Raw genomic sequence first — 115,343 nt, forward strand, 5'->3', positions numbered from 1 at the left:
CGCCCCCGGCACCGCGACCGAGAGCCTGACCGCGCAGTCGTTCTCCAGCTGCACCACGAACGTCTTCGGCACCACCGGCGTGCAGAGCATCACCGTGAACAACCTGCCGTACACCACGTCGGTGACCAGCGCCGGCGTGGTCACCATCGCCGGCACGGCGGCCGCGCCGATCCAGAGCACCGTCGTGCTCAACTCGCTGCTCGGCGCGATCACCTGCGTCTACCGCACCAGCACGAACACGCTGACCGGTACGGCGTCCAACGGCACCAACTCGATCACCTTCACCAACCAGACCCTGACCAAGTTCTCCGGCCCGTCGCTGTGCTTCGGCACCGCGTACTTCACCGCCTCGTACTCGCCGGTGAAGGACACCAGCAAGACCGGCAGCCCGGCGGTCTACGTCAACTGACACCCGCTCCCGGGCCGGTGCGCGGCGGTACGCCGGGCGCCGGCCCGCACGCCGGTTCAGCCGGCCGTCAACGTGGCGTGCAGCGCGCGCATCGACCGCAGCGCCGACCGGATCTCCTGCAGGTAGCGGCCCGGCGTCAGGGTCGGCTCCGGCACGTCGACAGCGGCCCGGGCGGCCGGGTCCACGCCGACCGTCTCGATGCCGCACCCGTACGGCACGGCGAGCGTCCGCAGCGCGTCGCAGTGCTGGAACGGCACGTAGATCGGTGCGGTCACCATCAGCACCTCGTCGCCCGCGCGCAGCCGCACGTGCTCGGCCCAGAACCGCTGCGTGTCGGCGGTGTGCGCGCGACGCCGGTCCGGCTCGCTCGACGGCGCGGCGAGCACCCGTACCGGGGGCAGCCCGGCCGGCCGGTAGGTGCGCGAGGACCAGGACCGGTGCGGATGACCGGCGGGCTCGCCGCGCTCGTCGTCCGGCTCGGCCACCCCGAACGCCAGCCGCACCCCGGCGTCGAGGACGTCGACCTCGGTGGCGCAGCCGGACACCCCGGCCGCGTCGAGCGTGCGGCACTCGGCCGCCGAGAGCGGCCGGAAACTGCCCAGCACCGCCACCTCGCCGGTCACCCCGGCCGCCGTCCGGGCCAGCATCGCCGCGTACGCGGTGCGCCGCAGGCAGGCGTGCGCCAGCCCGCCGAGCACCAGCAGGTGCGCGTACCCGGATCGGGTCGGCGCGACGGCGCGGACCAGGCCCAGCGTGGCGGCCGCGCGCAGCACCAGCCCGGCGGTGGCCGGGCCGAACGCCGGCTCCCGGGCGTCCGGGCGTTCCCGTCCCTGCCGGAAGTCCCAGCGGCGGGCGGAGAACACGTCCAGGCCGGCCAGCACCGCCGTCAGGTCGCCGTCGGGCCAGTCACCGCCGAAGTGCGCCACCAGATCCCGCACCGGGACGGACTCCACCCAGGACCGGATCCCGGCCAGGAGGTCCGCCCGCGTCGTCCCCGCCGCGCCGCCCGGCAACGTCACCTGATCCGTCCGCACCCGCCGGATGCTACCGCCGGGCCGGCCCGCGAAGTGCCGGTTGTCCCGGCCCCGGTCGTGGTGGGAACGTGCGGGGATCCACCTCCGCTGAAGGGTGCGCCGATGACCTCCGACGACCTGCTGGCCCGGCACCGCGCCGTGCTCCCGTCCTGGATGCCGCTCTACTACGCCGAACCGCTGGAACTCGTCGCCGGGTCCGGTCGCCGGGTCACCGACGCGGCCGGCCGGACCTATCTGGACTTCTTCGGCGGCGTGCTGACCACGATGGTCGGCCACGACATCCCGGAGATCCGGGAGGCGGTCGAGCGACAGCTACGGACCGGGCTCGTGCACACCTCCACGCTCTACCTGATCCGCCGGCAGGTCGAGCTGGCCGAGAAGATCGCCCGGCTCTCCGGCATCCCGGACGCCCGCGTGTTCTTCACCAACTCCGGCACCGAGGCGAACGAGGCCGCGCTGCTGGTCGCCACGAACCACCGGCGCTCGCACCAGATCCTCGCGGTGCGCAACAGCTACCACGGCCGGTCGTACGCGACGATGGGCGTCACCGGCAACCGCGGCTGGTCGGCCAGCGCGCTGAACCCCTTGCAGGTGGCCTGGCTGCACTCGGGGGAGCGGCTGCGCGGGCTGCTGGCCCGGCTCGACGCCGCCGACCGGGTCGACGCGGCGGTCGAGGACCTGCGCGAGGTGCTCGCCACCCAGACCGCCGGCGACGTGGCCTGCCTGATCGCCGAGCCGGTCCAGGGCGTCGGCGGCTTCGTGCACGGCCCGGACGGGCTCTTCGCCGCCTGGAAGAAGGTGCTCGACGAGCACGGCATCCTGCTGATCAGCGACGAGGTGCAGACCGGGTGGGGCCGTACCGGCGAGCACTTCTGGGGCTACCAGGCGCACGGCGTGACCCCGGACCTGCTCACCTTCGCCAAGGGCATCGGCAACGGCTTCGCGCTCGCCGGGGTGGTCGGCCGGGCCGAGGTGCTGGAGTCGGTGCCGGCGATCAGCTTCTCCACGTTCGGCGGCAACCCGGTCTCCACCGCGGCCGGCAACGCGGTGCTCGACTACCTGCTCGACCACGACCTCCAGGGCAACGCCGCCCGGGTCGGCGCGATCCTCGGCGACGGCCTGCGCGCGGCCACCGCCGGGCTGGACCGGGTCGCCGAGGTACGCGGCAAGGGCCTGATGCTCGCCGTCGAGTTCGTCCACCCGGGCACCGTCGAGCCGGACGCGGCGCTGACCACCCGCGTGTTCGAGGCGTGCCGGGCCGGCGGCCTGCTGGTGGGCAAGGGCGGCCTGTACGGCAACGTGATCCGGATGGGCCCGCCGCTGACGCTCACCGAGGACGAGGCCCGGGAGGGCCTGGCGATCCTGGTCGACGCGATCCGCGCCTCGATCGAGGCGTGACCATCAGCCCGGCCGGTCCCGTCCGGACCTGAGCAGCCGCAGCAGACCCGCCCCGGCCAGGTACGCCACCAGCGCCGGGGCGGGCAGGCCCAGCGGCTCCGGTCCCTCTTCGGGCGTGAGGCTGTTCAGCAGCAGGCCGACGAGCACGCCCGCGTACCCGGCGAGGGCCAGCCCGGCGCGCAGCCGCCGCCTCCCGACGCCGGCCGGGCCGGTCGCGGCCGGGCGGCGGGTCCGGGCCTCGACCGGGCCGAAGACGGCGACCAGCACGGCCAGCACCGCGGCCAGCGCGAGCAGCCACGGTACGCGCCACGCCCACCAGGCCGCCGAGCCGACCGGGGGAGCGGGCAGCACGCCGAGCGCGTCCAGCAGGCCGACCAGCAGCACCGCGGCGGTCAGGTGCCAGAGGAACAGGGTGAGCACCACGGCGTTGACCGCGAGCACCGCCTGCCAGGGGCCGGACCGGCGCAGCCAGCGCCCGGCCGGGCGTCGCAGCAGCAGGATCAGGCCGAGCTGGGCGGCCGCGGCGGCCATCAGCGCCAGGCTCGGCGGCGCCGCGTTGTCCAGCCGCTCGCCGGGGACGTGGAGCATCGCCACCGGGTACGGTCCGGCCACCGTGAGCAGAACCAGCGCGACCAGGCCGCCGCCGAGCAGTACCGCGCCGGCCCGGCCGGACAGCGGCAGTCCGCGGCGGAACAGGCCACGCGGCGCGGCGTGTCCGGCGCGGTTGTCCGGCCGGGCGGCGTCGTACCAGGCGAACCCGACCTGGTGCACGGCCAGCCAGCCCAGCAGGTAGTTGCCGTCGGCGAGCACGGCCGGGCCGAGCAGCCGGCCGAGGTCGCCGAGCGCGACCAGCACCACGAGCACCACCGGCACGGCGGGCCCGAACCGGCGGTGCAGCGCGTACATCGGCGGGGTCAGCGCCACCACCGCCACGTAGGCGACCAGGAACCACAGCGGGATGGTGGCGAACCAGATCACCTCGCGCACCTGCGCCGCGTCGGCGCCGCGCAGCGTGGCGATCCCCGCTCCCGCCGCCAGGACCAGCAGCAACACGGTGGTGGGGCGGATCAGCCGGGCGCTGCGGTCGACCAGCCAGCCCGTCGCCGAGCCGCCCCGGCGGCGGCGTGAGGTGAGCGAGGCGGCGTTGGCGTAGCCGCCGACCAGGAAGAACACCGGCATCACCTGGGCCACCCAGGTCAGCGGCCAGGCCCAGCGCAGGTCCGCCAGCGCGGAGTGGCCGGCGGGGCGGCCGTTGTCGTACCCGATCACCGTGACGCCCCAGTGGCCGAGCACGACCATGGTGATGGCCAGCGCCCGGAGCAGGTCGATGTAGCGCTCCCGCCCCGGCGGCGTGCGTTGCGCGAGCTGCCGCAGGCGGCGCATGAAGTCAGGCTAGGCCAGCGCGCCGCGACCGGTACGGATAACGGATCGGTCGAGAGGGGTTGTGGTCCCCGTCGCACTGTCGTAGAAATTCTTCAGTGGAAATGCCTTATGTGAAGACAAGCGACAGATCGTTCACCGGGCGTACCCGAACCGAGGAGATGCGATGAACAGGCGTGAGATCCTTCGGCGCAGCGCCGCCGCCGGCCTGCTGGCCACCCCTGCCGCCGGCCTGCTCGCCGGCTGCGCCACCTCCGGTGGCGGCGACGAGGGCGACGGCGGCGCGTACAAGGGCACGAAGAGCGAGCAGAACCCGCTCGGCGTGGCCGAGGACGCCCCGCTGGAGGTGGTGATCTTCAACGGCGGCTTCGGGGAGGACTACGCCAAGGCCCACGAGGCCATGTACAAGGAGCGGTACCCGAAGGCGGAGATCAAGCACTCGGCCACCGCGGAGATCAGCAAGACGCTCCAGCCCCGCTTCGTCGACGGCAGCCCGCCCGACGTGGTGAACAACTCCGGCGCCGGCCAGATCGACTTCAACGGCCTGGTCTCCCAGAACGCGCTCGCCGACCTGGGCGAGCTGCTCGCCGCCCCCAGCCTCGACACGCCCGGCAAGACGGTCAAGGACACGCTGCTGCCCGGCACCGTGGAGGTCGGCTCCTACGACGGCCGGTTCCTGGTCCTCAACTACACCTACACGGTGTACGGCATCTGGCACTCCACCAAGCTGTTCGCCGACCGTGGCTGGGAGGACGCCAAGACCTGGGACGACCACATCGCGCTCTGCCGCCGGATCAAGGCCGCCGGCATCGCCCCCTGGACGTACGCCGGTGTGCACCCCCGCTACATGAGCTGGCCGCTGATCTCCACCGCGATCAAGCTCGGCGGCCCGTCCGTCGCGCTGGCGATCGACAACCTGGAGCCGAACGCCTGGAAGTCGGACGCGATGAAGACCGCCGCCGACGCCTGGCACCAGATCGTCAAGGACAAGTTCATCCTCGCCGGCTCCCCGGGCCTGGACCACAAGCAGTCGCAGACCGCCTGGTGCCAGGGCAAGGCCGCGTTCATCTCCTGCGGCTCCTGGCTGGAGAGCGAGCAGAAGGACGTCACCCCGCCCGGCTTCAACATGACAGTCGCGCCCACGCCGAGCCTGGGCAGCGGCGACAAGCTGCCGTACGAGGCGATCCGCGGCACCGCGGGCGAGCCGTTCATGGTGCCGGCGAAGGCGAAGAACGTAGCCGGTGGCCTGGAGTACTTCCGGACCATGCTGTCCCGCAAGGGCGCGCAGGACTTCACCAAGAAGGTCGCCAGCCTGCCCGTGGTCGCCGGCGCCACCGAGGGCGTCGACCTGCCGTACGGGCTCAGCACCGTGGTCAAGGCGCTCGACGCGTCCGGGTCCAACGGCTTCAACTGGGTCTACAACAACTACTATCGCAAGCTGGAGCGCAACCTCGTCGACGCGGCCTGCGGCGAGTTCTTCAGCGGCCGGATCGGCCCGGCCGAGTTCCTCGACCAGTGCCAGAAGGGCGCCGACTCGATCGCCGGAGACAGCTCGGTCAAGAAGTACAAGCGGTCGGCGTGATGCGACAGGGCCGCCTCCCCCTGATCCTCACGTTCCTGCTGCCCCCGCTGGCGCTGTACGGCATCTTCGTGCTCTCGCCGTACCTCCAGGCTTTTCAGATCTCCACCACCGACTGGATGGGCTACTCCGCGCAGGCCGACCCGGTCGGCATGGCGAACTTCCGCACGCTGCTGAACGACGGGTACGTGTGGAACGCCCTGAAGAACAACGCGATCCTGCTCGCCGTGGTGCCGGTGGTGACGATCGGGCTGGGCCTGTTCTTCGCCAGCATGCTCACCATGGGCGGCCGCCGGGGCCGGGCCGGGGTGACCGGGGTGCGGGGCACCTCGGTCTACCGGCTCGTCTACTTCTTCCCGCAGGTGCTCTCCGTGGTGATCATCGCGCTGCTCTGGAAGGAGATCTACAGTCCGACGAGTGGCCTGCTCAACGGCGCCCTGCGCGCCGTCGGGCTGGCCACCCCGGCCTGGCTCGGCGACCCGCGCTTCGCGTTCTGGTGCGTGCTGGCGGTGATGGTGTGGAGCAACGTCGGCTTCTACGTGGTGCTCTTCGGCGCCGCCATGCAGGCCATCCCGCGTGACATCTACGAGGCGGTGCTGCTCGACGGCGCGTCCCGCACCACGATGCTGCGGAAGATCACCATTCCGCTGCTCTGGGACACCATCCAGGTCGCGTGGATCTACCTGGCCATCGCGGCGCTGGACGGCTTCATCCTGGTCCAGCTCATGACCAACGGCGGGCCGAACTTCTCCTCCGACGTGATCGGGCTGCGGATGTACGACACGTCGTTCGGCAGCGAGAACAAGTTCGGGTACGCCTCGGCGATCGGTGTGGCGATGTTCTTCCTGACCCTCTCGGTGGCGGTGCTGGCGCTGCGCACCGCCCGGCGCGATCGGATCGAGTACTCGTGACCACCGTGGACACCGGCGCCCCGGGCGCCGAGGCGACCCGCGCGGCGACCCCGGCCGACCGTCCGCCCCGGCGTGAGCTGGGCGTGGCGAACGTCTTCTCGCACGGCTTCCTCATGCTCTGGGCGGCCATGACGGTGCTGCCGCTGGCCTGGATGGTGCTCAGCTCGCTGAAGAGCAACGGCGAGATCATCGCCGAGCCGTGGGGGCTGCCCGAGGCGCTGCGCTTCGACAACTGGGCGCGGGCCTGGAGCACCGCGCACATCGGCCGGTTCTTCTTCAACAGCCTGGTGGTGGTGTCCGGCTCGCTGAGTCTGACCATGCTGCTCGGCGCCACCGCCGCGTACGTCTTCGCGCGCTACGAGTTCCGCGGCCGGCAGGTGGTCTACTACCTGTTCGTCGGCGGCATGATGTTCCCGGTGTTCCTGGCCCTGGTGCCGCTGTTCTTCGTGGTCCGCAGCGTCGGCCTGCTCGGCACCTGGCCCGGCCTGATCCTGGTCTACACCGCCTACTCGCTGCCGTTCACGGTGTTCTTCCTGACCGCGTTCTTCCGGACGCTGCCGACCTCGGTGGCGGAGGCCGCGCTGATCGACGGATGCGGACACTTCCGGCTGTTCTTCCGGGTGATGCTGCCGATGGCGCGACCGGGACTGATCAGTGTCGGGATCTTCAACTTCCTGAGCCACTGGAACCAGTTCCTGCTGCCCCAGGTGCTCATCCCCGGCGACGGGCAGGACCGGATGCTCGCCCAGGGCCTGAGTTCGCTCGCGGTCAGCCAGGGCTACGCCGGTGACTACGCCCAGTTGTTCGCCGGCCTGACCATCGCGGTGCTGCCGGTCCTCGTGGTGTACGTGGCGTTCCAGCGTCAGGTCCAGTCCGGACTGACCGCGGGGCAGCTCAAGTGAGGTGGTTGCCACAGGCAACGGGGCAGTGGGGAAGATCGAACTGACCTAGGGTGGGCCGGCACGCTCATCTATCGACAGGAATCTCATGTTCTTCCTCATCTACACGCTGTTGCTGCTGCTCGGCGGCATCGCGATGGTCGCGGTAGGCGTGGCCGTCAAGGAACAGGGGACCGGCTCCCGCATCCTCAACGTAGTCGTCGGCCTGGCCTTCTTCGGGTACGGCTTCTACCTGCTGTTCCTCTTCGACGGCGACAGCTACCGGATCTTCTTCTACGTCTTCGTCCTGCCGATCCTGCTGATCGTGCGCGCGGTGAAGGCGCGCAAGGAGGCACGCGAGCAGGCGGCGGCACAGCAGTTCGCGGGCGCACCGCAGCAGCCGGGGATGTACCCGGCGGGACAGGGCCAGCCCGCGCCGTACGGCGCGCCGCAAGGTCAGCCGGCGCCGTACGGCGCGCCGCCGCAGGGGTATCCCGGTCAGGCGCCGCAGCAGCACGCGGCGTACCCGCCGCACGCCGGGCAGCCGGCGCCGCAGGGCTGGCAGCCGGGGCAGCCGGGCGGTCCGAACGCCTGAGCGGGTGACGGAGGCCGGTCGGCAGATCCCGGCCGGCCTTCGTTCCGCTTGACCGGTAGGAAATTTCCTACCTATGCTGGCGGGCATGTCCGTCACTCACGCGCAGATCGTCTCCGTCCCCGTCGGCGACCAGGACCGGGCCCGCGACTTCTACGTCGACGTCCTCGGCTTCGACCTGGTCCGGGACAACCCGATGCCGGACGGCCGCTGGGTCCAGGTGGCGCCCCGGGGCGCGGTGACCACGCTGACGCTCGTCACCTGGTTCGACAGCATGCCGGCCGGCTCGCTGCGCGGGCTGGTGCTGGAGAGCGACGACCTCGACGCGGACGTGGCCCGGCTGCGCGAGCGGGGGGTGGCGTTCGCCGAGGACAGCGTCCAGGTCGTGCCCTGGGGGCGCTATGTCACCTTCGCCGACCCGGACGGCAACGGGCTCGTCCTGCAGGAGACCCGTGTCTGAGCCGGACGTGTTCGCGGCGCTGGCCAACCCGACCCGGCGGGAGGTGCTGCGGCTGCTCCGCGACGAGGGGGAGCAGCCGGTGCAGCGGCTCGCCGACCGCTTCGAGATGCGGCGTCCCAGCCTGTCGGAGCACCTGCGGGTGCTCAAGGACGCCGGGCTGGTGATCGAGCGGCCCGTCGGCCGGCAGCGGGTCTACGCGCTGCGCCCCGAGCCGCTGCGGGAGGTGGCCGACTGGCTCACCCCGTACGAGCGGTTCTGGCGGCAGCGGCTGGCCGGCCTGGGCGACGTGCTGGACGCGATGCCGGATGAGTAAGCCGACCCGCATCGCGGTGGACCAGTTCCTGCCGCACCCGCCCGCCAAGGTGTGGCGCGCGCTGACCGATTCCGATCTGATCGGACGCTGGCTCATGCCGAACGACTTCCGGCCCGTACGCGGGCACCGGTTCACGTTCCGGACCGACGCGCGACCCGGCCAGCGGTTCGACGGGACGGTCCACTGCGAGGTGCTGGAACTGGACGAGCCGCGCCGGATGCGGTGGGCCTGGCGCGGCGGCACGCTCGACACGGTGGTCACCTGGACGCTTGTGCCCGAGGGGCGGGGCACCCGGCTGTTCCTGGAGCACGCCGGGTTCGATCCGGACGATCCGCTTCAGCGGCGTACCTTCACGCTGCTCGACGGCGGCTGGCGTACCCACGTCTGGGCGCGCCTCGCCGCCGCGCTGGCCGCGCTGCCCTGACCCGCCGCAGCGCGGGTCAGGCGGGTGGGGGCACGAGGCGGGCGTGCAGCGCCGCCGGGTCGGTCACCTCGGGCAGGTCCCGGGCGGCGAGCCAGGCCGCGGCGGCGGCCCCGTCCCCGGCGCTGAGCAGCGGCGCGTCCGGCCAGCGGCCGGCCAGCTCCGCGCGTACCGCGCCGGCCAGCGGCGTGTCGCCGGTGAGCAGCCCGCCGCCGAGCACCACGGGGTCGGCCGCTCCCGGCGGGCGGATCCGGGACACGCTCTGCGCCAGCGCCGCGGCGGCCTCGGCGATCAGCGCGACCGCCGTGGGCTCCCCGTCGCGGGCCGACGACACCACGAGCGGCGCGAGCCGGGCCAGCTCCACCGGCGGTCGGCGGGTCACCGCCTGCACCACGGCGTCGACCGTCGCACGGGGGCGGTCGTCCACAGCGGTCGCGCCGGTCAGTTCCGACAGCACCCGTCGGCCCAGGTCGCCGGGGGCTTGTGCGCGGTCCAGACCGGTCAGCAGCCGGCGGACCGCCTCGCGGCCGAGCCAGAACCCCGAGCCGGCGTCGCCGAGCAGCCAGCCGTGGCCGTCGGCGACACGGTCCAGCCGCAGGTCGCGTACCTGGGCGGCGATCGCGCCGGTGCCGGCGATGAGCACAGTGCCGTCCGGGGCGGCGGTGCCGGAGGCGTAGGCGACCAGCGCGTCGCCGTGCACCGCGTACGGGCAGCGCAGTCCCGCCTCGGCCCAGGCGCTGTCGAACGCGTCGCGGCCGTTCGGGTCGGCCAGGAGGCGGCCGGCCCCGGCGAGGCCGATGACGCCGGCGCGTACCCGGGTCGGGTCGATGCCGGCGAGCGCCGCGCGCAGGGCGGCGAGCAGTTCGGCGGCGGCCCGGTCGGCGCCGTGACTGGTCGGGTTGCCGCCGCCGGCCCGGCCTTCGCCCAGGCGGGCGCCGTCGAGGCTGAGCGCTGCCGCGCGGGTCGACGTACCCCCGACGTCGAGGCCGACCACGACGGTGTCCGACATGGTCCCCATGCTGGTCGGCCGCGTCGCCGGACGCAAGATCGCGGTCGTGCGCCAGGTAACAGTTTGAAAACTTCGCCCACGGCCTTGACACGGAGGGGCCTTCAGTAAGAACTTTTACCACTAACAGTTAACACTCTTTTCCGAAAGGCGCCCGCCGATGGTCGAGCACGAGGTGGAGACTTCCGCGGCGACCGCGGTGGTCGATGCCGGTCCGGCCGACCGGCTGGGCGCCGACGGTGTGCTGGCCCGGGTCCGGGCCGGCGCGGGGGAGTTGACCGGCGCGCTGCGCCGGGTCGCCGAGCACGTGCTCAGCGACCCGGAGGCGGCGGCCCGGGCCACCATCGTCGAACTGGCCGAGCGCAGCGGCACGTCACCGGCGACCATCACCCGGTTCTGCCGGGCGATGGGCTTCGAGGGGTACGCCGACCTGCGGCTCGGCATCGCCGCCGAGACCGGACGGGCCCGCTCCGCCGGCTGGACCGTCGACATCGGACGCGAGATCCAGCCCGGCGACCCGCTCTGCCGGGTGCTCGACCAGATCATGGCCGCCGACACGCGGGCCATGCACGACACCGCCGCGCTGCTCGACCTGGCCGAGGTGGAACGCGCAGCGGTCGCCATCGCCGGGGCCAGCCGGGTGAACATCTTCGGGGCCAGCGGCAGCGCGCTGGTCGGCGAGGAGATGCAGTTCAGCCTGCACCGCATCGGGGTCGCGGCGTGGGCCTGGAACGACGTGCACGAGGGGCTGGCCAGCGCCGCGCTGCTGGGCGCCGGGGACGTCGCGCTCGGCATCTCGCACACCGGGCAGACCCGGGAGACGATCGAGCTGCTCGCCGAGGCTGGCAGCCGCGGCGCGACCACAGTCGCGCTGACCGGCTTCCCCCGCTCGCCGTTGGCCGAGCTGGCCGACATCGTGCTGGTCACCGCCAGTCAGGCGACCACGTTCCGGCCGGACGCGCTCTCCGCCCGGCATCCCCAGCTCGTCGTGCTCGACCTGCTCTACATCGCGGTGGCGCAGCGTACCCACGACCGCGCCCACGCGGCCTTCCGGCGTACCGCCCAGGCCGTCGACGGGCACAAGGCCGCGAAGGGGTCCCTCTCATGATCAGTGCCCAGCGGTACGCCGATGCGGTCCGCCCGGTGCTCGACCGGCTGGTCGACACCCAGGCGGTCGCGGTCGACCGGGCAGCCGACCTGATCGCCTCCGGCCTGCGCGCCGGCGGCGTCCTCCAGGCGTTCGGCGCCGGTCACTCCGAGGCGTTCGCCGCCGAACTGGTCGCCCGGGCCGGCGGCCTGGTCCCCGCCAACCGGCTCTCCCTGCACGACCTCGTGCTGCACGGCGACGCGCCCCGCGACGTGCTCGCCGATCCGAAACTGGAACGCGACCCGGCCGTGGCGCACCAGCTCTACGCGCTGGCGGCGCCGCAGCCGGAGGACGTGTTCGTGGTCGCCTCGCAGTCCGGCATCAACGGCTCGGTGGTCGAGCTGGCGACGCTCGTCAAGCGCGGCGGCCACCAGCTGATCGCTGTCACCTCGGTCGAGCACACCGCCCGGGTAGCTCCTCGGCACCCGTCCGGGCACCGGCTCGCCGACCTCGCCGACGTCGTGCTGGACAACGGCGCGCCGTACGGCGACGCACTGCTGCCGCTCGAGGGCGGCGGCGCGGTCTGTGCGGTCTCCTCGGTCACCGCGGCGCTGCTGGCGCAGCTGCTGACCGCCGAGGTCGTACGACGGTTCCACCAGGCCGGAGAGGTACCCCCTGTCTACCTCTCCGCCAACGTCCCCGGTGGGGACGAGCACAACCTCGCCCTCGAGTCGCGGTACGCCGGGCGCCTCCGGCGGACCGCCTGACCCGACACCACAAGGAGAGACAAGATGTCGGTTACTCCCGAGAAGTTCGGCGACGTCAGCCGTCGGACCCTGCTGCAGCGTGCCGCGGCGGCCGGTCTGCTGGCCGTACCGGCGGCGGGTCTGCTGAGCGCGTGCGCCGGCAGCGAGCCGAGCAAGTCCGACGGCGGCGGCGCGGCCAAGAGCAAGGACAACCCGTTCGGCGTCAAGGACGGCAGCGCGGTCAAGGTGGTGGTCTTCAACGGCGGCCTGGGCGACCAGTGGGCCAAGGAAGACAAGGTCATCTTCAACGCCAAGCACCCGAACATCACGGTCAACATGTCTTCCACCCAGAAGATCAAGACCGAAGAGCAGCCCAAGATGGCGACGCAGCCGAGCGACCTGGTGATGAACTCGGGCGCCGACATGATGGACCGCAGCACGCTGATCAACGAGGGCGCGATCGAGCCGCTGGACGACCTGCTCACCGCGCCGGCCTGGGACAGCGAGGGGACCGTCGCCGACAGCCTGCTGCCCGGCACGGTCGCCGACGGTACGCAGAACGGCAAGTTCTACGTCGTCAACGTGGCGTACACGGTCTGGGGCAACTGGTACAACGCCGCCCTGTTCAAGAAGGAGGGCTGGACGGCGCCGACCACCTGGGACGAGTTCTTCGCGCTCGCGCCGAAGATCAAGGCCAAGGGCATGGCGCCGTACGTGCACGACGCGGTGCACGGCTACTACCCGCGCTGGGCGCTGTTCGCCAGCATCTGGAAGGCGGTCGGCAAGCAGGCAGTCGTCGACATCGACAACCTGAAGGACGGCGCCTGGAAGGCCGACGGCATCGTCGCGGCGCTGGAGCCGTGGGAGAAGCTGGTCAAGGACAAGCTGCTGCTGCCGGGCAAGCTCGACCACACCCAGTCGCAGCAGGCGTTCCTGGACGGCAAGGCGGCCTTCATCCAGGTCGGCACCTGGCTGAAGAACGAGATGGCCGCGACCATCCCGCCGGGCTTCGAGATGACCATCTCCGACTACTGGAGCAAGAGCGGGGACAAGGCCGCCAAGGACGTCTTCGCCTCCTCCGGCGAGGGGTTCGTGGTGCCGAGCAAGGCGCCGAACAAGGAGGCCGCGAAGGAGTTCCTGCGGGCCATCCTCTCCAAGGCCGGCTCGGCGAAGTTCGCCGAGCTGACCAAGTCGCTGGCCTCCACCAAGGGCTCCGGCGACAACGTCCAGGACACCGCGCTGGCGTCGGCGAACTCGCTGATGAAGAACGGCAGCTCGGACCTGATCTCGGTGAAGTTCCCGGACTTCTACGCCGACCTGGACAAGGAGAGCCAGAACCTCTCCGAGGAGCTCATGGCCGGCCGCCTGACCGCGCAGCAGTTCGTCGACAAGATGCAGGCGGCCGCCGACAAGGTCGCCAAGGACTCGTCGATCAAGAAGCAGACCCGCACCGCCTGATCACCGCGAGGAAGTGAGTCCAATGCGGCACGGAGTCGCGCGTTTCGTCACGGGCTTCCTGGCCCTGCCCGTCGCGCTGTACCTGTTCTACGTGGTGTGGCCGTTCGCCCAGGCGGCGGGATACTCGCTGACCGACTGGGGCGGGTACTCCGATTCCCAGCGCTTCGTCGGGCTGGACAACTACGTCCGGCTGTTCTCCGACGAGCTGATCCGGAAGGCGTTCTGGCACAACGTGTTCTTCCTGGTCACCGTGCCGCTGTTCACGATCGCGCTGGCCCTGTTCCTCGCGTTCCTGCTCAACGTGGGCGGACGCGAGGACAGGGCCGGCATCCGCGGAGTCTTCGGCTCCGGGATCTACAAGGTCATCTTCTTCTTCCCGCAGGTGCTGTCGCTGGTGGTCATCGCCGTCATGTGGCAGCAGATCTACCGCACCGACGGGCAGGGTCTGATCAACGGCCTGCTCATCAAGATCGGGCTGGTCGACGCGGACAACCCGATCGCCTTCACCGCCGACCCGGAGCCGTTCCTCGGCGTGCCGGCGGTGCTCTGGTGGCTGCTGTTCATCGCGGTGTGGAGCGGCGCCGGCTTCTACATGGTGCTGTTCTCCGCCGCGATGCAGTCGATCCCGAAGGACATCTACGAGGCCGCCATCCTCGACGGCGCCGGCCGGTTCCACACGTTCTTCAAGGTGACGCTGCCGCTGCTGCGGGACAGCATCTCGGTCGCCTGGGTCTATCTGGGTTTCATCGCGCTGGACATGTACGCGCTGGTCTTCGTCATGACGCCGAGCCAGGGCGGACCGAACCACGCCAGCGAGATCTTCGCCTCGGTGATCCAGTTCAACGCCTTCCAGAAGGGCCAGTTCGGTTACGCCTGCGCGATCGCCGTCGCGCTGGCCATCTTCACCATCCTGCTGGCCGCGCTCCAGCTGAGGATCACCCGCCGTGAGCGGATCGAGTTCTGAGGAGGTCTGGACGATGAGTACGGTGACGCACCCCTCCGGTCGGGCCCGGTCCGACACGGCGCCGCCGTCCCGCCCGCCCGCGGCCCGGCGGGACGTCGGCAACGGCTTCGGCGGCCGGATCTTCAACGGCTTCTCGCACCTGTTCCTCGCGGTCTGGGCGATCATGGTGGTCTACCCGCTGCTGTGGGTGGTGATGTCGGCGCTCAAGACCGACTCCGAGGTGATCCGCGAACCGCTGTCGCTGATCCCCGACGCGCTGCAGTGGGACAACTTCGCCCGGGCCTGGACCGCCGGGATCGACAGCTTCTTCCTGAACACGCTGCTCGTGCTCGTGTTCAGCGTGACGCTGACGATGCTGCTCGGCTCGATGGCCGCGTACGCGCTGGCGCGCTACGAGTTCCGCGGCAACCGGCTGATCTACTGGATGTTCCTGTCCGGGCTGACGCTGCCGATCTACCTGGCCGCGGTGCCGCTGTTCAAGGGCGTCTACAACACCGGGGTGAGTCTTCCGCTGCTCGGCCCGAACAAGCACCTCATGCTGATCCTGGTCTACGTGGCCTGGTCGCTGTCGTTCACGATCTTCTTCATGCACTCGTTCTTCCGGACGCTGCCCGACTCGATCGCCGAGGCGGCCCAGGTCGACGGGGCGTCGCACACCCGTACGTTCTTCAGCGTGATGCTGCCGATGGCCAAGCCGGGCCTGATCAGCATCGGCATCTTCAACGTGCTCGGCCAGTGGAACCAGTGGTACCTGCCGACGCTGCTCATGCAGTCGGTCTCCGGCGAGCCGAAGAACCAGGTGATCGCCCAGGGGCTGATCGAGCTGTCGGTCAACCAGGGCTACAAGTCGGACTGGAGCGGACTCTTCGCCGGTGTCACCATGGCGATGCTGCCGGTGCTGATCGTGTACATCGTCTTCCAGCGCCAGGTGCAGTCCGGCCTCACCGCCGGCGTCGGCAAGTAACCCTCCGGACGTAAGGAAGGGCCCCTTCTTAACGCTCAGCGTTAAGAAGGGGCCCTTCCTCTACCGCAGGCGTTAAGAGGGGGCCCTTCCTTACACGCGGAGCGTGTCGGGGGGAGGGGGCAGAATGCGTCCGTGCTGATGGCGGTGGTGGCGGACGAGCGGGGCGGCGGCGTGCTGCAACCGCTGCACGCCGACGGCACCCCGGCCGGCCCGGCCGAGGAGGTCACCGACCTGGCCGCCGCGGTGGCCGCCCGCGAGGCCGCCGGGCACCCCCGCTGGCTCTGGGCCGCCTGGGCGGGCGTCTACCCGGCGCTGCTGCGCGCCGGGGTCCGGCTCGACCGCTGCCACGACGTCGAGCTGACCGAGGCGCTGCTGCTCGGGCACGCCGGCCGTTGGGGCGAGCCCCGCGCGCTGCCGGCCGCCTGGGCCCGGCTGACCGGCGCGCCGGTCCCGCCGGACCCGGCGCCCCGCCCGCCCGAGCCGCCGGGCCAGGCCCAGGCCGCGCTCTTCGAGCCGCCGTCGGGCCCGCCCGGTCCGGGCGTCACGGCGTTGACCCGGGTGTACGCCGACCAGCTCGCCCGGATCGCCGCGACCACCCATCCCGGCCGGTTCCGGCTGCTGGTGGCCGCCGAGTCGGCGGGCGCGCTGGTGGCCGCCGAGATGGGCGCGGCCGGTCTGCCGTGGCGCGTCGACGTGCACGACGCGATCCTGGCCGACCTGCTCGGTGAGGCGTCACCGGTCGGCGGGCCGCCGCGTCGGCTGGCCGAGTTGCAGGCCCGGATCGCCGACGCGTTCGGCGTACGCCAGGTGCACGCCGACTCGCCGGCGGAGCTGTTGCGGGCGTTCGCCCGCGCGGGCGTGGACCTGCCGAACACGCGGGCCTGGGTGCTGCGCGGGGTGGAGCATCCGGCGGCGCCGCTGGTCCTGGAGTACAAGGAGCTGTACCGGATCTGGACGGCGCACGGCTGGGCCTGGCGCGACGCCTGGGTCGCCGGCGGCCGGTTCCACCCGGAGTACGTGCCGGGCGGCGTGGTCTCCGGCCGGTGGGCGACCCGGGGCGGTGGGGCGTTGCAGATCCCGAAGGTGATCCGGCAGGCAGTGGTGGCGGACCCGGGCTGGACGTTCGTGGTCGCCGACGCGGGCCAGCTCGAACCGCGCGTGCTCGCGGCGGTCTCCGGTGACGAGCGGCTCGCCGCGGCGGGTGGGGCCGGTGACCTGTATGCCGCGCTGGCCCGGGACGCGTTCGCCGGTGACCGGGCGAAGGCCAAGGTGGCCCTGCTCGGGGCGATGTACGGGCAGACCGGCGGCGCGGCGGTGCCGGCGCTGGCGGTGCTGCGGAAGAACTATCCGACCGCGTTCGGCTACGTGGAGGCGGCGGCGCGCACCGGTGAGGCGGGTGGGCTGGTCCGGTCCTGGCTGGGGCGTACCTGCCCGCCGGGGTCGGCGGGGTTCGCCGAGGGTGAGGAGGTGCTGCCCGACGGCGAGGCCGACCCGCACAGCCCGTCGGCCCGGGCGGCCCGGTCGCGTGGGCGCTTCACCCGCAACTTCGTCATCCAGGCCACCGCCGCCGAGTGGGCCTCCACGCTGCTGGCGACGCTGCGCACCGAGCTGGCGGGCACGGAGGCGGAGCTGGTGTTCTTCCAGCACGACGAGGTGGTGGTGCACTGCCCGGCCGGGCGGGCGGCGGCGGTCGCGGAGGCGGTCACCGCGGCCGGCGCGCGGGCCACCCGGTTGCTGTTCGGCGACACTCCGGTCCGGTTCCCGCTCGACACGTCCACTGTCGACTGCTACGCAGACGCGGCATAGTCACGCAAATTTCCGTTTTGCCCCGCTACCCGCATCCGGTCGTGCTCGTTGGGCCCGGTGTGCGTACGACGGGACGGACCGGGCGGCTGTGCCCGGTCCGTCCCCTGATCGAGGGGGCACAGCTGAACCGGATCGCTGCAATGATCATCGCCGCCGGAGGCGGCCGCCGCATCGGCGGACCCGAAGCGCTGCTGCACCAGGGCGAGAAGCCGCTGGTCAGCCAGATGATCGACACGATGGCCGAGGCGGGCTGCGCACAGGTCGTGGTCGTCCTGGGCGCGGCGGCCGAGCAGGTGCGTCAGACCACCGACCTGACCGGCGCCACGGTCGTGGTCAACCGCGCGTGGGGCACCGGCGTGGGCTCCTCGATCCGGGCCGGGCTCGCCGCGCTCACCGACGACGACATCGAGGCCGTCGTCGTGGTGCCGGTGGACATGCCCGGGCTCACCGCGGCGGCGGTCCGCCGGGTGACCGCGCTGCCGTACCCGGACGTGCTGGTCTGCGCCACCTATGACGGGCTGCGCGGCTACCCGATGCTGTTCGGCCGCCGGCACTGGTCCGGCATCGCCACGCTCGCCAGCGCCGACGTCGGCGCCCGGCCGTACCTGCTGGCGCACAAGGACCAGATCGTCGACATCGCCTGCGACTCGGTGGCCGACGGCAGCCGGATCGACAGTCCGGAGCTGATGGCGCTGTACGGCCTGTCCATCCCCGAACAGCGCGTCGGCGCCTGAGGCGCGCCCGCCTGTCGGACCCGGGTGCCAGGATCGGACCGTGGCCTACGACGAGGACCTGGCGAACCGCGTACGCGAACGCCTCGGGGGTGAGCCCGGGATCACCGAGCGGCGCATGTTCGGCGGCCTGGCGATGATGCTGCGCGGCAACATGGCGGTGGTGGTGCGCGGCGCGGGCGGCCTGATGGTCCGGGTCGACCCGGCCGAGGCCGACCGAGCGCTCGCCGAGCCCGGCGCCGAGGCGACCGTCATGCGGGGCTGGGTGATGCGCGGCTGGGTCACCGTGTCGCCCGCCGCCTGCGAGCGCGACGCCGACCTGGCCCGCTGGGTCGACCGGGGGGTCCGCTTCGCGCGTACGCTGCCGGCGAAGTAGCCCGCCGGATATCCGGGTGCGCGCCCGGCCCGGCCCGTCCTACGCTGCGGCCAGTCGGCAGCGGGGGATCGGAGACGACGGATGGCGGTTCACCTCTACGCGGTCAGCATGGACGCGGGCGACCCGCGGCGGCTCGCGCGGTTCTGGTCCGGCGTGCTCGGCCGGGAGATCCTCGACGACCCGCGCGAAGGCGTGGCGCTCGGCGGCGACGCCCACAGCGACGTCCGCATCCGGTTCCTGCCCAGCGACGCGCCGAAGACCGTGCAGAACCGGATCCACTTCGACCTGACCAGCGCGTCGCCGCAGGCCCAGCGGGACACCGTCGACCGCGCGCTGACGCTGGGCGGGCGGCACATCGACATCGGCCAGGGCCCGGACGACGACCATGTGGTGCTCGCCGACCCGGAGGGCAACGAGTTCTGCGTCATCGGGGCAGGCAACACCTTCCTCGCCGGCTGCGGCCCGGTCGGCGCTGTCAACTGCGACGGCACCCGGGCGGCCGGCCTGTTCTGGACCGAGGCGCTGGGCTGGCCGCTGGTCTGGGACCACGGCGAGGAGACAGCGATCCAGTCGCCGCGCGGGGGCGCGAAGGTCACCTGGAGCGGGCCGCCGCTGATGGACGCCGGCGGGCGGGACCGCGTACACCTGGACCTGGTCGCGGCCGGTGACCGGGACGCGGAGATCGACCGGCTGCTGGCGCTCGGCGCGACCCGGGCCGGTACGGGCCGGCACACCGCTGGCGACGTGGTGCTGGCCGACCCGGACGGCACCGAGTTCTGCCTGCTGACGCCCCGCTGAGGCGGGTGCGGCCCGGGGACCGCACCCGCACCGGTCAGCGCAGCCGCAGGCTCGGCTCCAGCGTGACCTCGAACAGCCGGTCCCATGGCAGCTCGACCCGCACCGCCGTGACCCGGTCCAGCGTCGCGGTGAAGGTCTTACGTCCGCGTACCCCGAGCACCAGCTCGTGCCCGGCGAAGTGGTCGGCGAAGTACCGCTCGGTCAGCGGCACCAGCCGGTCGCGTACCCAGCCGTCGAAGTAGCGCTTCTGCTCGGCGGTCAGCGCCAGCGGATCCCAGCCCTGCGCGCGGGCGTGCGCGTACGCCTCGGCCTGCACCACGTTCTTCCACGGGTCGTCCTTGACGAACCGGTAGAGCAGGTACTCGGCGTGCGCCTGGGCCGGCCCGCGCAGCTCCGGCACGCCGAAGCCGCTGCCGGACGAACGCAGGTACGCCCACCGCGCGGTGCCGTGCGCGAGCGCCAGCCCGAGCGCGTTGCCGCCGGTGTTCCACCCCGAGTACGACAGCAGCGCCGGCAGGTCCAGCCGGGACTCCATCCGGGACACCAGGTCGTGGTCGCCCTTGTTGACGATCAGCGGGTCCACCACGATCACCGGGGTGCCGGCGGCCAGCAGTTCACCGATGCGGCCGACGAACGCGTCCAGGTCGGCGGCCCGCTGCCCGGCCGCCGCCGACGGGGTGTTCACCGCGAGGACGATGTCCGCGTCGCCGGTCACCACCCGGCCGCCCACCGAGGTGACGTGCCGGCGGATGTTCTCCGCGAACGGGATGCCCTCCAGCGCGGCGGTCCAGCCCTCGCCGGACACCCCGGCGTACTCCACCCGGTAGGTGGGCGTGGCGCCGGCGGCGACGACGCGCGCGACGAGCAGCGCGTTGACCTCGTCGGCGCCGGGGAAGATCTCCACCCGGTCGCCGACGCCGAGCCGCGCCACCAGCGCCTCCAGCTCGACCCGCTCGGCGCGGGCCAGGCCGACCGGCGCGGTGTCGTCCTCGGAGAGCACCAGGTGGCTGATCGTCCCGTCCGCGACCCACTCCACCATCAGCCGGTTGACCTGGTGGTTGCGTGCCCGGGCGGCCAGGTAGTCCTCGACCACGGCGTCCGGGATGCGCGCCCGCACGGCGTCGAGCTGGCCCCGCAGCGCCTCCTGGCCCAGGTTGACCACCTGGTCGTACAGCTTGGCCCACTGGACCAGCAGGTCACGGTAGTTGTCCAGGTCGGTGCCGGTGCTGGTGATCGCGAGCCGCTGGATCGTGTCGTGCACCTCGATCACCGCGTCGGACCGGCGTGCGCGCAGCCGCCGGATCGCCTCCAGGTTGCGCAACGCGTCGGCCAGGGCCGGAGCGGCGGTACGCGAGGCGATCAGGCCCCCGTACGCCAGCATGCTCACCGAGATCACGTACCCGTCGACGCGGTCGGTGCCGTCGAGCCAGCGGGCGATGCCGGCGCCGTCACCGGGGGTGAAGAAACGGCCCAGCAGGTTCCGCGGCGGCAGCAGCACCTCGGCGTCGGCGCTCGCACCGGTCATCTCCGCGCAGTACGTGTTGACCGGCCGGTCGTCCAGCGGCACCAGCGCCACGCTGGGTCGCCGGCCGGCGGGCCGGGCGAACGCGGGGCCGCCGAGGGCGACGGTGGCCAGGCCGGCCGCGCCGGTGGCCGCAAGAAGGGTTCTTCTCTTCATTGATGCTCCCTTTTCTCCGGCGCGCTCGCCGCCCGGGGGGTGGCCGGTACCAGCCGGCGGGTGATCCACAGCGGTGAGGTGACGGCGTTGCCCATCACCACCGCGTGGGCGCCCGCCTCGAAGGCCCGGCTGATCTGCTCCGTGGTCCGGTAGCGCCCTTCGGCGATCACCGGCACGGGCAGCAGCGCGGCGAGTCGCGCCACGAGCCCGAGGTCGGGCCCGTCGATCGGTGGGCCGGCCGGCGTGTAGCCGGACAGCGTGGTGGCGACCGCGTCCGCGCCGGCCTCGACGGCGGCGACGCCCTCGGCCACCGTGGCGACGTCGGCCAGGACCAGCGCGTCGCTCTGTTCGTGGACCGCGCGGACGGTGTCGGCGAAGGTCCGGCCGTCGGGCCGGGGACGGTCGGTGGCGTCCACCGCGACGACGTGCGACCCGGCCCGCGCCGCTTCGAGGGCGTGCCCGGCGGTCGGGGTGATGAACACGCCCTGCGTGCCGTGCTTGTACAACCCGATCACCGGCACGTCGACGGCGGCGCGTACGGCCCGCACGTCGTCGGGGCCGTTGACCCGGACCGCCACCGCGCCGCCGCGGACCACGGCGGCCGCCACGCGGGCCTGGACGTACGGGTCGCGCATCGGGTCGTCCGGGTCGTCGGGCAGGGGCTGGCAGGACACGACCAGCCCGCCGGCGAGTTCGTCCAGGACACTCACGTGCTTGTTCCTCCGTCGTGGTGGATCGGTGCGGTGGCGAGCCGGGCGGCGCCGACCACCACCGCGTCGGCGCCCAGCGCCGCCGGAAGCAGCGGCACGTGCGCCCAGCCGCCGGGTAGCTCCGCCCGGTAGGCGGCCGTGGCGGCGGGAAGCAGCGTGGCGGCGGCGCCGCCGGCGACCACCACCGCATCCGGGTCGAGCAGGGCGACCAGCCCGGCCAGGGCCGCGCCGAGCGCGGCGCCGGCCCGGTCGACGACCTGCCGGGCGGTCGCGTCACCGGCCGCCGCGCGCCGCGCCACCTCCCGGCCGGTGACCGGGTCACCGCCGGTGAGCGCATACGCGGCGGCCAGGCCGGTGCCGGAGGCGATCGCCTCCAGGTGCCCGTACCGGCTGCAGCCGCAGCGCAGCCGGTGCGCGCCCGGTGCCGGCAGGTGCCCGAGCTGGCCGGCCGCGCCCCGGGCGCCGCCCTCGCCCCGCCCGTCGTTGACGATCGCGCCGCCCAGCCCGGTGCCGACGGCGGCCAGCAGCACGTGCCCCCGGCCCCGTCCGGCTCCGGCCCAGCACTCGCCCAGCGCCGCCGCGGCGACGTCGTTGGTAACGCGCACCGGCCGGCCCAGCCGCGCGGCCAGCTCGTCGGCCACCGGGGTGCCGGCCCACCCGGGCAGGCTGTCGGTGGCGTACCGGATGGCGCCGGTCGCCGGGTCGACGGTGCCCGCGGTGCCCACCCCGACCGGTCCGGGGCCGGCGGCGGCGAGCAGGTCCGCGGCCAGGCCGGCGGCGGTGTCCAGCACCGCGGCCGGCCCGCCGCGCGCGGGGGTGGGCGCCTCGCGGCGGTCGAGCACCCGCGCACCGGGACCGACGAGGGCGGCGGCGGTCTTGGTGCCGCCGATGTCGATCCCGACGACCGGCTCGGTCATCCCTTCAGACCGGTGTGCGCGAGGCCCTCGACGAACTGCTTCTGCGCGATGACGAACACCGCCAGCACCGGCAGCGCGGTCATCGACGCCGCCGCGAGCTGGACGTCCCACATCGGACCGCCGTACGCGTCGACGAACTGGGTGAGCGCCTGCGGCAGGGTGAACTTGTCCGGCGAGGAGAGGAACACGATCGGTTCCAGGTACAGGTTCCAGCTGTGCAGGAACGTGAAGATGGCCACCGCGCCGAGCGCGGGCCGGGACAGCGGCAGCGCGATCTTCCAGAACGTGGCGAAGCGTCCCAGCCCGTCGACCCGCGCCGCCTCCTCCAGCTCACCGGGGAGGCTGATGAAGAACTGCCGCATGATGAACGTGGCCAGCACGCTCGGCGCCCCGAAGATCGGCACCAGGATCAACGGCCAGTGGGTGTCGATCAGGTCGAGCTTGAAGAACATCTGGAACAGCGGCACGATCGTCACCTCGCTCGGGATGAGCAGGCCCGCGAGGACGACCAGGAACAGCACGTTCTGTCCCCGGAACCGGATCCGCGCGAACGCGTACCCGGCCAGCGACGCCACGGCGAGCGTGCCGACGGTGACCAGCAGCGCGATGTAGAGGCTGTTCAGGTACTGCTGCCCGAACGGCTGCAGCTCGAACACCCGCTGGTACGCGTCCAGCCGCGGATCGGTCGGCAGCAGCTGCGGCGGGAAGGAGAAGATGTCCGCCACCGGCTTCAGCGACGAGGTGACCATCCACCAGGTGGGGAACACGAACGGGACGGCCAGGACCATCAGCACCCCGTAGAGCACCAGCTTGGTCCGCCGGGACAGGTCACGATTCATGGAAGACCCACCTCTTGCGCATCTGCCACTGCAGCACCGTCAGCGCGAGCACGATGACGAACAGCAGGATCGACAGCGTGGCGCCGTAGCCGAAGTGATGGAACTGGAAGGCCTGCTGGTAGAGGTAGTAGACGAGCACCGTGGTCGAGGTGCCGGGTCCACCCTGGGTCAGCACCGCGATCTGCGCGAACACCTGCAGCGAGCCGACCACCGTGATGATCGACGTGAGCATGATCGTCGGGCTGATCAGCGGCACGGTGATCCGCCAGAACTGGCGCAGCCGGCTCGCGCCGTCGACCTCGGCGGCCTCGTACAGCTCGGCCGGCACGCCCTGCAGGGCGGCCAGGAACAGCACCATGTTCAGGCCGACGTTCTTGAACACCTGCACGACGATCACCGACAGCATCGCCGTGCCCTCGCCGCGCAGCCAGTTGGGGCCGTCGACGCCGATCGTGTCGAGCAGGCCGTTGATGCCGCCGTTGTCCTGCAGCAGGAAGCCCCAGACGATGGTCCACGCGACGAGCGAGACCACCACGGGGGAGAAGAACAGGGTGCGGAACACGATGGTCCCGCGCAGCTTCTGGTTGAGCAGGACGGCCAGCAGCAACGCCAGGCCGAGGTTGAACACGACCAGGCCGACCGAGAACAGGCCGGTCGACCGCAGCACCGGGCCCAGGTTGGGGTCGTCGGCCAGCGCGGCGTAGTTGTCGGTGCCGATGTAGTCGAAGCTGCCGGCCAGCACGTTCCACTCGTGCAGGCTGTACCAGACCACGAGGACCAGCGGCAGGATCACGAAGACCACGCTGCCGAGCAACTGCGGGGTGATGAACAGGTATCCGGTGAGCTGGTCCCGGCGGCGGGTGGTCCAGAACGGCCGGGCCCGGCCCGGGGCGGGCCCGGCAGCAGCCGGGCCCACCCTGGTGTCCGTCTGGGTCATGATCCTCGGCCCTACTTCGCCAGCAGCGGCTGGATCTTGGAGCAGACGCCGTCGAGTACGCCCTTGACGTCCGCGTCCGCCTTCCACAGCGGGTCGAGCGCGGCGCGCACCTGCTGGCTCAGCTCGGCCTGCCCGGAGTGGCTGGGCTTGACCGTGCCGTTGGTGATGCCGTCGATGACGACCTTCTGCAGCTGCTCCGGCTTGAGCTTCGGGTTCGTCTTCGCCAGCGTCTCGGCGGTCAGCTGGGACTGCCGCGGCGGCGGGAAGAACTGGGCCAGCTTCGCCGAGTTGGTGGGGTTGGTGAAGAAGGCCAGGAAGTCGGCGGCCTGCTCGGCGTGCGGGCTCTTCTTCATCACGCCGATGCCGGCCTGGCCGACCACCGCGTACGGGCCCTTCGGACCGGCCGGCAGCGGGACCAGGTCCCAGTCGAAGCCGTTCTCCTTCAGCAGCGAGGCGCGGGAGATCTGGGTGACGGTCATGGCCGCGTCACCGGCGAAGAAGTCGGCGGTCGTGCCCGGACCGGGCAGCGCCTTGCCGGTGAAGATCGCCTTGTGCAGCGTGGTCATCGCCTCGACCATCTCCGGGCTGTTGAACCCGCAGCTGCGGCCGTCCTCGCTCCACGCCTGGGCGCCCCAGCCGGTCCAGAACGTGGCCAGGTTGTCCCAGCCCTTGTAGTCGAAGTCGCGGACCACGAGCCCGGCCTTGCCCGACTTCGCGGCGGTGGCGCCGGCCGCGGCGAGCGCGGTGTCCCAGTTCCACTGCCCGGCCGCGATCAGCTCGGCCGGGGTCTTCTGCCCGGCCTTCTTGAGCATGTCGTTGTTGACGAACACGCCGAACGGCGAGGTCGAGAACGGGTACGCGAAGAGCTTCCCGTCGTTGCGCCACAGCTTCAGCGTGGCGGGGGACAGGTCGTCGTACTGGTAGCCGTCGGCCTTCTTCAGCGTGTCGTCGAGCGGGCTCAGCGCGCCGGAGGCGACGAAGTCCGGAGCCGAGTTCTCGAAGATCCACGCGAGGTCCGGCGCGTTGCCGCCGGCGATCTGCGTGGTGAGCGTCGTGGTGTAGTTCTCGAACGGCAGCGGATCGAACTTGATCTCCGCGACGTCCGGGTTGTTCTTGCGGTACTCGTCGGCGATCTCGTTGAACAGCTTGAGGTGCGCCTCGTTCGCCGACCAGACGGTCATCCGCAGGCTCGCCGGACCGTCGTCCTTGGCGTCGCCGCCACCGCCGCAGGCGGTCAGGGCGAGCACACCGGTCATGGTCGCCGCGACCAGGCCGGACAATCTTCCGTATCTCACTTTCCTTCTCCTCACCGGGGGTTCAGTAGCCCGCGATCTGCGGCCAGCGGCATTCCACGCCGGCGGCCGAGATGCGGTCCGTGAATTCGGCCAGCAGGCGGGGGGTGCCGCGGACCGCGCGCGGGGACTCGCCCCGCGCAAGGCAGAAGTCGGCCAGCAGGCCGGCGACCTCACCGACGTTCCACTCGACCGGGTGCAGTCGGTAGCTGCCGTTGGTGATGTGCGTGGTACCGATGTTCTTGCCGGCCGGCAGCAGGTTCTCCATCCGCTGCGGGATGAGCGCGCCGAGCGGGATCTCGAACGGGCAGGAGCCGACGTCGATGTAGTTGTCGCCGCCGGTCGACGGGTGCAGGTCGATGCGGTACATGCCGACGCCGATCGAGTCGGGGTAGCTCACCGCGCCGTGCTCGCCGCGTACCGCCAGGGAGAGGTCCTGCTCGACCACCGTGTACTCGGCGCGGATGCGGCGCGACTCCCGGATGTAGGGCGCCTGCGCCAGCCCGTCGGGGCTGCCGGTCACGTCGCCGCGCAGCCGCAGCCCCGGGTAGCCGGTGCCGCCGTCGGGACGGGGCGCCTCGGTCTGCAGCCAGTACAGGACGGAGTACGACAGCTCGCGTGCCTGGGACAGGTGCCAGGACGCGTTCGGCACGTCGATGACCGGGCCCTCGAAGTAGTCGATCATCGGCCAGTTGACGAGCGTGATGTCGCTGCCGTACGCGCCGTCGACGAAGTTGCGCCGCGCCGCGATGCGCCGGAACGTCCACAGGTTGCCGTCGCCCGGGTTGAGCCGCTGGTCGGCGTTGACGCCCAGCGGGTCGTCATCCGGGTTCGGCGTGAAGCTGCGCTCGACGATCTCCAGCGTGCGCGGGTGAGGTGACCGCCAGGACAGCAGCCGGTCACCCCAGAAGTCCGGCTTGTAGTCGCGCCAGAAGTCGTACCCGGCGGGCCGGTCGATGGTGTGGTCGCCGTCGACGTGGTCCAGCGCGAAGCAGACGGACACCGCCTGCATGTTCAGCGGCTGCGCCTCGGCCGGCGCGCTCGGCTCACCGGTCTGCGCCTGCGACTCGAACCCGGTCACGTACTCGGTGCCGGTCAGTGGCAGCAGCTCACCGGTCTCGGTGGCGTCCAGGACGTACGGTGCCTCCACCTCGATCCGCTCGTCGCGGTCCCGGTGGGCGAGCGTGACGCCGGTGACCCGGTCGCCGTCGGTCTCGGCCGCGACCGGCCGGTACGGCTGCAGCACCGTCAGCCGCCCGGACCCCCGGTACGGCGCGAGCATCTGCTCCAGGACCGCGACCGCCACCCGGGGCTCGTGGCAGAGCCGGCTCACCCAGCCCGCGCCCGGGTTCAGGTCGGTCCACGCCCGGGACCGCTCGGTCAGCGGGTAGTGGCGGCGGTAGTAGTCGCGGATGCCGTCGCGCAACTCCCGGTAGCTCGCGGTGGCGCCGAACTGCTCGATCCAGGAGTGCTCGTCCGGCGGGACCGCCTGGCTGGTGAGCTGCCCGCCGAGCCAGTCGAACTCCTCGGTCAGGATGACGGACCGGCCGGCACGGGCCGCGGCCAGCGCCGCGGCGACACCGCCCAGTCCGCCCCCGACGACGAGGACGTCCGCACGCATTAGTACCACTTGCTTCCTTCCAGTTGCGCGGCCGGGCGTGTCAGCGCCGGTCGGCCGCCGATCCAGGGACGCCGAGGGTGTCGCCCTCGACGAGTTCGCAGGGCAGGAGCCGTTGCTGGAGGCCGCCGGCGCTGCCGTCGATGACGCCGGTCAGCACCTCGACGGCCTGGCGGCCCATCTCCTCGCGCGGGATGCGGAACCCGGTGAACGTGATGTCCGTGGGCACCGGGACGGTCGGGTCGCCGAGGGTCACGACGGACAGGTCACCGGGCACCGTCAGCCCCTTGCGGCGGGCGGCCGTCTCCAGCGCCACGGCGGTGGCGAAGTCCTCCACGAAGGCGACGGTGCTGCCGTCGGCCCGCAGGTCGTCCACTGTGGCGTCGGCGGTCTCCGCCGTCGCGGTGATCTGGCGGGCGCTGTCCGCGCCGGCCGCGCCGGCGTGGAAACCGCTGCGCCGGTCGTGCGAGGACTCGGCCGAGGTGCCCATGCCCACGTACGTCAGCCGCCGGTGCCCCAGCTCCACCGCCCGCTCGGCCAGCCGGTGGACCGCGCTGGCGTAGTCGGCGCCGACGTAGGGCACCGGGCCGCCGGCGTCGTCGCGGCGCCCGACGGCGACGTAGGGGAACCCGTCGCGGTTGAGCCGGAGCAGCTCCGCGCCGTCGATCTCCCGGCCGAGCAGGATGCAGCCGTCGGCCAGCCGCAGCCGGTTGTCCTGGTGGAAGATGCGCCGCCGGCCGTCCACCACCGGGGCGCTGGTGAACAGCAGCAGGTCGCAGCCGACCCGTTCGGCGTACTCCTCGATGCCGAGCAGGAACGGGTGGAAGAAGTCCCGGCTGCCGCTGGGGAAGGCCGGCTCGTAGGTGAAGACGCCGATGATCCGGTTGAACCCGGAGGCGAGGCGGCGGGCGGCCGGGTCGGCGGCGTATCCCGTCTCGGCGATGACCTGCAAGACCCGGTCCCGTGTCTCCGGCGCGATCCGGACGTCGGCGTCGGTGCGGTTGTTGAGCACCAGCGACACGGTCGCCTGGCTGACGCCGGCCATGCGTGCGATGTCACGCTGGGTGACACGCCTGGGGGGAGGGGTCACGTCGGTCCTTCCACTTCCGCTAATGCGTATTAGCGATCGGGTCGGGATGGAGCCTCTCTGCTCTCCCGGCGTCCTGTCAAGGGGTGGCCGGAAGATTTCCGTTCGATGAACTCCCTGATGTAATGCGGATTAGCAACCGCGCCCGCCGCTGCCCTGCGGTTGTTCGGGCGGGAATCTTGACAAGGGCCGACCGGGCGCGCGACAGTAGGCGGACCTCCGCGCTAATGCGCATTAGCGTGTCGTCGATCGTCCGCACGGATGATCGACGACGCTTGCTTCCCTACCCAGGGTGATGTCGGGTGCGGCCTTTGCCCGCCGCCACCCCGGGCATTACCGTTCTCATCGGACGGTCGTGGCGCCGTCGCGGCGTGGGCTGGACGGCCCGGCTGATCCGGGCCCGGGCGGCCACCGCCCGCCCGGTACGCGCCGAGGCGGGCTGACCTACACCTGGATGTCGAAGCGCTGCAGCACCGAGGGTGCGACCAGCCCCACCGCGGCCAGGACGGACAGGATCGTCATCGCGGTGCGCAGCACCACCGTCTCGGCCTTGCTGCCGGTACGCAGAGCGATCTTGTTGGGCAGGCCGATCATCGTCCACATCCGGCGTTTGATCGGGATGGGCCACAGGATCGGCACCCCGGCCCGGGTGATCATGTCGCCGAGGATGTGCACGAAACAGCCCACGCCGACCGCGAGGCCGATCATCGGATAGCCCCGGTCGCCGGGCAGGTTGGCGAACGTGAACCAGGCTGCGGCGGCGGACACCAGCGTGACCACCACCCAGCCCGCGCGCTCGGCCCACTTGTCGAACAGCCCGCGCAGCGCCAGGCCGATCATGAAGAAGAGGATTCCGACGACGGCCCACTTGCCGTAGTGGGCGCAGAGCGCGGTGGTGCCCCAGCCGACCAGCACGGTGAACGGGATGGTGTGGGTGAGCGTGCGGTGCCCGTTGTTGCGGCGCGGATCCTTGCTGAGCTTGGTGGCGTAGTAGACGCCGAGTGAGACCTTCTCCACCACCTCGGCGACGAAGAGGCTGACCACGCCGAACGTGCGGGCCACGGTGGCGCCGCCCTGGTTGCGGGTGACCTTCCCGGACAGGTCGAGGTCGGGGAAGAGCGCACCGCCCGCGCAGACCGCAGTGCCCACCGCCAGCGCCAGCGGTGTCTGGTGGTAGTCCGCGAACTGGGCCATGGCCCAGGAGCCGGTCAGCCACACCGCCGCGCCCGAGAGCGCGTGGGACGGTCCCATCATCTCGGCTCGCCCTTCCCGAAGATCTTGATCCACGAAACTACGCCACTGTAGTCAGCCCGTGCGACAGCGGGGCATCAGCCGGACGGTCCACTGGGGAAGGGGTGCCGCGGACGCGCGACGGCGTACCGCTGCCACCCGGAATTATGGCGGGCCGGGCAGCCGGCGCCACGCCGACTGTCGGTGATGGGACGGGGTGCGGCTCAGCCCGCGGTACGGGTGGGCCGGACCGTGCCGAGGCTCGCCCGGATGACCGCGAACTGCTTCGACGCGTCCGCCCAGTCGGCGTCGGACGTGGTCAGCCCGAGCGTCCACCCGGCCCGCTGACCGGGCAGTACGCGCAACGCGCGCATCCGCTCGCCGTACGGCGCGGTCCACCGGCACTCCCACTCCGCGCCCGGACCGTCGGCGGCCAGCCGGATCTTCTCGTACTGCGGCAGCCGACCGGCGGAGGTCAGATCCCGCTCGGACGAGCGCAGCCGGCCCACCGGATCCCCACCCGGATACGGCTCGACGCCGAGGATGCGCCGGGTGGCCGGGTCCTGGAAGCAGGTCGTGTCGCCGGAGCGCAGCTGCAGCCACCCGGCGGGCAGGGCGATGTGGAAGCCGCCGGTGTCGGCGGGCCAGACCCAGCCGGCCGGCACGTTCACCGCCGGGTCCTCGGGAGGTGGGCCCTTGCGGACCGGCGTGCCCGTCACGTCCGGCCGGACGCAGGGGAACGGGGGAGGGGGCACGCCCGGGCCGCCGGGCTGATGATCCCAGGGCCGGGCGACGGCCTCGCCGGACCGGCGCGCCTCCGGACGGTCGTCGGCGCCGTCGGTGACCGCCAGCGCGGTGCCGACGCCGGTCGCCACGGCGAGCAGCACCGCGCCCACGGCGAGCCCCCAGCGTCGCAGCCGCTTCTGGTCCTCGGCGTCGAGCGGCCGGTCCGGGGGGCGCGGAACGCCGGTGGGCGGGGGCGGGCCGGCCCGCAGCGCACCGCTGTCGGCGGGGCCGCTGTGGGCGACCGGGGCCGGGCGGGCGACCGGCGCCGCGTCCGGGCCGGGGATGCGCACCGGGCTCAGCGCGTCGGCGCGGGGCGCGGACTCGGGGCCGGTCGGGCTCCCCGGGTCGACGAAGCTGGTGAGGACCGTCGGACCGAGGCTGACCGGACCCGAGCGGTCCGGGGCCGCCCGGGGCGGCTCCGCCGGCGTGGTCGCGGGGGACTCCGCCCGCTTCAGTTCGTCGGACCGGTCCCGCTGCGGCGGCTCCGGGCGGGGGCGCGGCGGTGGCTCGGGTCGGTCCGCCGAGCCCACGGGGCCGGACCGCTCGGCGCCGTCGCGCGGCGCGGGCCGGCCGGAGCGGGCGGCCGTGCCGGAAGGGCCGGACCGGCCGGACTCGCCGGAGCGCTCCGGCAGGTCGGCGGAGTCGGACGGACCGCCCGGCGGTGGCGCCCGGTCACCCTCGGCGGGCGGCGCCCACTCGCTGCGCTTCGCCGCCCGGCTCCAGGCGCGGGCGGCGGCGGCCGGCGGCATCAGGTCCGGGTACACGACGCCCGCCGCCGCAGCCGCCGGCTCGTCACCGGCGCCCGGGGGACGTCCCCGAGCGTCGCCCTCGCGCCCGGCGGCCGGCCGATCGGACGGTACGGCGGACCGGCCCGCGGACCCGCCGGCCGCCGTCGCGTCGGCGTCCGACACCGCGGCCACGCCGAGCAGGCGGGCGGTCTCGTGGTGGCCGAGCCGGGCGCGCGGGTCTCGCCGCAGCAGCCCGGCCAGCACCGGCGTCAGCGGGCCGGCGTGCGGCGCCGGGTCGGGCGGCCGGGTGGCGAGCGCGGCGAGCGTGGCCATGGCGGTGCTGCGGGCGTACGGCGAGCGGCCCTCCACGGCGGCGTGCAGCGTGGCGCCGAGCGACCACATGTCCGCCTCGACGCTGGACACGCCCTCGGCGGCCCGTTCCGGCGCCACGTACTGGGGGGAGCCGAGGACCAGGCCGGGGCGGGTCATGGCGCCGTCGCCGCCCTGGAACACGGCCAGCCCGAAGTCGGTGAGCAGCACCCGCCCGTCCCGGGCGAGCAGCACGTTCGCGGGTTTCACGTCCCGGTGCAGCACCCCGGCGTCGTGCGCGGCGCGCAGCCCGGCGAGCACCGCCAGCCCGATCTCGGCGGCCCGCCCGGGCGGCAGCGGCCCGTCGGTCTCGATGATCTCCTGGAGGGAGCGGGACGGGACGTACTCCATGACCAGCCAGGGGTCGCCCTCGACCCGGACCACGTCGTAGACGCGGACCACGTTGGGATGGTTGAGCCGCGCGGACGTCCGCGCTTCGCGCAGCGTACGGGCGCGCAGTTCGTCCCGCTCGTTCTCGGCGAGCCAGTTCGGCGGCACGACCTGCTTCACCGCGACCTCGCGATGCAGCTCCTCGTCGCGCGCCCGCCAGACCTGGCCCATCCCGCCGCGACCGACCAGGTCGAGCAGGCGGTACCGTCCGGCGATCACTACGTCCCGCACCGCACTCCTCACCGCTGGTCAGTGGTCCACAATAGCCAACGGATCGGACGGTACCTATCGCACGGCGAGACGTCATGCCCTAACTGGCCGTACCGGCGAGCAGATTCCCTTCCGGAATGGTGATCGCGGACCGGTCCCGGGCCAGCAGGGCGGTGGCCCGGCGGGCCTGGAACCCGTCGTGGTCGCGGCGCGCGGCGGCGTAGCTGCCCGCGGTGCGGGCGGCGATCGCGGACCAGGCGTACCGCTGCGTGACCATGGTCCGGGCCCGGCGCGCCACCCGGCGGGCGAACACCTCGTCGGCGAGCAGCCGGTCCACGGCGCCGGCCAGCGCGTCCGGGTCGCCGTGCGGGAACGTCACCCCGGTCACCCCCGGCTCGACGATCTCGGCCAGCCCGCCGGTACGCGCCACCGCCAGCGGCGCGCCGGCGGCCGCCGCCTCCAGCGCGATCATGCCGAACGGCTCGTAGAGGCTGGGGATCACGGTGGCGTCGGTGGCGGCGAGCACCGCGGGCAGCTGGGTGGAGTCCATGAAGCCGGCGAACCGGACCGTGTCGCCCAGCCGCAGCCGCCGCGCCTGGTCGACGAGCTCGTCCTTGTACGGCCCGTCCCCGGCGATCACCACGCGCAGGCCGGGATGCCGGTCGGCCAGGCGCGGCACCGCGTGCACCAGGTGCTGCACGCCCTTCTCGTAGACCAGGCGGCCGGCGTACCCGACCAGCGGCCCGTCCGCGGCGAAGCGGGCCCGGGCGGAGGCGACCGCCTGCGGCCGGGCCCGCCAGGCCCGGTCGTCGACGCCGTTGGCGACCACGTCGATGCGCCCGGACGGTACGCCGAACAGCCGGGCGACCTGCTCGCGCATGTACCCGGAGCAGGCGATCACCCGCCCGGAGGCGTTGCTCAGCCAGTGCTCGACGCCGTGGATGGTGCGGTTCATCTCCTCCGGCAGCCAGCCCTGGTGCCGCCCGGCCTCGGTGGCGTGGATGGTGGTCACAAGCGGCACGTCCAGGTGCTCGGCCAGCGTGACGGCGGTGTGCGCGACGAGCCAGTCGTGGGCGTGGATCACGTCGTAGGAGCCGGCGGAGGCGGCGCGCAGCGCGGCCCGCGTCAGCGTGTGGTTGAACGCCATGGTCCAGGCCAGCAGCGAGCCGGTGGCGAGCGGGAACCGGACCGGATCCTCGGCGGCGCGGACGACGCGCACGCCCTCGGCGTACTCCTCCAGCGGGGCGCCCTCGGCGTGGCGGGTGACGACTGTGACCTCGTGCCCGGCGGCGGCCAGCGCCACGGACAGCGCGTGGACGTGGCGGCCGAGGCCACCGACGAGCACCGGCGGGTACTCCCAGGAGAGCAGCAGCACCCGCAGGCGCCGGGCGGGCTGGATGTCGATCACTTCGGCGTCAGCTGACACGCGGCCCCCTTTGAGTTGTGGCGTCCCCACCCCGGCGGCGGCGTCGCCGCGGTGTCCGGTGGGGTCGGCACCCATCCTGCCGAGGGGTCGATAACCGGCGGCGACGCGCCGGTTGCCGGTCTGTAACGCGTTACCGGCGTGTCCGCCGCGCGCGCAGCAGCTCGGCCACCGACCACGCCTGGAACGGGCAGCCGGTGGCCGCGTGCGGGGCGTCGCCGTCGGCGGTCTCGCTCACCGAGCCCAGGCCGTCCTCGGCGAGGTGGCCCTCCAGGCCGACCAGCAGGTCGTCGGTGGGCAGCCCGGCCCGGCGGTACGCGTCCAGCAGCGGACCGGTCAGCCACGGCCAGACGGTGCCCTGGTGGTAGGCGGAGTCCCGCTCGGCCGGCCCGCCCCGGTGCCGGCCGGTCCAGCCGGGGGAGCCCGGGGCGAGGCTGCGCGGGCCGAGCGGGGTGAACAGCGCCTCGGTGATCCGGCGCAGCGTGGCCTCGTCCGGCTCCAGCGGCGCGTACGGCAGCGACCAGGCCAGCAGCTGGTTGGGGCGCAGCAGGTCGTCGTCGTGGTGCGTGGCACCGCCCAGCGGGTACGCCGGCGCCGGGGCGTCCACCACGTCGTACAGCCAGCCGGCCGGGGCGGGGAACCGCTCCCGGAACGCGGCGACGGCCCGCCGGTGCAGCGCGTGCAGCGCCGAGGCGTCGCGTCCGGCCAGCTCGGTCAGCTCGGCGAGCCCGGCCAGCCCGTTGATCCACAGCGCGTTCACCTCGACCGGCTTGCCGGTACGCGGGGTCACCGGCACCCCGTACACCCGGGCGTCCATCCAGGTGAGCGCGACGTCCGGCGGGCCGCCCTGGGTCAGCAGCCCGTCGGCCGGGTCGACGCCGATGCCGTACCGGGTGCCCGCCACGTGGGCCTCGACGACGCCGTGCAGCGCGGGCAGCAGCTCGTCGCCGAGGTCGGTGTCGCCGGTGACGGTGACGTGCCGGCTGACCGCGTGCAGGAACCACAGCGTGCCGTCGACGGTGTTGTGCTCGACCCGGCCGGTGTCGGCGGTGTTCGCCAGCATCCCCTCGGACAGCGTCGCCGCGTACGCCCGCAGCAGGTCCCGGCCCTCGTCGACCCGGTTCGTGCACAGGAACAGGCCCTCGTAGGAGATCATCGTGTCGCGCGACCAGGCCCCGAACCACGGGTAGCCGGCGACCACGTCCGGGCCGGTGGCGGTGCGTACCACGAACGCGTCGGCGGCGAGCGCGAGCGTCGCCTCGACCGCGTCGCCGGGCTTCGCCGCCGCCGTCACGGCCCGGTTGCGCCGCCGGGTCGACTCGACCACCGCGGTCGCCGGGGGCGGCTCCTCCGCCAGGTCGCCCGCCCAGGCCAGCACCGACACCGTCGCGCCGGGCTCGTCCAGCGCGCCGGTGAACCGGCCCGCGTACCAGAGGTCCTCGTCCGGGTGCAGGCCGCGCTCGGCCTCGGTCCGGTGGCGTACCCCGTGCCACCACTGGCCCTCCGGGGTCCAGTCCGGCCCGGCGAGCCGGTACGCGCCGTCGATCACCGCGCCGCCGGCCGCCGCCTCCAGCCGGGGCGCCGGACCGTCGGCGCGCCGCTCGCCGTGCGCGTCGCGCCACGTGCAGGCCGCCGCGAGGTCGAGCCGCACCGGGCCGCCGGAGATCAACCGGTGTACGACGGCGACGCACGAGCGGCCGTACGTCATGGCGATCTCCCGTTCGATCACCACGTCGCCGACGCGCCACCGCCAGCGCGGCACCCCGTCGGTGAGGTCGAAGCGCTCCAGCAGCTCGAAGCCGCGCGGGTCGACCACGCCGGAGGACCACTCGTGCGCGCCGAGGCGGACCTGCCGCCCCGACGGCAGCGTCACCGCCGGGTCGAGGCTTGCCAGTCCCACCTTTCGGGACGCGGGCGTGTCGCCGGCCACCACGAGCAGCCCGTGATACCGGCGGGTACGCAGCCCGGCGACGGTGCCCATGGCGTATCCGCCGAGCCCGTCGGTGACCAGCCATTCCCGCGTGGCGGCGGCGGACAGCTCACCGCAGACGCGCGGCCCGAAACGGATGTCGATCAACTTTCCTCCACCGGCAGCGAGGTGTGACATGCCACGGCGACAATGGCCGCTGTGGAGAAGTACCCCGGCGGCGTCGAAGATGTGCCAGTGATCACCGACCGGTCGACCTCCGCGTCCCCCGACCCCGAGCGGCACCGGCTCGCCCAGGCCGACGCCGGGGAGCAGGACTGGCGCGCATGGGGCCCCTATCTGTCCGAGCGGGCGTGGGGCACGGTACGTGAGGACTACAGCGAGCACGGCACGGCCTGGGACTACTTCCCCCACGATCACGCGCGGTCCCGAGCCTACCGGTGGAACGAGGACGGCATGGCGGGCGTCTGCGACGACCGGCAGACGTTCTGCTTCGCCCTGGCGCTGTGGAACGGGCGCGACCCGATCCTCAAGGAGCGGATGTTCGGCCTCGGCGGCGACGGCGGCAACCACGGCGAGGACGCCAAGGACTACTGGTGGTACCTCGACAGCACCCCCACGCACTCCTTCATGCGCTGGCGCTACCACTACCCGCAGGCCGCCTTCCCGTACGACGAGCTGGTCGCGGTGAACGCGCTGCGCGGCCGGGACGACACCGAGTACGAGCTGGTCGACACCGGCATCTTCGACGACGACAGGTACTGGGCGGTCACCGTCGACTACGCCAAGGCGTCCCCGACCGACATGTGCGTGGTGATCACCGTGGCGAACCGGGCCGACACCGACGAGACGCTGCACGTGCTGCCCACGCTCTGGTTCCGCAACACCTGGGCGTGGGGGCTGCCCGGCGCCGACCGGGTGCCGAAGCTGGTCGGCACGGGTTCCCGGCTCGTCGGTGAGCACTGGGTGCTCGGGCAGCTGCTGCTGGAAGGCGACGGCGACCCGGTGCCGCTGCTGTGCGACAACGACACGAACGCCGAGCGGCTGTGGGGGCTGCCGGGGCGGTCCGCGTACCCCAAGGACGGCATCAACGACCACGTGGTCAACGGCGCCGCCACCGTCAACCCGGAGCGCACCGGCACCAAGGGCGCGCTGCACTACGTGCTCGACGTGCCGGCCGGCGAGCAGCGGCAGATCCGGCTGCGGCTGACCCGTACCGCGCCGCCCCCGGCGGCCGCGCCGCCCGCCCCGGCCGACCTCGGTGACGGGTTCGACGCCGTGCTCTGGGCACGCCGGGCCGAGGCGAACCGGTTCTTCGACAGCGTGATCCCGGCCGCCGCCACCGCCGACGAGGCCCTGGTCGCCCGCCAGGCCATCGCCGGGCTGATGTGGGGCAAGCAGTTCTACCACTTCGACGTCGAGCGCTGGCTCACCGGCGACCCCGGCTCCACGCCGCCCGCCGGCCGCCGGCACGGGCGCAACAGCGCCTGGTGGCACATGAACAGCTTCGACGTGATCTCCATGCCGGACCCGTGGGAATATCCCTGGTACGCCGCATGGGACCTGGCCTTCCACTGCGTCACCATCGCCCGGGTCGACCCGGGCTTCGCCAAGGAACAGGTCCTCCTGCTGCTGCGCGAGTGGTACCTGCACCCCAACGGGCAGATCCCGGCGTACGAGTGGGCGTTCGGGGACGTGAACCCGCCGGTGCACGCCTGGGCGGCGCTGAAGGTCTTCGAGATCGACGGCTCCCGCGACCACGAGTTCCTCGCCCGGGTCATGCACAAGCTGCTGCTCAACTTCACCTGGTGGGTCAACCGCAAGGACACCGGCGGCAACAACGTCTTCGAGGGCGGCTTCCTCGGGCTGGACAACGTCGGCCCGTTCGACCGCTCGGCCGCGCTGCCGGTCGCCGGGGTGCTGGAGCAGTCCGACGGCACCGGCTGGATGGCCATGTACGCGCTCAACCTGCTCGACATGGCGATCGTGCTGGCCGAGCACGACCGCGCGTACACCGACACCGCCACCAAGTTCTTCGAGCACTTCGCGTACATCGCCGCGGCGGCGTACCACCAGGGGCTCTGGGACGCCGAGGACGCGTTCTTCTACGACGTGCTGCGCCTGGCCGACGGCACGAAGGTGCCGCTGAAGGTCCGCTCGGTGGTCGGGCTGCTGCCGCTCGCAGCCGTCACCCGGCTCACCGCCCGCACCATGCGCCGCCTGCCCGAGCTGGGCGCGCGGCTGCGCTGGTTCCTCACCAACCGCCCGGAGTACGCCGAGGTGATCGGCGGCCGCCGGATCGGCCCCGACGGCCGGCAGCAGCGGCTGCTGTCGATGGTCGCCCCGGACCAGGTGGTGCGGCTGCTGGCCCGGATGCTCGACACCGACGAGTTCCTCTCCGAGTACGGGCTGCGTACGCTGTCCCGAGCCCACCTGGACAAGCCGTTCACCGTCACGCTCGGCGGGCAGGAGTTCAGCGTCGGCTACGAGCCGGCCGAGTCGACCAGCGGCCTGTTCGGCGGCAACTCCAACTGGCGCGGCCCGATCTGGATGCCGACGAACTTCCTGCTGATCAGCGCGCTGCGCGACTACGCCGCGTTCTTCGGCGACGACCTGCAGGTCGAGTACCCGACCCGCTCCGGGGTCAAGCGGACGCTCGACGAGATCGCCGACGACCTGTCCGCGCGGCTGATCTCGCTGTTCACCCGCGACGGGTGGGGACGGCGGCCGATCTACGGCGCCGCGCAGCTGTTCCAGACCCACCCGGACTGGCGCGACCTGATCTGCTTCCCGGAGTACTTCCACGGCGACAACGGCGCCGGGCTGGGCGCCTGGCACCAGACCGGGTGGACCGCGCTGGTCGCCGACCTGATTCTTACGCTGCGCCGCTGACCGTGTGTGCGGGGCGCGACGGGAGAGCCCGCCGCGCCCCGCACGGTCACGCCAGCGGCAGGAACGCCAGCCGGGCGTGGTACTCGCCGGCCACCGTCACGGTGTCGCTGCCGACCCACAGGCCCCGGTCGGTGGCGTACAGCTCCTGGGTGCCGACACCCCGGTCCTTGGTCGGGTTCCACGGCAGCGCCTTGCCGGTGACCGGGTGGATCGCCCCGATGCCCGGCCGGGACACCGCGCCCGGACCGGCCGAGTTGCGGCCCTGCGGGTTGTCCAGCCAGCGCTGGTGGCCCCCGACGTAGACGGCCGCGCCGGTCACCGCCACCGACAGCAGCGTGTCGCCGCCGGTGTAGTTGGCCCAGGTGGGCTGCTTGCCGCCGGTGGCCGCACCGAACTCGAAACGCGCCGCGGTGTCGCAGAGCGTGGCCGGGAACGGGCCGCCGGTGGTGACCACCGCGAACCAGGTGCCGTCCGGCGAGATGTCGACGCCGCGCATGTAGACCGGCATCGTCCGCGCGCACTGCGGCTGGTAGCGGTCGGTGGCCCAGCCGGAGAGCGTGGCGCCCGACGCGCTCAGGTCGGCGACGGCGATCTGGTGCCGCGCCACGCCCGCGACGCTGCTGAAGCCGCCGACGAACACCAGCCGCCGGCCGTCGGCGGAGACGTCCAGCGCCTCGATCTTCACCGGCGCGGTGGCGCCGGAGGTGGTCGTGCGCGGACCGGCCAGGTTCAGGTTGACCGACGGATCGGCGGCTCCGGTGGTGGCGTTCACCGCCGCCAGGGCGCGCCGGGTCACCCCGCCGACGGTCTGGAACGCGCCGCCGACGATCAGCCGGTTGCCGACCAGGCGCATGTCGTTGACCTGGTTGTTCAGCGCCGGCGTGGTGAAACCGGCGACCCGCGCGCCGGTGGCCGCGTCGATCCGGGCCAGCCGGGACGCCGCGGCGCCGTTGACAGTGGTGAACGCGCCGCCGATGTAGAGCGAGCGGCCGTCCGGCGCGGCGGCGAGAGCCTTCACCGCGCCGTTCACCTGCGGCCGGAACGCGGTGTCGATCCGGCCGGTGGTCGCGTCGAGCGCCACCAGGCGGGGCATCGCCAGCTGGGCCGACTGCCCGGCGTTGCGCACCTTGGTGAACGTGCCGGCGACGTACACGCGGTTGCCGATCTGGAGGATGCGGTGCACGGTGCCGTCCAGCGCGTGCGGCGTCCAGTCGACCGGGTTCGTGCCGACGACTGTGGTGTGTGCGGCGTTGACGGCGAGCGCCGGGGATCCCGGCAGCGCCGCGCCCGCGACGGCGAGCGCCGCGGCCACGGCGACGGCCGCGCCCCGTCTGCGCCCGGGTGGATGATCGGGTGAGATCGTCATGGCCGAAGCATGTCGCCCGACCAGGGATCGCGCAGTCGGGTAGCCGCCGGTAACCGCCCGCCGACCGGATAATCCGCGTGGTCCGTCCGGCGACCGGGCAGTACGGTGTGCGAGGTCCGTGAGGGAGGGAGCCCCATGCCGCCGCGCCGGGATGCCGCCGTGCTGGTCTTCGACGCCGACGACACGCTCTGGGAGAACAACGTCCTGTTCGAGCGGGTGATCGACGACTTCCTCACCTGGCTCGACCATCCCACGCTGGACCGGGCCCGCATCCGCGCGGTGCTCGACGACATCGAGCGGGCCAACGCCGTCGCGCACGGCTACGGCAGCAAGGTCTTCCTGCGCAGCCTCGGCGAGTGCCTGGAGAAGCTGCGCGAGCGTCCGGCCACCGACCGGGAACGCGCCGAGATCGATCAGCTCGCGGCGGCTCTGATCGGGCACCAGGTCGAGCTGATGCCGGGGGTGGCCGAGACGCTCGACGACCTGGCCGGCCGGCACGAGCTGCTGCTGCTGACCAAGGGCGAGCGCGAGGAGCAGCAGCGCAAGCTGGACGCCTGCGGGCTGCTGCACCACTTCCGCGCCGCGCACATCGTGCCGGAGAAGGACGCCGACACGTACCGCTGGCTGGCCCGCGAGCACGCCTTCGACCCGGCCGCCGCCTGGATGATCGGCAACTCCCCGCGCTCGGACATCCTGCCCGCCCGGGCCGCCGGGATGAACGCGGTCTTCATCCCGAACGAGAACACCTGGATCCTGGAGCACGACGAGCTGGACCCGTCCGACTCCCAGGTGATCCGGCTGGCGGCGTTTCCCGACCTGGTCCAGCACTTCTAGGCGGCCGGTAACGTCCGGGAGGTGCCACTCACCTTCCCGTCGCACCTGGCGCCGGTGCTGCCGCTGAAGCTGTGGCGGCCCCGCTGGTTCGACGGGGTGGCGCTGTGCGCCGGTGCGGTCGCGCCGGACGCCGCGTACCTGTTCACCGGCACGCCGCTGGCGCTCGGCATGCGTACACACACGCTCGGCGGGCTGCTCTGGTGGGGGCTGCCGGTCGCGCTCGCGTACGCCTGGGTGGCGCGCCGCGTGGTCGCCGGCGTCGTCGCGCACCTGCCGGGACGGCGGTTCTTCGGCTGGGCCTGGTACGCGACGCTGGCCGGGGTGCGGCATCCCTGGCAGGTGTCGGTCTGCTCGGCGCTCATCGGCGCGTTCAGTCACGTCGCGTGGGACCGGGTCAGCCACAGCGAGCGCCTGCCCCGGCTGTTCGGCGTCACCGACTTCCACGCCCTGACCGGCGTGTACTGGTACCAGTTCGTGGACGTGACGGCCGGGCTCGGCGGCGGGCTGCTGGTGGTCGTCCTGGCCGTGGGGGAGGCCCGCCGGGGACAGCCGGCCCGGGGCGTCGCGCCGCCGCTGCCGGCGGCGAACCCGGCCGTGTTCTGGCGGGTGGCGCTGGCGGTCACCGGGCTCGGCGCGCTGCTGCTGCCCGCGCTGCCGGCGGCGGACGTCGCCGCCCCGGCCGGCGTACGGGCGCTGCACGTGGCCGCGCTGGCGCTCGTCGCCGGGGCCGCCGCGGCCCGGAGCGTCCCGCCGGGGCAGGCCGGGCGCAGTCCGCGTCTCGAAGTCGAACAGCGCGAAACCGGCTGACCCCGTTACGCCGACATGCCGCAATTCCGCATAGACATCAATCACAGGCGCGGCCACCGGTCATCGCTTGTCCGGCCTGCGCGTACGCGCCTAACCTGAGCCGGCGTCCACGCCTCGTCGGGGTGAGACGGGGGCGCACCGGAGTCCGGTGGTAAGAGCACCGTGGAGCTGAGTGCGGGCATACCGGCTCGCCGCGCGGAGCCCGGCGAACGGCGTCGTGCCACGCCTGCCGGGTTCCCGCGGCGCAGACCGCTACCCAACCGGACGGCCGGGGTCAGGGCCGGGGAGTTGCGGACCCGGTCCTGACCCGTCCGGCCCCGGAAACAGGCGCCGGAATCGGGTGGGACGCCTCTGGTGCGCGGGCCGGTCACGGAGCGACACTGAGTCATGACTCCTCAGCGCGTACCGCTGCTCGCCGGCCTGGTCGTGCTGCTCGCGGCGGCCTGCACGGCGACCGGCCACGACGGCGCGTCCACGGCGCCCACCCCGACGGCCGCGGCGGCCCCCGCGGCGACCGCGACGGAGGCCACGCCCACCCCGCCCGTGCCGACCGAAGCGGCCCCGACGGGCGGCTCGTGGCGTGTCACCTGGGACTGGGCCGTGCCCGGCCAGCCGGCCCGGGTCGCCCACCGGGTCCGGGTGCCGGTCACGCCGCCGCCGGGGGAGCCGCTGCCCGTCCTGGTGGCGGTGGACGTCGGCGACCATCCGGCGGAGGGCTTCAGCCGGATCACCTTCGCGTTCCGCGGGCCCACCCCGTCCTACCAGGTCGCCTACGTGCCGCGGGTGGTGACCGAGGGCCGGGGTGCGCCGGTCGCGCTGCCCGGTACGGCGTACCTGTCGGTGCGGTTCGAGCCGGCCCAGGCGCACGACGCGCGCGGCGGCGGAACGGCGGACCTGCCGCCGGCGGCGATCCGCTTCCCGACGTTGCGTGGATGGGCGGTGGCCGGCGACTTCGAGGGGCACCTCAGTTTCGGGCTCGGCCTGCTGCCGCCGGACGACGGCCGCCTGCCGGTGCGGCTGGGGGAGTCCACCCGCCCGGACGGCACGCACGTCGTGGCCGTGGACGTGCGCCGCAGCTGAGGCCGGCCCGCGCCGGCGGGAGCGGCGCGGGCCGACCGGGAATCAGCGGTCGATGATGTTGTTGTTCTCGTCGATGCCGTGGGTGCGCCAGTAGACGTCCCACTCGTCGTCGACGTGCTGCGGCACCTTGCCCTCCGGGTAGCGCACGTACGGCGGGGACGGCTCTTCCCCGTCCGGCACGCAGGAACTGCCGCCCTGCGGGCCGACCGCGATCACCGGGTACTCGTCGCTGCCGCAGATGCTCTGCCGCAGGGAACAGCCGGTGGTCGCCATCAGCCCGGCCAGTCCGAGCACGGCAAGAACGATCATGATTCGAGTTCGCACGGGGAGAATTCTCGCCGCCCCGGGCGGGCCTGCCATCGGTACGCGTACTCAATTCCAGGGTGCGGCCCGGGCTCAGGTCAGCTCGCCCCGCACGATCGCCACCGCCACCCGGCAGAACTCGTCCATGTCGGGCTGGAAGCCGGCCGCGATGTCCGGGTGCAGGCCGGAGCGGGTCTCGTCGAGCAGGCGGCGGCACACGTCCTCCACCGGCTCGCCCGCGTAGCCGGAGCGGACCCGGTCCGCGGCGGCCTGCAGGGCCGAGGTCAGCTGATCCTCCAGCGGGCCACGCAGCTTCTGCTGCACAGGGTCAAGCCCGCTCGGGTCGAGCGTGACATGTGGCTCCGACATCGGCGCTCCCTTCGTCGGCGTCCGCGGTACCCCACCGCGAACGTCGGTCAAACCATCGTCGGTACGGCCGACACCCGGACCAGGTACGAGAACTCCTCCGCCGGCTCCTCGACGTACGACAGCCGGCGGATCTGCCGGTCGTCGGACCAGAGCGCGACGTCGACCAGCACCCCGAGGTGGGCGAGACCGATGTTGGCGACCCGCTTCTTGTCCTGGAGCACCGCGCACACGCCGCCCAGCAGCGTGCTGGCGTCGGAGGTGCGGTGCCCGGGCGGGCACCGCAGGGTGAGGTCCACCTCGACCGGGCCGGTGAGCGGGGTCCACCCGGTGCGCTGGGCCGCCGTGCAGGCGGCCTGGAGCAGGGTACGGACTCTCGTCGCCTGCCGGTGCCCGGCGGCGAAGATGGACAGGGCCTCGGTCTTGACCGGGGGCAGGCCGCTCACCTCGAACGTCAGGGCGAGAGCGCGGGTGTCCTGCACGACGGCACCTCCTCGGGGCGAATCCTGCCCAACCGGGGAACGAGCGGACGGCACTTTCCCGACAGAACCAACCGATCGGGCGGGCAGTGGGGGACGGCCGGAGGCGTATCGACGTCGACGGCGACGCGCCGGCTACGGAGCCAGCCCCACGCTAATGCACGACCGCTGACGCTCGGTAGCCTCGCCGTTTCACGACGTGGGACGGCGTGTCGGCCGTGCCCCGTCGTCGCGCTGCCGACGGTGTGCGCGCCGTCACCGTCACATGTCCGTGATGTTTCGCTCCGTCGCAGGTCGGGCACGTTCAGCCGCACGACACGCCCGGGGCGTTCGGTGATCGGACCGAGAACCCCGCCGTCTCGCCGTGCGCCGGGGCACGGGTCACTCCCCGGTTCTTCGCCGAAGAGAGGGGGAGGGTGATGACGACAGTCCCCGACACGGCCGCACGACGGCCGGCCGGACGCGCGGTGGCGGCAGCCGCCGCGCTCGCGTTGGTGGCCCCGCTGGCAGCCTGCGGATCCGGCGGCGACGGCGGCGTCCCCACGATCAACCTGTACTACCCGCCGGAGCAGAACCTGCAGAAGGTCGTCGACACCTGCAACACGGCGGCGCAGGGCCGGTACCGCATCGACTACCGGGTGCTGCCGCGCGAGGCCGACGAGCAGCGGGTGCAGATGGTGCGGCGGCTCGCCGCGCAGGACAGCGGGATGGACGTGCTCGGCCTGGACGTCACGTGGACCCAGGAGTTCGCCAGCGCGAAGTGGATCCGGGAGTGGACCGGCGAGGACAAGGCCGAGGCGGAGCGGGGCACGCTGGCCGGCCCGCTGGACACCGCCCGGTACGAGGACAAGCTGTACGCCGCGCCCAAGAACACGAACGTGCAGCTGCTGTGGTACCGGTCGGACCTGGTGTCGCAGCCGCCGAAGACCTGGGACGAGATGATCTCCGCCGCCCAGCAGCTCAAGGAGCAGGGCAAGCCGTACCAGGTGCTCACCATGGGCGCCCAGTACGAGGGCCTGGTGGTCCTCTACAACACGCTCGCCGAGAGCGCCGGCGGCAAGATCCTCAGTGACGACGGCAAGAAGGCGGAGATGGACGCCGGCGCGGTACGCGCGCTCGACCAGCTCAAGAAGTTCGCCACGTCCGGCGTGACGTCGCCGTCGTTCAGCAACGCGCTGGAGGACCCGGTGCGGCTGGAGTTCCAGTCCGGCAAGGGCGCGTTCCAGGTGAACTGGCCGTTCGTCTATCCGGCGCTCCAGGAGGCCAACCCGGAGCTGGCGAAGAACGTGAAGTGGGCCCGGGTGCCGGGCATCGAACCGGGCACCCCCAGCAAGGTCACCATCGGCGGGGTCAACCTGGCGGTCAGCAGCTACTCGAAGCACCCGGAGGAGGCGTTCGAGGTGGCCCGCTGCCTGCGCAACGCCGAGAACCAGAAGTTCTCCGCCGTCAACGACGGCGTGCCGCCCACCATCGAGGCCGTCTACGACGACCCGGAGATGACCGAGGCGTACCCGATGAAGGAGACCATCCTGGAGGAGCTGAAGGAGCCGGCGGTGCGACCGCTGACCCCGGCGTACCAGAGCATCTCCACGGTGATGTCGGCGATCCTGTCGCCGCCGTCGGCGATCCGGCCCGAGCAGACCGCCGACGAGCTGCGCAAGGCGATCTCCGACGCGCTGGAGTCCAAGGGGGTTCTGCCATGAGCGTGAACGCCACCCCGGCCGGCGCGCAGGCCGCCGCCGAGGCCGAGTCCGAGCAGCCCGGCGGCCGGCACGCCGCAGTGCCGCAGCAGCGGTCGGGGCGCGGCTCCCGCGCCCCGCTGAGCGAGAACAAGCGGGCCGAACGGCGGCTCGGCTGGCTGCTGTGCGCACCGGCCGCGCTGGTCATGGTGCTGGTCACCGCGTACCCGATCCTGTACTCCGTCTGGTTGTCGCTGCAACGCTTCGACCTGCGCTTCCCCGACGAGCGGCAGTTCGTCGGGCTGGAGAACTACGTCACCGTGCTCACCAACGACTTCTGGTGGACCGCGTTCGGGGTGACCGCCCTGATCACCGTGGTCACCGTCGCGGTCGAGCTGGTGCTCGGCATGGGCCTGGCGCTGATCATGCACCGGACGCTCGTCGGCCGGGGGATCGTCCGCACCGCCGCGCTGATCCCGTACGGCATCGTCACTGTGGTCGCGGCGTTCTCCTGGCGGTACGCCTGGACGCCCGGCACCGGCTACCTGGCGAACCTGTTCGACGGCAGCGCCCCGCTCACCGAGCGGGCCAGCTCGCTGGCGATCATCATGCTGGCGGAGATCTGGAAGACCACCCCGTTCATGGCCCTGCTGCTGATGGCCGGGCTGGCGCTGGTGCCGGAGGACCTGCTCAAGGCGGCCTCCACCGACGGCGCGACGGCGTGGCAGCGGTTCACCAAGGTGATGCTGCCGGTGATGAAGCCGGCCATCCTGGTCGCGCTGCTGTTCCGCACGCTCGACGCGTTCCGGGTCTTCGACAACATCTTCGTGCTCACCAACGGCGGCAACGAGACGTCGTCGGTGTCGATGCTCGCCTACAACAACCTGATCCGGGGCCTGAACCTCGGCATCGGCTCCACGATGTCGGTGCTGATCTTCATCACCGTGGCGATCATCGCCTTCGTGTTCGTGAAGCTGTTCGGCACCGCTGCCCCGGGCAGCGACGATGGGGAGAGGCGCTGACATGGCAGTGGAATCCACCACGCGGGCGAAGGTGCGCTGGGGCCTGCTGGACGTCGTGGTCGTCGTCTTCGCGCTGGTCCCCGTGCTCTGGATCGCCTCGCTGTCGTTCAAGACCCCGGCCACGCTCACCGACGGCAAGTTCTGGCCGCGCGAGTGGACGCTGGACAACTACCGGACCATCTTCGACACCGATCAGTTCGTCCGGGCCCTGATCAACTCCATCGGCATCGCGCTGATCGCCACCACCATCGCGGTGGTGCTCGGGGCGATGGCCGCGTACGCGATCTCCCGCCTGGACTTCCCCGGCAAGAAGCTGCTGGTCGGCGTCTCGCTGCTGATCGCGATGTTCCCGCAGGTGTCGCTGGTGTCGCCGCTGTTCGAGATCGAGCGGCAGCTCGGCCTGTTCGACACCTGGCCGGGCCTGATCCTGCCCTACATCACGTTCGCGCTTCCCCTCGCCATTTACACCCTGTCGGCCTTCTTCAAGCAGATCCCGTGGGACCTGGAGAAGGCGGCGAAGATGGACGGCGCCACCCAGGCCCAGGCGTTCCGGCGGGTGATCGCGCCGCTGGCCGCGCCGGGCGTGTTCACCACCGCCATCCTGGTCTTCATCTTCTGCTGGAACGACTTTTTGTTCGCGATCACGCTCACCTCGACCGAGCGGTCCCGCACGGTCCCGGTGGCGCTGCAGTTCTTCACCGGCGAGTCGCAGTTCGAGGACCCGACCGGGGCGATCTGCGCCGCCGCCGTGGTGATCACCGTGCCGATCATCCTGTTCGTGCTCTTCTTCCAGCGCCGCATCGTCTCCGGTCTGACCTCCGGCGCAGTCAAGGGATAGGTGGTAGCAATGGCCGACATCGTGCTGGACAAGGTGAGCAAGCGGTTCCCGGACGGGACCACCGCCGTACAGGACGTCGACCTGGAGATCGCCGACGGCGAGTTCGTGATCCTGGTCGGCCCGTCAGGCTGCGGAAAGTCCACCACGCTCAACATGATCGCCGGGCTGGAGGACATCAGCTCCGGTGAGCTGCGCATCGGCGGCGAGCGGGTCAACGACAAGGCGCCCCGCGACCGGGACATCGCCATGGTCTTCCAGTCGTACGCGCTCTACCCGAACATGACCGTACGGGAGAACATGGCGTTCCCGCTGCGGCTGGCGAAGCTGGACAAGGAAACCATCAACCAGAAGGTCGACGAGGCGGCGAAGGTGCTGGAGCTGACCGCGCTGCTGGACCGCAAGCCGGCCAACCTCTCCGGCGGCCAGCGGCAGCGGGTGGCGATGGGCCGGGCGATCGTCCGCCAGCCCAAGGCGTTCCTGATGGACGAGCCGCTGTCGAACCTGGACGCCAAGCTGCGCGTGCAGATGCGCACTGTCGTCTCGCGGCTGCAGAAGCAGCTCGGCACCACCACCGTCTACGTCACCCACGACCAGACCGAGGCGATGACGCTCGGCGACCGGGTGGTCATCATGCGCGGCGGCGCGGTGCAGCAGGTCGGCCCGCCGCAGGAGCTGTACGACCACCCGCGCAACCTCTTCGTCGCCGGGTTCATCGGCTCGCCTTCGATGAACTTCGTGCACGCCGCGGTGGAGGACGGGAAGCTGCGGACCGCGCTCGGAGACGTGCCGATCGGCGAGCGGGTCCGCCGCGAGCTGGAGGCCGGTGACGCGCCCCGCGAGCTGATCCTCGGCATCCGGCCGGAGCACTTCGAGGACGCCGCGTTGATCGACGACGAGACCCGCCGCCGGGGCATGGAGTTCGAGGCGCCGGTGGACATCGTCGAGTCGATGGGTTCGGACAAGTACGTCTACTTCACCGTCGAGGGGGAGCGGGCGACCGCCGCCGAACTGGAGGAGCTGGCCGCCGACGCGGGCGCGGCGGACTTCGCGGGCGGCGGCTCGAACCTGGTCACCCGCCTGTCGGCGGAGTCCCCGGTACGCGAGGGCGAGTCGCGCCGGGTGTGGTTCAACCTGGAGAAGATCCACCTGTTCGACCCGGGCAGCGGCCGTAACCTGACGCTGCACGAGGGCCGTTCGGCCGGCGCTCTGGCCGACTGACCCCGGACGCGCGAAGGGCCGGTGGCACGCGGTGCCGCCGGCCCTTCGGCCTGTCCGGCCAGCTCACCCTCCCTCCGTCGTCGGCCATCGGCGTGAGTGGAACGCCACGGGTGTCTCGGCGCGGTTTTGACACCCATGGCGTTCCACCGAGCACGGGCGCGGCGACCCGATGCGCCGATGGCTGCAGAGCAAAGGGGATGCACGGCAGCAGAGGAGAATGAGGTAAGGCAACGGCGGGAGCCGTCGCTCACCAGGAGTGACGCAGCTCCAAGCCGAGGAAGCGGGCGTAACCCGTCAGCGCGGCGTCCACCCGGGTGCGCAGCGCGGCGTCGAACGGCACGAGCTGGTGCGCTGTCACTGTCACCGCCCGCGCGCCGATCGTCCGCGTCCAAGTGCCGACCACGCGCCCGCCGCGCACCACGGTCGACCGGAACATCCCGTTGTTGCCGGGGACCACCGCTGCGGCGTGCGCCGGGTCGAGCATCAGCGACCGGTCCTTGAAGCCGAGCAGGTATTCGTCGAAGCCGGGCAGCGTGTGCACGTCGTCGACGGGCGCGCGGGGCGTGTCGAGCAGCGCGGCGTCGACCACCGCCGGCTCGCCGTCGACCTCGACCGGGGCGAGCAGGTCACCGGCCAGCGTGATCGCCCGGGTCGCGTCGGTGACGGTGAGGCCGGTCCACCGGGCCAGCTCGTGCCGGGTCACCGGGCCGTGGCCGCGCACATAGCGGTGCGCCAGCAACGCCAGCGCCTCGTCGCGCTCCGGGCGGCGCGGATCGGGCGCCCACTCGTCGAGCAGCACGAACGTCTGTTCGTTGCCGACGTGCGGGGCGATGCAGGTGACGCCGCGCTGGCTGGCGTACCAGAGCAGGTGGTAGCCGCGTTGACCATCCGTGTCCAGCCCGGCGGCGCGCAGCGCGGCCAGGCACTCGGCGCGGGTGAGCCGGCCGCCGCCGGCCAGCGCCGCACCCAGCACCTCACCGGCCCGTTCACCGTCGGCGACCGTCAGCCCGAGCTGCCGCCACCGCGAGGCGATGCCGGCCAGCGTCCGCACCCCGGTCAGGTCCAGCAGCCACCGCGCGTCGCGCGCCGGCACCAGGTGCACGGTGCCGCGCATCGGCCAGGTGCGCAGGGCCTCGCGCCGCTCCAGCGCCGCGCGGACGTCGTTCTGGGTGGCGCCGGGAAGGCGTACGCCGAGCGACCACAACCCGCTCGCGGCGTCCTGGGCCTGCATGGCGCCGAACCACTCGACCACGTCGGCGACGCCCTCGGGACGGGCCGTCGGGTGCGGGCGCAGCAGCAGGCCGGTCATCCGTAGCGCGAGCGCCTCGGCGCGGCTGAGGCGAACGGTCACGGGCGTCAGCGTAGGCCCGGGGTCCGACAGCCCCTGATCGCGCTGCGCCGGCCGCGCTGCCGACGAAGCGCGATCCCCCGTTCAGGTTCCCGGCGCGGGGGCAGCCGACTTGGCTGGCGCCGGTCCGACCAGGATCCTCGCTGAGCTGGGCCGGGAAAGCGTTTTCGCGCGGAACTTGCGCAAATCTTGAGCCTCGGTCAGTCGAGCCGCCGGTGCATGACGAGCAGGTCGACGTACCCCCGGGTGGGGTGCCGGAAGCCCTCCGGCACCCGGCCGATCACCGCGAAGCCCAGCGACCGCCACAGCGCGACCGCCCGGGTGTTGGTGGCCACCACTGCATTGAACTGCATGGCCCGGTAGCCGTCGGCCCGGGCCGCGGCGAGCACGTGCCCGGCCAGTGCCCGCCCGACGCCGTGCCCGGCGGCGGCCGGGGCGACCATGAACGAGGCGTTCGCCACGTGGTCGCCGGGGCCGCCCTGGTTGGGCGCGAGCTTCGCCGAGCCGAGCACCGCGCCGTCCGGCGCCACCGCGACCACCGTCCGCGCCGGTGGGCCCGGCATCCAGAGCCGCCGGGCCTGCTCCTGCGTGACGTCCGGGGGCCACGTGTACGTCTCGCCGGCCGCGACGATCTCGCGCAGGAACGGCCAGATCAGTGGCCAGTCGGCGGGGGTGGCGGTGCGGATCTCCACCTGGCGAGCATGCCACGCCCGCCGTTTGACGCGACAAGTAACGGGTAGTCGCGGGAGTTGACCCCAAACGAGGAGGGATCGTCTGATGGATGGCCAGGTCAAGGTCGCGGTGATCTACTACAGCGCGACCGGCATCACCTACCAGATGGCGCAGTCGGCAGTCGAGGCGGCGGAAGAAGCCGGTGCCGAGGTGCGCCTGCGCAAGGTGCGTGAGCTGGCGCCCGACGAGGCGATCCGCTCCAACTCGGGCTGGCAGGCGCACCGGCTGGAGACCCAGGACGTGATGGAGGCCCAGCCGGACGACCTCTCCTGGGCCGACGTGGTGATCATGGGTTCGCCCACCCGGTACGGCATGGTCGCCGCACAGCTCAAGCAGTTCATCGACACCACCGGCCCGCTCTGGGCGGCCGGCGCGCTCGCCGACAAGGTGTACAGCGGCTTCACCTCGACCGCCACCTCGCACGGCGGCCAGGAGGCGACGCTGCTGTCGCTGTACACGATCTTCTACCACTGGGGCGGGATCGTGGTGACCCCCGGCTACACCGACCCGAGCCAGTTCGTCGCCGGCAACCCGTACGGCGCCTCGCACACCAGCAACAACGGCGAGGTGGCCCCGGACCACGTGGCCCTGACCGCCACCGCGCTGACCGCCAAGCGGGCCACGCTCATGGGCGCCGCGCTGAAGCGGGGCATGGCCGGCTGACCGGCGGATGGCGACCGGTGGCCGGACGGGGGCTCTCGAACCCGTCCGGACCACCGGTCGCCCCTCGCCCTACCCGCGATCGGCCGCTCCATGCGCGCTCAGCGCCGGCCGGTCGAGCAGATGTCCGAGCAGATCCGCCAGGACCGAGGTGCCGTCCTGGCTCAGCACCGACTCCGGGTGGAACTGCACCCCGGCGAAACCCGCCCCGCGCAGCGCGTGCACCGCGCCGTCGGCCGGGTCGCGGGACAGCTCCACCGGGCCGTACGGGCCGGTCATCCGGTCGGCGTCGGCGCGGGCGGTGAAGCTGGCGTAGAAGCCGACCCGGCGGGTCACCCCGAACACCGGCACGTCGCGCGGCAACCCCTGGTACGGCGCGTCCCGCCGGTGCAGCGGCAGACCCAGCAGCCCGGCGAGCAGCTGGTGGCCCAGGCACACCGCGAGCGCCGGCCGGCCGGAGGCGAGCAGCTCGGCCAGCAGCGCCCGCAGCGCCACCATCTTCGGCGCTGCCGGGTCCCGCGGATCGCCCGGACCGGGGCCGACCACCACCAGGTCGTACCCGTCGAGCGGCCCCGGGTCCGGCCAGTCCCGCCGGGTCACCGCCAGCCCCAGCGCGCCGAGCTGGTGGGCGAGCATGCCGGTGAACGTGTCCTCGCCGTCGACGATCAGCGCCCGCCGGCCGGCGAGCCCGCGCAGCGCCAGCGCGCCCGGCCGGCGCTGCTCCAGCCAGAACCGGGCCAGCGGCGCGTTGCGGGCGGCCAGCGCGGCGCGTACCTCCGGGTCGTCGGCGTACCTGACGGCCGGCTCGGCGCCAGCGCCCGGCGCGTCCGGGCCGAGACCGAGCGCGGCCAGCACGCCCGCCGCCTTCGCGTGCGTCTCGGCGACCTCCCCGGCGGTCGTCGAGTGCCGCACCAGCGTGGCGCCGACCGGCACCCGCAGCGCGCCCTCGGGCGAGATCTCGGCGGTCCGGATCAGGATCGGCGCGTCCAGCGTCTGCCGGCCCTGCTCGTCGCGTCCGAGCAGCGCGAGCACCCCGGCGTAGTAGCGCCGGCCGGCGCGCTCGTGCCGGGCGATGACCCGGCAGGCGTTCTCCATCGGGCTGCCGGTCACGGTCGGGGCGAACATGGTCTCCCGCAGCACCTCCCGCACGTCCCGGGAGCAGCGCCCGGCCAGCAGGTACTCGGTGTGCGCCAGGTGCGCCATCTCCTTGAGGTACGGCCCGACCACCTGGCCGCCGTGCTCGGCGACCACTGCCATCATCTTCAGCTCCTCGTCCAGCACCATGTACAGCTCCTCCACCTCCTTCGGATCGTGCAGGAAGCGCAGCAGCTCAGCCCGGTCGACGGTCTCGCCCCGGTGCCGGAACGTGCCGCTGATCGGGTTCATCTCGACCAGACCGTCGGCGACGCTGACGTGCCGCTCCGGGCTGGCGCCGACCAGGATCCGGGCGCCGGTGTGCACCAGGAACGTCCAGTACGCGCCCCGCTCGCGCAGCAGCAGCCGGCGCAGCGCGGCCAGGGCCGCGGCAAGTGGGTCGCCCTGCACCGTGGCGCGCATGGTGCGGTGGATGACGAAGTTCGCGCCCTCACCCCGGCCGATCTCGTCGGCCAGCACCCGGTCCACCACCGCCGCGTACTCGTCGTCGGCGATGTCGAAGCCGGCGTCGGTGGTGCGTACGGCGGCGTCGGGCAGCGCGCCGAGCAGCTCGGCCAGTGGTATCCGCCGGTGCGTCTCGACGGTCAGGAACTCCAGCGGCATGCCGTCGTCCACGCACTCGAAGCCACGCTCGGTGACCTGCCGGAACGGCACCACTGCCAGCGTGCGCGGGCCGGCGCCGTCGTCGGGCAGCGGCAGGTCGGCGAGCCGGTCGGCGGTGCGTACCGGGCCGGTGAACAGGTCGACGTGGTCGGCGCCCTCGCGGCGGACGAGCGCGAACGGGCCGGGGTCGTGGCCGGCCGCGACGGCGGCGAGCGGGTCGGACGGGCGGGTCATCGGGTCTCCTCGGTGGGCCGGTGACCGCCGACGTGGGCGACCCGGGATGCCGGGGAAGACCGGCGGCCGCCTCGTCGGGCGGCCGCGTGGGGAAGCTACGCGCGGGGGTGGGCCGCCGGGTCGGCGGGCCACCAGCAGGACAGGTGCGCGGGCATGACCGTCACTGTACGCGATCAGGCCGCCTCCGGTAAGCCGGTCGCGCCGGGTAGGTTGATCGGCGATGGACATCCTCGCTCTCGATCTGGGCACCTCCTCGGTGCGTGGGCTGGTGCTCGACGCGGACGCGGTGCCGCGTCCGGGCGCGCTGGCCCGTCGCCGGGTGCATCTGGTCACCGGGGACGACGGCACCGGGACGCTGGACGGCCCGGCCTACCTGGCGTGCCTGACGGAGTGCCTGGACGAGCTGGCCGCCGGCGGGCACCTGCGGGACGTGGACCTGGTGGCCACCTCCGCGCAGTGGCACTCGGTGCTGCCGCTGGCCGCCGACGGCACCCCGTCGGGACCGGTGCTGACCTGGCTGGACACCCGGCCGGAGGCGCTCGCCGGCGCGGTCGGCCCGGCCGACCCGGCGGACTTCCACAGGCGTACCGGCACGTGGTGGCACCGCTGCTTCTGGTCGGTGCGGCTGCCCTGGCTGCGGGAGCACGGCGCGCGGAACGCACGCTTCACCGGGCTGGCCGAGTACGCGCTCGGCGCGCTGCTCGGCGACGTGCCGATGTCCATGTCGATGGCTTCCGGCACCGGGCTGCTCGACCTGCGCCGCCTGGACTGGGACCCGGAGGCGTGCGAGCTGGCCGGCGTACGCCCGGAGCAGTTGCTGCGGCTGGCCCCGGACGGCTGGCACGGCCGGCTGAACGCGGAGCACGCGCGGCGCTGGCCGCAGCTGGCCGGGGCGCGGTGGGCGGCGCCGGTCGGCGACGGGGCGGCCGCCAACGTCGGGTCGGGCTGCGTCGACCCGACGCGCGCGGCGGTGACCGTCGGCACCTCCGCCGCGGTCCGGATGATGCAGGCCGTGCCGGCGGGCGCGGAGCCGCCGCCGCTGCCGGAGCAGCTCTGGCGGTACCGGGTGGACCACAACCACGTGGTGACCGGCGCGGCGTACTCCAGTGGCGGCAACCTGTTCGCCTGGGCCAACCGGGAGCTGCGGCTGCCCGAGGGCGCGGCGCTCGAGGCGGCGCTGCGCCGGACCACCGGCTCGGTGCGGGCCAACCCGCGGCTGGGCGGTGACCGGCCGCCGGGCACGGCCCCGGCGGGCTCGGGCGAGCTGCGTGGGCTCAGCTTCGGCACCACCGCCGTGGACGTCCTCGCCGGGCTGATGGGTGGCCTGTGCCGGCTCGTCGCCGATGACCTGGTCCTGCTGGAGGGCGGCGTCGGCGAGCCGATGGAGGTGGTCCTCGGCGGCGGGGCGCTGACCGCCTCGCCGTGGTGGCGCGCGGCGTTCGCCGACGCGCTCGCCCCGCGCGAGGTGCGGTGGCAGCGCAACCCGGAGATCGGGGCGGCCGGCGCGGCGCTCGTGGCGCTGGGACGTCTGCCCGAGGCGGCGCACATCGGCGGCATCGGCCGGACGGACGAAACCGCCTCGCACGCGTGACGGTCCGCCCGAAGCGCTGACCGGCCTGCTCGTGCCGTCCGGGCGGCCGTTGACACGGACCGCCGGCCTGGTTGGATGGACTCCGCTCCCCGACGTGGTGGAGTGGAACGAGGAGGCAGGTGTGGGCGCAGGTCCCGACCCGGCTCGTGGCGCGGTCCCGCAGCCGCACCGGCGGCGCTCCGGGTTCCGGCTGCGGGACTGGCGGATGGGCACCAAGCTCGCCACCGTGCTGGTGATCCCGTCGCTGGCGTTCCTCGTCCTGGCCGGCATCCAGACGCGCGGTCTGGTCGGGCAGACCACCACGCTGAGCGCCTTCGCCGAGCAGGTGGGCATCGGCCGGCAGATCGCCGTGGCCGTCGACCGGCTCCAGCACGAGCGGGACCGTACCGCCGGGGAGCTGGCGGGGCTGCGCCGCGCCGGCACCGGCGCCGACCGGGACGCCGCGGTCGCCGCCCTGAAGCCACTGCAGGCGGCCACCGACCGCGCGGTGGCGGACCTGCGTACCGCGGCCGCGCCGCTGGCCGACGCCGACGCGGCCTGGCGGGTGTCCTACTCGGAGGCGCTGGAGGCGTACGACCAGGTCGTCAACATCCGCGCCGCGGTGGCGCCGGCGGTGCTGTCCAGCGACACCGTCCTCAGCAACTACCACCGGTCCGTCGCGGCGCTGCTGAACCTGCTGGCCGAGCCGTCGCCCGGCGGCGGGCGGCAGGAGCTGACCGAGGCGGTGCTGCGCTACGTGCAGCTGTCCCGGGTCAAGGAGTTGTCCTCGCGGATCCGCGCGGAGCTCTACGCCGCCGCCCGCTCCGGCCGGTACGAGGCCGACGACCAGGTGACGCTCAGCGACCTGCGGGCCCAGCAGCTCACCGCGCTCGGCGCGTTCCGGGTCGCGGCGACCGCCGACCAGATCCGCCGCTACGACCAGACCTCGGTCGACCCGGCCTTCGTCGCGGCCACCCGGATGGAGGAGCGGACCCTGCCCGGCGGCGGCGACGCGAAGCCGGCGCTGCTCGACGCGGAGCAGTGGTGGTCGGCCAGTGAGCAGCGGCAGGAGTTGCTGCGCCAGATGGAGAGCGGGGTCGTCGACGACGCGGTACGCCGGGCCGACGACGCCAGCGCCCGGCAGCTGCGCGACACGCTGCTGGTGGCCGGTGGCATCGCCACAGTGCTGCTGGTGGCGGTGGCGATCTCGCTGCTGGTCGGCCGGTCGGTGGCCCGCGGCATGCGGCAGCTGCGCGGCCAGGCGCTGCGGATCGCGCAGGTGGATCTGCCGCTGACGCTGGAACGGCTGCGCACTGTGGACCGTCCGGTCGGCGCGATCGACGTGCCGCCCGCGGTGATCGACTCGCAGGACGAGATCGGCGAGCTGGCCGAGGCGTTCGTCGCGGTGCACCGCAGCGCCGTCGACGTGGCGGTCGAGCAGGCGATGATGCGGCGCAACGTCAACGCCATGTTCGTCAACCTGGCCCGGCGCAGCCAGGTGCTCGTCGAGCGTCAGCTGGAGCTGCTCGACGACCTCGAACGCGAGGAGAGCGATCCGGACCAGCTGGAGAATCTGTTCAAGCTCGACCACCTCGCCGCCCGCATGCGCCGCAACGACGAGAGCCTGCTGGTGCTCGCCGGCAGCGAGTCGACCCGGCGCTGGAACCGCCCGGTGGGTCTGGGCGCGGTGCTGCTGGCCGCGAGCGCGGAGATCGAGCAGTACCAGCGGGTACGCCACGAGAACCGGACGGACCTGCACGTCGTCGGGCACGCGGTGGGCGACCTGGTGCACCTGTTCGCGGAGCTGCTGGAGAACGCCACCTCCTTCTCCCGCCCGGAGACCACGGTGCGGGTCGTCGTCGAGCCGGACGGCCGGGGCGCGCTGGTGCGGGTCGTCGACGAAGGGCTGGGCATGAGCCCGGCGGCGCTGGCCGAGGCGAACGCGGTGCTGGCCGAGCCGCCGGCCGCCGACGTGTCGGCCTCGGAGCGGATGGGTCTGTTCGTGGTCAGCCACCTCGGCGCCCGCAACGGCGTACGGGTGCGGTTGCAGGCCGGCGGCGCGGGCCTGGTCGCCCTGGTGCGGATCCCGGTCGAGCTGCTGGCCGAGGCGCCCGCGCCGGAGGCGGGCCGGCCGGTGCCGGCGGGTCGGCCCGTACCGGGGGTGGACCGGAGCGTCCGCACGCCCATCGGTCCGGTCGCGGCGTCCGGGGCGCTCGCGGCGCCGACGGCCGAGCTGCCGGTGGCGGGATGGCGTCCGGCGCCCGGTCAGCCGGCGGCGCTGCCGCTGTCGCCGCTGACCGGCCGTCCGCTCGGGGACGGGCCGGAGGCGCCGACGTCCGGATCGCCGGCGCCCGCCGCGCCGGCCGGCGCCGCGCCGCGCCCCCGGCCGGCCCGGGCCGAGGACGTCCTGACCCCGGCTGTCGCCGGACCCGCCGGCGGTGGCTGGTTCAGCCGGCAGGGGCCGACGGCGTCGCCGCTGGGTGTGACGCCCGCCCCGGCGCCGACGCCGGTGACCGGAGGGACCAACGAGCGGGGACTTCCGGTACGGGTGCCGATGGCCCAGCTCGCCCCGGCCTCCGTGGCCGACCGCCCGGTGATGCGGCACGAGCCGGACCCGGAGGCGGTCGGCGGCATGCTGTCGCGCCTCTACAGCGGGGTGCGGCGCGCCGAGGCCGAGGAGACCACCGAGATGTACCTGCCGCGCGACGAAGGAGGACGACGACAGTGACGACGTTGAGCCAGGAGGCACGCGACCTGAGCTGGCTGGTGAACGCGTTCGCGGAGCGCGTTCCCGGGGTGGCGCACGCGGTGGTGGTGTCCTCCGACGGGCTCCTGGTGGCGATCTCGGCGCATCTGCCCCGGGACCACGCGGACAAGCTCGCCGCGGTGACCTCCGGCCTGATGAGCATCACCGCGGGCGCGGCCCAGATGTTCGACGGCGACGTCGTCAAGCAGACAGTGGTCGAGATGGGGCGCGGCTATTTCCTGGTGATGCAGATCCGGGACGGCTCGATCCTGGCCACGCTGGCCGGGGCGGACGCCGACATCGGCGTGGTCGGCTACGAGATGGCGCGGCTGGCCAAGCAGGCCGGCGAGATGCTCACCCCGGCGCTGCGGGCCGAGCTGCAGCAGGCGCTGCCGCGCTGATCCGCCGATGCGGGGGCCCGGCCGGCTGCGCAGCCGGCCGGGCCGCCACCGCCTACAGCCCGTTGCGGCGGATCACGTCGCGGTACCAGTGGGCGCTGCGCTTGAGCACCCGCCGCTGGCTCGCGTAGTCCACGTAGACCAGGCCCCAGCGCTGCTCGTACCCCTCGGCCCACTCGAAGTTGTCCAGCAGCGACCAGACGTGGTAGCTCTCCAGCGGTACCCCGTCGCCGATGGCCCGGTGGGCGGCGGCGAAGTGGTCGCGCAGGAAGCTGACCCGCCCGGCGTCGTCGACGTTGCCGTCCGCGCCGGGCACGTCGGGGCAGGGCAGGCCGTTCTCGGTGATGGTGATCGGCACCCGGCCGTAGTCCCGGGTGACCCGGGTGAGGATGTCGTACATGCCCTCGGGGTAGATCTGCTGCCACTCCGCCTCGGAGGTGGGCCACTTGCGGACCGTGCTGCCGTCGCCGGTGACGTAGATCGGCGTGTAGTACTGCACGGCGAGCAGGTCGACCGGGCTGGAGATGATCTTCAGGTCGCCGTCGCGGACGCCGCGGACCAGCCGGCTGTCCGGGCCGCGGTCGTCCAGCACGTCCTGCGGGTACGCGCCCTTGAAGATCGAGTCGAGGTAGAGGCGGTTCTCGTAGCCGTCGTGGAGCTTGGTCGCGGCGGCCGCCTCGGCGCTGTCGTCGGCGGGGTAGCAGGGGTGCAGGTTGAGGGCGGGGCCGATCCGGCCGGTGAGGCCGGAGGCGCGCAGCGCCCGCACGGCGAGGCCGTGGGCGAGCTGGAGGTGGTGGGCGACCAGGTACGCCGCGTCCTCGTCCCGGAAGCCCGGGGCGTGGTGGCCGAAGATGTAGCCGTTCTGCACCACGGTCTTCGGCTCGTTGACGGTCAGCCAGACAGGCACCTGGTCGCCGAGGGCGTGGAACACCGCGTCGGCGTACTCGGCGAAGCGCTCGGCGGTGTCCCGGTTCTCCCAGCCGCCGGCGTCCTGGAGGGCCTGGGGTAGATCCCAGTGGAACAGCGTGGCCATCGGCGCGATGTCACGCTCGTGCAGCCCGTCCACCAGGCGGCGGTAGAAGTCGAGGCCGCGCTGGTTGGGGCGGCCGGAGCCGTCGGCCTGGATGCGGGGCCAGGAGATGGAGAACCGGTAGCTGCGCAGTCCCAGGTCGCGCATCAGGTCGAGGTCCTGCGCGTACCTGTGGTAGTGGTCGGCGGCGACGTCGCCGGTGTCGCCGTTGCGGATGCGCCCCGGCGTGTGGCTGAAGGTGTCCCAGACGGACTCACCCCGCCCGTCCTCCTTGGCGGCCCCCTCGATCTGGTACGCCGAGGTCGCCGCGCCCCAGCCGAAGCCGTCCGGGAAGCGCAGTCCGCGGTCCTGCTCCGGGTCGGTGGCGCGCTCGGGCGGGCTGTCGCAGCCGCCGAGCGCGACTGTCGACGCGGCGGTCGCCGTCGCGGTGGCGCCGGCGAGCCCGGTCCGGGCCGCGCCGGCCGCGGTCGCGGACAGGGCGGCGCGGCGGAGCAGGCGCCGTCGGGTGAGTAACGACATGAGGTTTCTCCTCGGAGTGACGGGCCGCCCTGGGCCGGGAGCGCTCCCATCATAGCCAGGGAGCGGCCGGCCCTGATCCGGCGGTCGCGGCGAGGTGCGGCGCGGCCGGCGGGCGGCCGGAAAGTGGGTGGGCGGGGGCGTCGCTCGGGAACGCCGCTCGGGGCGGCGTGAGCGGCGAGGGGTGGGGTGGATAGCGAGAAAGGCCGTCCGGGTGGCGTGTCACGCCTGTCCCGTCGGCCTCTTTTGCCGTCGACAACGGGGGTTTAGTGTGGGGACGGGGGAGGGCAACCCCCGTCCCCACCGATGGTGCACACACGCACGAAGTGGAATTGGCGTCCGTCGTGCGCGTCGCGCGGGAGCCGGGCCACGCGAGTGGCTCTGGTTCCACCTCCCTCCGTTTGGCGGGTGGCGGCCGGTGGCGGCGTCCGGGCTGGTCCGCCGCCGGCCTCTGGGCCGACGCGCCGGGCACGGGCGTACCCGGCGATCCAGTACTTGTATCACCGTCGATGGAAGCGCTCCCATCGGCGATGCTGCGACTGTAACGCCCGTCACGGGTTTGGAAAAGCCCCTAAACGAGATCGAAACATGGAAGCGCGTATCTGCGCTGGCCGTTGTGGTGGGAGCGCTTCCATGTCACACTCTCGTCACGCCACGCGGAGCCAGTGACGCGAGCGCGGGCCGCCGAGGGCACCCGGTGACAACCGGTGCGGCGCCCCGATCCCCGGCACGGCCGGGACGACCACCTTTCCGGACGCCTCCGTCCCCCCGCGTACGCCCCGTCGACGCGTGGAGGCGCCCCGCCGGGACCCCGAGGTCCCGGCCCGGTCCGAGGAGACACCGCCCACATGAGACTTCTGGCCAGACGTCGCCGTACGGCGATGCTCGCCGCCGCCGCCCTCGTCATAGGCGGGGTGGCCCTGCCCGCGGGCGCCGCCCAGGCCGCGCCCGCCTGCGACGTGACGTATGCGTCGAGCGACTGGAACAACGGCTTCACCGCCAACGTGACCATCAAGAACCTGGGCGACGCGCTCAACAACTGGTCGCTGAAGTTCACCTTCCCGAACAGCAGCCAGCGCGTGGTCCAGGGCTGGTCGGCCCGGTGGAGCCAGTCCGGCAGCGAGGTGACCGCCACGAACGAGTCGTGGAACGGCAGCCTGCCCACCGGCGCGTCCACCAGCATCGGCTTCAACGGCAGCTTCAGCGGCAGCAACCCGAAGCCCACCGCGTTCACCCTCAACGGGGTGGCGTGCAACGGCGCGCAGACCAACCAGCCGCCGACGGTCTCGCTGAGCGTGCCGTCCGGCCCGTTCGAGGCGCCGGCGGACGTCCCGCTGACCGCGACCGCCAGCGACCCCGACGGCACCATCAGCAAGGTCGAGTTCTACCGCAACGGCCTGCTGGTCAACACCGACACCACCGCGCCGTACGGCTACGACCTGCTCGACCTGCCGGCCGGCAGCTACACGGTGCAGGCCAAGGCGTACGACAACGCCGGCGCCTCGGCGGTCTCGGAGAAGTCGTTCACAGTGACCGCGGCCACCGGGCCGAAGCTGGTCGCCACCCCGTCCGCGGTCACCGTGAGCGAGGGCGGCAGCGCCACGGTCCGGTACACGCTCAGCGCGGCGCCCAGCGCCAACGTGCCGGTGACCCTCGCCGTCACCGGTGACAGCGACATCACCGTGTCGCCGACCACGCTGACGCTCACCCCGAGCAACTGGAGCACCGGCGTCACCGCCACGGTCTCCGCCGCGGAGGACGCCGACACGGTCGGCGGCACCGCCACGATCACCGCGTCGGCCACCGGCTACGCGCCGGTCTCCGTCGTGGCCACCGAGGCGGACAACGACAGCCCCGGCGGCGACAACGCCTACATCAAGAAGTTCCTCGACCAGTACGGCAAGATCAAGAACTCGGGGTACTTCAGCCCCGAGGGCGTGCCGTACCACTCGATCGAGACGCTGATCGTCGAGGCGCCCGACCACGGCCACGAGACCACCTCGGAGGCGTTCAGCTTCTGGCTCTGGCTGGAGGCGCAGTACGGCCGGGTCACCCAGAACTGGGCCCCGTTCAACAACGCCTGGACGGTGATGGAAAAGTACATCATCCCGTCGCACGCCGACCAGGCCACGGCCGGCTCGCCCGGCACCCCGCAGTACGCCGCCGAGCACAACCTGCCCAGCCAGTACCCGTCGACGCTGGACGCCAACGTCCCGGTCGGCCAGGACCCGCTGCGCTCGGAGCTGCAGTCCACCTACGGCACCGGTGACATCTACGGCATGCACTGGCTGCTCGACGTGGACAACACGTACGGCTACGGCCGCTGCGGCGACGGCACCACCCGGCCCGCGTACATCAACACCTTCCAGCGGGGCACCCAGGAGTCGGTGTGGGAGACCGTGCCGCAGCCGTCCTGCGACACGTTCAAGCACGGCGGCCCGAACGGCTACCTGGACCTGTTCGTCAAGGAGTCCAACGCCCCGGCCAAGCAGTGGAAGTACACGAACGCCCCGGACGCCGACGCGCGTGCCGTCCAGGCCGCCTACTGGGCGCTGACCTGGGCCAAGGCGCAGGGCAAGGCGGGCGACGTGGCGGCCACCGTGGCCAAGGCCGCCAAGATGGGCGACTACCTGCGCTACGCGCTGTTCGACAAGTACTTCAAGAAGATCGGCAACTGCGTCGGCGCTAGCACCTGCCCGGCCGCCAGCGGCCGTGACTCGGCGCACTACCTGCTCTCCTGGTACTACGCCTGGGGCGGCGCGTACGACGCCTCGCAGAACTGGTCGTGGCGGATCGGGTCCAGCCACAGCCACTTCGGCTACCAGAACCCGTTCGCGGCCTGGGTGATGACCAACGTCGCGGAGCTGAAGCCGAAGTCGCCGACCGCGGCCTCCGACTGGCAGAAGAGCCTCGACCGGCAGCTGGAGTTCTACACCTGGCTCCAGTCGGCCGAGGGCGGCATCGCCGGTGGCGCCACCAACAGCTGGGACGGCAGCTACGCCCAGCCGCCGGCCGGCACCGCCACCTTCTACGGCATGTTCTACGACGTCGACCCGGTCTACAACGACCCGCCGTCGAACCAGTGGTTCGGCATGCAGGCCTGGTCGATGCAGCGCATCGCCGAGCTGTACCTGGAGACCGGCAACGCGAAGGCCAAGGCGCTGCTGGACAAGTGGGTGCCGTGGGCGATCGCCAACACCACGCTGGGCACCGACTGGTCGATCCCGTCGGACATGAAGTGGACCGGCCAGCCGGCCAACTGGAACCCCAGCAGCCCGCAGCCGAACACCAACCTGCACGTCGAGGTGACGGTCAAGGGCCAGGACGTCGGCGTCGCCGGCGCCTACGCCCGCACGCTCATCGCGTACGCGGCGAAGTCCGGCAACACCGCGGCGAAGGACACCGCCAAGGGCCTGCTGGACGCGCTCTCGGCGGCCGCCGACAGCAAGGGCGTCTCGACGCCGGAGAAGCGCGGCGACTACAAGCGCTTCGACGACGTCTACAACGCCGCCGACGGCCAGGGCCTCTACATCCCCAACGGCTGGACCGGGAAGATGCCCAACGGTGACGTGATCGCCCCGGGCAAGAGCTTCCTGGACATCCGCTCGTTCTACAAGAACGACCCGGACTGGCCGAAGGTGCAGGCGTACCTGGACGGCGGTCCCGAGCCGGTCTTCAACTACCACCGGTTCTGGGCGCAGGCGGACATCGCCATGGCGTACGCCGACTACGGCACCTACTTCCCGCAGGGGTGAGGTGACCCCTCCTTCGTGGGCGGGCTCGCGCCCGCCCACGAAGGAGGCCGACCCGGCCGATGGGGGAACGGAGCGGCCGGGTCGGCGGACGGCCTGACGCCCACGGTCAGGCCGGGTGGGCCGGCCGTCCGGCCGACGCAGCGGACCGGCCGGCCCACCACTCCGCCCGGTGACGACCCATGGCGCGAAAAGGCACGCAAAATTCAGCGGTCCACGGGATCACATCCGGGCCGTGGACGGAGTAACGTATTTGACGGAGAGGCCGCTCCCCCCGTGGCGGCCTCTCCATTACTCTTCCCGGACCGGCTCACCGCCGGGCACCGGCGCCGTCACCGGGTGCCGCAGTCCCGGATGCCCGGCCGGCAGCGACCGCCGGATCACCACCCAGCTCGACGCCAGCGCCGCCGCGATCAGCGGCCAGGTGAGCGCCGCCCGCGCCACGGTGAGCGCGACCACCTGCCCGTCCAGCCACAGCGGGATGAACACCGCCAACCGCAGCACGTAGGTGCCCGCCCACACCCAGCTGCCCCGGCCGTACGCCCGCAGCAGCGCCGGATCACGCCGCCACCGGGTCCGCTGGCCCAGCGCCGTGCCGACCACCACGCCGAGCAGCGGCCAGCGCACCACGATGCTCACCGCCCAGGCCAGCGCGCTCGCCGCGTTGGCGGCGATCTGCAGCAGGAAGAAGTCCTCGGCCCGGCCGGTCCGCAACGCGACGAGCGCGGCCACGCAGACCGCGAGCAGCCCGATCAGCACCGAGCGGGGGCGGTCCCCGCGCCGCCACCGCCAGCCGGCCACCGCCGTGCCGGTCAGCAGCGCGGCGAGCACACCGCCGCGCAGCCCGCCGAGCACCCAGCCGAGCCCGAACGCGAGCGGCGGCAGCGTGGCGTCGACCGCCCCGCGCCGGCCGCCGAGCAGGTCGGCCAGCGACTCCGGCCGTGGCCCGGCCTGCGGTTCCCGCTGCGGCGTGCCGGTCACGCCCCACCTCCTCGGATCGCCCGCCTCACCGTACGCCGAAGCCGATGGCGCTCCGCCGCGCGCGTCGGCGGCCCTACCGTTAAGTTGTCCGGGTGCGGGAGACGGCAAGGGGTTGGACGGCGGTCTGGTTGGTCGTACTGGCCCTGCTGCAGACAGCTGCGTTCGTGCTGGTGTGGCGCTTCGCCGTGCACACCGAACTGGGCCAGTGGCTGGACACGGTGGCGCTGACCGGCAACCAGATCGGCCAGGACCGCATCGACGGTCCGGTCGACACGCTCCTCAACGCCATGTCCGTGGTGTCGCTGCTGGCCGCGACCGCGGTGATCGGCTTCATCGCGCTGATCCGGGGCCGCAAGGCGCTGGCCGTCACCGCGACGCTGCTGATCGCCGGCGCGAACGTGACCACGCAACTGCTCAAGCACTTCCTGGTCCGGCCCGACTTCGGCATCGACCCGGAGCGGGCCGCCGCCGGCAACAGCCTGCCCAGCGGCCACACCTCGGTGGCCGCCTCGGTGGCGGTCGCGCTGATCCTGGTGCTGCCGCGCAAGCTGCGGGCGGCCGGGGCGTTCCTCGGCGCCGGGTACGCCGCCGCCGCGGGCGTCGCCACGCTCTCCGCCGGCTGGCACCGGCCCAGCGACGCGGTCGCCGCGTACCTGGTGGTCGGCGCGTGGGCCGCGGTCGCCGGGCTGGTGCTGCTGGTCTTCCAGCGGGAGCAGGCGGTGGTCGAGCCCGGCGACGCGCACCGGGTGACCGCCGCCGTGCTCGGCGGCGCCGGCGCGGTGGCGCTGCTGGCCTCCGCGCTCGCGTTGTCCTGGCTGGTGGACCGCTCCACGATCCCCGTCGAGGCGCTCAGCCGCCGTCAGCTCTTCGTCGGGTACGCGGGCAGCGCGGCCGGCATCGCCGGCACGATCGCCGTGGTGGCCGCGCTGGTGCTGGTCGTGGTGCACCGGCTGGTGCCCCGGTGGAAGGGCTGATCCGGCGGATGGAGACGGTACGGGCGGCGTTCCGGGCCGAGTGCGACCGCCTGGAGCGGGTGCTGCGCGACCTGGACGACGCGGCGCTGGACCGGCCCACGCCGTGCCCGCCGTGGCGGGTGCGCGACCTGATCGCGCACGTGAGCACCGGGGCCGGACGCCTGGCGGGCATGCTCGCCGAGCCCGCGCCGCCCCGGGCCGAGGTGGACGCGACCGCCTACTTCGGCGCGGCCAAGTTCAGCCCGCCGGTGGACCGGGACCGTGTCGAGGGCGCGCAGCGTGCGGCCCGGGAGCACCCGGGCGCCGCCGAGGTGGCGGCGGAGTTCGGCCGGGCCTGGCGCGCCACCGACGAGGCGGTCGCCGCGGAACCGCCCGCACGGGTGGTGCGTACCCGCCACGGTGACGCGATGGCGTTGCCGGAGTTCCTGCGTACCCGGGTGGTGGAGGTCGCGGTGCACGGCCTGGACCTGGCCGACGCGCTGGACCGGACGCCGTGGCTGACCCCGGCCGCCGCGGACGTGGTGATCGGCGTGCTCACCGGCGGCGTGCCGGTGCCGCCCGGACTGGGCTGGGACGCGCTCACCGTGCTGCGCAAGGCCACCGGGCGGCTGCCGGTCACCGGCGACGAGCGCGCGGAGCTGGCCCGCGCCGGCATCGGCCGGCTGGCTTTCGGCGGCTGACCTCAGCGCCCGGCGCAGCGCCGCAGGTGCTCCAGCACGATCGGGTCGATCCGGCCGGGCACGAAGCGTTCCTCCAGGTTCTCCAGACCCGTCCAGGCGGCCAGCGCCTCGTCCAGTCCGGCCGGGCCGACCGGGTGCCCGGTGGCGGCGAGCAGTTCGGCCACCTCGGCGGCGAGCGGGCCGGTGAGGTCGCGCAGCGTGGCCGGATCGGGGCGGCCGAACAGCATGTGGTGGATGCCGAGCAGGCGGCGCAGCTCGGAGACCGGGTCCACATGATCGTCCACCCGCAGGTCCACCAGCTCGTCGCCGGTTCCGGCGTAGCCGCCGTGGCGCTGCACCACGAGCATCGCCGCGCTCTGCCGCCCGCGCCGGTCGCCGCCGGCCGCGTCGCCGGCGGTGAGCGCGGCCAGCAGCCGCTGCGGGAACGGCAGCTCCGCACGGGCCAGCCAGGCGTCGCGCAGCGCGTCGATCACCTGCGGGCCGGTCAGGATGTTGCCCTGTGCGGCCCAGCCGTCGCCGGCCTGCCCACCGGCCCACGGGTGGCAGCGCGGCCCGGTCCAGGTGGCCCCGTCGCCGGTCGCGCCGACCACGGCGAGCTGCCGGTCGTCGCGTCCCGGATCGGCGGCCACCAGCCCGGCCACCGCGTCGGTGGCGCTGACGCCGGTCCGTAGCAGCGCGAGCGCCTGCGCCCGGTAGGCGAGGTTGGCGTGCGCCTGGGTGGCGACCGCCCCGACCAGCGCCTCGGCGGCCGGCACCAGCGCCCCGGCGGCGAGGAACCGGCTGGCCACTGCCACTCCGAACAGGCGCCCGTCGGCGGAGCGGGCGACGAGCGAGAAGGTCACGCGCGGATCGTAGCCCGCAGGGCGGGCACGGGGCCCCGCTCCGGCGGCACCGCTCAGAACGGCGGCGCGGCGTCCTCCGGCGGCCGGCCCCAGGCACGCCGGGCGTCGGCGACCGCCACCGCCGTCAGGACCGCCGCGGCGAAGCCCGACGCGACGAGCGGCGCGAGGCGCACCAGCAGCGGTACGGGCAGCAGCAGCGCGGCGATCCCCACCAGCCGGGACGGGGAGACCCGGCCGAACACCTCGTACTCGAAGCGGGCCCGGCCGGCCAGGAACACGGCCGGCCCGCCGAGGATCACGGCCAGCCAGGGCAGCTCGTTGTGCCCGATCGGGTGCTCGATCACCAGCTCGTAGCCGATCGCGGTGGCGACCACGCCGATCACCATGACCAGGTGGGTGTCGGCGGCGGACCGGCCGACGGTGGCCGGGTGCGCCGCCCGGGTCACCGCCTCGCCCAGGATCTGCCCGGCCCGCTGCACGTAGATCCGCCACAGCAGCACCGAGGTGGCCAGCGCGACGGCGAACGCGGTGACCATGCCGGGGCTGGTGGGGGAGCGGGTGAACGACAGGCCGGCGAGCAGGATCGTCTCGCCGAGCGCGACCAGGAAGATCTGCTGGTAGCGCTCGGCCAGGTGCTCGCCGTGGATGTCCCAGCGGGAGACCGTGGACCGGCCGAGGCCCGGCACCGGCCAGCCGAACCGGGCGGCGAGGTACTCCAGCACCAGCGCCGCGGTCCAGAGCGCCACCCGGGCGTTCACCGGCAGCAGCGCGCCGGCCAGCCAGAGCACGCCGGTGGCGCAGAACGTGATCAGCATGCGCCGCTTGAGCCGCCGGTACTGCTGGTTCTGCAGCACCAGCACGAGGATCGCCGGCCGGCTCACCTGGGCCACCACGTACGCGGTGGCGAACATCAGGCCGCTGTGGCCGAACGCGCGGGGGATCGCCACCCCCATCACCATCGCCGAGATCAGGGCGGTGATCACGATGATCTGCAACCACAGCTGGTGCGGGTCGTAGCGGCTGGTCGTCCACGCCGTGCCCTGCCACACGGCCCAGAGCGCGAGCAGAAGCAGCAGCGTCTTGCCGCCGCCGGTCACCGCCGACCAGCCCGTCTGCCCGCCCTCCAGCACCAGGTCCTCGAAGGCGCGCGCCGAGATCCGGGTCAGCGCGAACACGTACACCAGGTCGAAGAAGAGCTCCAGGAACGTGGCCCGGTCGGGGCCGCCGCCGGAGCTGCGCAGCGCGGCCGGCTCGGCGGTCCTCACCGCGCTGCCCCGTCCCCGGTCCACCTCATCCGGCAGTCGTAACACTCTTTCCCGGCGTCTCGGCACCGATCGCCCATATCGGTCTGGATCTTGCTCGCGGCGGTGCCGGACGGGCACCATCGACGGGTGACGAACCGATGGGGCATGACAGTGCCGCTGGGCGGTATCCCGCTCGCCGACCACGCCGCCGTCTACGCGGCCCTGGACGACGCCGGCTTCACCGACGTGTGGTCCTCGGAGGTGGCCGGCGCCGACGCGTTCACCCCGCTGGCCCTGGCCGCCGCCTGGTCGCCGCGACTGCGCCTCGGCACCGCGATCACACCGGTGTTCACCCGCGGTCCGGGACTGCTGGCGATGAGCGCCGCCGCGCTGGCCGAGGCGGCGCCGGGCCGCTTCGCGCTCGGCGTCGGCGCCTCGTCGCCGGTGCTGGTGCGGGACTGGAACGCGATCGAATTCGACGAGCCGTTCAAACGGACCCGGGACGTGCTGCGCTTCCTGCGGCCCGCGCTGCGCGGCGAGACCGTCGACGGCGCGTTCGACACGTTCGCCGTACGGCGCTTCACGCTGGAGCGTCCGCCGAGCGTGCCGCCGCCGGTCGTGCTGGCCGCGCTGCGCCCCGGCATGCTGCGCCTGGCCGCCGCCGAGGCCGACGGGGTGATCCTCAACTGGCTGGCCGCCGAGGACGTGCCGACCGCCCTGGCCGAGGTGGGCGAGCGCCGCCCCGGGTTCGAGGTGGCCGCCCGCATCTTCGTCTGCCCCACCGAGGACGCCGCGTACGCCCGCGCGCTGGGCCGCCGCATGATCACCGGCTACCTCACCGTCCCCGCGTACGCCGCCTTCCACAGATGGCTGGGCCGCGAGGACACGCTCGGTCCGATGTGGGCGGCATGGGCCGCGGGGGACCGGCGGGGCGCCTCCGCCGCCGTACCGGACGAGGTGGTCGACGCGCTGGTGCTGCACGGCTCGCCCGAGCAGTGCGCGGCCGCCGTCCGCCGCTACGCCGACAACGGCGTCGACGTGCCGGTGCTGGCGGTGCTCCCCACGCCCGAGATCACCGAGGGCGGCGCGGCGGCCTGGATGGATCTGCTGCCCCGGCTCGGCCCCGGGAAGGTGGCCTGAGATGAACCTGACCGACCGGGTGGTCGTGATCACCGGCGGGGCCGGCGGGATCGGCGCGGCACTGGGCCGACGGTTCGCCGCCGAGGGCGCCGCCGCCGTCGTGCTGGCCGACCTGGCCGCCGACGCGGCCCGCGCCACGGCCGAGGCGATCGGCCCGGTCGCCACCGGCGTCGGCCTCGACGTCACCGACGAGGCGGCGGTACGCGCGCTCGTCGAGGAGACCGAGCGCCGCCACGGACGGATCGACCTGTTCTGCGCCAACGCCGGAGTGGCCACCGGCGGCGGCATCGACGCGCCGGACGCCGACTGGGACCGCTCCTGGCGGGTCAACGTGTTGGGGCACCTGCACAGCGCCCGCGCGGTGCTGCCCGGCATGCTCAGCCGGGGCCAGGGCCACCTGCTGCTCACCTGCTCGGCGGCCGGTGTGCTCACCGCGGTCGGCGACGCGCCGTACACCGCCACCAAGCACGCCGCCGTGGGTCTCGCCGAATGGCTGGCGATCACCTACCGGGACGCCGGCATCCGGGTCAGCGCGCTGTGCCCGCAGGGCGTGGACACCCCGATGCTCGCCGACGGCCTCACCGAGGGGCACCTGGGCGCCCGGGTGATCGCCGCGTCCGGGACGATCCTCAGCCCGGATCAGGTCGCCGACGCGGTGATCGCCGGGCTGGCCGAGGAACGGTTCCTGATCCTGCCGCACCCCGAGGTCGCCGACTACGCCCGCCGCCGTGCCGAGGACCCGGACGGGTGGCAGGCCGGGCTGCGCAAACTCGTCCGCAAGCTGCGCGCCGCCGACCGCTGAGCCCTCACGGCGCGGACGGTCCGGTCAGCGTCGCCACCGTAGCGGCCCCGGATGGATCGTCCACAGCACCTGTCGCCACCGTGACCGGGCCGCGCGCAGCGCGTCGGCGAAGCCGGCGCTCAGCCGTGCGGCCCGGTCCGCCTGTTCCGGCGTGACACTGCCCGGCGCGAAGCCCGCCTGGTTGAGCAGACCGGCCAGCTCGTCCACCGCTGCGCCGTCCGGGTCGCCGATCGCCGCGCCCTCTCCGGGCCGCGCCGCGCGGGCCTCGGCGAGCGTCCGGCGGGCCCGCTCGGCGACCTCCGCCGCCGCCAGGTCCGGCCCGACCGGATGCCCGGCCAGACGCAGCGCGTCGGTCAGCTCCCGCCACGCTCCCGCGACCCGTTCGCCCGGATCGCCCACCGCCAGACGGGAGCGGGTCAGCCGCCGGCGCATCGCGACCAGCGCCGCCAGCACCGCGCCGACCAGCAACACCAGTCCGCCGACACCGCCGCCGACCAGCGCCGGTGTGCCAAGCCCGCCCTCGTTGCGGCCGGGTGCGGGCGCGGCGGCCGGAGGCGTGGCGCTCGGCTCCTCGGTGGGCGCGGGCACCTCCGACGGCGGCGGGTCCTCCGGCTGCGGCCGGAAGTCCTCCTCCACCGGACGGGGCTCGGAGTCCGGGCGCGGCATCGGATCGAACGGCACCCAGCCGACGCCGTCGAACAGCACCTCCGGCCAGGCGTACGCGTCGGCCGCCCGCACCGGCCCGTCGCCGTCGGGCCCGAACCCGACCACCACCCGGGTCGGCAGGCCGGCGAGGCGGCCGAGCACCGCGAACGCGGCGGCGAACTGCTCCGACGTGCCCCGCTGCCCGCCGCCGTTGCGCGGCCCGAACAGGAAGAACGCCAGATTCGGGTACGCGTGCCCGCTCGGCGCGTCGGCTGTCACCCGGTAGTGCTCGGCGAGGAACGTGGCGATCGCGTCGGCGCGCGCGTACGGAGCACCGTTCGACTCGGCGAGCTGGGTGGCCAGCCGGCGCAGCGGTTCCGGGGCGCCGTCGGGCACCCGCAGCACCCGGGCCACCTCGTCACCGGCGGGCACGTTCGCCGTGGGCAGCAGGTTCACGTCCGGGCGCTCCCGCACCGAGGACACCTCGTACCGCAGCCCCGGTACGAGCCCTTCCGGGCGGATCAGCGTCCCGGTCGCCGGGTCGTACGCCACCCGCGCGCCGTTCACCTCGCGCGGCGTGGGCACCGCGGGCAGCAGCCGTCCGGTCAGGTCGCCGACGGTGATCTCCTGGCGCACCTCGTCGGTGGCCGCGTTCGGGGCCGGCTCGGTGGCGGGCAGGATCCGCCCCGCGTTGCGGTACGTGGCGCCGACCCGCCAGGTCACCCCGTCGTAGTCGCTGAGCACCGCCAGCCGGATCCGCGGCGCCCCGCCGTCGCCCGCGCCCGCGACGGTGCGCACGTCCAGCAGCCGCTGGTCCGGGTTCAACGCCCACCCGGAGATCCGGATCAGCGGGTTCTCGTCCAGCGACTCCACCCGCGGCGGCTCCACGTAGCGGCGCGGATCGACCGGCCGCTCGTCCACCTGGGCGGCCACCACCGGGGCGAGCAGCGCCGCCAACGCCACCACCACCGTGAGCCCGGCCGCGCTCGCCGCCACCAGCCGCAGCCGCACCGCCGCGCGTACCGCCGGGGTCAGACCGGCGACCGGATCGGGCGCCGGGCCGTCGCGACGCCCCGGCGTCGCCAGGCCGGCCGCCGCGACCGCCGCGAACACCACCGTCGGGCCAATCGCCGGATCCGCATTCGGCCCGACCACGTAGAGCGCACCGGCGTAGAGCAGCGCCGGCGGCAGGTAGCCCAGCAGCACCCGCCCGGCGCGCAGCGCCACCTCGGCGGCGGTCAGCCCGGTCAGCCACGCGGCCACCACCGGGACCAGCACCGTGTCCGGGGCCGGCTCGACCGGAATCATCGCGGTGAGCAGCCGGGGAATCGCGTTACGGGCGGCGTCGGCGGTCACCTCGCCCAGCCCGCCCGGCAGCGCCGCGTGCGCGGCGGCCAGCCGCAGCGACAGCAGCGTCCACCCGGCCATCGCGGCCACCGACAGCGGCGCCACCAGCCAGGACGGCAGCCGCCGCGCGGCCACGCCGACCAGCACCGACCCGAGCGCCGCGCCGGCCATGAGCCGGGTCAGCAGCGGATCCGCGTACACCCGGCCAAGCACCACGCCGGAGAGCGCGACCAGCACGATCAGCGCGGCCGGTACCGGCACGGCCCGCAGCACCCGGACCGCGCGTTCCGCCGCCGGTTGGGTCCGTGGCGGCGTCACCACCGGCGGATCCCGTCCCACTCGGCGGCGAACGCCGCGCCGTCCGCCGCGTCCAGCACCGTGAGGCCCGTCGCGCCGGCCGCCGTCGGCCCGTCCGTGCCGAACATCCCGACCACCACCGACGGGTACGCGCCGCGCAGCGCGCCGACGTGCCCCAGCTCGTCGCGGCCACCCGGCCCGGTCAGGAAGACCAGCGTGTCACCGAGCCGGTCCCGGCGCAGCCGCCCGGTCGCGGCCGGCAGCACGTCCGGCCCGGCGTCCGCCAGCTCCACCGCGGCCAGCCGGTCCAGCGGCCCGGCCGCGCCCTCCGGCTCCACCTCTCCCGGTACGACGAGCAGCAGCTGCACCGGCAGGTCCTCCCGCACCGCGGCGGCCACCACCGACGCGGCCGCCTCGCACGCCGACTCGAACGACTCCGCGACCCCGCCCACCCGGCCCGGATGCGCCGACGCGCGGTTGTCCAGCACCACCACCAGGCGCGGCAGGCTGGTGTCCACGTTCTCCCGCACCATCAGCTCACCCACCCGGGCGCTGGTGCGCCAGTGCACGCGGCGCAACTCGTCGCCCACCACGTACTCCCGCAGCGAGTCGAACGTGATCGACCCGTGCGGCACGCTGTCGGTGCGCCCGTCCAGGCTGCGCCCGGCACCGGTGGGCACCGCGGACAGCGGATGGATGCGCGGGTGCACCCACACCGGCACCGTGCCGCCGTAGCCGCGCGCCAGCGCCACCAGGCCCAGCGGATCCCGGCGCACCACCCGCAGCGGCCCCACCGGCACCACCCCACGCCGGTGCGTCGGCACGTCGTAGCGCACCACCGTGTCGCGGCCCGGGCGCAACCGCAGCAGCGGCACCGGCACCAGCGCCCCGGCGCAGCGGTCCTCGGCCACCAGGTTCGCCGCCCGCAGCCGACCGGTGTTGCGCACCGTCAGCTCCATCGCCGCCGGCTCACCCCGGGCCACCCGGTCCGGGTCGGCCCGCCGCGCCACGCTCAGCCGGGGCCGCCAGGCCGCGTTCACCACGCCGTAGCCGACCGCCACCCCGGCTGCCGCGCCCAGCACAGTCAGCTCCGGGTACGCGTAGCGGAACCCCACGCCGAGCAGCACCAGGGCGGCGACGAGCAGCCCGATGCCACGGGCGGTGATCCCCACGCTCAGCCGTGCACCGGCGTGGCCTGGCCCGACGGCAACGGCACCGGCACCGACGCGACCGCTTGGCGCAGCACCTCGGCGGACGTCACACCACGCACCTGCGCGTCGGGGGTGAGCAGCAGCCGGTGCGCGAACACCGGCTCGACGAGCGCCTTCAGGTCCTCCGGCATGATCCAGCCCCGGCCGTCGATGAGCGCGTACGCGCACGCCGCCCGGGTCAGCGCGATCACGCCGCGCGGACTCACCCCGACCCGCACCTGCGGATGGGTACGGGTGGCAGCGGCCAACCGCACCGCGTACGCGTACAACGGCTCGGCGATGTGCACCCGCCGGGCCATCTTCACCATCTCGCCCACAGTGGCGGTGTCGGTGACGGCGGTCAGCGAGTCGGGGGAGCGGACCGTGGCGCCGCGCAGCACCTCCACCTCGACCGCCTCGTCCGGGTAGCCGACCGACAGCTTCACCAGGAACCGGTCGAGCTGCGCCTCGGGCAGCCGGTACGTGCCGTCCATCTCCACCGGGTTCTGCGTGGCCACCACCAGGAACGGCTGCGGCACCGGATGCCGTACGCCGTCCACCGTGACGGTGCGCTCCTCCATCACCTCCAGCAGCGCCGACTGCGTCTTCGGCGACGCCCGGTTGATCTCGTCGGCGATCACGATGTTGGCGAACACCGGCCCCGGGTGGAACTCGAAACCCCGGCTGGCCTGGTTGAAGATCGTCACCCCTGACACGTCGGAGGGAAGCAGGTCCGGCGTGAACTGGATCCGCCGCCACTGCCCCTTCACGGTGGCCGCGATCGCCCGCGCCAGCGTGGTCTTGCCGACGCCCGGGACGTCCTCCAGCAGCACGTGCCCCTGCGCGAACAGCGCGGTCAGCGCCAGCCGCACCACCTGCGGCTTGCCCAGCACGACCGCGTTGACGTTGTCGGCCAGCCGGGCGGCCAGGGCGGCGAAGCCCTGCACCTCCGGCTGGCTGAGCGGTTCGTGCGTGTTCACGGATGCGCCTCTCGGGGTGGTGCGGTCAGCAGGTGGGCAGCAGGTTGATGTCGTCGCCGCCCTCCAGGTTCAGCCAGGCCCACGGGATGTAGGTCTTGCCCTTGTACTCCACCTGGATCCACCAGGTGCTCTTCTTGTTGTTGTTGTAGATCCAGGCGTCCACTTCCTCGCCCTTGGCCTTGCAGTACGTGCGCAGCCGCCGGCCGTCCGGCACCCAGCCGGCCTGACGGTCGTTGTCCTGCCGGGTGACCTCGAAGATCTCATTGCCGTTGCGGCCCGGCACGTCCTTGTCGCAGTACGTCCGCTGGTCGCCGTCCGGACCGTTCTTGCAGGTGGCGATGCCGTACACCGGGTCGGTGGTCTGAGCGCGGCTGGCCGTGCCCTTACCGGCGGCGTTCGATGCGGTCAGCGTCACCGTGTACGCGGTACCCGGCGTCAGCCCGGTCACCCGCAGGCTGGAACAACTGCCGCTCGCCGTCTTCCCACCGGTCGCCGCCGTGCAGGTGGCCCGCCCACCACCCGCGTCCACAGTGAACGTCACAGTCACCGACGTGGCGTCCGCCGACGAGCCGGTCACCGTGATCCGCGGCTCGGCCACCGTCCGCGCGGTGGTGCTCGCCTCCGGCCCGGCGCCCGCCTCGTTTACGGCCTTGACCTTCACCGTCACGTTCTGGCCGTTGCCCAGCCCGCCCACAGTGGCCCGCACGTCGGTCACCTCGACGGACTTCCCGGCCGCCTCCACCACGTACTTCGTCACCGGCCGGCCGTTGTCCACCGCCGGGGACCACTGCACCGCGACCGTGCCCGGCTGGTCGGCGACAGTGGACGCGCGCAGCTCGCCGGGCGCCTTCGGCGCCGTGAACGGCACCACCGTGTTGCTCACCGGCGACGCCTTCGACCCGGCGCCCTTCTCGCTCACCGCCGTCACGGTGAACGCGTACTGGGTGCCGTACTCCAGTTGCCCGGCCGCCACCACCAGCTCCGTCTTCGCCGACTCGCCCGCCGGGGCGCTCGCGCCCGCCGAGGTCGCCGTCACCGCGTACTTCGCGATCTTGTTGCCCTGGCCGTCGGCCTCGGGCCAGCTCACCCGCACCGTGCCGTCCGGCCGCGCCTCGGCGGTCACCGACGCCGGCGGGTCCGGCACCTCAGCCGTCGGCACCACCGGGTTGCTGCGCCGCGCCGGCCCCTCACCCTTGGCGTTCACCGCGTGCACCGAGAACGTGTACGTCTCGCCGTTCGTCAGGCCGGTCACCTCCAGCGACCGCTGGTTCGCGCCGACCTGGCGGGTCTGACCGGCGCCCTCCACCACGTACCTGGTGATCTCGGCGCCGTTCGACGCCGCGGCCTGCCAGCTCACCCGCGCCGAGGCGTCACCGGCGGCGGCGGTGACCGACTTCGGCGCGCCCGGCTTGGACACCTTCGGCTTCTTCGGCGGGGGCGGCGGCGGAGCCACCGGCGGCGGATCCCCGCCGAGCACGTCGTTCGCGTACTTGTCGACCTCACGCACCTGGTTGCGGTCGTCGACCACCTGCGCGGTGGACGAGTCCGGCGGGTTGATGAACAGGTGGTTCTCGCGCACCTCCAGCTCGACCGGACCGGGGCGGCCGGCGCCCTTCACGGTCTGCACGAGCTGCCCCTCGGCGTCGAACGCGTAGACCGTGCCGGTCGTCTCGTCGGCGCAGTAGAACCGGCCCGCCCACGCCACCGCCGGGCTGAGCCGCACACCGTCGCCCGGCACCGTGAACCGCTTCACCTCGCGGCTGTCCCGCACCACGTGCACCGACCGCTCACCGGGAACCGTCACCGGCACCTGCTGCCCGCTGGTACGGGTCGGCAGGTAGCCCGGCGCGGTCATGGTCAGCTCGGCCCGCGTGGTCCGGCCGCCCACCACCGTCACCAGCGACGCCGAGGTGCGGTCCAGCACCGCCACGCCCTCGTCCAGCGTGGACACCACAAGCTCGTGCGCCGGCTCGGCCACGTCGTACGTCTCGACGCGCTTCGGGCTGAGCCCGGCGGGCGGCGCGTCACCGGGCGTCTCCGGCAGCTCGGCGGCGGTGACCGCCGAGACGGTGCCCTCGCTCGGCACCGCGATCCACAGCTTGCCGGCGCCGTCGAACGTGCCGCCGGCGATGCCCGGCGGGTAGCGGACCGGCTCGCCCACCGGCGTCAGCGCCCGCGGGTCGAGCTGCCGGACGATGCCCTGCACCGCGTCCACCACGAACGCCGCGTCCTCGTGCAGCGCCACGCTCACCCCGAGCCCCGGCGCGGTCGGCGTGGTCGCGGTGATCTGCAGCGTCGCCAAATCCAGCGAGCTGACCTGGCCGGTCTTGAGGTCGCGCAGGATCAGCAGCCGGTCGGTCTGGGCCACCTGCATCTGGTGCCGCCGCCCACCCGGCACCTCCATCCGGGTGTCCACCCGCGCGGTGACGCCGTTGACCCGGGCCAGCTCGCCGCGGGTGGTGCTCCACAACCAGGAGGAGGCGTCGTAGCTCGCCACCGCGTTGTCCGCGGCGCCCAGCCCGAGCACCGTCAACCCCATCGCGGCCAGCAGCGCGGCCACCGTGCCGATGGTGACCAGCCCGCCCCGCATACGCGATCGTGGACGAGCCTGCTCCGGCCCGGTGCCCGTGACGTCCTCGATGGTGGTCACTGCCGGCTGCCTCCCCGTGTCGGTGGGGGAGGCGCACCCGCGCGAGGTCGACCCTCCCCAGAGCCGGGAGCCATCATAGGTGCCGCCCGGTGCCGGTGAAACCCGCACCGTCCCCCTGTGGACACCGAGCGTGGCGTCCCCGGACCGTCAGTTCGGCGTCGCGCCGCCCTCCCGGTCCGTGCAGACCTGACCCGAGGTCGAGTACGAATCGGTCGCGTAGACAGCCAGCACGGTGAAGCAGTAGTCCAGCTTCGCGCTCAGCCCGTTCACCGTGTAGCGGGTCTGCCCCGCGTCCACTGTGGCCATCACGCCGAGCTTCTGCCCGGCCCGGCCACCCGCCACCACGAACGGCACCCCGCCGTTCGTCGGGTCGGTCCAGGTCACCGTGACAGTGGTGGTGTCGTCCCGTAGCTGCAAGTCGCCCGGCGGCGGACCGGCCACCTTCGGCGACGCGGAACCGGACGCGGGCACCGGAGCCGGCGGCGCCGCCTCCCGGTTCAGCAACACCACGCCGACACCGACCGCCGCCACCACCGCGAGCACCGCGCCCCCGGCCACCAGGGCCAGCACCGTGCGGTTGCGGCCCGGCCGCTCCGGCTCCATCGGGTACGCGCCCGGCGGCTGGACCGGCGCCGGCTGGTGGAACATCGGCGGGTTCACCGGCCAGGCGCCCGGCTCCGGCTGGGCCGGCGGCTCGGGTCGCGTGGACTCGGGAAAGTCCAGCAGATCCTCGTAGATCGGCATCGGCCGGTTCCGTTCCGGCGCGTCCCCTTCCGCCTGTCCGGCCGCGTCGCCGGCCGTCGGCTCGTCCGGGTCAGGCCCGTCCGTGTCCTGCTCGGGGTCGGCGGGCCGGTCGACCGGCTGGGACGGGGCGACACTGCTCCACGGCGGCGCGACCATGCCCCACGGCGGCACGGAGCCGCCGCTGACCGGCGCGGCGCTGACGGGCGCCGCATGTGGCTGGCCGGCCAGTGACGGGTAGTCGCCGTGACCGGGTGGTCCGCTGACCGGTGGTGGGTAGCCGCTGACCGGAATTCCGCTGATCGGGTACGCGGCCGCACCGCTCACCGGTTGCCCCGGTGGGCCGCTGACCGGATGCGTGGGCGGCGCGCTGACGGGATGCGGCGTGGGCGTGCCGATGGACGGTGCGCTTGCCGGCGGCGTGGGCGTGGACGGTGAGCTGGTGGGTGGTGCGCTGGCCGGGGGCCCGCTCATCACGGGTGCGTCGGCTGGAGGTCCGCTGCTCTGAGGACCGTCCACCGGAGGCGCACCGACCGGGGGTCCGCTGACGGACCCGGATGCCGCAGGATTGGCCGTGGTGCCGGTGGCCGCTGTCGCGGCTTGGCGCTCCGACTCCTCCTCCAGCAGCGGGCCGATCTGCTGTACCTGGATCGTCGGCTTGTCCCATCCCGGTCCACCCGGGACGGTCGGTGGCGTACCCGTGCCGGGGCCGCTCGCGTTCGCCTCGATCGCTGCGGGATGGACTTCCGAGGCTGCTGCCGTTCCGGTCCCGGCCGTACGGTCCGTGGCGGCGTTCGGGGGAGCGGCTGCGGCCTCGGCCACCGGTTGGACGGCTGCCGGCCGTGGCGGCACGGGGGTCGGCGGAGCGACAGTGACTGCCGGCGGTGGTGGCAGGACAACGTTCGCCGGTGCGGGGATGCTCGGTGCCGGCGGCAGGACGGTCGGCGGTGGCGGTGGCGGCACGACTCCCGCCGACGGCATCCGCGACGGAGGCGGGGTGACGGACGCTGGAGGCGCCTCGGCGCTCGGCCTCGCGGGTGGCGGCGGGATGACCGGCGGGGGCGGTAGCGGGGACGCCGGGCCGGGTACGGGCGGCGCCACCGGCCGCCCGTGCACCGGCGTCCCGGCCGCGGACGCTGTCGTCGGCGTTCCAGCTGTTGCCGTCGGCGTTCCGGGCGCTGCTGGGGGCACCACGGCACCGGGGACCGCCGGCGGCGGTGGTGGGGCGACCGGAGGACGGGGCGGTACCGGCGTCACTCCGGGGGCGGCGGGCTGCCGACCGTACGTTCCGGGTGCGACGGGGGTGACACCCTGGGCCGGGGGGACCGGCCGGACACCGGGAATCTGCGGGGCCGCTCCGGCGGCCGACTGCGGCGTCAGCGGGGTGGTGGGTTCGGCGGGCACTACCGGAAACCGGGAGGTCGCTTCCTCCGAGATCGGCGCGAAGCGGGTCGTCGCCTCCTCGGACGGCGCAGAGGGTGGCGAGGGCGGCGCCCACGGGCTCGTCGAGCCGTCCGGCCGCACGGCGGGATGCTGGCGCGGCGGGACCGGAGGGGCGGGCTGCGGGGGAGTGCCCTGCGGGTTCGGCACGGGATACGGCGACTGCACGGCGCCGGGCGCCGGGGACGCCGGGCCGGGGCGGGGCGCCCACTGTGCGCCGGATACCGGCGCAGCCGCGGCAGGCGTCCCCGGGGCGGCGGGGCGGGCCGGTGCGGGCGGGTACGGCGGCGGGATCGCCGGCAGCGACACGGTGGGCTCGGACAGAGCGGGACCGGAGTGCCCGGGGGAAACGGGACCGGGTTGGCCGGGCAGGACCTGTCCAGGCTGTGCGGGCACGACCGGACCGGAGTGCCCCGGCAGAGCCGGGTTGGGGGGTCCTGGCAGGGGCGGACCGGAGTGTGCCGGCGGGGCCGGGCTGTGGTGTGCCGGCGGGGCCGGGCTGTGGTGTCCCGGCAGGGACGGACCGGGGTGCCCGGGCAGGGACGGACCGGGGTGCGTGCCGGCAGCGGCGGCGAAGCCGCCGGGAGGTGGGCCGTAGCCGGCGGGAGCGGCGGCGGAGCCGCCGAGGTACTGGCGGGCTGCGCGTACCGCGGGGTGGTCCGGACCGAGCACGGCGGACCCGGCGGTGGCCACGCGGCTGTAGTTGCGGCGGGCCTCGTGCCGGTTGCCCAGCTCCTCGGCCACCCCCGCGAGGTCGAAGCTGAGCGCGAGCATCAGCGGGTCGCCGTCGCCCCGGCGGCGCTCGCCGGCGGCGTAGGCCTCTTCGAGTACGCGCCGGGCGGCGGCCGGGTCGTCGGCCTCGCGGTGCAGCCGGGCCAGCAGGTGACCTGTGGCCAGGACGTCCTGGTGGTCCTCGCCGTACGCCGGGCGGGCCGCGACGATCGCGTCGGCGAGCAGGCGGCGGGCGCTGGTCAGGTCGCCGGCGGCCCGCATCGCGAGGGCCTGGTGCTGGGTGGCGATCAACGGGGAGGGGTGGGACACGTGAGCAATGCTGCCCGGAATCGTCAGTTGCGCGCTACCCACCCGATTGTTGTGGCCTCTGACCTGCGCAAACGCGTGGCGTTGGTGCTGATGTGCATGATCGTTCCGGGCCGTGTACAGTAATGCCCCGTGCGGCCCGCCAGGCCGGCCGATGCGGTGAGATGATCACCTTGGCCGACCGGGTAGGCTGGTACGTGCAGGTCCGGGTGGCGGAATGGCAGACGCGCTAGCTTGAGGTGCTAGTGCCCGTATAGGGCGTGGGGGTTCAAGTCCCCCCTCGGACACCAATTTGCAGCATCCATGCTGTGTTTCGCGTACTGGTGGTCAAGCGCACTTGACCACGCAACTCTCAGCGCAGCGGCTCCCTCGATCGACCATGTCTCGATCGGGGGCGATTGTCGTGGCTGATCGTGCTGTGGCTCCCGTCATCCCGCCGGTGATGCTGGCCGACCGGGGGCAGGAGTCCCGTCGCCCCCGTGGCGGAGCGCTTCGCCGTTCGCTGTTTCCCCTGCCGGTGCTGCCGACGCCACGCGCCGGCACGATGGTGTACGGCCTGGCGGCCATCGACAGCAGCGGCAGGATCGCCGACCGCACGGTCGTCCGTGCCCTCGGATGGGGGCCGGGCACGCGGCTGCACATCCGCGAGGGCTCCGGAGTGATCGTCGTCCGGTTGGACCGGCAGGGCGTTTTTCCTCGACATGGGCGCGAGCTACTCCGTTTCGGGCCTGCGTTACCTGCCCCGGCAGGATGGCGGCTCCGGCGCGGTCAACGGACGCATCGGCCAGTACGAGGTGTACGTCAGCACCGACGGCACCAACTGGGGAACGGCCGTGGCCACTGGCGCGTTCGCCAACGGCGCGAGCCAGAAGGACGTCCGGTCCACCGCGAAGACCGGGCAGTACTCGCGACTGCGTGCCGTGAGTGAGGTCGCCGGCAACCCGTGGACGTCGGCCGCGGAGATCTACGCCCTCAACTGAGGCCCGTCCGTGCGTTCCCGGGGGAGTGACCGCACGGGACGGTAAGGCATGGGGTGGCCGCCACGGAGCGGGCACCCCATGCCGTTATGAGCCGGCTGCGCCCCGGTGCCAGAGGAAAAGGCGCATACGAACACCAAGTATCGGTCCGCTGAACAGGGATGACATGGTGCACTCCCGAAGAGTCGACGACTTCCGGAGTCAGTCTTCACCGAGCGGCGGCATAGGTCGGATCCTTGATCTGGCAGGGATCGGGTTCACGACTGCCTCGGGTGCCCGAGGGCTCCTACGCTGAAATTTGTGGAAGATGTCGATGACGCCCGCGAGCTCGTTGAGCAGCGGATGCGCGCCACGGGGTTCGAGGAGGACATCCTCGACAAGGTCTTGGATCTGCTGGAACGCTTCGACACCGATCGGGAGAAGCTGTTCGAGGAGATGCTCTCCAAGCTGGAGCAACCGGGCTATGACGGCCTGACCGACCGGTGGGAGACCAACTGCGAGCAAGCCGAGGCGCTGATGGAGCGCCTCGAATCGGACATCCGGTCGGTGCTGGAGGACAGCCAGGCCAACGCGATGTCCGTCGACGAACGGTGGACCGCGGTCGGCCCGCGTGACTTCCTCGCCGGGGAGCGCAAGATCTGGGCGCAGGTCGCCCGGCTCGACGTGCCCGAGGTCGCCACGTTGATGAGCAAGGTCCTGGAGGCCGACCTCGCGCTCATCAAGAAGTGCGAGGAGGACCTCAAGAACGCGCGCAGCAACGACGCGATCGTCGAGCAGCTGCTCCTCAAGAACTTCGGCTCCATCCAGGACACGGTCAAGAGCCTGCTCGTCAAATACCTCCCGACCTCGGGCGCCCGCTTGATCGTCCTCTTCATGAAGGACCCGTCGTCCAAGGAAGCCGCCAACGAGGCGATCAAGAACTTCGAGAAGCTCACCGCGGAGAACCTCATGGCGGCCAAGCAGAAGCGTGCCGCGAAGCAGACGGTGGTCGACAACATCAAGCTGCTGACCGCGGCCCGCGAACAGCTCGACGAGGACTGGATCGACAAGCTCTTCGCCCGCGGCGCCGAGGCGGCGGGGAACTGGCGCGGCATCGGCGCGTCCGGCGACTACCGGGCCACCGACTGGGACTGGATGAAGGAGAACGTCCTCGACCGAGGGCTCGACACGCGGGCCGAGGCGGCCAAGGAGCAGTCCCGCAAGCTCTACGACGAACTCTTCCCCACGCTCGTGGAGGAGAGCACCAACGCCTTCGCCCAGCTGACCGATGATCCGGGCACGCTGGCGAAGTTCAACGAGGAGCTGGAGAAGGCCTCGGAATCCCTGGAGTCGCTGCTGGCGACCGAGGAGGAATACGTCAAGGACCTGGCCGAGGGACCCTACAAGCAGACGGGCCTCGCCGCGTTCGCACAGGTCAGAGACGCGGTCAAGGTGGGCTTCAAGCTGCTCGCGGACAAGACGGAGGAAGCCGACGACGAGGTCAAGAAGTCATGACCGATTTCTTCGTCGCGGCGGGCGGCCCGGTCGGCGACGGCACCCGGGCCCGGCCGTTCCACGACCCGTGGCTCGCGCTGCGGCAGGCTGCGCCCGGCGACCGCATCCACATCGCGGCGGGCACCTATACCGGGCGCGGCGAGCGCTCCTCGTGGGTCGTCGACACCCCCGAGCTGACCCTGCTCGGCGGATACAGCCCCGACTTCGCCCGCCGTACCCCCTGGCAGACACCGACGGTCTTCGCGGCAAAGACCGGCCTGCGCGTCCCGAACGAGCCGAACATGCTCCAGGGCATCGGCGGCCACGACGGCCTCGTCCTGGACGGGCTGTTCTTCGACGGGGCCGGGCGCGACGACTACGACGAGCAGGGCGGCCTGCAGCGCGTCTCCTACGGGGACGGCCCGCTGGTGAGCCTGCGCGGCGAGCGCATCACCGTCCGCGACTGCTGCTTCGCCAACGGCAGCTCCGGCGCCGTCGAGCTCGGCGGCGACTCCGTGGTCTTCGAGAACAACATCGTCGTCAACTGCGTCGGCCTCAGCCTGCTCACCGTCCGCGACGGCGCCCCCGAGACCCCGGCCGCGGTCAGCCGCAACACCTTCGCCTTCGCCCACGACGACTCCGACCCACCGCGCGGCTCCGGCGCCGACCGGGCCGTCGGCGTACGGGTCAACGGCGCTGCCGCGATCGCCGACAACGTGTTCGTCGGCTGCGGCAACGCGGCCGTCGCCTGCCTGCGCGACGTCGGGCAGATCGCCATCGAACGCAACCTGTTCTTCGCCACACCGCGCGACATCGTGCGCAGCCGGGTGCCGGGCGCGGAGGCCGAGCTCACCGAGGAGTACGCCGCGGAGCTCGAAGACGTCGGCCTGCGCTCGGCGGCCGGCAACACCGTCGGCGACCCACAGCTGACCGGGCTCCCGGCGGCGTGGCTCGACACGTACACGGTGGACGTCGCCGTCACGTACGAGCGCCCGCCGATCGCCGCCCTCAACGCGCTGCGGAAATCGGCCGGCCTCGGCGAGCTGCCGTCCACATCGGACCACGATGTTCAGCGGCCCGTCATGCGCCGGCTCGCCCCGGCCGAGGTGCTCGCCCTCGCGGTCGGCGCGGCGCCGGGCGCGCACCCCGCCGACCTGGCGGCGCCGGAGCCGTTCACCGAGCCCCCGGCCGGTCCGGTGTACCAGGCCGTCGACTGGGCGCGGCTCTACGAGGCCGACCCGGCGCTCGCCGGAGCCCCGGTGCAGGTGCGGGCCGGGGTCGGCTTCGACCAGAACACGCAGATCCTCCCCGAGCTCGCGGAGACGCACATCGGCGTCGCCGTCTACGAGCCCGGCACCGACAACAGCCCGTGGTGGGCGCTCGCCCCGCGCTACGGCCTCGTCCATCATCAGACCGAGGAAGCCGTACGGTATTCGCGCGGCCTCGACGTCGAGTCCACGTACCTGCTCCGCGGCACGTACCGCCTCACGCCGCCCGGCGGGCGTCAGAGCGCCACCATCGTCCTCGACTCCCTCGCGCCCGTGCTCGACGTCACGGCCCCCGAGCCGCCCCGGCCGGCCGGCCGCGACTGGTTCGTGCGGGCCGGATCCTCCGGCGGGGACGGCAGCCGCGAGGCGCCGTTCCGCGACCCGTTCCAGGCCCTCGAAAAGGCCGCCGAGGGCGACCGCATCCTCGTCGCCGCAGGTGAGTACACGGGCCGCCTGCGGTCGGGCACATGGCGCATCCCCGTACGCAACCTGACGCTGCTGGGCGGGTGGGACGCCGAGTTCGCCGCGCGCGACCCCTGGCGACACCCCGTGCGCTTCGTGCTCACTCCGGAGACCAAGGCGAAGGGCATCTTCGGCGATCCGGTGCTCACCGGCGAGGACTCGGGGGATTGCCTCATCCTTGACGGGTTCATGTTCGACGGGGCGACCTACAACGCGTACGCCGACAGCGGCGCCCTCGACGCGGGCCACTCCCAGTCGGCGGCGCTGCTCGACCTGCGCGGCGGCAGCGGCGGCATCACCGTGCGCAACTGCGTCTTCGCCAACGCGGCGTACTGCGCCGTGCAGCTCAGTGCGGCGTACGGGACGTTCGAGAACAACGTGGTCGTCAACACGAGCGGCACCGCCGTCCGTGTCCAGGCACCCGGCGCGGGCCCCTGGACCATCCGCGGCAACACGGTCCTGTTCGCCGCCGACCCCACCGGCCGGGCCTCGACCGGGCAGTCCACGACCGGCTGCCTGCTGGACCTCTCCGGCCGGGGTGTCATGCGGGTCGAGGCCAACGTGCTCGCCTTCGCCGACAGCATCGCCGTCCGCGCGACCGTGCCCGACCAGAACCTGCTGCTCGACGGGAACGTGCTCGCCGCCAACCTGTACGCCGACCTCCACGACGGCCGCCACGTGCTCGTCGACGCCGAGAACCGCGACCGGGTGTTCCGCGACGCCCCGTTCGGCGCGCAGACCGGAACCCGGTTCGAGCTGCCGGCGGTGCCGGTCGACGCCGCGTACGCCGACCAGGCCGTCGGCCGCCTCTCGGCGCTGGCCGCCGCGATGCCGAAGGACGGGCTCAACGCCGCCGCGGCGGCGCTCGGCGTCTCGATCACGGCGCCGAAGACGGAGGCACCCGTCGAGGCGGCGCCCCCGGAGCCGAAGAAGGAACCGTCAGTGGCCGACCTGCTCGCGGACCTCGGCCGGGCCCGAAAGGCGTTCGAGGTGAAGGACGCGGCCCCGCCGGCCTCAGACACTCCGCTGTACTGCCCGGTCTATCCGGTCGAGGCGGCGCTGAGGCTGGCCCTCGACGCCCCGCCAGGCGAGCCCGGCGCCCACGCCCAGCCTTCATGATCGAAGAGCCCGACTCCACCGAAACCGGGGCGGTTCGGTGCCGGGTGACCGCCCATACCGTTGCCGCCACGAGCCGCGGGCGGCGCTTCAGGCGGAGGTGCGTTCCCGCCACGCCCGCAAGCGGTCACGCAGCCAGTGGTAGCTGGCCTTGGGCGTACGGGATCCGGTGGCGTAGTCGACGTGGGCCAGACCGAAGCGGGGCCCGTACCCGCGGGCCCACTCGAAGTTGTCGATGAGCGACCAGTAGAAGTACCCCCGCAGATCGAGCCGGTCGTCGACGGCGGCCGCACGGGCCGCCGCCGCCAGGTGCCCGGCCACGAACGAGATCCGTTCCGGGTCCGGCTCGGGTCCGTCCCGCAGGTCGGCGCAGCCGTTCTCCGTCACGTACACGGCAGGCAGGCCCGGGTAACGGTCCGCGAGCCCGGTCAGGGTGTCGAACAGCCCTTGCGGCTCCACCGGCCAGCCCAGGTCGGTGGTGGGCAACCCGTCCGGCCGTAGCTGCCGGACCCCGATGTCGAACGCGCTGCGCAGCGCCGGGTCGGGCTGCTCGTACGGGGCGTCGGCGACGTGGACCCGGTAGTAGTAGTTGACACCGAGGAAGTCCAGCGGCGTGGAGATCACCGCCAGGTCACCGTCCCGGCGGAACGACAGATCGCTCACCCCGGCGTAGAGCCGCTCGAACCCGGGCGGGTACGCGCCGCCCAGCACCGGATCCGTGAACTGCCGGTTGAGCATGAGGTCCTGCCGATCCGCCGCCGCCCGGTCGGCCTCGGTATCGCTGGCCGGCACGGCGGGGGAGAGGTTGAGCGTGATGCCGACGCGCGACCGCGGGCCGGCGGCGGACCGGACTGCGGCGACCGCCCTGCCGTGCCCGAGCAGCAGGTGGTGGGCGGCGGCCAGAGCGCCATGTCCTTCGGCGGTGCCGGGAGCGTGCCGGCCCTCCGCGTAGCCGACCATCGACGAGCAGTACGGCTCGTTCAGCGTGATCCAGTCCTGGACCCGGTCGCCGAGGATGCCCGCCACCGCGGCGGCGTACTCGGCGAACCACTCGGCGGTGTCCCGTACCCGCCAGCCACCCTCGTCCTCGAGCGCCTGGGGCAGATCCCAGTGGTACAGCGTGACGAACGGCCGGATGCCGTGCCCGCAGAGGGCGTCGACGAGCCGGTCGTAGTAGTCGAGGCCCCGTCGGTTCACCGCGCCCCGCCCGGCCGGCATGACCCGTGGCCAGGCGACCGAGAAACGGTAGGCGTCCACGCCGAGGCCGGCCAGCAGGTCCACGTCCTCCCGCCAGCGGTGGTAGCTGTCACAGGCGACCGATCCGGAGGTGCCGTCGTCGACGGCCCCGGGGCGGCGGCAGAAGGTGTCCCAGATCGACGGCCCGCGGCCGTCCTCGTCGACCGCCCCCTCGATCTGGTACGCCGCGGTGGCGGCGCCCCAGATGAAGCCGGCCGGCAGGTCCGGCAGCTCGGGCAGGTCCGGCCGGGTTGCGGCCGCGGCGGCGCCTTGGGATGTGGTGGTCATCCCTTCACCGCCCCCTGCATGATGCCGTCGACGAGATGCCGGCCGAGGAGCATGAAGACGACGAGGATCGGCAGCGTGGCGAGCAACGTGCCGGTCAGCGTCAGGGTGTAGTCGGTGGTGTAGCCGCTGGCCAGTGCGGAGAGCGCCACCTGCACGGTCGCGTTGTCCTGCAGCACGACCAGCGGCCAGAAGAAGTCGTTCCACGCCTGCATGAAGGTGAACAGCCCGAGCACCGCCGCGGCGGGGCGGGCCGCCGGCAGGACGATGTGCCAGTACAGGCCGAACGTGCTGGACCCGTCGACGCGGCCGGCCTCCAGCAGTTCGTCGGGCACGGCGCGGCCGAGGTACTGGGTCATGAAGAAGACGCCGAACGCGGTTACCAGCCCGGGCACGATCACGGCGGTGAGGCGCCCGGTCCAGCCGAGGTCGGCCATCAGGATGTACAGCGGGATGATGCCGAGCTGGTGCGGCACCATCGAGGTCGCGATGGCCACGACGAGAAGCGCCTTTCGGCCTCGGAACCGCAGTTTGGCGAAGGCGAACCCGGCCAGGGTCGAGAAGAACACCACGGAGACGGTGATCGAGCCGCTGACGATGAAGGAGTTCACCAGGGCCCGGCCGAAGTCGGTCGTGTCGAACACGCGCGCGATGTTGTCGAAGAGGTGCCCGCCGGGCACCAGGGCCGGCGGCACCTTCGTGACGGCGTCGCTGGTCTGCGAGGACACGACGATGGACCAGTAGAGCGGGAAGACCGACCCGGCCACGACCGCCAGCAGGGCCCCGTAGCTCCAGACCGAGGCCTTGCGTGGGTACCCGAAGCTCCGGCGCCGGTGGGACCGGCGTGGCGGCGGCGAGGGTGTGGTGCCGGTCTGTACGGGGTCCGCGAGGGTGGTCACGGCGTTCTCCTCAGTCCTCGTCCTTGGCGATGCGCCGGGTGAGCAGGAAGTTGATGATCGCGAAGATGGCGATGACCAGACAGAGCGTCCAGGCGACCGCCGAGGCGTAGCCGAAGCGGAACTCCCGGAACCCCTGCTCGTACATGAACAGGGCGACGGTCTGGAACTGCCGGTCGGAGCCGCCGGTGGGCGTCTGGGAACTGGCGAACAGCAGGGGTTCGGCCATGATCTGCAGGCCGCCGATCGTCGAGATCACCGTGGTGAAGATGATCGTCGGCCGCAGCATCGGGACGGTGATCCGCCTGAACTGCTGAGCCTGCGACGCGCCGTCGAGGTCGGCGGCCTCGTACAGGTGGTGCGGAATCGCCTGCATCGAGGCGAGGTAGATGAGGGCGTTGTAGCCGGTCCACCGCCAGGCGACGATGAACGAGATGGCCAGGTGGGAGCTCCAGGTGTTGGCCTGCCAGTCGATCGGGCCGATGCCGACGAGGCCGAGCGCCCAGTTGACCATGCCGAAGTCGCGGCCGAAAAGTTGGGTGAAGACGATCGTCACCGCCACGATCGAGGTGACGTTGGGCAGCAGCACGCCCATCCGTAGCGCGGTGCGGGCCCGCAGCCGGTGGTTGAGCAGGTGGGCGATCCAGAGCGCGGCGAGCAGTTGCGGCACGGTGGACAGCACCCAGATGCTGAGTGTGTTGCCCAGGGCGTTCCAGAAGTACGCGTCCTGCAGCATCTCGCGGTAGTTCGCGAGGCCGACCCAGCGGTGCGACCCGGAGTCGAGCAGGTCCCAGTCGTTGAACGAGACGTACGCCGTGTACAGCAGCGGGAACAGCCCGAACGCGCCGAACAGCAGGAAGAACGGCAGGATGTAGAGGTAGGGCGAGCCCTTGGTGTCGAGCCGGCTCAGGCCGGCCCGCCGGGCCTGGTGGAGGTAGGTGGCCATCGTCGATCCTTCGTCGCCGGGCGCCGCCGGCGGTCAGGGGCGACCGCCGGCGGCGCGGGTCGAGTTACTTGGCGAGGCGCTCGACGTCGCTGACCATCTGCTTCCAGGACTCGTCGGAGCTTTGCTTGCCCTGTTCGATGCGGACGAGGGCGTCGCGGATGGTGGTCTGCACGTCTCCGGCTCGCGGGCCCTGGTACTGGGGCTTGAGCTGCTTCGCCGCGGTGGTGAAGAGCTGGCCCACCGGTGCGTTGTTGAAGAAGGCGTCCTTGTACTGGGCAATGTCGGGCTTGTCGTACAGAGCCGGGATGGACGGCAGGTTGCCCCGCGCGGTGAACACCTTGGCCTGCTGTTCCGGGGCGGTCAGCCACGCCGCGAGCTTCTTGGCCTCCTCGATGTGCTTGCCCTGCTTGGGAACGGTGAGGTACGAGCCGCCCCAGTTGCCGCCGCCGCCCGGGACGCTCGCCACGTCCCACTTGCCGGCGGCGTGCTTCGCCTGGTCCTTGATCTTGGTCATCATCCAGGCCGGACACGCGATGGTGGCGAACTGGTCCTTCGCGAAGCCGTTGTTCCACTCCTGCGAGCTGCCGATCAGCTTGGCCGACAGGTTGCTCTGGATCGCCTTCACCGTCAGGTCCCAGGCCTTTCGGACATCGGGGCTGGTGCCCACGACGATGGCGTTGTCCTCGTTGTAGTACCCGACCGGGGCCTGGCCGATGATGGCGTTGAACAGTTGGCCTCCGCCATCGAAGAAGGCGCTGCCGGCCGGGGCCTTCGCCGCGTACCGCTTGCCGAACTCGATGTACTGGTCCCAGCCGCTGCCCCAGGCGGCCGACACCTGGTCGCGGTCGAAGGGCATGCCGGCCTTCTCGAACAGGTCACGCCGATAGCAGATGGCCAGGCCGCCGACGTCGGTGCCGTACCCGATCTGCTTGCCGTCCTTGGCCAGCGACGCCGCCCACTTCCAGTCGAGGTACTCGGACTGGCGGTCCTTGCCCAGGTCGACGAAGAGGTTGCCCCGCTCGCGCATCTGCGCGATGAAGCCCGTGTCGACGCCCTCGATGTCGCCCGCGCCGGAGCCGGTGGCCAGGTGGGTGATCAGGTCGCGGTGATGGTCGTTGTAGGCGGCCGTGCGCTCCTGGATCGTGATGTTCGGGTGCGACTTCTGGTACTCGGCGTACAGGTCCTGGTACCCGAAGTTGCCGAACAGGTTGACGTTCAGGGTGATCTTTTCGTTGCCGCCGCCGGAGCCTCCCTCGGTGCCGGTGCCACACGCGGTCAGCAGTACTCCGGCGGCCAGGGTGGCCGCCGCCAGTCGCAACAGTCGTTTTGGGTGCATGCCAGGGAACCCTTTCGTGCGATGTAACCGGTTACCTGAAACCGGTTACATTGTCGGCGAAGCGATGGTGGTGGGGGTGGGTGGAGTTGGATGAAGATCGGATGCCGGCCGAGTTGCGGGTGACCGCCCGGCGAGCGCCCTTCCTGGGAAGTGTGAACGGGTTCGGCTAGGGGGTGTCAAGTTACGAAACGATAACGTTCGATGCGGGTTGACCGGCGGACATCGCTGGCGCTACGGTCGTGAAACCGGTTACAGAGAAGGCACCACATTGGCCACTATCAGGGAGTTGGCGCGCCGCTCCGGCGTGTCCGTCGCCACCGTGTCCCGCGTCTTCAACACCCCCGAGGTCGTCAGCCAGCACACCCGCCAGCGCATCCTCGACCTGGCCGCCGAGATCGGCTACCTGCCGAACGGATCGGCCCGGACGCTCGCCACGAAGAAATCCAACATGGTGGGCCTGGTATGGGACACCGACCATCGCCGCCCTGGATGGCGCCACCCATTCCTGCAGGAGATCCTCGTCGCGCTCAAGACGGCGCTCAGCGCGCACGGGCTGAACCTGCTCATGCTCGCCGGCCACGACGCGGCGGGGCCCGACGACGGGCAGCGATACGTGCGCGCCGTCCGCCAGCACAACCTCGACGGCGCGGTCATCATCGACAACGGCACCCGGGACCCGGCCGTGCTCGCCCTCGTCGAAGCCCAGGTGCCGTGCGTCGCTCTCGACCTGCGGGTCGACGGCCCGACGTCGACCTACATCACCTCGGACAATGCCGGCGGCGCGGCGCTCGCCGTCCGCCACCTCGTCGAACGCGGCCACCGGCGCATCGCCACCATCACCGGCCCGCTGCGAACCTGGCCGGGAGCCGAACGGCTCGTCGGCTTCCGGGCCGCGCTGGCCGGGGCCGGCCTGCCGCTCGCCGACGGCCACGTCGTCGAGGGAGACTTCTATCTCGACGGCGGTCACGCCGCGATGGACCGGCTGCTCGCCCTCGACGACCGCCCTACCGCGGTGTTCGTCGCCGGTGACGAGATGGCTGTCGGCGCGATGCGGGCGGCCCAGGCGGCCGGCCTACGGATCCCCGACGACATTGCGATTGTCGGCTTCGACGACATCGAGGTGGCCGCGCTGATCCCGCCCGGGCTCAGCACCGTCGCCCAGAACAAGCCCGGCTTCGGCACGGCCGCCGCCGAGGCGCTGGTCGCCATGCTGCACGGCGGCGGCGACCCGCCCAAGCCGACCGTGTTGCCGACGACGCTCGTCGTCCGCGGCACCACCTGACCCGAACCGCGCGACGTCGGCGCCGTCCCGCTCTGGATCGTGCCGCTGCTCGCGGTCGCTGCTGCCGGAGTCGCTGTCACCGACCCCGCAACCGGGCCTGCCTCGAGCGTCACACCCGTGCCTGGGCGAGGTCGCGGCCGGCGGTGGCGCGAATGATCCGGGGCCAGGTCGGCGGGGCCAGCGCATTCAACCGCCTCGCCGCACTGCCGCGACCCGCCGGCTGACCCAGCAACCCCACGCCCCGACCAGCAGCACGGAGGAACCCGGCCCAGCGCCGGGTCGTCAGCATGCCAGCGAACTGGTACGCGAATCCCGAACCAACCTCATCGAACACGTCCAGTCGGCCGCGACAGCCGCAACCTTCCAGGCGTACGTGAGTTCGCCAGCCGAATCGGGCTGATCCAACCCGCTGCTTCCTGTCGCGGCTGCTGCTCCTGCGCGTGGGTGGGTTCCGGTCGGGCGGCGACTGTGGTGTCGGGACAGTGCACCCCTATAGACCCCTATTGATGCGTAGTGATGTCGTTGCGGAGCGTTATCGTCTGACGGTGTCGCCGCCCTCTGACGGCAAGATCGTCTGACGGAGAGGATCGCCATGTCGCTGCCCACCAACCCTCCGGCGCTGAGCGTGGTGATGCCGACCTACCAGGATCCGCAGTGCCTCGCGCTGACCCTCAGGGCGCTGACCCGGCAGACGCTGCCGCCGGAACGCTTCGAGGTGATCGTGGTCCGGGACGGTGGCTCGTCCGACGGGTACGCCGAGGCGCTCGCCGAGGGCGCCGGTCTCCGCCTGCGCGTGCTGGAACTCGCCGAGCGCAAGGGCCGCTCCGTCGCCCGCAACGAGGGGGCGCGCCGTGCCTGCGCACCTCTGCTGGTCTTCCTCGACGCCGACTCGTGGGCGGTGCCCGACCTGCTGGAGCGGCACCTGGCCTGGCACAGCGTGCCCGGCAACGCGGCGGTGCTGATCGGCCGGCGGGACGAGATCGGCCTCGCTGACCTGCCGGCAGTGCTGGCCGGGGAGCCGCACGCGGTCGCACGCGCCTTCCCGCACGGCGGCGACCTGCGGTTCGCCACGGGGCTTCCCGACGACGGGGGCGAGTGGCTCCGGGCCGGCTGGATCATCGCCTACACGCACAACATCTCGCTGTCCAGCGCACACTTCGCGCAGGTCGGTGGCTACCGCGAGGCGTTCGGTCTGAGCTACGGCGTGGAGGACGTCGAGTTGTTCTACCGCGTCGACCGCAGCCTCCCCGACGGCGTCAACTTCGGCTACGACGACGACGCCCGGGTCGTCCACCTGCCGCACCACAAGAACATCACCCGCAACTGGATGGAGATGAAGGCCAACTTCCAGCAGGCGGCCCGGCTCTATCCGTGCCTGGAGTGGGAGTTCCTCACCGCCGTCATGGGGTACGAGGCGATCCGGCGGATCCTGCACTATCGCGCGCTCATCGACGAGTGCGTCGAGCGGTCGGCCTGCGCCATCGGCCCCGCCGCCGCGCGCCTCGCCGGCCAGGTGCGGGGGCACCGCACGCTCTGGATCGGCACCGGCCGCGCCGATTCCGGGTTGCCCGCCTCGGCGTTGACCTTCGACTACGCCGCACCCATCGGGCGGACCAACTTCCACCTGCTCGGCGTCGCCCCGCCCATGCCGCCGGGCAGCCTGGACGCGGTGATCAGCGTGGACTTCTGGCGGTACCTGCTGTGGCCGGAGCTCTGCCAGTTCATCTCGGCCTCGCTGCTGCTGGCGGGCGAGGTCCACCTGGTCGCCACCGCCGACTCGACGCCGGGGATGTGCGCCGCCGACCCGCAGACGCTGGACTACCTGCGCCAGGCGCAGGCCGCGGCCTGCACGGCCGAGCTGCGCGCGGTCGAGGGGCTCGGCCACGTACTGATCCTGCGGCCCCTCCGACCCGCGCCCGGTGCCGCGCGCCGGGTACCCACTCAGACCGCCGCCAGGGCGCGACCCGCTGCCCTGGTGCCGGGGCGCTCCACGACGCGGGGATAGCAGATCGACGGTGCGGCCAGGCCCGACAACGCTGTCGGGCCTGACCCAGCCGCGCCCGGATCCGGCGTAAAAGACGGAAAGGCGAGTATTGTGCGCGTACTGCTGTCGACTCTCGGGTCGCGTGGCGATGTCCAACCACTGGTGGCGCTCGCGTCGCGGTTGACGGCCCTCGGCCACCAGGCCCGCCTCTGCGCCCCGCCCGACTTCGCCCGCTGGGTGGCCAGCTTCAGGATTCCCTTCGTGCCCGTCGGCCCGCCCTGGCGCAGGTCGGCGGCGCCCAGGTCGCGGGCCGCCGTGCCAAAACCCTCGCCCGCGCAGGTACGCAAGTTCGCCGAGTCCTCCATCGGCATCCAGTTCGAGGTGCTGTCGGCCGCAGCCCGGGACTGTGACGTCCTCGTCGCGTCGACGGGCCTCCAGATCGCCGCCCGCACCGTGGCGGAGAAGCGCGGCATCCCGTACGTCTTCGCGGCGCTCTGCCCGGCGGCCCTTCCCTCACCCCACCACCCCCCGCTGCCGCTGCCGGTGCTCGGGGAGGTCCCGGCGCCCGCGTCGGCCGACAACAGCGACCTGTGGGCCGCCAACCTGCGGCACGTCAACGACACCTTCGCCGCGCCCCTCAACGCGCTGCGGTCGGCGGTGGGGTTGGGCACGGTCGACGACGTCAGCGACCACATCCACACCGACCGGCCGTGGCTGGCCGCCGACCCGGCCTTGGCACCCTGGCCGGACGTCGCCGATCCGGCCGTCTACCAACCGGGCGCCTGGCTCCTGCCCGACAAGCGGGCCCTGCCCGCCGAGCTGACGGCCTTCCTGGACGCCGGCGGGCCGTGCGTCTACGTCGGATTCGGCAGCGTCGCCGCACCCCCGGGTCTGCTGGAGACGGCCGTGCGGGCCGTGCGCGCGGTCGGTTGCCGGCTGGTCGCCTCCCGGGGCTGGGCACCGCTCTCGCCGGTCGACCGGTCCCCCGACTGCCTGGTGGTCGGCGAAGTGAACCAGCAGGACCTGTTCCGGGAGGTGGCCGTGGTGGTCCACCATGGCGGCGCGGGCACCACGACCACGGCCGCGCGGGCCGGGACGCCGCAGGTCGTCGTACCGCAGGTGTATGACCAGCACTACTTCGCGCGCCGGGTGCCCGCGCTCGGCATCGGCACCGCACACCCCGGCTCCGTGCCGACCGTCGAGTCACTGACCGACGCTCTGGGCGCCGCGCTGCGGCCGGAGGTGGCCGCCCGCGCCCGCGAGTTCGCCGGCGTCGTACGCACCGACGCGGCGCAGGTCGCCGCGGAGCGGTTGGTCGTCGCACCGGGAGCCTGATCGGTGAGGCGACGCTCCAGGTACTGCGGGGGCGGGTCCGGCTGGTCGCGCCGGATCAGTCGTGGACCGGTGGGGAGGGCGACCTGCTGGTCATCCCGGAGGCCCGGCACTCGTTGTACGCCGAGGTTAGGGCGTCGGCGGACCGGACCGGTGTCGGGGTGCTCCCTACTCCGGCCGGCGCTGTTCACCGGCGGGGCTGCGGAGACCGTCGGTCGCGCCGCGGGCTCGTGGCGAGCGGCGCGCGACGGCGTCAGAAGCTGCTGACCAGCTTCACGAACGCTTCGTCGATCTTGGCGGGATCGGTCGCGTCGAAGGCCTTGCCCGATGATGCCTTGGCGATCCGGTCCAGGGTGGCGAAGTCCGACTCCCGGTCGAAGGCGATGCAGAACACCTTCACCGGACGCCGCGGGTCGAGGGCGACCTCGGCGAGCAGGCCGGCCAGGTCGTTGTCCTGCCGGTACTCGTTCTTGCCGTCGGTCAGCACGACGATCGCGTTGATCCGCTGCGGGTCGTACCGGTCGAGCAGCTCTCGGTGTGCGGCCCGGACCGTCGCGTAGAGGGCGGTGCCGCCATCGACGTGCAGGCCGGCGATCTTGCTGTTGATCCGCTTCTGGTCGAACTCGCCGAGAGGGATCTCCTCCCGGTAGGGGCTCTTCGGCCGCTTCCGGGTCTCCGAGGAGAACGACCAGAGACCCACCCGGTCCTCGGTGTTGAGCAGCGCGAGGCCCTTGCCCGCCGCTGCTGAGGCGACCTGGAAGCGGGTGCGGGTGCCGACCATCGCCTGCATGGACCCGGACGTGTCCAGGGCTATCAGGATGTTGGCCTTCTTGCGGAGCGTCCGCCAGCCGTCCAGCATCGCGCCGACCACCTGCGGGTCCGGGGGCTCGAAGTAGCTCAGCCCACCGGTGGGCTCGGCGCCGACGTTGGCGAGCAGCTCCGCCGAGGCTCGGCGCTCGTGGTCCCGGAAGCCGAGGCGGGCGAAGCTCTCCTGCTGGGCGTCCTCGGTCAGGAAGGCCAGGAAGTCGGCCGCCGCCGCCCGCTGCCGCTCGTCGGCGGAGGGCAGCACCACGAACGGGTGGTCCAGGTTGAACGTGCCCTCCTTGGGGTGGACGGCGACCAGCGGGACGTTCGGCCTGCGGCCCCGCTCCTGCCCGTCCTGCCGAGGGCTCAGCGCACCCGTGTTGTAGAGGTCCACGAGTTCCTCCTGGAGGACGATGGCGCTCATGTCGTCCGTACTGCCCGCGCCGCCCGCCAGGTCCGCCTCGGCGAGGCTGCGCAGCAGGTCCACCGAATCGTCGCTGTAGTGCGACACATTGGCCTCGATCCGGCGGACGAACTGGGTGACCGCGGGGTCGGCAAGGTCGGACCGGGTCAGGTCGCTGGACCGTTGCACCGCCGCGTAGTAGGTGGCGATGGTCGCCGCCAGCCCGGAGGTGGACAGGTTGGGGTTGTCCTTGCCGAAGGTGAAGCGGCCCCACTCCGGCTTGCCGAAGCCCGCCCACCCGTCCCGCCCGGACAGGCCCAGGATCTCCCCCCAGCCCAGCGGCCCGCGCCGGCGTATCAGTTCGGCCTTGGGCTGCGGCATCGCGATCACCAGTGGGCTGTTGGCGATCGACGGGTAGCGGTCCGGCGTCTGCGGTGCTCGCCCGGCGGCTTGGTCGAGCAGCCGGAGCTGGCCGGTCCACAGGCTCGACGTCGGCAGCCAGACCTGTGGTCGCGGCAGGCCGGTGTGGGTCCAGCCGGTGGCCAGCGCCTCGGCGGCCTGGCCCGAGTTGAGCGCGCTGACGTGCACCTGGGCGCAGCCACCGCCGTCGATCGACCGGCTGCTGCGGTTGTAGCGCTCGGCCAGGTCGACCAGCAGCGCCGCCTTCTCCGTCGACGAGTTGACCTGGAGGGTGGTGGCGCAGTCGGTGCGGGGCACCTCGCTGCCCGCATCGCGCTGCTGGACGAACACGAACGCCCCGGCGATGACCACCAGCCCGGCGGTGACGGCGGCGGTGTAGGGCAACCACTGCCGCGTGCGGGTAACGGATGGGGTCATCGGGGCGTCCTCCTCGGCGGGCGGCTGGTGGCCGTCAACCTATCGATCCGGCGCCAGCCGGCGACCCGGACCCCTGCCGCGGCGTCACGGGCGGTCGGACCGTCCCCCGACCGCCGTAGCGACCAGCAGCCGGACCAGGTAGACCACGACGAAGGCGACCGCCCCGACTGCGGCGGCCGGGCCGATCGCGCTCGACGCGACGTAGCCGGCGGCGGCGCCGGCCGAGCCGAGGAAGAGCGCTGTCGAGATGCCCCAGGCGTCGAGGGCCTCACGACGCAGTCGCCGCAACGCGCCGCCGGACCCGGCGCCGACGCCGGGCTCCGTCGCCGGCAGGTACGCCGGCTGGGTCGTCATCCGTGGGTGTGCCGGCTGCGTCGGCCGGCCCTGGGTCGGCACCGTCGGCTGTGGCTGTGGCTGTGGCTGCGTCGGGCGCGGCTGCGGTGCCGTCGGCGTGATCCGGGGAAGGGGATGGTTCGGCGTCGGCGTGCCCGCGGTCTCGTTGCCGACCTCGAGCAGGCTCTCCCGACGTAGCGGCACGGTGGCCGTGGCGTCCTGCCGCAGCAGCCGCACCAGCACCTGCTCGGCACCCGGCCGATCCGCCGGATCCTTCGCCAGGCACTCCCGGATCAGCTCGTCCAGCACCGGAGGCAACGCCGGCAGGTCGGGCGGATCGTGCAGCACCCGGTGCATCACGGCGAAGAGCGAATCATCGCCGAAGGGTGGCCGGCCACCGGCAGCGAACGCGATCGTGGCCGCCCAGGCGAAGACGTCGCAGGGCGGACCGACCGCGTCGTTGCGGAACCGCTCGGGTGCCATGTACGCGGTGGTCCCCATGACCCGGCTGGACGCCGTCTCGGTCACCCCTAGCGCGCGAGCGATGCCGAAGTCGATCACCCTAGGGCCGTCCCTGCCCAGCACCACGTTGTCCGGCTTCAGATCGCAGTGCACCACGCCGGCACTGTGGATCGCGGCGAGCGCGGTGACAGTGCCGACCGCGAGCCGGTGCAGGGCGTTACCGGTCACCGGGCCGCGTTCGCGGACGTGCCGGTGCAGGGTCGGGCCTTCGATGAACTCACTGACCACGTAGGGACGCTCGCCGTCGACCTCGGCGAAGAGCACCTGCGCGGTGCAGAACGGAGCGACCCGGCGCGCGGCGGCGATCTCCTTCACGAACTGCGACCGCGCCCGTGGATCAGTCAGATCGACGTTGACCATCTTGACCGCGACGCGGTCACCAGCGTCGTCCTCACCGAGGTAGACGACCCCCTGCCCACCCGCGCCCAGCCGGCCGAGCAGCCGATACCGGCCGGCGGTGACCGGGTCGTGCGTCCACAGCTTCGCCAATCCTGGCACCGGCGTGCCGGCCAGTTCTGACATCCCGACTCCATCAGTGTCGTGCCCGGCCACCGGCGGCGCAGGGCACGGCCATCGTGTCATGCCGCAGCGACGACAGAGGACAGCCGATCATGGGTGGAGGCCACCGCCGCCGGTGGTCTCGCGGTGGCGGTCGCCGCACTGCGCGGGCCGGCCCGGCCTACGACGGCGGGCGTCCCTCCAGGGTGTCCCTTCGTCCTCCGCCGGGGCCGGCGCGAACTCGTTTCCCGCCGTGCCGTGCCGGGCGGGTCGATGCCGGTGCCCGACCCCGGTCGCCGACGCGCAGCCGCAGCGGCGTCAGGCCCGGCGCAGCGTCCGCAGTGTGCCGGCCCAGGCGACCACCTCGTCGAGCATGGTGCCGAGGGCCTGCTCGTGGTGCGCGGCCGGCCGGAAGTCGCGGAAGTTGACGAAGTCGGTCGTCAGAGAGAGCGCGACCTGGGAGCGGACGTCGGCGACGCCGAGCTGCCCGAGAACCAGCCGCAGGTGCTCCGCCGCCCGGGTGCCGCCGTGCACGCCGTAGCTGACGAGGCCGGCGGCGGCGTGCTGCCACTCCTGGTAGAGGAAGTCGAGGGAATCCTTCAGCGCGCCCGGGATGGAGTGGTTGTACTCCGGCGTGACGAAGACGAAGCCGTCGAACCCGGCCACGGTCGCCGCCCAGCGGCGTACGGCCGGGCGTCGCGACGGCGCCATCGACGGCGGCAGCACCTCGTCGAAGTGTGGCAGGGCGTAGTCGGCGATGTCGACCAGTTCGACAGTGGCGTCGCCCCGCTTGGCGGCGACGTCGCGCACCCAGCGGGCCACGGCGTCGGCCTTGCGGCCGGGTCGCGTGCTGCCGACGATGACACCGATCCTGACCATGCTGCTCTCCTCTAGGCGATGGGGACGGGGCGCGCGGGAGCCGACGTGCCGGTCAGGTCACGAGCCAGCTCCACCGCGCCGTGCAGGGACGACAGCCCGCCGAGGGCGGCGGGACGCACCGGTGGCGCCGGGCGCCCGGGCCGGCCGGCGCGACGTGCCCGTTGCGCGACGAGCGGCACGAAGCCGGGCAGGCCGGCGGCGAACCCGCCGCCCACGATCGCCAGCGCCGGATCGAGGATCTCGCCGAGGCTCACCACCGCCGCCGCCAGCGCCCGGCAGCTCTCCTCGACCGCAGCCACCGCCCAGGGCTCGCGCCCGTCGAGTCCGGCCCGTAGGTCGTCGAAGCCCACCTCGCCGCCCCGGCGGGCGGCGGCGCGGCGCAGGGTGGCGGGGCCGGACGCGACGGACTGGAGGCAGCCGTGCCGGTCGCAGTCGCAGCGCTCACCGTCGAGGGCGACGACCATGTGGCCGATCTCGGCGGAGGACCGGCCCGGCACCGGCCGGCCGGCCAGCACGACGCCGCCGCCGATCCCGGTGCCGACGCCCAGGTAGACCACGTCGTCCGCGCCGGCGCAGCGCGCCTCGGCCAGGGCGGCGAGATCACCGTCGTCGGCGACGGCGGTCGCCGCGTCGGGAAAGAGGCGGCGCAGCGCGCCGGTGAGGTCGAGGCCCGCCCAGCCGGGGCGCCCAGGCCAGGTGGTGACGGTGCCCCCGGTGTCAGTGGTCGCCGGCATGGCCACCCCGACCGCGTCCACCGGTCCCCACCGGTCGAGCAGCCGGTCCACCTCGACGGCCAGCACCGTCAGGTCGTCGGCCGGGTCGGCGGCCCCCCGGGGCCAGCGGAAGGTCCGGTCGTACGCCGGCCGCCCGGGTGCCTCCGCGTGCAACGCGACCTTGGTGCCGCCGACGTCGATGCCGAGGACGCCGCCGTGGCGCTGCGGACCGGACACGGCCGGCCTCAGCCCAGCCGCACGTGCAGGTAGACGAGCGCCAGGGCGGCGACGGCAAAGATCACCGGCGTCAGGATCGTCGCGGCCGGGTCCTTCGCCCGGGCGTGGTAGACGACCGCGCCCGTCATCTGCAGGGCGAGACCGATCGCCGCCGCGATGCCCAGGGGCGGCCAGAGCAGGCCGAGCAGCAGCCCGGCGACCGCGGCGAGTTCCAGCACCCCCAGCACGCGGGTCAGCCCCGGCGAGACGCCGAGGTGGTCCATCCGCTCGCGCATCTGTGCCTGCCCGGTGAGCTTCGGCACGGCGGTGCCCGCGAACACGGCCGCGAGGACGAGGGTCAGGACGAGGACGGGAATCTCCACGTGAGGTCCTTCGGGAAGAGTCGGGACGTGCGGACGACCGTACCGCCGGCACGCCGGCGCCCACGGCACCGGACGGCGGGGTGCCCGGTCGTCATCGGACGGTCGCGGTGAGGGCGCGCGCGGCCAGCCGGTAGCCCAGCGCTCCGAGCCCGACGATCACCCCGCTGGCCAGCGGGGCGATCACCGAGTCGTGCCGGAAGCTCTCCCGCGCCCACACGTTGGACAGATGCACCTCGACGAAGGGCCGGGGGTAGTTGGCCAGCGCGTCGCGCAGGCTCCAGCCCGCGATCATCAGGGCGCCCGGGTTGACGATCGCGCCCACCGTGTCGTAGCTGTTCTGGATCGTACGGATCAGCGCACCCTCGCAGTCGTGCTGCTCGGCGACCACACCCCAGCCCCGGGCGGCGACCTCCTCGCCGACGGCGCGTTCGATGTCGTCCAGGGTGTCGGTGCCGTAGATCTCCGGTTCCCGCCGGCCGAGAATGCCCAGGTTCGGGCCGTTCAGCAGCAGCACGTCCGACACGCTTCACCTCGTGGGGCACGGCCCTGGTCCCGCAGAGCCTGATGACTGGTCACCGCAGTCTTACTACGCCGACGGCTCCCGGCGAACCGGCGGCGCCCGACGCACGGCGGACTAAGGGGTGGCTAGGGGCTGTTAGGGGCGGTGACCGCGTATCCGCGTCGGTTACCGTCCTCCCTGCTGAAGCGACGCCGCCGGCTCCAGACGGAGGCGTCACGTACCGCGCGGCCATCCCGGTGCTCCGCTGCGCCCGGCCCGCGCACCGGCGGTCTCGGGTCGTCCCGCCCGATGGTCCGCCCAAGCCCCTGGTCTGCCCGAGTTGGGAAGTGGGAAGTCATGAGTGGTCAGCCCTCGACGGTGTCCGAGTTCCCCGAGTGGCCGCAGTACGGCGACGAGGAGCGAACCGGACTGATCCGCGCCCTCGAACAGGGTCAGTGGTGGCGGATGGGCGGCAGTGAGGTCGACTCCTTCGAGCGGGAGTTCGGTGACTACCACGGCAGCCCCCACGCGCTTGCCGTCACCAACGGCACCCACGCGCTGGAAGTCGCGCTGGAGGTGCTCGGCGTCGGCCCCGGTACGGAGGTGATCGTCCCGGCGTTCACGTTCATCTCGTCCTCGCTGGCCGCGCAGCGTCTCGGCGCGGTCGCCGTGCCGGTCGACGTCGACCTGGACACCTACTGCGTCGACCCCGCCGCCGTCGAGGCCGCGATCACCCCCCGTACCAAGGTGATCATGCCGGTGCACATGGCCGGGCAGTTCGCCGACATGGACGCGCTCGACAAGCTCGCCGCCGACGCCGGGGTGGCTCTGCTGCAGGACGCGGCACACGCCCAGGGCGCGCAGTGGCGCGGCCGGCGGGCCGGCGCGCTCGGCTCGGTGGCCGCCTTCAGCTTCCAGAACGGCAAGCTCATGACCGCCGGCGAGGGCGGAGCGGTCGTCTTCCCCGACGAGGAACTGCGCGAGCGGGCATTCCTCGTGCACAGCTGCGGCCGGCCCCGCACCGACCGCGAATACCTGCACAGCACCACCGGCTCGAACTACCGGATGAGCGAGTTCACCGCCGCTGTGCTACGCGCCCAGCTGACCCGCCTCGACGAGCAGATCGCGCTGCGCGAGCAGCGCTGGCCGCTGCTGTCGAGCCTGCTCGCCGAGATCCCGGGCGTCGTGCCGCAGGCGACCGACCCCCGCACCGACCGCAACCCGCACTACATGGCGATGTTCCGTATCCCCGGGATCGGCATCGAGCGTCGCCGTGCCGTGGTGGACGCGCTCATCGCCCGGGGCGTCCCGGCGTTCGTGGCGTTCCGGGCGATCTACCGGTGCGAGGGCTTCTGGAAGGCCGGCGCGCCCGACGAGTCGGTAGAGGAGATCGCGGCCCGCTGCCCCAACACCGAGCAGATCCACTCCGACTGCCTCTGGCTGCACCACCGCACGCTGCTCGGCACGGAGCAGCAGATGCACGAGATCGTCGCCGTGCTCGCCGACATCCTCGCCGGATGACGGCCCGGCCCCCGGCCGCGGCCGGCCGGCCGGTGCGGGTCGCGGTGGTCGGCCTCGGCTGGGCCGGGCGGGAGATCTGGCTGCCCCGGCTCGCCGCACACCCCGGCTTCGAGGTGGTCGCCGTGGTCGACCCGCAGCCCGTGGTGCGCGATCAGGCCCGCGACACGCACGCCGTCGCGTCCGCGTACGCCGACGTCGAGGACCTGCCCGCCGGAACGGTCGACCTGGCGGTGGTCGCCGTACCGAACCACCTGCACGCGGTCGTCGCCGTCCGGCTGCTGCGCCGGGGCGTACCGGTGTTCCTGGAGAAGCCGGTCTGCCTGACCTCCGCCGAGGCGGGCATCCTGGCCGACGCGGAGCGCGACGGCGGCGCGGTGCTGCTGGCCGGCAGCGCCGCCCGTTACCGGGCCGACGTCCGGGCGCTGGCCGACGTGACCGGTGGGCTGGGCCCGATCCGGCACGTCGATGTGGCCTGGGTTCGCGCCCGAGGGGTGCCCGACGCGGGCGGCTGGTTCACCCGCCGCGACCAGTCCGGCGGGGGCGCGCTGGTGGACCTCGGCTGGCACCTGCTCGACACGGTGCTGCCGCTGCTCGGCCCGGCCCGGGTCACTCACGCGATCGGCAGCGTCTCGGACGACTTCGTCAACGACAGCGCCGCCCACGCCGCCTGGCGCGGCGGGGCCGACACCGCAGGCCATGTTCCCGGCGACGTCGAGGACACCGCCCGGGGGTTCCTGCTCACCGACACCGGCGCCTCCGTCGCCCTGCACGCCTGCTGGGCCTCGCACGAGTCGCTGGACCGCACCACCGTCACCGTGCACGGCGCCGCGGGGTCGGCGACGCTGCGCTGCACGTTCGGCTTCAGTCCCAACCGGGAGCCCACGCCGGTGCTGACGCGTACCCGCGACGGCCGGACCGCGCAGCTGCCGCTGCCCGGGGAGCCGATCGGCGCGGAGTACGACCACCAGCTCGACGCCCTGCCCGGGCTGCTCGCCGACCCGGCCGCCCGGGGCGCGGCCGTCGCCGAGGCCCGCCGGACCATCGACATCATCGAACGGATCTACCAGTGCGCCCGGCCCACCCGGCCGGAGCGCCAGCACGCACTGGTGGGCCATCGCGCCGGGTGAGAACCACCGTCGGCCCCAACCCCTTCCGGGAGCAGCCATGAGCCGTCCATCGTCCACAGTCGAGGTGACCCCGCCGTCGCCGGCGCGCGGCCCGATCCGCGCGGTCGTGTTCGACCTCGACGGCGTCATCGTCGACAGTTCGGCCGTCATGCGTGAGGCGTTCAGCATCGCGTACGCCGAGGTGGTGGGCGACGGGCCGGCACCGTTCGAGGAGTACAACCGGCACATGGGCCGGTACTTCCCGGACATCATGCGCCTGATGGGGCTGCCCCTGGAGATGGAGGGGCCGTTCGTCCGCGAGAGCTACCGGATGGCCCACCTCGTGCCGCTCTTCCCCGGCGTCCGGGAGACCCTGGAGACCCTGCACTCGCGTGGCATCCGGATGGGGATCGCCACCGGCAAGGCCGGCCCGAGGGCCCGCTCCCTGCTCGACCAACTCGGCGTGCTGGGCCTCTTCGGCCAGGTGATCGGTTCCGACGAGGTGGCCCGTCCCAAGCCTGCCCCGGACATCGTGCTCCAGGCACTGGGCAACCTCGACGTGCCGCCGCACGAGGCCATGATGGTGGGCGACGCGGTGATCGACCTGCTCAGCGGCCGGGACGCCGGGGCGACGGCCGTCGCCACGACGTGGCACGGCGGGGACATCGCCGCGCTGCTCGCCGCCGGCCCCGACCTGGTCGTGCACGCCCCGGCGGAGTTGCTGGCGCACTGCCCGGCGGCCCTCGTCCACTGACCCGGACCGGAGCGCGCCGGGCTGCTCGCGTGAGCAGCCCGGCGCGCTGCCGCCAGGCTGTGGTCAGCGTGTGTCGCTGACCGCCTCGGGGCCGGCTTCCAGGAAGCGCAGCATGCCGGTGGCCAGGATCTCGGCGGCGGGGGCCGGGACCAGGTCGGTACGGATGGTGACCCGCAGGAGGACACTCTCGTCGCCGGGCAGCACCTCGGCGACGCAGGCACCGGACCACTCCCGGGCGTACGGTTCGACGACCTCCTCGGTCCGGCAGCCGGGCAGGTCCAGCGGGAGGACGAGGTTGTCCTGGTAGGCGAACGAGGGCAGGCTGTTGATCACCTCGCGGGGCAGGTCGAGGACCGGGTCGTCGGTGACCATCTCCAGGAAGGAGACGTCCTGGGCGGCCATCAGCTCGTCCGCGGTCTGCTGGAGGGCGCGCATCAGGTCCTTCTCCGGGCCGCCGAACCGGACCCGGAGACAGTTGCTGCTGATCCTGCTCGTGAAGGCGGAGTCGAGGACGCGGCTGCCGCGCTGGGCGACGATCATCAGCAGGGCGATGTCGTCCTGCTGATGGATGGCGCGCAGCGCCGAGGCGTAGGCGGCGGCGAAGTAGGTGGAACGGCTGAAGCGGTGTTCGACGGCGGCCCGGTCCCAGCGCCGTACCAGCTCGGGCGGGACGGCGACGATGTGCCCGGTCTTGGGGCCCCAGGTCGGGGTCTGTTCCAGGATCTCCTGCGGCCGGCCTTCGCCTTGGCGGGGTAGGTCGCGTAGTTGTTCGCGCCAGTAGGTTCGTTGGGTTTGCAGGTCGGCGGCGTTGCGGAGGCGGGTGTATTCGTCGTGGGACTGGTGCAGTGTGGGTGCGGGGTGTGTCCAGGTGGGGGTGTGGCCGGTGTGTCGTGCGGTGTAGGCGTGGGTGAGGTCTCGGACGAGTAGTCCGTATGACCAGCCGTCGAAGGCGATGTGGTGGATGCCGATGCCGAACAGGATTCGGTTGGTGGTTTTGTTTCGGATCAGGGCGGCGCGCCAGTTGCGGCCTTGGGTGTAGTCGAGGGGTTGTTGTACTGCTTCGGCGAGTTGGTCGAGGGCGTCGTGTTCGGTGGCGGCGTCGGCGAGGAGTCGTAGCTGGGGCATGCCGGGGTTGGGTGGGATGATTGCGGTTGGTGGGTCGGTGCGCCGGTAGCGGGCGTGCAGGGCCTGGTGGCGGTGGTGGAGGTCGCCGAGGGCGGCCATGAGGGCTCGTAGGTCCAGTTCACCCTCGATCCACCAGGTGGTGGGGCAGACCAGTTCGAAGGGGAGCACGACGCACTTCGCGACGGACGGGGTCAGCGGGACGGGCTTCGACGGGCCGGGACGGCCGGTGACGGACGGCGCCGGCTCGGCCCCGGGGCGGCGGGGGGCGGTGGCGAGCCAGCGGGCCAGCCCTTGCGGGGTGGGGGTGCGGTGGATCTGCGAGACGGGCACGGCGACGTCGGCGGCCTCGTCGAGGGCGACAGCGACGGCGGCGGACTGCAGGGAGGTGCCGCCGAGGTGGAAGAACCCGTCGAGTGTCCCGACCCGGTCCAGCCCGAGCACCGTCGCGAAGATCCCCGCGACGAGGCGTTCGGAGTCGGTGGCCGGTTGGGTGTACGGCACGTCGAGGTCGGGACGGCGCGAGCCCGGTTCTGGTAGCGCCCTCCGGTCGATCTTGCCGGTGCCGCCGGTGGGGAACCGGTCCAGGACCATGATCACGGCGGGGACCATGTAGGGCGGGAGCACCGCGGCGGCGTGTGCCCGCAGGTCGGCGGTGACGGGGACGCGGCCGTCGCGTCCGGTGACGTAGCCGACGAGCCGGGCGGTGCCCTGGTCCTCGCGACGGGTGACGACGGCGGTGCCGACGTCCGGGTGTTGTTCGAGAGTCGCCTCGATCTCACCGAGTTCGATCCGGATGCCGTTGACCTTGACCTGGTGGTCCATCCGGCCGAGGATCTCCAGCGCTCCGGCGGCGTTCCACCGGCCGAGGTCGCCGGTGCGGTAGGCGGTCCCGCCGCCGTACGGGTCGGTGACGAACCGCTGGGCGGTCAGTTCGGGGCGGTTGAGGTAACCGTCGGCGACGCCGGCGCCGGCGATGAGGATCTCGCCGGGGACGCCCATGGGGACGAGGTCGAGATTGGGGTCGACGACGCGGATCTGCCGGTTGGGCATGGGTCGGCCGATGGGCACGTACGCGCCGGGCCAGCCCTTCGACGCGTCGTACCAGGTACAGGCGACGGATGCCTCCGCGGGCCCGTACGCGTTGATCAGGCGGGCACCGGCGGCCGTCCAGCGGTGCGCCATGCGGGGCGGAATGGGCTCCCCGGCGAGGGTCACACACGTCAGGCTGGGGCAGTCGGCGGGATCGACGGCGGCGAGGTTCGTGGGTGGGCAGAACGCGTGGGTGGCCTGCTCCTTGGCGATCAGCTCCGTCAACCGGCGGGCGTCGAGAAGATCGTCGCGGGAGCTGACGACGACGCGGGCACCGGAGGTCAGCGCGGTGTAGATCTCGCCGAGGGCCACGTCGAAGACCGGTGAACAGGAATGGAGCATCCGGCTGTCCGGCCCGACCGCGCACTCCTCCCGCATCCAGGTGACGAAGTTCGTCAGGTGCTCGTGGGTCAGCACGACACCCTTCGGTGTCCCGGTCGAGCCGGACGTGTAGATCACGAACGCCGGCCGGGAGGGTGCCACCACCGGCAGGTCGGCCGCCTCGGCCGCCGTCACGGTGGGCCAGTCGGCATCGAGGGCGACGACCCGTACGCCGTCAGGTCTGGGGACACGCGGGGCGACCTCGCCGACGGTGAGGACGACCCGGGCGCCGTGGTCGGCCAGCAGCATCCGCATCCGCTCCGCCGGCCAGGACACGTCCATCGGCGTGTACGCCGCCCCCGCCCGCAGCACCGCCAGGGTGGCGACGAGCGTCCACATGCTGCGGTCCAGCGCCAGCGACACCACGTCCCCGGGCCGTACGCCCATCGACCGTAGCCGCGCGGCCAACTCCCCCGAGCGGCGGGCCAGCTCCGCGTACGTCAGCACCTCCCCGGCGGCGACGCCGGCCACCGCGTCCGGCGTGCGTCGCGCCCATTCGAGCACCAGCTCGTGCAGCGGCACACCCGGCACCGGGCGGGCCGGGCCCCGGCCCCACGCGAGCAGCCGCTCGCGCTCGGTCGCGCCCAGCAGCGGCAGCGCGCCCAGCGGCACCCCGGGCTCCCGGACCCCGGCCGACAGCAACGACACGGTCTGGTCCACCAGGCCCCGCACCCAGTCCGCCGAGAAGCCGTCGGCGGCGTAGTCCACCCGGAGCGCCGACCCGTCCCCCGCGACGGTCACCACGATGTCCACGTCCACCACGTCCGGCCCCACCTCGGCCACCGGGGCGTCCACCAGCCCGACGACCACCGGCCCCGCCGCGCCCGCGCTGTGCGCGACCGGTCCGGCCAGCGCCGTGGCCACCCGCGACGTCAGCTCGCCGAAGCCCGGTTCGTCCGCGACGTCGACCCGCAGCACGCCGCCCGACGACAGACCGACCGCCACCTCGGCCTGGCCGGTGTACCGGGCCAGCACCCCCAGCAGACCGGCCAGCAGCACCGCGCCGGGGGAGGGCGCCCCCGCCGGGACGGGCAGGTCGACCCGCCGGTACGCGGAGGCCGCCCGGGCCGGCCACGCGGCCGGCCGGCGCAGGTCCCCCATCAGGTCGAGGACCTCGAAGCCGGGCCCAGCGACATCCGTGGTCTGCGCACCGACGATTCCGACAGACATTGAGCCAGCCTCCGATCAGGGCCGGCGCCACCCAGAGGGGTGCGCCGGAAGGGACAACCACGAACTCTCGGGACAACGGGCCGCGTGCCACGCGGCGACGAGCGGTCCGGTACGCAGGGGCGGACGGTCAGCCGGCGGTGGGCGTACCCGCCGGCCCGTCTTCGAGGAAGCGCAGCATGTGGTGGTTCAGCTCCTCGGCGAAGCTGTACGGCAGGTAGTCGGTGCGGATGGTGACGCGCAGGAGAGCATGGTCGACGCGGGGCAGCACCTCGACCGTGAGCCCGTTGGGCACCTCCCGGGCGTACGGGTCGACGACCTCCTCGGCCCGGCAGCCGGGCAGCTCCAGCGGCACCACCACGTTGTCCTGGAACACGAACGTCGGCAGGCTCGCGACCACCTCGCCGGAGAGCCCGGCGGCGGGATCGTCGGCGGTCTCCGCGAAGGGAACGTCCTGGGCCCGCATGAGATCGCGGATCGTCTCGTCGACCCGCAGGACCAGCTTGTCGTCGTGCGGCCCGTCGAAGCGCACCCGCACGCAGTTGAGGTTGAGCCGGGTGGTGAACGCGGAGTCGAGGACGCGGCTGCCGCGTTTGGCGACCACCATCAGCAGGGCGATGTCGTCCTGCTGATGGATGGCGCGCAGCGCCGAGGCGAAGGCCGCCACGAAGTAGCTGGAGCGGCTGAAGCGCTGGTCGCGGGCGGCCCGGTCCCAGCGGTCGAGCACCTCGGGGGTGACGGTGACGGTGTGGCCCGCCTTCGGTCCCCAGGCGAGGGCCTGCTCCAGGGGCGCGGTGGCCGGGCCTTCGCCCTGGCGGGGTAGGTCGCGTAGTTGTTCGCGCCAGTAGGTTCGTTGGGTTTGCAGGTCGGCGGCGTTGCGGAGGCGGGTGTATTCGTCGTGGGACTGGTGCAGTGTGGGTGCGGGGTGTGTCCAGGTGGGGGTGTGGCCGGTGTGTCGTGCGGTGTAGGCGTGGGTGAGGTCTCGGACGAGTAGTCCGTATGACCAGCCGTCGAAGGCGATGTGGTGGATGCCGATGCCGAACAGGATTCGGTTGGTGGTTTTGTTTCGGATCAGGGCGGCGCGCCAGTTGCGGCCTTGGGTGTAGTCGAGGGGTTGTTGTACTGCTTCGGCGAGTTGGTCGAGGGCGTCGTGTTCGGTGGCGGCGTCGGCGAGGAGTCGTAGCTGGGGCATGCCGGGGTTGGGTGGGATGATTGCGGTTGGTGGGTCGGTGCGCCGGTAGCGGGCGTGCAGGGCCTGGTGGCGGTGGTGGAGGTCGCCGAGGGCGGCCATGAGGGCTCGTAGGTCCAGTTCACCCTCGATCCACCAGGTGACCGGGACGACGACCTCCAGCGGCGACATCAGGCACTTCGCCACCTGCTGCGCGAGCGGGACCGGTCCCGGGCGCTGCCGGGCCTGTCCCGCGGTCGAGCCGGTGTCCGTACGGCGGGGGGCGGTGGCGAGCCACCGGGCCAGCTCGTGCGGGGTGGGGGTGCGGTGGATCTGCGAGACGGGCACCACCACGTCGGCGGCCTCGTCGATGCCTGCGGCGACGGCGGCGGACTGCAACGACGTGCCGCCGAGGTGGAAGAAGCTGTCGCGGGCGCCGACCCGCTCGATGCCGAGCACGCTCGCGAACACCTCCGCGACGAGGCGCTCGCCCTCGGTGGCCGGCTCGACGTACGGCACGCCGAGGTCGGGGCGCTGGGCGCCGGGTGCGGGAAGGGCACTCCGGTCGATCTTGCCGGTGCCGCCGAGGGGGAAGCGGTCGAGGCCGACGACGGCGGCGGGGACCATGTAGCTCGGCAGGTGGGCCGCGGCGTGATCGCGCAGATCGCCGGTGGCCGGGGTGCGACCGTCGCGCCCGGTGACGTACGCGACGAGCCGGGCCACGCCCCGGTCCTCGCGGCGGACGACGACTGCGGTCTCCACCTCCGGGTGCTGGGCGAGGATGCTCTCGATCTCGCCCAGCTCGATGCGGATGCCGTTGACCTTCACCTGGTGGTCCATCCGGCCGAGGATCTCCAGTGCGCCGGCGCTGTTCCACCTCCCCAGGTCGCCGCTGCGGTAGGCGAGCCCGCCGCCGTACGGGTCGGTGACGAACCGCTGGGCGGTCAGTTCGGGGCGGTTGAGGTAACCGTCGGCGACGCCAAAGCCGGCGATCAGGATCTCCCCGGGAACCCCGGCCGGCAAGAGGTCGAGGTTCGCGTCGACGACGCGGACCTGCCGGTTCGGCATCGGCCAGCCGATCGGCACGTACGCGCCACCCCACCCGGCCGACGCGTCGAACCAGGTGCACGCCACGGCGATCTCGGCCGGCCCGTACGCGTTGACCACCCGCGTGCCCGCCGTCAGCCACCGCTGGGCCAGCCGCGGCGGGACGGCCTCGCCGCCGAAGATGACGCAGCGGAGGCCGGGACAGGCGGCCGGGTCGAGCGGGGCGATGTTGGTGGCCGGTCCGAACGTGTGCGTGACGCCCTGGGTGTTGACGAGGTCGGTGAGCCGGCGCGCGTCGAGCAGATCGTCGCGCGGGCACACGACGACGCGGCCCCCGCCGGTGAGCGCGGCGAAGATCTCCCCGAACGCGGCGTCGAAGACCGGTGCCGCCGAGTGCAGCATCCGGCTGCCGGGGCCGATGGCGCACTCGCCGGTCATCCACGCCAGGAAGTTCGCCAGCCTCTCGTGTGACAGCACCACGCCCTTCGGCGTGCCTGTCGAACCCGACGTGTAGATGACGAACGCCGGCGCGTCCACCGGCACCGCAGGCAGATCCGCCACCGCACCGGCCGGTACCGCGGGCCAGCCGTCGTCCAGCGCCACCACCGTGACCCCGTCCCCGGCGGGAATCCGGGCCGCTACCGCACCGACCGTCAACACCACCCGCGCGCCGTGGTCGGCCAGCAGCACCCGCATCCGCTCCGCGGGCCACGACACGTCCATCGGCGTGTACGCGGCACCCGCCCGCAGCACGCCCATCGCCGCCACCAGCGACCACAACCCGCGCTCCAACGCCACGGACACCACGTCACCGGCACGGACACCCACCGACCGCAGGTACGCCGCCAGCAGCCCGGACCGGCGATCCAGCTCCCCGTACGTCAGCACCTCGTCGCCCGCGACACCCGCCACCGCCTCCGGCGACCGCCGCGCCCAGCTCAGCACGAGCTCGTGGATCGGCTCACCCGGCATCTCCCGCACCGGGCCGCGCCCCCACGTCAGCAACCGTTCCCGTTCCGCGGCGTCCAGCAACGGCAGTCGCGACAGGGCGACCTGCGGCGCCGCCGTCCCGGCGGAGACGAGCACCACCACCTGATCCACGAGTCCCCGCACGAACTGCGCGGAGAATCCCTCCACCGCGTAGTCCACCCGCAGCACGGACCCGTCCGCCGCCACGCGCACCACCATGTCGACGTCCACCACGGCCGGTCCCGTCTCCGCCACCGGACCGTCGGTGAACTCCACCGCCACCGGGTCCGGCCGGTCCGGGCCCGCCACCGGCGCCGTCCACGCCAGTCCCACCCGCGCCGCCAACTCCCCGAATCCCGGGTCGCCCGAGACGTCCACCCGCGCCACCGACCCGCCGGCCGGGGCCAGCCCGAGCACCACCTCGTCCTGGCCGGTCCAGCGGGCCAGGACCGCCACGAGCCCCGCCACCACGACGTGTCCGGCCGGTGTCACGCGCGACGGCCAGGCGGGAAGCACCCGGTGCACCGAGGCCGCCCGCGCGGGCCACACCGCCGGCCTCCGCAGGTCCCCCACGAGTTCCAGAGCAACCGCGCCGTCCGCGGCCTGGGCGCCATCGAACCCGACAGACAACAGCTCGACCTCCGATCGAAAGGGGACGACCGAAAGGCTCAGGGCCGCGACGATCGGTCAGCCGGGATGCCGTACGCCGGACGGCGGGGGTTGGCGCGAGGCGCGTCGACGGGCGGCACCGCTCGCGGGCCACCCGATCCGGTGCGCTGAGAGTGGCAACGACGAGCCGACGGGGCCCGACCATACGAAGCGCTGTGCGGTGACGTACACCCCTAGAGATCGGCACGTCGACCCCTAGCGCATCAGCCGGAGATCTCCTCCCCGGGCAGGCCCGGGACGTTTCGGCGGTGCCCGCCGGCCGCGTCGAGGCCGGGCCGGCGATGTGAGCTGGCAGGGGGCGTGGCCGTCGGAATCCGGGCACTCGACAGCGCGGGCTGCGACAGCGCCGTCCGGCGACTCCAGCCCTTCTGAAGAACAGCTTTTCGGTCAGCCCGAGTCGATGGCCGCGCTAGGAGTATCGGCGGCCTCGGCGGCGAAAGAGCCGTCCGCGTTCGCCTGTCTGGCCCATCCCGGGGCAGTGCATAGTGACTATGATCTTTCGATCATGACGCCGGTCGGTGGCTGGAAACTCGACCGCTGACCGGCGGTGTGCACCTCGCCGCCGCAACGCTGGCCATGAGCCAGCCGGCTTCCCGGCCGGTCCAGCTCACGACCGTCCGGTCGGTGCACGCGGCACGCCCGGCTCTCGCGGCCGAGCGGCCGTATCAGGACCGGGAGCCCACCCCTTCGGCCACGTTCTCCGCTGTTCGTGGCTGTGGCGCACCGGTTTCACCGCCACCCCGAGGCCCGCACCGGGCCGGCATGTCAGGAGACTAGATGCAGGCGCCCATCCAGGTACAGGTGTTCGCACACGACGGGGTGGTCCTGGCCCGACCGCCCGACCCGTCGGCCACCGCCGACAGCCCCTATCTCGCCGGCGCGGGCGCCGCTCTCCACAACGGCCTGGACATGATCACGGGTCTGCACCTGACCCTTCCGCACCAGTCGGCGGCGATCTGCAGCACCGGCTCCAGCGCGGACAAGTCGCTGCGTCTGCTCAGCCGGAGTGGTCTGAAGACGCCCAGCGACCTGCGGAAGTTCCGTTCCGGCGCGCAGGCGGTGCGGTACGCGCGGGAAGCCGTCGAGCGGGGCGAGACGCTGGAGTTCCAGTTTCCTCCGCATGACCCGCTGCTGCGGGCCGCTCGCGCCCGGGTGCCCGCGGATCTGGTCGCCCGCCTCAACAACAAGACCGTGCTGGAGACTCTGGTCGCGCCGGAGTACCTGCCCCGCCGGCAGGTCGCCACCCCCGCCGAGGTGCGCCGGATCGTGGCGCGGGACCGCCGGCCGGCGGTCATCAAACCGGCCGGGGTCGAGGTGTCCAGCGGAATTGCGATCTTCACCCGTCGGTTGGCGGACCGGCGGAACCGTTCCCTGTTCAACCAGTTGGAACAGGTGAGCGAGCAGTGGATCGTCGAGGAGGAGGTGCCCTTCCAGACGATCTGGGGTATCCAGTTCGGCGTGACCGAGAGCGGATCGGTGCACTACTTCGGATCGTCGGTACACCTGCCGCAGCCCACCTCGACGTGGGTCGGTTGTGTGATGGACGACGACCAGCCCCCGGAAGAGCTGGTCGAAGCGCTGACCGTAGGGGTCCGAAAGGCCAGTGAGCTCGGGTACCGGGGCTACTGCTCCTTCGACGCCGGGATCGGCCGCGACGGCGCCCTGCGGGTCATCGACCCGAACTTCCGGGTCAGCGGGGCCACCACCTCGCTGCTGCACCGCAGCTCGCTGCTGGGCCGGCATCCGTGCGCCATGACCACGTTCTTCTCACTGGCCCCCGGCGTCGACGCCGAGCCGATCCTCGCGCCGTTCATCGACCGGGGGCAGTTCGTCGTGTTCATGCACCACGACCCGGCGGAGACGGACAACGGCCCGCTGCCGGCGACCATCGTCGGCATGGTCGGGGCCGCGGACCGGTACGCCTGCGGCGTGCTGGTGGCGCAGATCCAGCGGGCCCTGGGCACCTGACGCGCCGGTCCGGGGCTCGGCTCCGGCGGCTCGTCATCCGTTCGCCGGCCCGGCCGCCCCCGCGGCGCCGGCCGGCGAACGGGCACCCGGCGGTGTCGGCCTCACATGCCGGAAAGTGCGGTACGCACAGCGGCCTCGGGGACGCGGGCGACCAGTTCGACTCCGCCCGGTCCGTCCAGGACGAAGGACAGGCCCGAGGTGGCCTTCTTGTCCCGGCGCATCAGCGTGATCAGCTCGTCGTGGTCGACGCCGCCGGGCAGCGTGGTGTCGAGCCCGTAGCCCGCCACCACGTCGTGGTGCTCGGCCACCCGGTCGGCCGGTATCCGGCCGAGGACGCCGGCCAGCCGGCCCGCGAAGACCGTGCCGACGCCGACCGCCTCACCGTGGCGCAGGCCGAAGTCGGTGGCCCGCTCCAACGCGTGCCCGAGCGTGTGGCCGTAGTTGAGGATGTGCCGCAGGCCGGAGTCCCGCTCGTCCGCGGCCACCACCCGGGCCTTCAACGCCACCGACGCGGCGATCTGCTCCGCCACCGGCCGGTCACGCAGATCACCGGCGCCGATGAAGTGCGCCCGGGCGATCTCCCCGTACCCGTTGCGCCACTCCCGCTGCGGCAGCGTCCCCAGGTGCTCGGTGTCGCAGAGCACCGCCCGGGGCTGCCAGTACACGCCCACGAGGTTCTTGCCCTCCGGCAGGTTGACGGCGGTCTTCCCACCGACGCTGGCGTCCACCTGGGCCAGCAGCGAGGTCGGCAGGTGGATCACCGGTACGCCCCGGTGGTAGAGGCCGGCGGCCAGCCCGACCACGTCCGTGGTGGTGCCGCCGCCGCACGAGACCACCGCGTCCGTCCGGGTCAGCCCGAACTCGGCGAACGCCCGGCAGAGCTGTTCCACAGTGGTCAGGTTCTTATCGTGCTCGCCGTCGCGGGCCGGCACCACCCGGTGCGGCACGCCCGGGTCGGGCGTCCACTCCGGTGGCCGGGCCGAGACCACCACGACCCGCTGGGCGCCGATCCGCGCCACCTCCGCCGGGAGCCGGTGGCGTACGCCGGGACCGATCAGCACCGGGTACGACCGTTCCCCGAGTGCCACCTCGACGCGGGCCGGCTCGCTGGCGGGACGGTCAGGTACCGGCGTGTGCATGTGGTTGCTGCCTCCTCTGCGGAACGCGGGCCGGCGCGGTCGCGGCCGGGCTGCCCCGCACCATCGACAGGCGCAGCGCCAGCGCGGCCAGCGAGTCGACCTCCGGCCGGATGCCCCACCGATCGTGGGTGAGCTGCGCGTGGTGCGCCAGCAGGAACCCGGGAGGCGCCGTCGGGTGGTCGTGGCCCACCACGTCGGTCACCCGGTCCAGGTAGCGCTGCCACGCCACTGCCACGTCCCCGCCCAGCGGTAGGTCACCGGCCGACAGGACGATCTTCTCCGCCCCGGCGTCGGCCTGCGCGGCCAGGTCCCGCCGCTGCGCGCCGGTGAGCCGCTGGCTGCGTTCCTGCCAGTGCAGGAACAGGAACGCCAGGCGGTCGGCCGCCGGCATCAGCCCGGTCAGGTGCCGCAGGTGCGCCACGGCCAGCGGCAACTCGCCGCCGGCCAGCCAGGGCACGTCGCCGCCGAGCAGGGTGAGGGCCAGTTCGC

At 73.1% G+C, this 115,343-nt stretch carries 91 protein-coding genes, 1 tRNA gene and 1 pseudogene (2 of these 93 cut by a window edge); 47 read left to right on the top strand and 46 right to left on the bottom strand.

The window, feature by feature from the left end; all coding sequences use genetic code 11:
- Positions 1 to 409, top strand: the 3' portion of a protein-coding gene (locus A4R25_RS01820) for a hypothetical protein (RefSeq protein WP_030500321.1). 278 nt of this gene lie to the left of the window's left edge; 409 of the gene's 687 nt are visible here — the last part of the coding sequence; its start codon lies off the left edge, out of view; its stop codon occupies positions 407 to 409.
- Positions 410 to 465: 56 nt separating this feature from the next.
- Here the strand turns inward: A4R25_RS01820 and A4R25_RS01825 are convergent, their stop codons facing one another.
- Positions 466 to 1,428, bottom strand: a complete 963-nt coding sequence (locus A4R25_RS01825) for a hypothetical protein (protein WP_064445366.1) — start codon at positions 1,426 to 1,428, stop codon at positions 466 to 468.
- Between the two features lie 117 nt (positions 1,429 to 1,545).
- On the opposite strand from A4R25_RS01825, the gene A4R25_RS01830 reads away from it, so the two are divergent.
- Positions 1,546 to 2,841 carry an aspartate aminotransferase family protein gene (locus A4R25_RS01830; protein WP_043329748.1) on the top strand — a complete coding sequence of 432 codons (1,296 nt, stop codon included), beginning with the start codon at positions 1,546 to 1,548 and terminating at the stop codon, positions 2,839 to 2,841.
- Positions 2,842 to 2,844: 3 nt separating this feature from the next.
- Here A4R25_RS01830 and A4R25_RS01835 read toward each other — a convergent pair whose 3' ends face one another.
- Positions 2,845 to 4,224 (bottom strand): acyltransferase, encoded by a 1,380-nt coding sequence (locus tag A4R25_RS01835; RefSeq protein WP_064445367.1) that lies wholly within the window; start codon positions 4,222 to 4,224, stop codon positions 2,845 to 2,847.
- 163 nt (positions 4,225 to 4,387) lie between these two features.
- Here A4R25_RS01835 and ngcE (A4R25_RS01840) point away from each other — a divergent pair, with 163 nt between their 5' ends.
- The 7 genes from ngcE (A4R25_RS01840) to A4R25_RS01870 all read left to right on the top strand — a co-directional run bounded on the left by ngcE (A4R25_RS01840) (position 4,388) and on the right by A4R25_RS01870 (position 9,378).
- Positions 4,388 to 5,803, top strand: coding sequence for an N-acetylglucosamine/diacetylchitobiose ABC transporter substrate-binding protein (gene ngcE, locus A4R25_RS01840; RefSeq protein ID WP_043329751.1), 1,416 nt, complete (start codon positions 4,388 to 4,390; stop codon positions 5,801 to 5,803).
- On the top strand, positions 5,803 to 6,711 hold the full coding sequence (locus A4R25_RS01845; RefSeq protein ID WP_030500326.1) for a carbohydrate ABC transporter permease: 909 nt from the start codon (positions 5,803 to 5,805) through the stop codon (positions 6,709 to 6,711). Before ngcE (A4R25_RS01840) ends, A4R25_RS01845 begins: the two co-directional genes overlap by 1 nt.
- Positions 6,708 to 7,613, top strand: a complete 906-nt coding sequence (locus tag A4R25_RS01850) for a carbohydrate ABC transporter permease (protein WP_051611443.1) — start codon at positions 6,708 to 6,710, stop codon at positions 7,611 to 7,613. The genes A4R25_RS01845 and A4R25_RS01850 overlap by 4 nt, the downstream gene beginning before the upstream one ends.
- An 85-nt stretch (positions 7,614 to 7,698) precedes the next feature.
- Positions 7,699 to 8,184 (top strand): hypothetical protein, encoded by a 486-nt coding sequence (locus A4R25_RS01855; protein WP_064445368.1) that lies wholly within the window; start codon positions 7,699 to 7,701, stop codon positions 8,182 to 8,184.
- 85 nt (positions 8,185 to 8,269) lie between these two features.
- Positions 8,270 to 8,641 carry a VOC family protein gene (locus A4R25_RS01860; RefSeq protein WP_043331143.1) on the top strand — a complete coding sequence of 124 codons (372 nt, stop codon included), beginning with the start codon at positions 8,270 to 8,272 and terminating at the stop codon, positions 8,639 to 8,641.
- Positions 8,634 to 8,954 (top strand): helix-turn-helix transcriptional regulator, encoded by a 321-nt coding sequence (locus A4R25_RS01865; protein WP_231915402.1) that lies wholly within the window; start codon positions 8,634 to 8,636, stop codon positions 8,952 to 8,954. The genes A4R25_RS01860 and A4R25_RS01865 overlap by 8 nt, the downstream gene beginning before the upstream one ends.
- The gene (locus tag A4R25_RS01870) at positions 8,947 to 9,378 is read left to right on the top strand and encodes an SRPBCC domain-containing protein (protein ID WP_064445370.1); all 432 of its coding nucleotides are present in this window, start codon (positions 8,947 to 8,949) and stop codon (positions 9,376 to 9,378) included. Before A4R25_RS01865 ends, A4R25_RS01870 begins: the two co-directional genes overlap by 8 nt.
- A gap of 16 nt (positions 9,379 to 9,394) precedes the next feature.
- On the opposite strand, the gene A4R25_RS01875 is transcribed toward A4R25_RS01870, so the two are convergent.
- Positions 9,395 to 10,384, bottom strand: a complete 990-nt coding sequence (locus A4R25_RS01875; protein WP_064445371.1) for an N-acetylglucosamine kinase — start codon at positions 10,382 to 10,384, stop codon at positions 9,395 to 9,397.
- Between the two features lie 157 nt (positions 10,385 to 10,541).
- Between A4R25_RS01875 and A4R25_RS01880 the strand changes: the two genes are divergently transcribed.
- The 9 genes from A4R25_RS01880 (at position 10,542) to A4R25_RS01920 (ending at position 19,311) form a co-directional block, all read left to right on the top strand.
- Complete coding sequence (locus A4R25_RS01880; protein WP_064445372.1) at positions 10,542 to 11,489, top strand: MurR/RpiR family transcriptional regulator; 948 nt, start codon at positions 10,542 to 10,544, stop codon at positions 11,487 to 11,489.
- Positions 11,486 to 12,235 (top strand): sugar isomerase domain-containing protein, encoded by a 750-nt coding sequence (locus tag A4R25_RS01885; protein ID WP_030500334.1) that lies wholly within the window; start codon positions 11,486 to 11,488, stop codon positions 12,233 to 12,235. Before A4R25_RS01880 ends, A4R25_RS01885 begins: the two co-directional genes overlap by 4 nt.
- A 24-nt stretch (positions 12,236 to 12,259) precedes the next feature.
- Positions 12,260 to 13,672: an N-acetylglucosamine/diacetylchitobiose ABC transporter substrate-binding protein gene (ngcE, locus tag A4R25_RS01890; RefSeq protein ID WP_043329765.1), complete on the top strand. Its 1,413-nt coding sequence runs from the start codon at positions 12,260 to 12,262 to the stop codon at positions 13,670 to 13,672.
- Positions 13,673 to 13,694: 22 nt separating this feature from the next.
- Positions 13,695 to 14,636: a carbohydrate ABC transporter permease gene (locus A4R25_RS01895; RefSeq protein ID WP_043329767.1), complete on the top strand. Its 942-nt coding sequence runs from the start codon at positions 13,695 to 13,697 to the stop codon at positions 14,634 to 14,636.
- Between the two features lie 13 nt (positions 14,637 to 14,649).
- On the top strand, positions 14,650 to 15,600 hold the full coding sequence (locus A4R25_RS01900; RefSeq protein ID WP_064445373.1) for a carbohydrate ABC transporter permease: 951 nt from the start codon (positions 14,650 to 14,652) through the stop codon (positions 15,598 to 15,600).
- 138 nt (positions 15,601 to 15,738) lie between these two features.
- Positions 15,739 to 17,406: a bifunctional 3'-5' exonuclease/DNA polymerase gene (locus A4R25_RS01905; RefSeq protein WP_231915476.1), complete on the top strand. Its 1,668-nt coding sequence runs from the start codon at positions 15,739 to 15,741 to the stop codon at positions 17,404 to 17,406.
- A gap of 140 nt (positions 17,407 to 17,546) precedes the next feature.
- Positions 17,547 to 18,140, top strand: a complete 594-nt coding sequence (locus A4R25_RS01910; RefSeq protein WP_030500339.1) for an NTP transferase domain-containing protein — start codon at positions 17,547 to 17,549, stop codon at positions 18,138 to 18,140.
- Between the two features lie 40 nt (positions 18,141 to 18,180).
- Positions 18,181 to 18,513: a TfoX/Sxy family protein gene (locus tag A4R25_RS01915; protein WP_064445374.1), complete on the top strand. Its 333-nt coding sequence runs from the start codon at positions 18,181 to 18,183 to the stop codon at positions 18,511 to 18,513.
- 81 nt (positions 18,514 to 18,594) lie between these two features.
- Positions 18,595 to 19,311 (top strand): VOC family protein, encoded by a 717-nt coding sequence (locus A4R25_RS01920; protein ID WP_064445375.1) that lies wholly within the window; start codon positions 18,595 to 18,597, stop codon positions 19,309 to 19,311.
- Between the two features lie 34 nt (positions 19,312 to 19,345).
- Here A4R25_RS01920 and A4R25_RS01925 read toward each other — a convergent pair whose 3' ends face one another.
- The 8 genes from A4R25_RS01925 to A4R25_RS01960 are packed head-to-tail and all read right to left on the bottom strand — an operon-like array spanning position 19,346 to position 28,392.
- Positions 19,346 to 20,989, bottom strand: coding sequence for a DUF4127 family protein (locus A4R25_RS01925; RefSeq protein ID WP_064445376.1), 1,644 nt, complete (start codon positions 20,987 to 20,989; stop codon positions 19,346 to 19,348).
- Positions 20,986 to 21,699: an N-acetylmannosamine-6-phosphate 2-epimerase gene (locus A4R25_RS01930; RefSeq protein ID WP_064445377.1), complete on the bottom strand. Its 714-nt coding sequence runs from the start codon at positions 21,697 to 21,699 to the stop codon at positions 20,986 to 20,988. Before A4R25_RS01930 ends, A4R25_RS01925 begins: the two co-directional genes overlap by 4 nt.
- Positions 21,696 to 22,616 carry an ROK family protein gene (locus A4R25_RS01935; RefSeq protein WP_064445378.1) on the bottom strand — a complete coding sequence of 307 codons (921 nt, stop codon included), beginning with the start codon at positions 22,614 to 22,616 and terminating at the stop codon, positions 21,696 to 21,698. Before A4R25_RS01935 ends, A4R25_RS01930 begins: the two co-directional genes overlap by 4 nt.
- Entirely contained in the window at positions 22,613 to 23,455 is an 843-nt protein-coding gene (locus tag A4R25_RS01940; protein ID WP_013287328.1) for a carbohydrate ABC transporter permease, read from the bottom strand. Before A4R25_RS01940 ends, A4R25_RS01935 begins: the two co-directional genes overlap by 4 nt.
- A complete protein-coding gene (locus A4R25_RS01945) occupies positions 23,445 to 24,392 on the bottom strand; it encodes a carbohydrate ABC transporter permease (protein ID WP_043329779.1) in 948 nt (315 codons plus the stop codon). The genes A4R25_RS01940 and A4R25_RS01945 overlap by 11 nt, the downstream gene beginning before the upstream one ends.
- An 11-nt stretch (positions 24,393 to 24,403) precedes the next feature.
- The gene (locus A4R25_RS01950) at positions 24,404 to 25,687 is read right to left on the bottom strand and encodes an ABC transporter substrate-binding protein (RefSeq protein ID WP_043329780.1); all 1,284 of its coding nucleotides are present in this window, start codon (positions 25,685 to 25,687) and stop codon (positions 24,404 to 24,406) included.
- Between the two features lie 22 nt (positions 25,688 to 25,709).
- Positions 25,710 to 27,305 carry an FAD-dependent oxidoreductase gene (locus tag A4R25_RS01955; RefSeq protein WP_064445379.1) on the bottom strand — a complete coding sequence of 532 codons (1,596 nt, stop codon included), beginning with the start codon at positions 27,303 to 27,305 and terminating at the stop codon, positions 25,710 to 25,712.
- 40 nt (positions 27,306 to 27,345) lie between these two features.
- The gene (locus tag A4R25_RS01960; protein WP_064445380.1) at positions 27,346 to 28,392 is read right to left on the bottom strand and encodes a LacI family DNA-binding transcriptional regulator; all 1,047 of its coding nucleotides are present in this window, start codon (positions 28,390 to 28,392) and stop codon (positions 27,346 to 27,348) included.
- Between the two features lie 299 nt (positions 28,393 to 28,691).
- Here A4R25_RS01960 and A4R25_RS30995 point away from each other — a divergent pair, with 299 nt between their 5' ends.
- Positions 28,692 to 28,832 (top strand): hypothetical protein, encoded by a 141-nt coding sequence (locus A4R25_RS30995; protein WP_157538970.1) that lies wholly within the window; start codon positions 28,692 to 28,694, stop codon positions 28,830 to 28,832.
- A 1-nt stretch (position 28,833) separates the two neighbouring features.
- Here A4R25_RS30995 and A4R25_RS01965 read toward each other — a convergent pair whose 3' ends face one another.
- The 4 genes from A4R25_RS01965 to A4R25_RS01980 all read right to left on the bottom strand — a co-directional run bounded on the left by A4R25_RS01965 (position 28,834) and on the right by A4R25_RS01980 (position 35,602).
- The gene (locus A4R25_RS01965) at positions 28,834 to 29,643 is read right to left on the bottom strand and encodes a metal-dependent hydrolase (protein ID WP_064445381.1); all 810 of its coding nucleotides are present in this window, start codon (positions 29,641 to 29,643) and stop codon (positions 28,834 to 28,836) included.
- 200 nt (positions 29,644 to 29,843) lie between these two features.
- A complete protein-coding gene (locus tag A4R25_RS01970) occupies positions 29,844 to 32,123 on the bottom strand; it encodes a serine/threonine-protein kinase (protein ID WP_064445382.1) in 2,280 nt (759 codons plus the stop codon).
- Positions 32,124 to 32,202: 79 nt separating this feature from the next.
- Positions 32,203 to 33,528, bottom strand: a complete 1,326-nt coding sequence (locus A4R25_RS01975) for a glycosyltransferase family 4 protein (RefSeq protein WP_197494838.1) — start codon at positions 33,526 to 33,528, stop codon at positions 32,203 to 32,205.
- Positions 33,529 to 33,658: 130 nt separating this feature from the next.
- Positions 33,659 to 35,602: an amylo-alpha-1,6-glucosidase gene (locus A4R25_RS01980; protein ID WP_064445384.1), complete on the bottom strand. Its 1,944-nt coding sequence runs from the start codon at positions 35,600 to 35,602 to the stop codon at positions 33,659 to 33,661.
- A 42-nt stretch (positions 35,603 to 35,644) separates the two neighbouring features.
- On the opposite strand from A4R25_RS01980, the gene A4R25_RS01985 reads away from it, so the two are divergent.
- Positions 35,645 to 38,344: a glucosidase gene (locus A4R25_RS01985; RefSeq protein ID WP_043329786.1), complete on the top strand. Its 2,700-nt coding sequence runs from the start codon at positions 35,645 to 35,647 to the stop codon at positions 38,342 to 38,344.
- 46 nt (positions 38,345 to 38,390) lie between these two features.
- On the opposite strand, the gene A4R25_RS01990 is transcribed toward A4R25_RS01985, so the two are convergent.
- Positions 38,391 to 39,710: a hypothetical protein gene (locus A4R25_RS01990; RefSeq protein ID WP_231915404.1), complete on the bottom strand. Its 1,320-nt coding sequence runs from the start codon at positions 39,708 to 39,710 to the stop codon at positions 38,391 to 38,393.
- A gap of 135 nt (positions 39,711 to 39,845) precedes the next feature.
- Here A4R25_RS01990 and A4R25_RS01995 point away from each other — a divergent pair, with 135 nt between their 5' ends.
- The 3 genes from A4R25_RS01995 (at position 39,846) to A4R25_RS02005 (ending at position 42,431) form a co-directional block, all read left to right on the top strand.
- Positions 39,846 to 40,544, top strand: coding sequence for an HAD family hydrolase (locus tag A4R25_RS01995; protein ID WP_064445386.1), 699 nt, complete (start codon positions 39,846 to 39,848; stop codon positions 40,542 to 40,544).
- A gap of 21 nt (positions 40,545 to 40,565) precedes the next feature.
- On the top strand, positions 40,566 to 41,351 hold the full coding sequence (locus A4R25_RS02000) for a DUF4184 family protein (RefSeq protein ID WP_064445387.1): 786 nt from the start codon (positions 40,566 to 40,568) through the stop codon (positions 41,349 to 41,351).
- 387 nt (positions 41,352 to 41,738) lie between these two features.
- A complete protein-coding gene (locus A4R25_RS02005; RefSeq protein WP_064445388.1) occupies positions 41,739 to 42,431 on the top strand; it encodes a hypothetical protein in 693 nt (230 codons plus the stop codon).
- A 42-nt stretch (positions 42,432 to 42,473) separates the two neighbouring features.
- Here the strand turns inward: A4R25_RS02005 and A4R25_RS02010 are convergent, their stop codons facing one another.
- The 3 genes from A4R25_RS02010 to A4R25_RS02020 form a co-directional block, all read right to left on the bottom strand.
- On the bottom strand, positions 42,474 to 42,755 hold the full coding sequence (locus tag A4R25_RS02010; protein WP_223201390.1) for an SCO0607 family lipoprotein: 282 nt from the start codon (positions 42,753 to 42,755) through the stop codon (positions 42,474 to 42,476).
- Positions 42,756 to 42,827: 72 nt separating this feature from the next.
- Positions 42,828 to 43,103 carry a hypothetical protein gene (locus A4R25_RS02015; RefSeq protein ID WP_030500352.1) on the bottom strand — a complete coding sequence of 92 codons (276 nt, stop codon included), beginning with the start codon at positions 43,101 to 43,103 and terminating at the stop codon, positions 42,828 to 42,830.
- A 47-nt stretch (positions 43,104 to 43,150) separates the two neighbouring features.
- Positions 43,151 to 43,582, bottom strand: a complete 432-nt coding sequence (locus tag A4R25_RS02020; RefSeq protein ID WP_043329796.1) for a hypothetical protein — start codon at positions 43,580 to 43,582, stop codon at positions 43,151 to 43,153.
- 416 nt (positions 43,583 to 43,998) lie between these two features.
- Between A4R25_RS02020 and A4R25_RS02025 the strand changes: the two genes are divergently transcribed.
- The 4 genes from A4R25_RS02025 to A4R25_RS02040 are packed head-to-tail and all read left to right on the top strand — an operon-like array spanning position 43,999 to position 48,336.
- On the top strand, positions 43,999 to 45,282 hold the full coding sequence (locus A4R25_RS02025; protein WP_043329798.1) for an ABC transporter substrate-binding protein: 1,284 nt from the start codon (positions 43,999 to 44,001) through the stop codon (positions 45,280 to 45,282).
- On the top strand, positions 45,279 to 46,280 hold the full coding sequence (locus tag A4R25_RS02030; protein WP_064445390.1) for a carbohydrate ABC transporter permease: 1,002 nt from the start codon (positions 45,279 to 45,281) through the stop codon (positions 46,278 to 46,280). The genes A4R25_RS02025 and A4R25_RS02030 overlap by 4 nt, the downstream gene beginning before the upstream one ends.
- A gap of 1 nt (position 46,281) precedes the next feature.
- Positions 46,282 to 47,118 carry a carbohydrate ABC transporter permease gene (locus A4R25_RS02035; RefSeq protein WP_043329801.1) on the top strand — a complete coding sequence of 279 codons (837 nt, stop codon included), beginning with the start codon at positions 46,282 to 46,284 and terminating at the stop codon, positions 47,116 to 47,118.
- 9 nt (positions 47,119 to 47,127) lie between these two features.
- Entirely contained in the window at positions 47,128 to 48,336 is a 1,209-nt protein-coding gene (locus tag A4R25_RS02040; protein ID WP_064445391.1) for an ABC transporter ATP-binding protein, read from the top strand.
- Between the two features lie 247 nt (positions 48,337 to 48,583).
- Here A4R25_RS02040 and A4R25_RS02045 read toward each other — a convergent pair whose 3' ends face one another.
- Together A4R25_RS02045 and A4R25_RS02050 are read right to left on the bottom strand one after the other, a co-directional pair.
- The gene (locus A4R25_RS02045) at positions 48,584 to 49,687 is read right to left on the bottom strand and encodes a winged helix DNA-binding domain-containing protein (protein ID WP_064445392.1); all 1,104 of its coding nucleotides are present in this window, start codon (positions 49,685 to 49,687) and stop codon (positions 48,584 to 48,586) included.
- Positions 49,688 to 49,884: 197 nt separating this feature from the next.
- Positions 49,885 to 50,376 carry a GNAT family N-acetyltransferase gene (locus A4R25_RS02050; protein ID WP_064445393.1) on the bottom strand — a complete coding sequence of 164 codons (492 nt, stop codon included), beginning with the start codon at positions 50,374 to 50,376 and terminating at the stop codon, positions 49,885 to 49,887.
- 85 nt (positions 50,377 to 50,461) lie between these two features.
- Here A4R25_RS02050 and wrbA point away from each other — a divergent pair, with 85 nt between their 5' ends.
- Positions 50,462 to 51,079: an NAD(P)H:quinone oxidoreductase gene (gene wrbA / locus A4R25_RS02055; protein WP_043329810.1), complete on the top strand. Its 618-nt coding sequence runs from the start codon at positions 50,462 to 50,464 to the stop codon at positions 51,077 to 51,079.
- A gap of 69 nt (positions 51,080 to 51,148) precedes the next feature.
- On the opposite strand, the gene A4R25_RS02060 is transcribed toward wrbA, so the two are convergent.
- Positions 51,149 to 53,068 (bottom strand): chorismate-binding protein, encoded by a 1,920-nt coding sequence (locus tag A4R25_RS02060; protein ID WP_064445394.1) that lies wholly within the window; start codon positions 53,066 to 53,068, stop codon positions 51,149 to 51,151.
- A 220-nt stretch (positions 53,069 to 53,288) separates the two neighbouring features.
- Here A4R25_RS02060 and A4R25_RS02065 point away from each other — a divergent pair, with 220 nt between their 5' ends.
- The 3 genes from A4R25_RS02065 (at position 53,289) to A4R25_RS02075 (ending at position 57,785) form a co-directional block, all read left to right on the top strand.
- Positions 53,289 to 54,659, top strand: coding sequence for an FGGY family carbohydrate kinase (locus tag A4R25_RS02065; RefSeq protein WP_064445395.1), 1,371 nt, complete (start codon positions 53,289 to 53,291; stop codon positions 54,657 to 54,659).
- 121 nt (positions 54,660 to 54,780) lie between these two features.
- A complete protein-coding gene (locus tag A4R25_RS02070; protein WP_231915405.1) occupies positions 54,781 to 57,366 on the top strand; it encodes a nitrate- and nitrite sensing domain-containing protein in 2,586 nt (861 codons plus the stop codon).
- Positions 57,367 to 57,371: 5 nt separating this feature from the next.
- Positions 57,372 to 57,785: a roadblock/LC7 domain-containing protein gene (locus A4R25_RS02075; protein WP_196806755.1), complete on the top strand. Its 414-nt coding sequence runs from the start codon at positions 57,372 to 57,374 to the stop codon at positions 57,783 to 57,785.
- Positions 57,786 to 57,837: 52 nt separating this feature from the next.
- On the opposite strand, the gene A4R25_RS02080 is transcribed toward A4R25_RS02075, so the two are convergent.
- Positions 57,838 to 59,331 (bottom strand): GH1 family beta-glucosidase, encoded by a 1,494-nt coding sequence (locus A4R25_RS02080; RefSeq protein WP_064445397.1) that lies wholly within the window; start codon positions 59,329 to 59,331, stop codon positions 57,838 to 57,840.
- An 854-nt stretch (positions 59,332 to 60,185) separates the two neighbouring features.
- Here A4R25_RS02080 and A4R25_RS02085 point away from each other — a divergent pair.
- Complete coding sequence (locus A4R25_RS02085) at positions 60,186 to 63,083, top strand: glycoside hydrolase family 48 protein (protein WP_181373777.1); 2,898 nt, start codon at positions 60,186 to 60,188, stop codon at positions 63,081 to 63,083.
- Between the two features lie 288 nt (positions 63,084 to 63,371).
- Here the strand turns inward: A4R25_RS02085 and A4R25_RS02090 are convergent, their stop codons facing one another.
- On the bottom strand, positions 63,372 to 64,061 hold the full coding sequence (locus tag A4R25_RS02090; RefSeq protein WP_064445398.1) for a DUF3159 domain-containing protein: 690 nt from the start codon (positions 64,059 to 64,061) through the stop codon (positions 63,372 to 63,374).
- Between the two features lie 92 nt (positions 64,062 to 64,153).
- Here A4R25_RS02090 and A4R25_RS02095 point away from each other — a divergent pair, with 92 nt between their 5' ends.
- Both A4R25_RS02095 and A4R25_RS02100 read left to right on the top strand, forming a co-directional pair.
- Positions 64,154 to 65,035 carry a phosphatase PAP2 family protein gene (locus tag A4R25_RS02095; protein WP_043329825.1) on the top strand — a complete coding sequence of 294 codons (882 nt, stop codon included), beginning with the start codon at positions 64,154 to 64,156 and terminating at the stop codon, positions 65,033 to 65,035.
- An 8-nt stretch (positions 65,036 to 65,043) separates the two neighbouring features.
- The gene (locus tag A4R25_RS02100) at positions 65,044 to 65,715 is read left to right on the top strand and encodes a maleylpyruvate isomerase N-terminal domain-containing protein (protein ID WP_064445399.1); all 672 of its coding nucleotides are present in this window, start codon (positions 65,044 to 65,046) and stop codon (positions 65,713 to 65,715) included.
- Between the two features lie 2 nt (positions 65,716 to 65,717).
- Here A4R25_RS02100 and A4R25_RS02105 read toward each other — a convergent pair whose 3' ends face one another.
- Together A4R25_RS02105 and A4R25_RS02110 are read right to left on the bottom strand one after the other, a co-directional pair.
- On the bottom strand, positions 65,718 to 66,557 hold the full coding sequence (locus tag A4R25_RS02105; protein ID WP_043329827.1) for a DUF1028 domain-containing protein: 840 nt from the start codon (positions 66,555 to 66,557) through the stop codon (positions 65,718 to 65,720).
- A 53-nt stretch (positions 66,558 to 66,610) separates the two neighbouring features.
- On the bottom strand, positions 66,611 to 67,822 hold the full coding sequence (locus tag A4R25_RS02110) for a low temperature requirement protein A (protein ID WP_064446431.1): 1,212 nt from the start codon (positions 67,820 to 67,822) through the stop codon (positions 66,611 to 66,613).
- Positions 67,823 to 67,966: 144 nt separating this feature from the next.
- On the opposite strand from A4R25_RS02110, the gene A4R25_RS02115 reads away from it, so the two are divergent.
- Positions 67,967 to 68,941 carry an LLM class F420-dependent oxidoreductase gene (locus A4R25_RS02115; RefSeq protein ID WP_064445400.1) on the top strand — a complete coding sequence of 325 codons (975 nt, stop codon included), beginning with the start codon at positions 67,967 to 67,969 and terminating at the stop codon, positions 68,939 to 68,941.
- Position 68,942: 1 nt separating this feature from the next.
- A complete protein-coding gene (locus A4R25_RS02120; protein WP_064445401.1) occupies positions 68,943 to 69,743 on the top strand; it encodes an SDR family oxidoreductase in 801 nt (266 codons plus the stop codon).
- Positions 69,744 to 69,767: 24 nt separating this feature from the next.
- Here A4R25_RS02120 and A4R25_RS02125 read toward each other — a convergent pair whose 3' ends face one another.
- From A4R25_RS02125 to A4R25_RS32195, 6 genes and pseudogenes are all read right to left on the bottom strand, one after another.
- On the bottom strand, positions 69,768 to 72,056 hold the full coding sequence (locus A4R25_RS02125) for a transglutaminase domain-containing protein (protein WP_064446432.1): 2,289 nt from the start codon (positions 72,054 to 72,056) through the stop codon (positions 69,768 to 69,770).
- Positions 72,050 to 73,204, bottom strand: a complete 1,155-nt coding sequence (locus A4R25_RS02130) for a DUF58 domain-containing protein (protein WP_064445402.1) — start codon at positions 73,202 to 73,204, stop codon at positions 72,050 to 72,052. The genes A4R25_RS02125 and A4R25_RS02130 overlap by 7 nt, the downstream gene beginning before the upstream one ends.
- A gap of 2 nt (positions 73,205 to 73,206) precedes the next feature.
- The gene (locus tag A4R25_RS02135) at positions 73,207 to 74,202 is read right to left on the bottom strand and encodes a MoxR family ATPase (protein ID WP_064445403.1); all 996 of its coding nucleotides are present in this window, start codon (positions 74,200 to 74,202) and stop codon (positions 73,207 to 73,209) included.
- Positions 74,203 to 74,227: 25 nt separating this feature from the next.
- Positions 74,228 to 76,792, bottom strand: coding sequence for a fibronectin type III domain-containing protein (locus A4R25_RS02140; RefSeq protein ID WP_197494871.1), 2,565 nt, complete (start codon positions 76,790 to 76,792; stop codon positions 74,228 to 74,230).
- A gap of 207 nt (positions 76,793 to 76,999) precedes the next feature.
- A complete protein-coding gene (locus A4R25_RS02145) occupies positions 77,000 to 77,920 on the bottom strand; it encodes a fibronectin type III domain-containing protein (RefSeq protein WP_231915478.1) in 921 nt (306 codons plus the stop codon).
- A gap of 1,980 nt (positions 77,921 to 79,900) precedes the next feature.
- Positions 79,901 to 80,026 (bottom strand): annotated as a pseudogene (locus tag A4R25_RS32195) (hypothetical protein); the annotation flags it as partial.
- Positions 80,027 to 80,274: 248 nt separating this feature from the next.
- Here A4R25_RS32195 and A4R25_RS02155 point away from each other — a divergent pair.
- The 4 genes from A4R25_RS02155 to A4R25_RS02170 all read left to right on the top strand — a co-directional run bounded on the left by A4R25_RS02155 (position 80,275) and on the right by A4R25_RS02170 (position 85,370).
- Positions 80,275 to 80,361: transfer RNA gene (locus A4R25_RS02155), tRNA-Leu, on the top strand.
- 411 nt (positions 80,362 to 80,772) lie between these two features.
- The gene (locus A4R25_RS02160; RefSeq protein WP_064445406.1) at positions 80,773 to 81,051 is read left to right on the top strand and encodes a discoidin domain-containing protein; all 279 of its coding nucleotides are present in this window, start codon (positions 80,773 to 80,775) and stop codon (positions 81,049 to 81,051) included.
- Positions 81,052 to 81,348: 297 nt separating this feature from the next.
- A complete protein-coding gene (locus A4R25_RS02165; protein WP_146074920.1) occupies positions 81,349 to 82,542 on the top strand; it encodes a hypothetical protein in 1,194 nt (397 codons plus the stop codon).
- Positions 82,539 to 85,370, top strand: coding sequence for a right-handed parallel beta-helix repeat-containing protein (locus tag A4R25_RS02170; RefSeq protein ID WP_064445408.1), 2,832 nt, complete (start codon positions 82,539 to 82,541; stop codon positions 85,368 to 85,370). Before A4R25_RS02165 ends, A4R25_RS02170 begins: the two co-directional genes overlap by 4 nt.
- A gap of 87 nt (positions 85,371 to 85,457) precedes the next feature.
- On the opposite strand, the gene A4R25_RS02175 is transcribed toward A4R25_RS02170, so the two are convergent.
- The 4 genes from A4R25_RS02175 to A4R25_RS02190 all read right to left on the bottom strand — a co-directional run bounded on the left by A4R25_RS02175 (position 85,458) and on the right by A4R25_RS02190 (position 90,066).
- Positions 85,458 to 86,891, bottom strand: coding sequence for a GH1 family beta-glucosidase (locus tag A4R25_RS02175; protein WP_113972408.1), 1,434 nt, complete (start codon positions 86,889 to 86,891; stop codon positions 85,458 to 85,460).
- On the bottom strand, positions 86,888 to 87,787 hold the full coding sequence (locus tag A4R25_RS02180; RefSeq protein ID WP_043329848.1) for a carbohydrate ABC transporter permease: 900 nt from the start codon (positions 87,785 to 87,787) through the stop codon (positions 86,888 to 86,890). The genes A4R25_RS02175 and A4R25_RS02180 overlap by 4 nt, the downstream gene beginning before the upstream one ends.
- Before the next feature lie 10 nt (positions 87,788 to 87,797).
- Positions 87,798 to 88,730, bottom strand: a complete 933-nt coding sequence (locus A4R25_RS02185; RefSeq protein WP_030500465.1) for a carbohydrate ABC transporter permease — start codon at positions 88,728 to 88,730, stop codon at positions 87,798 to 87,800.
- A gap of 64 nt (positions 88,731 to 88,794) precedes the next feature.
- Positions 88,795 to 90,066: an ABC transporter substrate-binding protein gene (locus tag A4R25_RS02190; protein WP_043329850.1), complete on the bottom strand. Its 1,272-nt coding sequence runs from the start codon at positions 90,064 to 90,066 to the stop codon at positions 88,795 to 88,797.
- Between the two features lie 268 nt (positions 90,067 to 90,334).
- Between A4R25_RS02190 and A4R25_RS02195 the strand changes: the two genes are divergently transcribed.
- From A4R25_RS02195 to A4R25_RS02210, 3 genes are all read left to right on the top strand, one after another.
- The gene (locus tag A4R25_RS02195) at positions 90,335 to 91,348 is read left to right on the top strand and encodes a LacI family DNA-binding transcriptional regulator (RefSeq protein ID WP_064445409.1); all 1,014 of its coding nucleotides are present in this window, start codon (positions 90,335 to 90,337) and stop codon (positions 91,346 to 91,348) included.
- Between the two features lie 592 nt (positions 91,349 to 91,940).
- Positions 91,941 to 93,353 (top strand): glycosyltransferase family 2 protein, encoded by a 1,413-nt coding sequence (locus A4R25_RS02205; protein WP_064445411.1) that lies wholly within the window; start codon positions 91,941 to 91,943, stop codon positions 93,351 to 93,353.
- A 90-nt stretch (positions 93,354 to 93,443) separates the two neighbouring features.
- Positions 93,444 to 94,667, top strand: a complete 1,224-nt coding sequence (locus A4R25_RS02210; RefSeq protein ID WP_064445412.1) for a glycosyltransferase — start codon at positions 93,444 to 93,446, stop codon at positions 94,665 to 94,667.
- Between the two features lie 250 nt (positions 94,668 to 94,917).
- Here the strand turns inward: A4R25_RS02210 and A4R25_RS02215 are convergent, their stop codons facing one another.
- The 6 genes from A4R25_RS02215 to A4R25_RS02240 all read right to left on the bottom strand — a co-directional run bounded on the left by A4R25_RS02215 (position 94,918) and on the right by A4R25_RS02240 (position 100,775).
- Complete coding sequence (locus A4R25_RS02215; protein WP_064445413.1) at positions 94,918 to 96,708, bottom strand: extracellular solute-binding protein; 1,791 nt, start codon at positions 96,706 to 96,708, stop codon at positions 94,918 to 94,920.
- 84 nt (positions 96,709 to 96,792) lie between these two features.
- Positions 96,793 to 98,085 carry a serine/threonine-protein kinase gene (locus A4R25_RS02220; RefSeq protein ID WP_064445414.1) on the bottom strand — a complete coding sequence of 431 codons (1,293 nt, stop codon included), beginning with the start codon at positions 98,083 to 98,085 and terminating at the stop codon, positions 96,793 to 96,795.
- Positions 98,086 to 98,379: 294 nt separating this feature from the next.
- Positions 98,380 to 98,940: an NADPH-dependent FMN reductase gene (locus tag A4R25_RS02225; protein WP_043329859.1), complete on the bottom strand. Its 561-nt coding sequence runs from the start codon at positions 98,938 to 98,940 to the stop codon at positions 98,380 to 98,382.
- An 11-nt stretch (positions 98,941 to 98,951) separates the two neighbouring features.
- Positions 98,952 to 99,890, bottom strand: a complete 939-nt coding sequence (locus tag A4R25_RS02230; protein WP_043329860.1) for an ROK family protein — start codon at positions 99,888 to 99,890, stop codon at positions 98,952 to 98,954.
- Positions 99,891 to 99,898: 8 nt separating this feature from the next.
- Positions 99,899 to 100,252: a DoxX family protein gene (locus A4R25_RS02235; protein ID WP_030500471.1), complete on the bottom strand. Its 354-nt coding sequence runs from the start codon at positions 100,250 to 100,252 to the stop codon at positions 99,899 to 99,901.
- 91 nt (positions 100,253 to 100,343) lie between these two features.
- Positions 100,344 to 100,775, bottom strand: a complete 432-nt coding sequence (locus tag A4R25_RS02240) for a type II 3-dehydroquinate dehydratase (protein ID WP_030500472.1) — start codon at positions 100,773 to 100,775, stop codon at positions 100,344 to 100,346.
- A gap of 333 nt (positions 100,776 to 101,108) precedes the next feature.
- Between A4R25_RS02240 and A4R25_RS02245 the strand changes: the two genes are divergently transcribed.
- Genes A4R25_RS02245 through A4R25_RS02255 form a run of 3 tightly spaced genes read left to right on the top strand, consistent with a single transcriptional unit; the run spans position 101,109 to position 104,132 of the window.
- Positions 101,109 to 102,272: a DegT/DnrJ/EryC1/StrS family aminotransferase gene (locus A4R25_RS02245; RefSeq protein WP_064445415.1), complete on the top strand. Its 1,164-nt coding sequence runs from the start codon at positions 101,109 to 101,111 to the stop codon at positions 102,270 to 102,272.
- Positions 102,269 to 103,399: a Gfo/Idh/MocA family protein gene (locus tag A4R25_RS02250; protein ID WP_064445416.1), complete on the top strand. Its 1,131-nt coding sequence runs from the start codon at positions 102,269 to 102,271 to the stop codon at positions 103,397 to 103,399. The genes A4R25_RS02245 and A4R25_RS02250 overlap by 4 nt, the downstream gene beginning before the upstream one ends.
- Before the next feature lie 37 nt (positions 103,400 to 103,436).
- Positions 103,437 to 104,132 carry an HAD-IA family hydrolase gene (locus tag A4R25_RS02255; RefSeq protein WP_064445417.1) on the top strand — a complete coding sequence of 232 codons (696 nt, stop codon included), beginning with the start codon at positions 103,437 to 103,439 and terminating at the stop codon, positions 104,130 to 104,132.
- A 63-nt stretch (positions 104,133 to 104,195) separates the two neighbouring features.
- On the opposite strand, the gene A4R25_RS02260 is transcribed toward A4R25_RS02255, so the two are convergent.
- On the bottom strand, positions 104,196 to 107,897 hold the full coding sequence (locus A4R25_RS02260; protein ID WP_064445418.1) for an amino acid adenylation domain-containing protein: 3,702 nt from the start codon (positions 107,895 to 107,897) through the stop codon (positions 104,196 to 104,198).
- Between the two features lie 127 nt (positions 107,898 to 108,024).
- Positions 108,025 to 111,708, bottom strand: a complete 3,684-nt coding sequence (locus tag A4R25_RS02265) for an amino acid adenylation domain-containing protein (protein ID WP_064445419.1) — start codon at positions 111,706 to 111,708, stop codon at positions 108,025 to 108,027.
- 816 nt (positions 111,709 to 112,524) lie between these two features.
- Between A4R25_RS02265 and A4R25_RS02270 the strand changes: the two genes are divergently transcribed.
- Positions 112,525 to 113,715, top strand: coding sequence for a hypothetical protein (locus A4R25_RS02270; RefSeq protein ID WP_064445420.1), 1,191 nt, complete (start codon positions 112,525 to 112,527; stop codon positions 113,713 to 113,715).
- 101 nt (positions 113,716 to 113,816) lie between these two features.
- Here A4R25_RS02270 and A4R25_RS02275 read toward each other — a convergent pair whose 3' ends face one another.
- Positions 113,817 to 114,854 (bottom strand): 3-dehydroquinate synthase, encoded by a 1,038-nt coding sequence (locus tag A4R25_RS02275; protein WP_043329873.1) that lies wholly within the window; start codon positions 114,852 to 114,854, stop codon positions 113,817 to 113,819.
- Positions 114,835 to 115,343 carry the 3' portion of a hypothetical protein gene (locus A4R25_RS02280; RefSeq protein ID WP_231915406.1) on the bottom strand. The gene runs 325 nt beyond the window's last position, so 509 of the gene's 834 nt are visible here — the last part of the coding sequence; the start codon falls outside the window, past its right edge; the stop codon is at positions 114,835 to 114,837. Before A4R25_RS02280 ends, A4R25_RS02275 begins: the two co-directional genes overlap by 20 nt.

Source organism: Micromonospora sp. NBRC 110037 (assembly GCF_001652995.1).
Lineage (GTDB): Bacteria > Actinomycetota > Actinomycetes > Mycobacteriales > Micromonosporaceae > Micromonospora > Micromonospora chalcea.

Coding starts and splice junctions, on each gene's coding strand:
- A4R25_RS01885 (WP_030500334.1), top strand. CDS start 11,486: ATGATCAGTGCCCAGCGGTACGCCGATGCGGTCCGCCCGGTGCTCGAC.
- A4R25_RS01945 (WP_043329779.1), bottom strand. CDS start 24,392: ATGACCCAGACGGACACCAGGGTGGGCCCGGCTGCTGCCGGGCCCGCC.
- A4R25_RS01995 (WP_064445386.1), top strand. CDS start 39,846: ATGCCGCCGCGCCGGGATGCCGCCGTGCTGGTCTTCGACGCCGACGAC.
- A4R25_RS02220 (WP_064445414.1), bottom strand. CDS start 98,085: ATGTCAGAACTGGCCGGCACGCCGGTGCCAGGATTGGCGAAGCTGTGG.
- A4R25_RS01870 (WP_064445370.1), top strand. CDS start 8,947: ATGAGTAAGCCGACCCGCATCGCGGTGGACCAGTTCCTGCCGCACCCG.
- A4R25_RS02005 (WP_064445388.1), top strand. CDS start 41,739: ATGACTCCTCAGCGCGTACCGCTGCTCGCCGGCCTGGTCGTGCTGCTC.
- A4R25_RS01935 (WP_064445378.1), bottom strand. CDS start 22,616: ATGACCGAGCCGGTCGTCGGGATCGACATCGGCGGCACCAAGACCGCC.
- A4R25_RS02275 (WP_043329873.1), bottom strand. CDS start 114,854: ATGCACACGCCGGTACCTGACCGTCCCGCCAGCGAGCCGGCCCGCGTC.
- A4R25_RS01920 (WP_064445375.1), top strand. CDS start 18,595: ATGGCGGTTCACCTCTACGCGGTCAGCATGGACGCGGGCGACCCGCGG.
- A4R25_RS01905 (WP_231915476.1), top strand. CDS start 15,739: ATGGCGGTGGTGGCGGACGAGCGGGGCGGCGGCGTGCTGCAACCGCTG.
- A4R25_RS02215 (WP_064445413.1), bottom strand. CDS start 96,708: ATGACCCCATCCGTTACCCGCACGCGGCAGTGGTTGCCCTACACCGCC.
- ngcE (WP_043329751.1), top strand. CDS start 4,388: ATGAACAGGCGTGAGATCCTTCGGCGCAGCGCCGCCGCCGGCCTGCTG.
- A4R25_RS02255 (WP_064445417.1), top strand. CDS start 103,437: ATGAGCCGTCCATCGTCCACAGTCGAGGTGACCCCGCCGTCGCCGGCG.
- A4R25_RS02250 (WP_064445416.1), top strand. CDS start 102,269: ATGACGGCCCGGCCCCCGGCCGCGGCCGGCCGGCCGGTGCGGGTCGCG.
- A4R25_RS02025 (WP_043329798.1), top strand. CDS start 43,999: ATGACGACAGTCCCCGACACGGCCGCACGACGGCCGGCCGGACGCGCG.
- A4R25_RS01940 (WP_013287328.1), bottom strand. CDS start 23,455: ATGAATCGTGACCTGTCCCGGCGGACCAAGCTGGTGCTCTACGGGGTG.
- A4R25_RS01965 (WP_064445381.1), bottom strand. CDS start 29,643: ATGATGGGACCGTCCCACGCGCTCTCGGGCGCGGCGGTGTGGCTGACC.
- A4R25_RS01925 (WP_064445376.1), bottom strand. CDS start 20,989: ATGAAGAGAAGAACCCTTCTTGCGGCCACCGGCGCGGCCGGCCTGGCC.
- A4R25_RS02065 (WP_064445395.1), top strand. CDS start 53,289: ATGGACATCCTCGCTCTCGATCTGGGCACCTCCTCGGTGCGTGGGCTG.
- A4R25_RS02060 (WP_064445394.1), bottom strand. CDS start 53,068: ATGACCCGCCCGTCCGACCCGCTCGCCGCCGTCGCGGCCGGCCACGAC.
- A4R25_RS01990 (WP_231915404.1), bottom strand. CDS start 39,710: ATGACGATCTCACCCGATCATCCACCCGGGCGCAGACGGGGCGCGGCC.
- A4R25_RS02115 (WP_064445400.1), top strand. CDS start 67,967: ATGACAGTGCCGCTGGGCGGTATCCCGCTCGCCGACCACGCCGCCGTC.
- A4R25_RS02030 (WP_064445390.1), top strand. CDS start 45,279: ATGAGCGTGAACGCCACCCCGGCCGGCGCGCAGGCCGCCGCCGAGGCC.
- A4R25_RS02170 (WP_064445408.1), top strand. CDS start 82,539: ATGACCGATTTCTTCGTCGCGGCGGGCGGCCCGGTCGGCGACGGCACC.
- A4R25_RS02185 (WP_030500465.1), bottom strand. CDS start 88,730: ATGGCCACCTACCTCCACCAGGCCCGGCGGGCCGGCCTGAGCCGGCTC.
- A4R25_RS02175 (WP_113972408.1), bottom strand. CDS start 86,891: ATGACCACCACATCCCAAGGCGCCGCCGCGGCCGCAACCCGGCCGGAC.
- A4R25_RS01900 (WP_064445373.1), top strand. CDS start 14,650: ATGAGTACGGTGACGCACCCCTCCGGTCGGGCCCGGTCCGACACGGCG.
- A4R25_RS01910 (WP_030500339.1), top strand. CDS start 17,547: ATGATCATCGCCGCCGGAGGCGGCCGCCGCATCGGCGGACCCGAAGCG.
- A4R25_RS01875 (WP_064445371.1), bottom strand. CDS start 10,384: ATGTCGGACACCGTCGTGGTCGGCCTCGACGTCGGGGGTACGTCGACC.
- wrbA (WP_043329810.1), top strand. CDS start 50,462: ATGGATGGCCAGGTCAAGGTCGCGGTGATCTACTACAGCGCGACCGGC.
- A4R25_RS02260 (WP_064445418.1), bottom strand. CDS start 107,897: ATGTCTGTCGGAATCGTCGGTGCGCAGACCACGGATGTCGCTGGGCCC.
- A4R25_RS02245 (WP_064445415.1), top strand. CDS start 101,109: ATGAGTGGTCAGCCCTCGACGGTGTCCGAGTTCCCCGAGTGGCCGCAG.
- A4R25_RS02140 (WP_197494871.1), bottom strand. CDS start 76,792: ATGCGGGGCGGGCTGGTCACCATCGGCACGGTGGCCGCGCTGCTGGCC.
- A4R25_RS02160 (WP_064445406.1), top strand. CDS start 80,773: ATGGGCGCGAGCTACTCCGTTTCGGGCCTGCGTTACCTGCCCCGGCAG.
- A4R25_RS02035 (WP_043329801.1), top strand. CDS start 46,282: ATGGCAGTGGAATCCACCACGCGGGCGAAGGTGCGCTGGGGCCTGCTG.
- A4R25_RS02080 (WP_064445397.1), bottom strand. CDS start 59,331: ATGTCGTTACTCACCCGACGGCGCCTGCTCCGCCGCGCCGCCCTGTCC.
- A4R25_RS02270 (WP_064445420.1), top strand. CDS start 112,525: ATGCAGGCGCCCATCCAGGTACAGGTGTTCGCACACGACGGGGTGGTC.
- A4R25_RS01895 (WP_043329767.1), top strand. CDS start 13,695: ATGCGGCACGGAGTCGCGCGTTTCGTCACGGGCTTCCTGGCCCTGCCC.
- A4R25_RS01830 (WP_043329748.1), top strand. CDS start 1,546: ATGACCTCCGACGACCTGCTGGCCCGGCACCGCGCCGTGCTCCCGTCC.
- ngcE (WP_043329765.1), top strand. CDS start 12,260: ATGTCGGTTACTCCCGAGAAGTTCGGCGACGTCAGCCGTCGGACCCTG.
- A4R25_RS01860 (WP_043331143.1), top strand. CDS start 8,270: ATGTCCGTCACTCACGCGCAGATCGTCTCCGTCCCCGTCGGCGACCAG.
- A4R25_RS01845 (WP_030500326.1), top strand. CDS start 5,803: ATGCGACAGGGCCGCCTCCCCCTGATCCTCACGTTCCTGCTGCCCCCG.
- A4R25_RS01955 (WP_064445379.1), bottom strand. CDS start 27,305: ATGCGTGCGGACGTCCTCGTCGTCGGGGGCGGACTGGGCGGTGTCGCC.
- A4R25_RS02120 (WP_064445401.1), top strand. CDS start 68,943: ATGAACCTGACCGACCGGGTGGTCGTGATCACCGGCGGGGCCGGCGGG.
- A4R25_RS01855 (WP_064445368.1), top strand. CDS start 7,699: ATGTTCTTCCTCATCTACACGCTGTTGCTGCTGCTCGGCGGCATCGCG.
- A4R25_RS02190 (WP_043329850.1), bottom strand. CDS start 90,066: ATGCACCCAAAACGACTGTTGCGACTGGCGGCGGCCACCCTGGCCGCC.
- A4R25_RS01985 (WP_043329786.1), top strand. CDS start 35,645: ATGGCCGCTGTGGAGAAGTACCCCGGCGGCGTCGAAGATGTGCCAGTG.
- A4R25_RS01835 (WP_064445367.1), bottom strand. CDS start 4,224: ATGCGCCGCCTGCGGCAGCTCGCGCAACGCACGCCGCCGGGGCGGGAG.
- A4R25_RS02100 (WP_064445399.1), top strand. CDS start 65,044: ATGGAGACGGTACGGGCGGCGTTCCGGGCCGAGTGCGACCGCCTGGAG.
- A4R25_RS02040 (WP_064445391.1), top strand. CDS start 47,128: ATGGCCGACATCGTGCTGGACAAGGTGAGCAAGCGGTTCCCGGACGGG.
- A4R25_RS02205 (WP_064445411.1), top strand. CDS start 91,941: ATGTCGCTGCCCACCAACCCTCCGGCGCTGAGCGTGGTGATGCCGACC.
- A4R25_RS02015 (WP_030500352.1), bottom strand. CDS start 43,103: ATGTCGGAGCCACATGTCACGCTCGACCCGAGCGGGCTTGACCCTGTG.
- A4R25_RS02225 (WP_043329859.1), bottom strand. CDS start 98,940: ATGGTCAGGATCGGTGTCATCGTCGGCAGCACGCGACCCGGCCGCAAG.
- A4R25_RS01880 (WP_064445372.1), top strand. CDS start 10,542: ATGGTCGAGCACGAGGTGGAGACTTCCGCGGCGACCGCGGTGGTCGAT.